The 115,343-nt window shown below is 55.3% G+C and carries 99 protein-coding genes and 3 tRNA genes (1 of these 102 only partly in view); 55 read left to right on the forward strand and 47 right to left on the reverse strand.

Annotated elements, in window-relative coordinates:
- Positions 1–116: 116 nt before the first annotated feature.
- Together ABWV33_RS03130 and ABWV33_RS03135 are read right to left on the reverse strand one after the other, a co-directional pair.
- Positions 117–542 (reverse strand): SRPBCC family protein, encoded by a 426-nt coding sequence (locus ABWV33_RS03130; protein ID WP_113825808.1) that lies wholly within the window; start codon positions 540–542, stop codon positions 117–119.
- Positions 539–871 carry an ArsR/SmtB family transcription factor gene (locus ABWV33_RS03135; protein ID WP_353329080.1) on the reverse strand — a complete coding sequence of 111 codons (333 nt, stop codon included), beginning with the start codon at positions 869–871 and terminating at the stop codon, positions 539–541. Before ABWV33_RS03135 ends, ABWV33_RS03130 begins: the two co-directional genes overlap by 4 nt.
- A 119-nt stretch (positions 872–990) precedes the next feature.
- Between ABWV33_RS03135 and ABWV33_RS03140 the strand changes: the two genes are divergently transcribed.
- Positions 991–1,422 carry an MmcB family DNA repair protein gene (locus tag ABWV33_RS03140; RefSeq protein WP_113825868.1) on the forward strand — a complete coding sequence of 144 codons (432 nt, stop codon included), beginning with the start codon at positions 991–993 and terminating at the stop codon, positions 1,420–1,422.
- Here the strand turns inward: ABWV33_RS03140 and ABWV33_RS03145 are convergent.
- Positions 1,419–1,607, reverse strand: a complete 189-nt coding sequence (locus ABWV33_RS03145) for a DUF6324 family protein (RefSeq protein ID WP_113825810.1) — start codon at positions 1,605–1,607, stop codon at positions 1,419–1,421. The two genes, ABWV33_RS03140 and ABWV33_RS03145, sit on opposite strands and share 4 nt — an antisense overlap.
- Positions 1,608–1,685: 78 nt before the next feature.
- Between ABWV33_RS03145 and ABWV33_RS03150 the strand changes: the two genes are divergently transcribed.
- From ABWV33_RS03150 to ABWV33_RS03165, 4 genes are all read left to right on the forward strand, one after another.
- A complete protein-coding gene (locus ABWV33_RS03150; protein ID WP_353329081.1) occupies positions 1,686–2,168 on the forward strand; it encodes a GNAT family N-acetyltransferase in 483 nt (160 codons plus the stop codon).
- A gap of 44 nt (positions 2,169–2,212) precedes the next feature.
- Positions 2,213–2,289: transfer RNA gene (locus ABWV33_RS03155), tRNA-His, on the forward strand.
- Between the two features lie 219 nt (positions 2,290–2,508).
- A complete protein-coding gene (locus ABWV33_RS03160) occupies positions 2,509–3,750 on the forward strand; it encodes a glycosyltransferase family 4 protein (RefSeq protein ID WP_353329082.1) in 1,242 nt (413 codons plus the stop codon).
- A 77-nt stretch (positions 3,751–3,827) separates the two neighbouring features.
- Positions 3,828–4,415, forward strand: a complete 588-nt coding sequence (locus ABWV33_RS03165) for a TetR/AcrR family transcriptional regulator (protein ID WP_113825813.1) — start codon at positions 3,828–3,830, stop codon at positions 4,413–4,415.
- Positions 4,416–4,419: 4 nt separating this feature from the next.
- On the opposite strand, the gene ABWV33_RS03170 is transcribed toward ABWV33_RS03165, so the two are convergent.
- A complete protein-coding gene (locus tag ABWV33_RS03170) occupies positions 4,420–5,196 on the reverse strand; it encodes a Stf0 family sulfotransferase (protein WP_353329083.1) in 777 nt (258 codons plus the stop codon).
- Positions 5,197–5,308: 112 nt separating this feature from the next.
- Positions 5,309–6,220 (reverse strand): pirin family protein, encoded by a 912-nt coding sequence (locus ABWV33_RS03175; RefSeq protein WP_113825814.1) that lies wholly within the window; start codon positions 6,218–6,220, stop codon positions 5,309–5,311.
- Positions 6,221–6,472: 252 nt separating this feature from the next.
- On the opposite strand from ABWV33_RS03175, the gene ABWV33_RS03180 reads away from it, so the two are divergent.
- Entirely contained in the window at positions 6,473–6,892 is a 420-nt protein-coding gene (locus tag ABWV33_RS03180) for a hypothetical protein (protein WP_353329234.1), read from the forward strand.
- On the opposite strand, the gene ABWV33_RS03185 is transcribed toward ABWV33_RS03180, so the two are convergent.
- From ABWV33_RS03185 to ABWV33_RS03195, 3 genes are read right to left on the reverse strand one after another with little or no spacing between them, the layout of a single operon-like run.
- On the reverse strand, positions 6,889–7,443 hold the full coding sequence (locus tag ABWV33_RS03185; RefSeq protein WP_353329084.1) for a TadE/TadG family type IV pilus assembly protein: 555 nt from the start codon (positions 7,441–7,443) through the stop codon (positions 6,889–6,891). The two genes, ABWV33_RS03180 and ABWV33_RS03185, sit on opposite strands and share 4 nt — an antisense overlap.
- Positions 7,444–7,446: 3 nt before the next feature.
- Positions 7,447–7,983, reverse strand: coding sequence for a TadE/TadG family type IV pilus assembly protein (locus ABWV33_RS03190; protein ID WP_121996789.1), 537 nt, complete (start codon positions 7,981–7,983; stop codon positions 7,447–7,449).
- Positions 7,980–9,695, reverse strand: coding sequence for a pilus assembly protein TadG-related protein (locus tag ABWV33_RS03195; RefSeq protein WP_121996790.1), 1,716 nt, complete (start codon positions 9,693–9,695; stop codon positions 7,980–7,982). Before ABWV33_RS03195 ends, ABWV33_RS03190 begins: the two co-directional genes overlap by 4 nt.
- A gap of 332 nt (positions 9,696–10,027) precedes the next feature.
- On the opposite strand from ABWV33_RS03195, the gene ABWV33_RS03200 reads away from it, so the two are divergent.
- On the forward strand, positions 10,028–11,458 hold the full coding sequence (locus ABWV33_RS03200) for a Glu/Leu/Phe/Val family dehydrogenase (protein ID WP_113825819.1): 1,431 nt from the start codon (positions 10,028–10,030) through the stop codon (positions 11,456–11,458).
- 75 nt (positions 11,459–11,533) lie between these two features.
- Here ABWV33_RS03200 and ABWV33_RS03205 read toward each other — a convergent pair whose 3' ends face one another.
- Positions 11,534–12,475 carry an aminotransferase class IV gene (locus tag ABWV33_RS03205; protein ID WP_353329085.1) on the reverse strand — a complete coding sequence of 314 codons (942 nt, stop codon included), beginning with the start codon at positions 12,473–12,475 and terminating at the stop codon, positions 11,534–11,536.
- Between the two features lie 102 nt (positions 12,476–12,577).
- On the opposite strand from ABWV33_RS03205, the gene ABWV33_RS03210 reads away from it, so the two are divergent.
- The 13 genes from ABWV33_RS03210 (at position 12,578) to ribD (ending at position 26,422) form a co-directional block, all read left to right on the forward strand.
- Positions 12,578–13,477, forward strand: a complete 900-nt coding sequence (locus ABWV33_RS03210; protein WP_353329086.1) for a hypothetical protein — start codon at positions 12,578–12,580, stop codon at positions 13,475–13,477.
- Positions 13,478–13,651: 174 nt separating this feature from the next.
- Entirely contained in the window at positions 13,652–14,905 is a 1,254-nt protein-coding gene (locus ABWV33_RS03215; protein ID WP_121996791.1) for a sarcosine oxidase subunit beta family protein, read from the forward strand.
- Positions 14,906–14,964: 59 nt separating this feature from the next.
- The gene (locus ABWV33_RS03220; protein WP_113825822.1) at positions 14,965–15,240 is read left to right on the forward strand and encodes a sarcosine oxidase subunit delta; all 276 of its coding nucleotides are present in this window, start codon (positions 14,965–14,967) and stop codon (positions 15,238–15,240) included.
- Positions 15,237–18,170, forward strand: a complete 2,934-nt coding sequence (locus tag ABWV33_RS03225) for a sarcosine oxidase subunit alpha family protein (RefSeq protein ID WP_353329087.1) — start codon at positions 15,237–15,239, stop codon at positions 18,168–18,170. Before ABWV33_RS03220 ends, ABWV33_RS03225 begins: the two co-directional genes overlap by 4 nt.
- On the forward strand, positions 18,163–18,708 hold the full coding sequence (locus ABWV33_RS03230) for a sarcosine oxidase subunit gamma (RefSeq protein ID WP_353329088.1): 546 nt from the start codon (positions 18,163–18,165) through the stop codon (positions 18,706–18,708). The genes ABWV33_RS03225 and ABWV33_RS03230 overlap by 8 nt, the downstream gene beginning before the upstream one ends.
- Positions 18,709–18,745: 37 nt before the next feature.
- On the forward strand, positions 18,746–19,051 hold the full coding sequence (locus tag ABWV33_RS03235) for a hypothetical protein (RefSeq protein WP_113825825.1): 306 nt from the start codon (positions 18,746–18,748) through the stop codon (positions 19,049–19,051).
- 84 nt (positions 19,052–19,135) lie between these two features.
- Complete coding sequence (dnaG, locus tag ABWV33_RS03240; protein ID WP_113825826.1) at positions 19,136–21,118, forward strand: DNA primase; 1,983 nt, start codon at positions 19,136–19,138, stop codon at positions 21,116–21,118.
- A gap of 117 nt (positions 21,119–21,235) precedes the next feature.
- Positions 21,236–23,224, forward strand: coding sequence for an RNA polymerase sigma factor RpoD (rpoD, locus tag ABWV33_RS03245; RefSeq protein WP_121996795.1), 1,989 nt, complete (start codon positions 21,236–21,238; stop codon positions 23,222–23,224).
- A 178-nt stretch (positions 23,225–23,402) separates the two neighbouring features.
- On the forward strand, positions 23,403–23,807 hold the full coding sequence (locus ABWV33_RS03250) for a hypothetical protein (protein ID WP_353329089.1): 405 nt from the start codon (positions 23,403–23,405) through the stop codon (positions 23,805–23,807).
- 26 nt (positions 23,808–23,833) lie between these two features.
- Complete coding sequence (locus tag ABWV33_RS03255) at positions 23,834–24,253, forward strand: hypothetical protein (RefSeq protein WP_353329090.1); 420 nt, start codon at positions 23,834–23,836, stop codon at positions 24,251–24,253.
- 61 nt (positions 24,254–24,314) lie between these two features.
- On the forward strand, positions 24,315–24,728 hold the full coding sequence (locus ABWV33_RS03260; RefSeq protein WP_353329091.1) for a secondary thiamine-phosphate synthase enzyme YjbQ: 414 nt from the start codon (positions 24,315–24,317) through the stop codon (positions 24,726–24,728).
- Positions 24,729–24,853: 125 nt separating this feature from the next.
- Complete coding sequence (gene nrdR, locus ABWV33_RS03265; RefSeq protein WP_113825830.1) at positions 24,854–25,324, forward strand: transcriptional regulator NrdR; 471 nt, start codon at positions 24,854–24,856, stop codon at positions 25,322–25,324.
- Positions 25,325–25,330: 6 nt separating this feature from the next.
- Positions 25,331–26,422 (forward strand): bifunctional diaminohydroxyphosphoribosylaminopyrimidine deaminase/5-amino-6-(5-phosphoribosylamino)uracil reductase RibD, encoded by a 1,092-nt coding sequence (gene ribD / locus ABWV33_RS03270; RefSeq protein WP_353329092.1) that lies wholly within the window; start codon positions 25,331–25,333, stop codon positions 26,420–26,422.
- Positions 26,423–26,440: 18 nt separating this feature from the next.
- Here ribD and ABWV33_RS03275 read toward each other — a convergent pair whose 3' ends face one another.
- The 3 genes from ABWV33_RS03275 to ABWV33_RS03285 all read right to left on the reverse strand — a co-directional run bounded on the left by ABWV33_RS03275 (position 26,441) and on the right by ABWV33_RS03285 (position 30,970).
- Complete coding sequence (locus ABWV33_RS03275; protein WP_353329093.1) at positions 26,441–28,438, reverse strand: capsule polysaccharide biogenesis protein; 1,998 nt, start codon at positions 28,436–28,438, stop codon at positions 26,441–26,443.
- A 5-nt stretch (positions 28,439–28,443) separates the two neighbouring features.
- Positions 28,444–29,571, reverse strand: a complete 1,128-nt coding sequence (locus ABWV33_RS03280; RefSeq protein WP_113825833.1) for a polysaccharide biosynthesis/export family protein — start codon at positions 29,569–29,571, stop codon at positions 28,444–28,446.
- Between the two features lie 106 nt (positions 29,572–29,677).
- Positions 29,678–30,970, reverse strand: a complete 1,293-nt coding sequence (locus ABWV33_RS03285; protein WP_353329094.1) for a capsule polysaccharide biogenesis protein — start codon at positions 30,968–30,970, stop codon at positions 29,678–29,680.
- 161 nt (positions 30,971–31,131) lie between these two features.
- Between ABWV33_RS03285 and ABWV33_RS03290 the strand changes: the two genes are divergently transcribed.
- The 6 genes from ABWV33_RS03290 (at position 31,132) to ABWV33_RS03315 (ending at position 36,433) form a co-directional block, all read left to right on the forward strand.
- Positions 31,132–31,719, forward strand: a complete 588-nt coding sequence (locus tag ABWV33_RS03290) for a riboflavin synthase (protein WP_164621415.1) — start codon at positions 31,132–31,134, stop codon at positions 31,717–31,719.
- Positions 31,720–31,887: 168 nt separating this feature from the next.
- Positions 31,888–32,670 (forward strand): 5'/3'-nucleotidase SurE, encoded by a 783-nt coding sequence (surE, locus tag ABWV33_RS03295; RefSeq protein ID WP_353329095.1) that lies wholly within the window; start codon positions 31,888–31,890, stop codon positions 32,668–32,670.
- Positions 32,667–33,314 (forward strand): protein-L-isoaspartate(D-aspartate) O-methyltransferase, encoded by a 648-nt coding sequence (locus ABWV33_RS03300; protein WP_113825837.1) that lies wholly within the window; start codon positions 32,667–32,669, stop codon positions 33,312–33,314. The genes surE and ABWV33_RS03300 overlap by 4 nt, the downstream gene beginning before the upstream one ends.
- Positions 33,315–33,380: 66 nt before the next feature.
- Positions 33,381–34,586 carry a peptidoglycan DD-metalloendopeptidase family protein gene (locus tag ABWV33_RS03305; RefSeq protein WP_353329096.1) on the forward strand — a complete coding sequence of 402 codons (1,206 nt, stop codon included), beginning with the start codon at positions 33,381–33,383 and terminating at the stop codon, positions 34,584–34,586.
- A gap of 591 nt (positions 34,587–35,177) precedes the next feature.
- Positions 35,178–35,375 (forward strand): DUF6494 family protein, encoded by a 198-nt coding sequence (locus ABWV33_RS03310; protein WP_113825872.1) that lies wholly within the window; start codon positions 35,178–35,180, stop codon positions 35,373–35,375.
- Positions 35,372–36,433, forward strand: a complete 1,062-nt coding sequence (locus ABWV33_RS03315; RefSeq protein ID WP_353329097.1) for an Mrp/NBP35 family ATP-binding protein — start codon at positions 35,372–35,374, stop codon at positions 36,431–36,433. Before ABWV33_RS03310 ends, ABWV33_RS03315 begins: the two co-directional genes overlap by 4 nt.
- A 58-nt stretch (positions 36,434–36,491) precedes the next feature.
- Here the strand turns inward: ABWV33_RS03315 and ABWV33_RS03320 are convergent, their stop codons facing one another.
- The 8 genes from ABWV33_RS03320 to acs all read right to left on the reverse strand — a co-directional run bounded on the left by ABWV33_RS03320 (position 36,492) and on the right by acs (position 45,900).
- Positions 36,492–36,992: a flavin reductase family protein gene (locus tag ABWV33_RS03320; RefSeq protein WP_121996805.1), complete on the reverse strand. Its 501-nt coding sequence runs from the start codon at positions 36,990–36,992 to the stop codon at positions 36,492–36,494.
- 54 nt (positions 36,993–37,046) lie between these two features.
- Complete coding sequence (locus tag ABWV33_RS03325; RefSeq protein ID WP_353329098.1) at positions 37,047–38,462, reverse strand: 3'-5' exonuclease; 1,416 nt, start codon at positions 38,460–38,462, stop codon at positions 37,047–37,049.
- Positions 38,462–38,983, reverse strand: coding sequence for a hypothetical protein (locus ABWV33_RS03330; RefSeq protein ID WP_353329099.1), 522 nt, complete (start codon positions 38,981–38,983; stop codon positions 38,462–38,464). Before ABWV33_RS03330 ends, ABWV33_RS03325 begins: the two co-directional genes overlap by 1 nt.
- Positions 38,984–39,044: 61 nt before the next feature.
- Positions 39,045–40,868, reverse strand: a complete 1,824-nt coding sequence (locus ABWV33_RS03335) for a DUF294 nucleotidyltransferase-like domain-containing protein (protein ID WP_353329100.1) — start codon at positions 40,866–40,868, stop codon at positions 39,045–39,047.
- A 114-nt stretch (positions 40,869–40,982) separates the two neighbouring features.
- The gene (locus tag ABWV33_RS03340) at positions 40,983–42,767 is read right to left on the reverse strand and encodes a sodium:solute symporter family protein (RefSeq protein WP_353329101.1); all 1,785 of its coding nucleotides are present in this window, start codon (positions 42,765–42,767) and stop codon (positions 40,983–40,985) included.
- 1 nt (position 42,768) lies between these two features.
- Positions 42,769–43,053: a DUF4212 domain-containing protein gene (locus tag ABWV33_RS03345; protein ID WP_121996810.1), complete on the reverse strand. Its 285-nt coding sequence runs from the start codon at positions 43,051–43,053 to the stop codon at positions 42,769–42,771.
- 190 nt (positions 43,054–43,243) lie between these two features.
- Positions 43,244–43,927 (reverse strand): adenylate kinase, encoded by a 684-nt coding sequence (locus ABWV33_RS03350; protein WP_353329102.1) that lies wholly within the window; start codon positions 43,925–43,927, stop codon positions 43,244–43,246.
- A gap of 5 nt (positions 43,928–43,932) precedes the next feature.
- Positions 43,933–45,900 (reverse strand): acetate--CoA ligase, encoded by a 1,968-nt coding sequence (gene acs / locus ABWV33_RS03355; protein ID WP_353329103.1) that lies wholly within the window; start codon positions 45,898–45,900, stop codon positions 43,933–43,935.
- A 505-nt stretch (positions 45,901–46,405) separates the two neighbouring features.
- Between acs and dctP the strand changes: the two genes are divergently transcribed.
- From dctP to ABWV33_RS03370, 3 genes are all read left to right on the forward strand, one after another.
- The gene (gene dctP, locus ABWV33_RS03360) at positions 46,406–47,419 is read left to right on the forward strand and encodes a TRAP transporter substrate-binding protein DctP (RefSeq protein WP_113825848.1); all 1,014 of its coding nucleotides are present in this window, start codon (positions 46,406–46,408) and stop codon (positions 47,417–47,419) included.
- A 72-nt stretch (positions 47,420–47,491) separates the two neighbouring features.
- Positions 47,492–48,121: a TRAP transporter small permease subunit gene (locus ABWV33_RS03365; RefSeq protein ID WP_113825849.1), complete on the forward strand. Its 630-nt coding sequence runs from the start codon at positions 47,492–47,494 to the stop codon at positions 48,119–48,121.
- Positions 48,122–48,124: 3 nt separating this feature from the next.
- Positions 48,125–49,528, forward strand: coding sequence for a TRAP transporter large permease (locus ABWV33_RS03370; protein WP_113825850.1), 1,404 nt, complete (start codon positions 48,125–48,127; stop codon positions 49,526–49,528).
- A gap of 44 nt (positions 49,529–49,572) precedes the next feature.
- Here ABWV33_RS03370 and ABWV33_RS03375 read toward each other — a convergent pair whose 3' ends face one another.
- The 8 genes from ABWV33_RS03375 to ABWV33_RS03410 form a co-directional block, all read right to left on the reverse strand.
- Positions 49,573–50,283 carry a porin gene (locus ABWV33_RS03375; protein ID WP_113825851.1) on the reverse strand — a complete coding sequence of 237 codons (711 nt, stop codon included), beginning with the start codon at positions 50,281–50,283 and terminating at the stop codon, positions 49,573–49,575.
- A gap of 402 nt (positions 50,284–50,685) precedes the next feature.
- Positions 50,686–51,831: an iron-containing alcohol dehydrogenase gene (locus ABWV33_RS03380; protein WP_353329104.1), complete on the reverse strand. Its 1,146-nt coding sequence runs from the start codon at positions 51,829–51,831 to the stop codon at positions 50,686–50,688.
- Between the two features lie 4 nt (positions 51,832–51,835).
- The gene (locus ABWV33_RS03385) at positions 51,836–53,212 is read right to left on the reverse strand and encodes an aldehyde dehydrogenase family protein (RefSeq protein WP_353329105.1); all 1,377 of its coding nucleotides are present in this window, start codon (positions 53,210–53,212) and stop codon (positions 51,836–51,838) included.
- A gap of 3 nt (positions 53,213–53,215) precedes the next feature.
- Complete coding sequence (locus ABWV33_RS03390) at positions 53,216–54,580, reverse strand: glutamine synthetase family protein (protein ID WP_353329106.1); 1,365 nt, start codon at positions 54,578–54,580, stop codon at positions 53,216–53,218.
- A 74-nt stretch (positions 54,581–54,654) separates the two neighbouring features.
- Entirely contained in the window at positions 54,655–55,689 is a 1,035-nt protein-coding gene (locus ABWV33_RS03395; RefSeq protein ID WP_113825855.1) for a TRAP transporter substrate-binding protein, read from the reverse strand.
- Between the two features lie 52 nt (positions 55,690–55,741).
- Positions 55,742–57,067: a TRAP transporter large permease gene (locus ABWV33_RS03400; protein ID WP_113825856.1), complete on the reverse strand. Its 1,326-nt coding sequence runs from the start codon at positions 57,065–57,067 to the stop codon at positions 55,742–55,744.
- Entirely contained in the window at positions 57,067–57,585 is a 519-nt protein-coding gene (locus ABWV33_RS03405) for a TRAP transporter small permease subunit (RefSeq protein ID WP_353329107.1), read from the reverse strand. Before ABWV33_RS03405 ends, ABWV33_RS03400 begins: the two co-directional genes overlap by 1 nt.
- The gene (locus ABWV33_RS03410) at positions 57,582–58,367 is read right to left on the reverse strand and encodes an N-formylglutamate amidohydrolase (RefSeq protein WP_502930892.1); all 786 of its coding nucleotides are present in this window, start codon (positions 58,365–58,367) and stop codon (positions 57,582–57,584) included. The genes ABWV33_RS03405 and ABWV33_RS03410 overlap by 4 nt, the downstream gene beginning before the upstream one ends.
- 104 nt (positions 58,368–58,471) lie before the next feature.
- Between ABWV33_RS03410 and ABWV33_RS03415 the strand changes: the two genes are divergently transcribed.
- The 4 genes from ABWV33_RS03415 to ABWV33_RS03430 all read left to right on the forward strand — a co-directional run bounded on the left by ABWV33_RS03415 (position 58,472) and on the right by ABWV33_RS03430 (position 64,533).
- Complete coding sequence (locus ABWV33_RS03415) at positions 58,472–59,344, forward strand: MurR/RpiR family transcriptional regulator (protein ID WP_353329109.1); 873 nt, start codon at positions 58,472–58,474, stop codon at positions 59,342–59,344.
- Between the two features lie 232 nt (positions 59,345–59,576).
- Positions 59,577–60,527, forward strand: coding sequence for a GlxA family transcriptional regulator (locus ABWV33_RS03420; protein ID WP_353329110.1), 951 nt, complete (start codon positions 59,577–59,579; stop codon positions 60,525–60,527).
- Between the two features lie 95 nt (positions 60,528–60,622).
- A complete protein-coding gene (locus tag ABWV33_RS03425; protein ID WP_353329111.1) occupies positions 60,623–62,125 on the forward strand; it encodes a trimethylamine methyltransferase family protein in 1,503 nt (500 codons plus the stop codon).
- Positions 62,122–64,533 (forward strand): GcvT family protein, encoded by a 2,412-nt coding sequence (locus tag ABWV33_RS03430; RefSeq protein ID WP_353329112.1) that lies wholly within the window; start codon positions 62,122–62,124, stop codon positions 64,531–64,533. The genes ABWV33_RS03425 and ABWV33_RS03430 overlap by 4 nt, the downstream gene beginning before the upstream one ends.
- A gap of 586 nt (positions 64,534–65,119) precedes the next feature.
- Here ABWV33_RS03430 and ABWV33_RS03435 read toward each other — a convergent pair.
- A complete protein-coding gene (locus tag ABWV33_RS03435; protein WP_353329113.1) occupies positions 65,120–65,494 on the reverse strand; it encodes a hypothetical protein in 375 nt (124 codons plus the stop codon).
- 349 nt (positions 65,495–65,843) lie between these two features.
- Between ABWV33_RS03435 and ABWV33_RS03440 the strand changes: the two genes are divergently transcribed.
- Together ABWV33_RS03440 and ABWV33_RS03445 are read left to right on the forward strand one after the other, a co-directional pair.
- Positions 65,844–66,155 (forward strand): formate/nitrite transporter family protein, encoded by a 312-nt coding sequence (locus ABWV33_RS03440; RefSeq protein ID WP_353329114.1) that lies wholly within the window; start codon positions 65,844–65,846, stop codon positions 66,153–66,155.
- Positions 66,134–66,274, forward strand: a complete 141-nt coding sequence (locus ABWV33_RS03445; protein WP_353329115.1) for a formate/nitrite transporter family protein — start codon at positions 66,134–66,136, stop codon at positions 66,272–66,274. The genes ABWV33_RS03440 and ABWV33_RS03445 overlap by 22 nt, the downstream gene beginning before the upstream one ends.
- Before the next feature lie 312 nt (positions 66,275–66,586).
- Here ABWV33_RS03445 and ABWV33_RS03450 read toward each other — a convergent pair whose 3' ends face one another.
- From ABWV33_RS03450 to ABWV33_RS03470, 5 genes are all read right to left on the reverse strand, one after another.
- Positions 66,587–70,006 carry a PIG-L family deacetylase gene (locus tag ABWV33_RS03450; RefSeq protein ID WP_353329116.1) on the reverse strand — a complete coding sequence of 1,140 codons (3,420 nt, stop codon included), beginning with the start codon at positions 70,004–70,006 and terminating at the stop codon, positions 66,587–66,589.
- 671 nt (positions 70,007–70,677) lie between these two features.
- Complete coding sequence (locus tag ABWV33_RS03455) at positions 70,678–71,991, reverse strand: aspartate aminotransferase family protein (protein WP_353329117.1); 1,314 nt, start codon at positions 71,989–71,991, stop codon at positions 70,678–70,680.
- Between the two features lie 13 nt (positions 71,992–72,004).
- Entirely contained in the window at positions 72,005–74,416 is a 2,412-nt protein-coding gene (locus ABWV33_RS03460) for a GcvT family protein (protein WP_353329118.1), read from the reverse strand.
- Positions 74,413–76,806 carry a GcvT family protein gene (locus ABWV33_RS03465; RefSeq protein ID WP_353329119.1) on the reverse strand — a complete coding sequence of 798 codons (2,394 nt, stop codon included), beginning with the start codon at positions 76,804–76,806 and terminating at the stop codon, positions 74,413–74,415. Before ABWV33_RS03465 ends, ABWV33_RS03460 begins: the two co-directional genes overlap by 4 nt.
- Positions 76,806–78,350 (reverse strand): trimethylamine methyltransferase family protein, encoded by a 1,545-nt coding sequence (locus ABWV33_RS03470; protein ID WP_353329120.1) that lies wholly within the window; start codon positions 78,348–78,350, stop codon positions 76,806–76,808. Before ABWV33_RS03470 ends, ABWV33_RS03465 begins: the two co-directional genes overlap by 1 nt.
- 108 nt (positions 78,351–78,458) lie before the next feature.
- Here ABWV33_RS03470 and ABWV33_RS03475 point away from each other — a divergent pair, with 108 nt between their 5' ends.
- The 5 genes from ABWV33_RS03475 to ABWV33_RS03495 all read left to right on the forward strand — a co-directional run bounded on the left by ABWV33_RS03475 (position 78,459) and on the right by ABWV33_RS03495 (position 81,808).
- On the forward strand, positions 78,459–79,436 hold the full coding sequence (locus ABWV33_RS03475; protein WP_353329121.1) for a LysR family transcriptional regulator: 978 nt from the start codon (positions 78,459–78,461) through the stop codon (positions 79,434–79,436).
- A gap of 158 nt (positions 79,437–79,594) precedes the next feature.
- Entirely contained in the window at positions 79,595–80,122 is a 528-nt protein-coding gene (locus tag ABWV33_RS03480) for a hypothetical protein (protein WP_353329122.1), read from the forward strand.
- A gap of 455 nt (positions 80,123–80,577) precedes the next feature.
- A tRNA-Asp gene (locus tag ABWV33_RS03485) sits at positions 80,578–80,654 on the forward strand.
- A gap of 74 nt (positions 80,655–80,728) precedes the next feature.
- Positions 80,729–80,805, forward strand: a tRNA-Asp gene (locus ABWV33_RS03490).
- Positions 80,806–80,926: 121 nt separating this feature from the next.
- Positions 80,927–81,808 (forward strand): glycosyltransferase family 2 protein, encoded by an 882-nt coding sequence (locus ABWV33_RS03495; protein ID WP_113823156.1) that lies wholly within the window; start codon positions 80,927–80,929, stop codon positions 81,806–81,808.
- 23 nt (positions 81,809–81,831) lie between these two features.
- Here ABWV33_RS03495 and ABWV33_RS03500 read toward each other — a convergent pair whose 3' ends face one another.
- Positions 81,832–83,211 carry a M20/M25/M40 family metallo-hydrolase gene (locus ABWV33_RS03500; protein WP_353329123.1) on the reverse strand — a complete coding sequence of 460 codons (1,380 nt, stop codon included), beginning with the start codon at positions 83,209–83,211 and terminating at the stop codon, positions 81,832–81,834.
- Positions 83,212–83,528: 317 nt separating this feature from the next.
- Here ABWV33_RS03500 and hemA point away from each other — a divergent pair, with 317 nt between their 5' ends.
- The 3 genes from hemA to ispG all read left to right on the forward strand — a co-directional run bounded on the left by hemA (position 83,529) and on the right by ispG (position 87,270).
- Positions 83,529–84,752 carry a 5-aminolevulinate synthase gene (gene hemA / locus ABWV33_RS03505; RefSeq protein WP_113823157.1) on the forward strand — a complete coding sequence of 408 codons (1,224 nt, stop codon included), beginning with the start codon at positions 83,529–83,531 and terminating at the stop codon, positions 84,750–84,752.
- A gap of 134 nt (positions 84,753–84,886) precedes the next feature.
- On the forward strand, positions 84,887–86,080 hold the full coding sequence (locus ABWV33_RS03510) for a helix-turn-helix domain-containing protein (protein WP_353329124.1): 1,194 nt from the start codon (positions 84,887–84,889) through the stop codon (positions 86,078–86,080).
- Between the two features lie 68 nt (positions 86,081–86,148).
- Entirely contained in the window at positions 86,149–87,270 is a 1,122-nt protein-coding gene (gene ispG, locus ABWV33_RS03515) for a flavodoxin-dependent (E)-4-hydroxy-3-methylbut-2-enyl-diphosphate synthase (RefSeq protein ID WP_113823061.1), read from the forward strand.
- 57 nt (positions 87,271–87,327) lie between these two features.
- Here the strand turns inward: ispG and ABWV33_RS03520 are convergent, their stop codons facing one another.
- Both ABWV33_RS03520 and ABWV33_RS03525 read right to left on the reverse strand, forming a co-directional pair.
- The gene (locus ABWV33_RS03520) at positions 87,328–88,083 is read right to left on the reverse strand and encodes a DsbA family protein (RefSeq protein ID WP_353329235.1); all 756 of its coding nucleotides are present in this window, start codon (positions 88,081–88,083) and stop codon (positions 87,328–87,330) included.
- Positions 88,080–89,435, reverse strand: coding sequence for a M48 family metalloprotease (locus ABWV33_RS03525; RefSeq protein ID WP_353329125.1), 1,356 nt, complete (start codon positions 89,433–89,435; stop codon positions 88,080–88,082). The genes ABWV33_RS03520 and ABWV33_RS03525 overlap by 4 nt, the downstream gene beginning before the upstream one ends.
- A 22-nt stretch (positions 89,436–89,457) precedes the next feature.
- Here ABWV33_RS03525 and ABWV33_RS03530 point away from each other — a divergent pair, with 22 nt between their 5' ends.
- From ABWV33_RS03530 to ABWV33_RS03555, 6 genes are all read left to right on the forward strand, one after another.
- Positions 89,458–90,603 (forward strand): pyridoxal phosphate-dependent aminotransferase, encoded by a 1,146-nt coding sequence (locus tag ABWV33_RS03530; protein ID WP_353329126.1) that lies wholly within the window; start codon positions 89,458–89,460, stop codon positions 90,601–90,603.
- A gap of 61 nt (positions 90,604–90,664) precedes the next feature.
- Positions 90,665–91,885 (forward strand): N-acetylmuramoyl-L-alanine amidase, encoded by a 1,221-nt coding sequence (locus ABWV33_RS03535; RefSeq protein ID WP_121999777.1) that lies wholly within the window; start codon positions 90,665–90,667, stop codon positions 91,883–91,885.
- Between the two features lie 166 nt (positions 91,886–92,051).
- A complete protein-coding gene (locus ABWV33_RS03540; protein WP_113823066.1) occupies positions 92,052–94,544 on the forward strand; it encodes a penicillin-binding protein 1A in 2,493 nt (830 codons plus the stop codon).
- Positions 94,545–94,666: 122 nt separating this feature from the next.
- Positions 94,667–95,794 carry a peptide chain release factor 2 gene (gene prfB, locus ABWV33_RS03545; RefSeq protein ID WP_113823067.1) on the forward strand — a complete coding sequence of 376 codons (1,128 nt, stop codon included), beginning with the start codon at positions 94,667–94,669 and terminating at the stop codon, positions 95,792–95,794.
- Positions 95,795–95,935: 141 nt separating this feature from the next.
- Positions 95,936–97,333 (forward strand): amidase, encoded by a 1,398-nt coding sequence (locus ABWV33_RS03550; RefSeq protein WP_353329127.1) that lies wholly within the window; start codon positions 95,936–95,938, stop codon positions 97,331–97,333.
- 30 nt (positions 97,334–97,363) lie between these two features.
- The gene (locus ABWV33_RS03555) at positions 97,364–98,143 is read left to right on the forward strand and encodes a DUF2189 domain-containing protein (RefSeq protein ID WP_113823069.1); all 780 of its coding nucleotides are present in this window, start codon (positions 97,364–97,366) and stop codon (positions 98,141–98,143) included.
- Positions 98,144–98,166: 23 nt separating this feature from the next.
- Here the strand turns inward: ABWV33_RS03555 and ABWV33_RS03560 are convergent, their stop codons facing one another.
- The 5 genes from ABWV33_RS03560 to ABWV33_RS03580 all read right to left on the reverse strand — a co-directional run bounded on the left by ABWV33_RS03560 (position 98,167) and on the right by ABWV33_RS03580 (position 103,113).
- Positions 98,167–98,391: a hypothetical protein gene (locus ABWV33_RS03560; protein ID WP_353329128.1), complete on the reverse strand. Its 225-nt coding sequence runs from the start codon at positions 98,389–98,391 to the stop codon at positions 98,167–98,169.
- Entirely contained in the window at positions 98,388–99,545 is a 1,158-nt protein-coding gene (locus tag ABWV33_RS03565) for an aromatic ring-hydroxylating oxygenase subunit alpha (protein ID WP_353329129.1), read from the reverse strand. Before ABWV33_RS03565 ends, ABWV33_RS03560 begins: the two co-directional genes overlap by 4 nt.
- Before the next feature lie 108 nt (positions 99,546–99,653).
- Positions 99,654–100,451, reverse strand: a complete 798-nt coding sequence (locus ABWV33_RS03570) for a helix-turn-helix domain-containing protein (protein WP_353329130.1) — start codon at positions 100,449–100,451, stop codon at positions 99,654–99,656.
- Between the two features lie 273 nt (positions 100,452–100,724).
- Positions 100,725–101,285: an acetolactate synthase small subunit gene (ilvN, locus tag ABWV33_RS03575; RefSeq protein ID WP_121999769.1), complete on the reverse strand. Its 561-nt coding sequence runs from the start codon at positions 101,283–101,285 to the stop codon at positions 100,725–100,727.
- A 76-nt stretch (positions 101,286–101,361) separates the two neighbouring features.
- Positions 101,362–103,113, reverse strand: coding sequence for an acetolactate synthase 3 large subunit (locus ABWV33_RS03580; RefSeq protein ID WP_353329131.1), 1,752 nt, complete (start codon positions 103,111–103,113; stop codon positions 101,362–101,364).
- Between the two features lie 431 nt (positions 103,114–103,544).
- Between ABWV33_RS03580 and ABWV33_RS03585 the strand changes: the two genes are divergently transcribed.
- Positions 103,545–104,396: a HalD/BesD family halogenase gene (locus ABWV33_RS03585; RefSeq protein WP_502930895.1), complete on the forward strand. Its 852-nt coding sequence runs from the start codon at positions 103,545–103,547 to the stop codon at positions 104,394–104,396.
- A gap of 18 nt (positions 104,397–104,414) precedes the next feature.
- Here the strand turns inward: ABWV33_RS03585 and ABWV33_RS03590 are convergent, their stop codons facing one another.
- Both ABWV33_RS03590 and ABWV33_RS03595 read right to left on the reverse strand, forming a co-directional pair.
- A complete protein-coding gene (locus ABWV33_RS03590; protein WP_113823076.1) occupies positions 104,415–105,062 on the reverse strand; it encodes a response regulator transcription factor in 648 nt (215 codons plus the stop codon).
- A complete protein-coding gene (locus ABWV33_RS03595) occupies positions 105,059–106,492 on the reverse strand; it encodes a cache domain-containing protein (protein ID WP_121999795.1) in 1,434 nt (477 codons plus the stop codon). Before ABWV33_RS03595 ends, ABWV33_RS03590 begins: the two co-directional genes overlap by 4 nt.
- Before the next feature lie 250 nt (positions 106,493–106,742).
- On the opposite strand from ABWV33_RS03595, the gene ABWV33_RS03600 reads away from it, so the two are divergent.
- The 3 genes from ABWV33_RS03600 to ABWV33_RS03610 all read left to right on the forward strand — a co-directional run bounded on the left by ABWV33_RS03600 (position 106,743) and on the right by ABWV33_RS03610 (position 111,236).
- Positions 106,743–107,828 carry a TRAP transporter substrate-binding protein gene (locus tag ABWV33_RS03600; RefSeq protein WP_113823077.1) on the forward strand — a complete coding sequence of 362 codons (1,086 nt, stop codon included), beginning with the start codon at positions 106,743–106,745 and terminating at the stop codon, positions 107,826–107,828.
- Positions 107,829–107,928: 100 nt separating this feature from the next.
- Positions 107,929–108,864, forward strand: a complete 936-nt coding sequence (locus tag ABWV33_RS03605) for a TRAP transporter small permease subunit (protein WP_353329133.1) — start codon at positions 107,929–107,931, stop codon at positions 108,862–108,864.
- A 17-nt stretch (positions 108,865–108,881) separates the two neighbouring features.
- Positions 108,882–111,236 (forward strand): TRAP transporter large permease, encoded by a 2,355-nt coding sequence (locus tag ABWV33_RS03610; protein ID WP_113823079.1) that lies wholly within the window; start codon positions 108,882–108,884, stop codon positions 111,234–111,236.
- A 205-nt stretch (positions 111,237–111,441) separates the two neighbouring features.
- On the opposite strand, the gene ABWV33_RS03615 is transcribed toward ABWV33_RS03610, so the two are convergent.
- The 3 genes from ABWV33_RS03615 to ABWV33_RS03625 form a co-directional block, all read right to left on the reverse strand.
- Positions 111,442–112,263: an arginyltransferase gene (locus ABWV33_RS03615; RefSeq protein ID WP_353329134.1), complete on the reverse strand. Its 822-nt coding sequence runs from the start codon at positions 112,261–112,263 to the stop codon at positions 111,442–111,444.
- 81 nt (positions 112,264–112,344) lie between these two features.
- Positions 112,345–112,782, reverse strand: coding sequence for an RDD family protein (locus tag ABWV33_RS03620; protein ID WP_113823081.1), 438 nt, complete (start codon positions 112,780–112,782; stop codon positions 112,345–112,347).
- A gap of 77 nt (positions 112,783–112,859) precedes the next feature.
- Positions 112,860–113,288: a DUF2852 domain-containing protein gene (locus tag ABWV33_RS03625; RefSeq protein ID WP_113823082.1), complete on the reverse strand. Its 429-nt coding sequence runs from the start codon at positions 113,286–113,288 to the stop codon at positions 112,860–112,862.
- Between the two features lie 852 nt (positions 113,289–114,140).
- On the opposite strand from ABWV33_RS03625, the gene dusA reads away from it, so the two are divergent.
- Together dusA and ABWV33_RS03635 are read left to right on the forward strand one after the other, a co-directional pair.
- A complete protein-coding gene (gene dusA / locus ABWV33_RS03630; RefSeq protein ID WP_502930893.1) occupies positions 114,141–115,160 on the forward strand; it encodes a tRNA dihydrouridine(20/20a) synthase DusA in 1,020 nt (339 codons plus the stop codon).
- Positions 115,161–115,190: 30 nt separating this feature from the next.
- On the forward strand, positions 115,191–115,343 hold the beginning of the coding sequence (locus ABWV33_RS03635) for a sulfite exporter TauE/SafE family protein (protein ID WP_113823100.1). Its footprint extends 672 nt past the window's final position; 153 of the gene's 825 nt are visible here — the first part of the coding sequence; the start codon lies at positions 115,191–115,193; the stop codon falls past the right edge of the window.

Here is a 115,343-nt window from a genome sequence, read left to right on the forward strand (position 1 = left end):
CCAGCTCCCTTGGAAATGCTTAAGGCCACTGGAATGCTACCTGACACAAGAAGGGCAGAACCCGCCACGCCCCTACCTAGGGCGCGCGGCGGGGCGATACAAGGGGCCGCAGGGACTTATGCGGCCACGGTGTCATGCAGCGCTGTGCGCATTTGGTCCATGTGACCTTCCCACCCTTTGTCGAGCGCGAGGATCAGACCGAAAGCTTCGGCGTGTTGGGGCAGACCTTCGTGGGTTAGGGACAGTTGCGTGCCGCCTGTTACCGGGGTCAGGGTCCATTTGACGGTGCTGACCGCATCGCCCATGGGTTTGATCGTAAACGTATATTCCAGAAATTCGGGTTCTCGGGCTGTGCGTACCTCGCCCCAGATCAACAGATCCCCGCTGTCGGCGCCGTGCATCTTGAGTGCTGCGCCTTGGGTTAGGGGGGCGTTGGGTTTGTGAAACCATTGGGCCAGCAGTTCGGGGTCCGTCAGATAGGCCCAGACCTGTGACGGGGTGGCGTTCAGGTAAATGGACTTGTGCAAGATCTTATCAGTCATGAGATGTCCTTTGCTGTTTGGGTTTCGATGGCGGTTTTCAGGCTGGCGAGGCGATCACCCCAGAACCGATCAAAGTATTGGAACCAGTCCAGCACCGGGGCCATGCCTATGGGGTTCAGGCGGTTCACCCGTTCGCGGCCCCGAGGTTCAACGGTGATCAAACCGCCGTCTGACAGGACGGTCAGGTGCTTTTTGACGGCGGCACGGGTCATGTCGAACTGGTTGGTCAACTGCGCAATTGTCATGTCATCGTGGGACAGCAGGCGCACAATATCGCGCCGGGTCGGGTCAGAGAGGGCCCGAAAGGCCTGTTGGGTCATGTCGTTCATTTGGGTCCTCCTGTTTTTGGGATACCATTTGGTATTATTACGATGCGATACTAAATGGTATTACGTCAAGGGTGATTTTCGGACTTGCTTTTTGTTTATGGTTTGTTCACGTTTGGGGGATGATGCCAGATCTTCAGCCCGGACAGAGACTTGCGCGCGGCGTTGCCCGTCATTTGACCAGCCATGGTTTTGTTTCTGTTGAGGAATTCGTGCCAGCACGCGGGTTGCGCGTGGATGTGATCGGGCTGGGCCCCAAGGGCGAAATCTGGGTGATCGAGTGCAAGTCCAGTCGCGCAGATTTTCAATCGGACAGCAAGTGGCAGGGCTATCTGGAGTGGTGCGATCGCTATTTCTGGGCGGTTGATCTGGAGTTTCCAACCGAGCTGCTGCCAGATGAAACCGGGCTGATCATTGCCGATTCCTATGGCGCAGAGATCATTCGCATGGGGCCCGAGGCAAAGCTGGCTCCGGCGCGGCGCAAAAAGATGATCCAGAAATTCGCAACGGATGCCGCGCGGCGCCTGTTGGCGCTGCGCGATCCAAGGATTTAGCCGGTCACGCTGCGCGCGGCCTGTGCAGCGGCGCGGATCTCTTCGGCAATTTCTTCGGCTTCTTCTGGATCGAAATCCATTGGGACCTCGATGCCTTGCGATTCGATAAAGATTCGAACCATGCCTTCGTCGGTTGGACCGATCTGCAGGTTGGCTTCGATTTCGCTTTCGGTGTTGATACCCATGTCTGTCTCCGCTGGATGCGGGTTTCTGCTATCGCCAAGTGGGTTGTAAATCAAGCAGGGTTCGGGGTTTGATAGGGTATGAGTACGGTAAACATACGTAGATTCGAACCATCAGATGCCGCATGGGTGATTGCGCAGCATGGGCAGCATTATGCGCAGGAAGAAGGATTCGACGACAGCTTTGGGGACTTGGTGACGCAAATCCTGAAAGATTTCGTAGATGGCCATAATCCAGCACGGGAACGGGGATGGATCGCAACCGTTGATGGGCAACGGGTCGGGTGCATTTTCTGTGTCAGTATTGGCGCTTATACGGCCAAGTTGCGGCTGTTCTTGCTGACACCACAGGCGCGCGGGCAGGGGCTGGGACATCGGTTGTTGAGCACTTGCATGGATTTTGCGCGTGAGGTCGGATATAGTGAAATGGTACTATGGACGCACGAAAGTCACCGGGCCGCATGTGCCTTATATGCGGCGAATGGGTGGGAGATGGTCGACAGCGCATCGGTTCATTCCTTTGGGGTGGATTTGATTGAACAAACTTGGCGAATTGATCTTTAACCCCCTTGCAAACCCTCGGAGACTTCTCTAAATCGCCCCTCAGTGCCGCCATAGCTCAGTAGGTTAGAGCGCCTGATTGTGGATCAGGAGGTCCCCCGTTCGAGCCGGGGTGGTGGTACCACTTCCTTCCTCTTTTAGCTTTGAAATTTAGACGCGCTCTGGCGTGTGGATGTCTGCGTTGGTGCGTGTGCACCCGGCTTTGCACAAATGGCGTGTCTGACGTGCTATTGTTGATTTGAAATCCCGGATTATTCGAGAACACCCGGTTTTTGTTCGAATTTTTATGCAAGTTGTGCGGAATCGCCTAAACTGGTCTCTGGTGAACGGGGGAGTGTGAGTGATGCAGAACATAGATCGTGTTGAACACTGTGTATCCTTGCCTGATGATGCCCCGGAACAGGTCCGCCGCATGTGTGGGCTAGAGGCCGACAGCGAGCTGCGGATTCTGTTCTTTGGCGGGCCGGGGGATGTGGTTGGAACCTTCAACCGCTGGGCCGAGGGGCATCAGGACCCCAGAACACCCGTAATCGCCTATTCCAGCATGTTCTACACCCTCTCACGCAAGCTACGCGCTAAGGGGCTGATCCTGACCGAAAGTGATATCGGCCCTGACGCCCCAGCAGATGATTTTGAGTTTATCTACACGCCACGCAAACATGGCGGTGGGCGGATTGGGTATCGGATTGATGAATATAACTTTTGCCGGACGGGCAGGGTCCGGGTTAAGCAGCTGAACCCGCATGTGATCATCATCGGAGGTGATGTGCCGAATGCTTTGGTCCGCACTCTCCCGGACAGTGCGCGGGTGATCCTTACGGTTCACAATGCCTTTTGGCCGATGGGGCAGCAGCCAACGGATTTCCGGGGGCAGAGACAGTTGGCGCGCAAACGTCAGGCGTTTCGTCGGGTGGATGCGGCCGTGTGTACCTCTCACGAATGCGCGCAGCAGTTAGAGGTTTTGGGCGTCCGACGAGAGACATGTTTTGTTGAGATGCCACAGATATTGAGCCAGTTTGCACCGGATACGCCCAGAGCACAGGACAGAGAGGCCCGGAGGCTTGTGTTTTTAGGCCGGGTCGAGCCTGAAAAAGGGGTGTTTGATCTTGTCTCAGCTTTTGACAGGCTGGCAGAAGACGCCCCTGATATGACCCTCAGTATTGCGGGTGTTGGGTCAGCTTCGGCTGATCTGGAGCGGATGGTAGCCGCTTCCCCCTTCAAGGACCGTATCACGCTGCATGGATTGTTGGGGGCAGAACAGGTGCATGCGTTGTTGGCGCAATCGGATCTGTTGATTTGCCCAACGCAGGACTTTGAGGGATTGGCGTTGGTGGTGATTGAGGCCGCGATCCATAATGTGCCATCCGTCACGAGTTCTATCGTACCTGCGCGGGATCTGTTCCCGGAGGGCAGCGTTGAATTTCCAGCGCGCGATGTGGAGGCTTTGACCGAATGCTTGCGGTCTTTGGTTTTGGACAGAGACCGGTATCGGGAGATGACGGGTGCATTGCCCGCGTTGACAGAACGGTTTCTTGACAGGTCGCAGTCTTGGGGGTCGATGATGTACAAGGCCCTAACGGTGTAAGTGTCTGTCGAGGGCAGAGTTTGAATTGATCGTTTGGAAGGGTTTTATTTGAACGTATGTTCAGATATCCTGCTTTTATGGCACGTACCCAAGGTTCACATTCCGATATCACAGGCCCGCGTATTCGTGCGGCTGCTTTGCAATTGTTTGCGCGTCATGGCTATGCAGCTGTGTCGATGCGCCAGATTGCCAAAGAGGTGGGCGTGCAGGCGGGTGCGTTGTATAATTATACCCCGGATAAGCAAAGCCTGCTGTTTCGTCTGATGCGGACCCATATGGACGAACTGCTGAGCGCGCGCGCCGCGCGGGGCGATTTTGCGACTGCTGTGGAGGCGTTGGAAGATTTCACGCGGTTTCACATCCGGTTCCACTCGGAACGGCCAGAAGAAGTGTTTATCGCCTATATGGAGTTGCGCAATCTGAGCCCGGACAATTTTGCCACGATCGAGGCGTTGCGCCGTCAATACGAGGATGAGTTGGAAGCGATTGTGCAGCGCGGCATTTCTGAGGGGGCATTTGCGGTGTCTGACACCAAGATCCCGGCGATGGCGGTGATTGCCATGTTGACCGGGGTGAACACCTGGTTCAGCAGCGGTGGGCGTTTGTCTTTGGACGAAGTTGAAACGATCTATTGGAACATGGTGCGCAAGGCCGTGGCAGCCTGACTGGTTAGGGCATTGAAGACTCTGCCTGGTATCGCTGCGCCCAAGCTTGGTTTGTTTGATCAGAGAGTTTAGCGGTTGGGGCAGTGATGTCTGTGGCTAGGGCTGGGTCCAGATCCAGTGCATCCAAAATGCGGGCCAGTTGTTGCGCCGGGGCGTGGGACAGGTCGTCGTAAGAAACGCGCACTGGGGACAGGCGCTGTTGATCAAACCACCTCTGCCATTGGGCGTCATAGGCGGTCAGTGTGGTGATGTGTTCAGAAATGTGCGCGGCGTCGTAAGTCGGGGTTTGCGGGGCGGACAGCCGTTCCAGTTCAGAGCCATCCGCCGCCTTATGCCAGAGGCCAGATTGTTCGGCGATGACACGCGAGATCGCTTGATCCAGTTTATTGTCTCGGGTCAGGTGGATGAAGAGCGTGCGCCCAAAGGCGGTGTGAATGCGGTCTGCGTCGTGTGTTTGGTCCGGGTGCAGAACGGCCAAGTTTTGCATAAAAAAATCAAAGCTGTGGCGTTGCAGGCGTAAGCCGAACATTCCGGTGGTGCCGGTGCCAGTTTGGCGCGCTGCCTCAAATATCGCGGACAGGCGCGAGACTGGATCTGCAAAATGGCGATCTGACAGGCCGTAGTCGTCCAGCCAAGCCGCGATTGAGGGTTGGTGAAAATGAGAGCCCGGGTGACCGGATTGTCCGGTGGCCTCTAGCAGTTTGCACAACAGGGTGCTGCCGCTTCGGGGGCTGGTGCAAATGATATAGGATTGGTAGCGGGGGATGCCGGTGCCTTTCACGAAATCCAGTGGCGCGGCCCGGCATGATCGCCGGACCGCTTGTTCTGTGAGTGTATCTGGATCTTGCGTTGGTTTGGAATGCCTGAACTCAGAAATGGCAGGCGAAAGGCGTTTAGTGCGCGGCCTTGATGAAGGTGTCGTTGCGCAGATCACGCATGGCTTGGCGGATCTCTTCTTTGGTGTTCATCACGATGGGGCCATGCCACGCGACCGGTTCATTGATGGGTGCGCCAGAGATCAGCAAAAACCGGACGCCTTGCGGGCCTGCTTGCACGGTGATTTCATCCCCGGTGCCAAACCGGACCAACGTGCGATCCCCGGACATGTCGCGAATGTTCACATCCTGACCGGCGACCTCTTTTTCGAGCAGCACGCCCGAGGGGGCCGAGGCATCCGCAAAGGCCGCCTGACCTTCAAAGACATAGGCAAAGGCGCGGCGATAGGTATCGACGGGAAAGGTACGTTTCACCCCGGCCGGAATTTGGATGTCCAGATATTGTGGGTCTGCGGCGATGCCACTGATCGGGCCGGTTTTGCCCCAAAAGGACCCGGTGATGACTTTGACACGGGTGCCATCGTCGTCGGTTATGACCGGAATTTCAGTGCTGGGCATATCTTGGTAGTGGGGTGCGGTCATTTTCTGATCAGCCGGCAGGTTACCCCAGAGCTGAAACCCGTGCATTTGCCCGTTTGCGTTTCCCTGTGGCATTTCCTGATGCAGGATGCCGGATCCGGCCGTCATCCATTGAACATCACCCGCGCCCAGTGACCCCTCGTTACCGAGCGAGTCTGTGTGATCGACTGTACCAGACAATACATAGGTGATGGTTTCGATGCCGCGATGGGGATGCCATGGGAATCCTTTGGCAAAATCCGCGGGGTGTTCGTTGCGAAAATCATCGAACAGCAGAAACGGGTCCAGCTCGCTTGGGTCATGAAACCCAAAGGCGCGGTGCAGTTTGACGCCTGCACCTTCGAGGGTTGGTGTGGCCGGGCGAGTTTCAAGAATGGGTCGAAGGGACATGAGGTGTCTCCTGTTGCCTGAAGATCTGACCAAGTTAATCTGTGCGTCTGTATTAACAACTTGCGCAAAGACACGGCTGATGTGCGATTTTGCGTAAGGGCGGGTCGGTTGAACAGAAAAGCGGTGTCCCCTCGGGCGATTTCAGGATAAGCGCAGGCTGCCACAAACCTGGAGAGCACGCCCGTGTCACAAGATAATCGCGCAGAAGAAGAGATTTTGGCCGTGGTCGAGGCCTCACCCACGCGTCGTTGGATGGGGATTGGCGTGTTGGGGATGCTTGGTGCGCTGGTGCTGTATGTGGCCTTTGCCACGCCACCAGAATTGCAGTGGCAGGTGTTTTTGGTGATTATTGGTGTTGCGGCGCTGTGGGCCGCGCATCGCATGCATCAGGCCACAACCCATCGTTTGGAACTGACTATGACTGAGTTGCGCTCAAGCGCAGGCGTACGGTTGGCTTTGGTCGAAGACATCGAGGCGATGGATCGGGGGGTGTTTGCCTTTAAGCCATCCAATGGCTTTTTGTTGCGCACCAAAACAGCGGGTGGCCGGACGTGGCAACCGGGGTTGTGGTGGCGCATGGGACGTCGAATTGGGATTGGTGGTGTCGCGCCGGGGTCTCAGACAAAATTCATGTCCGAGACCCTATCAGCATTGATGGCGCATCGCGATTAACTGGCCCAAGCTACCTGATCGGTAAAGCGGGGACGGGTAAACACGAAGTTGTCGAGAGATTTTGGTGTGATACCGACCTTAAAGGGAGGCACGTAGAAATCTTTCGTTTCAACCAAAATGACGTTGTCCTGGTTTGGCATATTGGGCAGCTTGTCTTTGATGTCTAACACGGTTGTGTTGTTGAGCGGATCGCCGAATTCTCCGCGTACCTTAGACCATTTTACAACATGCTTGTTTTTCCGCCCATTCCATTTGATCACTGAAATGCGCATTGTTGTCCCAGCGGGATTGCGCGTCATCACTGAGAATAGAGTTTGCATCGAGTCGATGTAGGTTTCGTCGATCCCTTGAGTCTCGCGCGAAATTAGGTCGCTGATGGTATAGGCTGCCTTGAGGTTGGCCGCACTTTGACGGTAGCCGTCAAAGAAGGTGTAGCTTGCCATAAGGGCCCAGGCCAACATCGGAAACAGGATCACGAATTCAACAGCGACTGCTCCGTCCGTATCCCGAGCAAAGGATTTGATGTAGCGGGAAAATCTTGACTGTTTCATGAGTTAACGCGGCTCCTGCACGAATGCGCTCATAGCGACGAGGGCGTATTGTTTGTCAGCATTGTCGCTGATCTTGCGACCCAATGTCGACGTTGGAAAGACAGGTGAAATCTTGACGCAAGCACGCAGGATCATCAGATCGTTGCTTTGACCATTTTCGAAACTGCGCACGGGCTTCACTTCTTCGGATTTGTCGGTGCAATCCGCTGTGCTTGGAATAGAGATCCCAACACGCGGGTTCTGCTGGATCATTTCAAGGCGCATGTTTTCATCGCAGTTCTTGATGAATTGGGCGCGTTCACAGATCGTTTGCTTGATGGCGTCATGCTGCAATTGCGCACCGGTTCCAAGCTTGATGTCACGGACAGTGATATCTACCGCGCGCTCTAACATGCCCTGATGAAGGGACACAAAGCCCAATTCAAAACCGGACAAGAGCAGACCGACCATGAGCGGGAACACGATGACGAATTCAATGGTTGCATTGCCCGCTTCCGAGTAGCGCAGCTTTCTTAGGTAATTCTTAAGGTGGCGCTTCATTGGGTCAACCTCAGTTTGCGGATGGAAGAAGCAATCGATGTGAATGCATCTTCGATTTCGAGACCTTCAACGTCATAGAAGTGGCTATCAGAGCTGGCACATTTCTTAAGAATGTTCAGGCCTGCGGTAGGAGCTTCGAAACCGATGGTGTAGACGATGTTGCCGGCATCTTTGGCAGCGCCGCAGATCGCTAGCGAGCGGGTGTCTTTTTCAGTGCCGCCGTAGCCTTTGCCGACTTTATTGAACCACAGGTCCTGTGCATTGTAGGAGCCGATACGTTGGGCTTGCAGGTTTTTGTGCCACTGGACGGTGGTGTAGTCCCACAGCTCAGGGAAGGATAAGTTTACGGCTGTGCCAGGTTCGTCATAGGTATTGGTAGTGGTGGTTTCCACCCAATCCCAGTCATAACAGCCATAGTAGCGTCTATCGCGACAGATCCATTGGCCCGTGGTCTCGGTCACGGTGTATTGCCCATTGCCATAGGGGTGATCGTTCCAGCTTTTGTTGTTGTGCCAGAAATACTCGTCCCGGACTGAGTCATATGTTGAATAGACCTGTGCATTGCTGTTCCACCAAACAGGTGAATTACCCTCACGATAGGGTGGCAAAATTTCACCCTGACTGGTGTTCTGGCCGTCTGTCATCAAAACGATCACCTTGAGCGTTTCGCCTGAATCCCGTGTGTAGGGGCGGTCTTTGAAGGTGTCGGCGACGTTTTCGTCGGTGATCAGACGCTTGATGAGCTTATTGGTTGAATTGTCGACCAATCCAGCACCCCATTTCATACCGATGTCGATAGAAGTGTTGCCGCTGGCTGTCAGGTTGCCGATGTAGGTCTTCATTTTTTCAGTATCGCTTTGCATCACAAGGATGTCGCGTTCTGGGCGATTACGGCAATCAACCCAGCTGGTGATCGGCTGATTTGAAGAGCGATTGTCGTAGTTCTGGTGGCTCCAGATCGAACCGTTCAAAGTGCGAGGACGGCTGACGTCGGGGTCCAGGTTGACGGTGTTGAAATCCGCCTCGCTGAAATTGATGCAGTTCGCGTGACGGTTTTCACCGGTCGTTGTCATGTGCTTCATCAGGTAGTCGGGCACAGAAACTTGTGATGAATACGGTACGATCGAGATCGACAGTTTGCCGTCAACTGTGTTGTCGTCCATTTGCTGTACAAATTCTTTGGCCGCGACCTTGAGCTTGCTCAGGCGTGAGTAAGAATTCATCGAACCAGACACATCAAGGACCAGAGAAATTTCAACTCCGCCCACGCTTTCTTCGGCGCTAGCCGAGGCAGGGGCCGTTAGGGTATCAATGCCCGACATGTGCATGAACTGGGTTGGGAAAGTCGCGTTGGCTTTGGCCGAAACGATCCGATAGCCGATGCCGGGTGTGATCACTGGATCTTCGAGAAAATCAACCAGCTCAGCTTTTTCAAAATAGTCGCGTACCACGGCTTTGGGATCGAGGGTTTGATCAAGGTCAGCCGCAGCAAGAACAGCACGATCCAGCGTATACTGAAGACGCGTGCGATCGCGTTCAAAGCGCATCAGATCAATCCCGATTCCCGCGACCATGAGGATCAGAAGAAACGAAAACAGGGCAAAAATGGTCAAAACACCATCTTCGGTGTCGCGAAAACGCAACAGGCGTGTGGTGGCCCAAGAATGCGGAGACCGGGGGCCTTCGCGGGTGAATTTGGAACATTGGCTCATTTTTTACCTCTTTCCTCGACACTGGAATCCAGTTCGCAGGACACAGTTCTGTTCTGTAAAATTGCATGGGGAAGGTGGCAAGAATGGGGCAGAAACCGCGCCAATTCTAGGAATTTACCTGTAGTTCGTACACATTAGCAGATGTTTCACGACGGCTGTTTCCTGCCCGGGAACAATGGTTGATTTTGTCGTGATTGGTGCGTCGATTCGGATTTGGAAAAATAATAGATTTTTGTAAAGTGCTTAATTTTGTCGCACTTGTTAACGGAAAGGCCATAGTAGGGCTGCGACAAAACGCCATGAGATGAGTCGCAAAGGTCATGGAGGAAATAATGACCCGCAGTAATGAGCCAAGCTTTCGTGAGAGTGTTGATCTGATGTTCAACAGGGCGGTTGCCCTGATGGATTTGCCCCCAGGATTGGAAGAAAAGATCAGAGTTTGTAACGCGACTTATACAGTGCGGTTCGGGGTGCGATTACGTGGCCAGATGCAAACCTTTGTCGGGTATCGTTCGGTGCATTCCGAACATATGGAGCCAGTCAAAGGCGGTATTCGCTTTGCACCGTCCGTCAACCAGGATGAGGTCGAGGCGCTTGCGGCGCTGATGACGTATAAATGTGCGCTGGTTGAGGCGCCGTTTGGCGGCTCCAAGGGCGGCTTGTGCATCGACCCTCGTCAGTATGACGAACACGAGTTGGAACAGATCACCCGGCGATTTGCCTATGAACTGGCCAAACGCGACCTGATCCACCCCAGCCAAAACGTGCCTGCGCCTGACATGGGCACGGGGGAACGGGAAATGGCCTGGATTGCGGACCAATACGCCCGGATGAACACCACGGATATCAACGCGCGGGCCTGTGTGACCGGCAAGCCGTTGAACGCTGGTGGTATCTCGGGCCGGGTCGAGGCAACTGGGCGCGGCGTGCAATATGCGTTGCAGGAATTCTTCCGCGATCCGCGTGACATGGAAAAGGCTGGGATGACCGGCTCGCTTGATGGCAAACGGGTGATCGTGCAGGGGCTGGGCAATGTGGGATATCATGCTGCCAAGTTCCTGAGCGAGGAAGACGGTGCGCGCATCATCGGCATTATTGAACGAGACGGGGCGTTGTTTAACGCGGACGGTCTGGATGTCGAAGGGGTGCACAACTGGATTGTCAAACATGGTGGCGTGACAGGGTTCCCCGATGCGACCCATGTGGCGGATGGTGCTGCGGTGATGGAGGAAGAATGCGACATTCTGATTCCGGCTGCGATGGAGGGGGTGATTAACCTGTCCAACGCTGCGCGCATCAAAGCGCCACTGATCATCGAGGCGGCGAATGGTCCGGTGACGGCCGGTGGCGATGAGATTCTGCGCAAAAAGGGCTGTGTGATCATTCCGGATATGTATGCAAACGCGGGTGGTGTGACGGTGTCCTACTTTGAGTGGGTCAAAAACCTGAGCCACATCCGCTTTGGCCGGATGCAGCGCCGTCAGGAGGAAGCGCGTCACCAGTTGGTGATCGACGAATTGCAACGACTGGATAACTATCTGGGGGATGCATGGTCGATGTCGCCTGACTTCAAGCAGAAGTATCTGCGCGGTGCAGGTGAGCTGGAATTGGTGCGCTCGGGTCTCGATGACACGATGCGGATTGCATATCAGTCCATGCGCGAAGTCTGGCACAACCGGGGCGATGTCGAAGATCTGCGGACAGCCGCATATCTGGTTTCGATCGAAAAGGTTGCTGCAAGCTATCGCGCCAAAGGTCTGTGATCTGAAGTTCGAAAATTTAAACGGCGCGCAGGATTTGCGCGCCGTTTTTTTGACCACTGGGTCTGATTGATCCCATCAGGGATCGGGATAGGAAACGACGGAGCGCAAGGACGCGTCCGCGTGGCTGTTCCAATATGTCTCTGTTAGCAACTGTGTGATGGGTCCGATATTGCCCGTTCCAATGGGGTCTCCATTGATCCGGGTCAGGGGCATCACTCCGCCAGCGGTCGAGGAGATAAATGCCTCGTCAGCGGTGCGCAGGGCCTCTGACGAGACAGCGGCCGCGGTGCAGGGGATTTGATGCAGAGCACAAAGATCAAAGACTGTTTGCCGAGTGATACCTAGCAAAACACCATGCTCTGGTGTCGTGACGCACCCATTCTTGACGGTGAACAGGTTGAATCCGGGACCTTCGGCAAGGGTGCCGTTGGCATCTTTCAGGATCACTGTCTCTGCGCCTTTGTTGTAGGCGTCATAGAGGCCGGTGATGAGATCGAGCCAGTGATAGTTCTTGATCGTTGGATCGACCGAGGGCGGGGGAATACGCACTACGTCAGAAATCGCGGCATGCAGACCGCGCTGCATCTGGTCGCGATTGGCGACAGATCCAAAGGGGATGGCAAAGGCGATAAAGCGATTGACCGCGTCGCGGGGGTCACGGCTGAAGGTGGGTGATGTCCCGCGCGTGCAAATGAACTCTACATAGGCGTTTTGCAATCCCGATAGGGCCACGCAGTTGTGCAAGATCTCTGCAATCTGATCAGTGTCATAGGGGATCGACATGTGCAATTTGTCGAGCCCATTCAGGAACCGGTCGATGTGAGCGTCCAGTCGGAAAAATGCCCCCTTCCAAACGTGGACCACATCATAAGTCGCATCTGAATGCAGAAACCCATAATCCAATACTGAAATCCGGGCTTCGCTCATGGGGAGGTATTGCCCATCCATATACGCAACACCGTGGGGGTAGCAATGCGGGTCCACATAGCGGGAAGAGAGTTCCAAGCGAGAGGGCATGAGTGTTGCTCCTGTGACTGCTTTGCGAGAAAAGTGTTGCGCTATGGCTGGGTGTTTGACCGGAGCGCGCTAAGTTTGAGCGGACCCTAATCGGAGTAAGCCATGTCGCGCTATATCAAATCTGTCACTGCTGCCGTGTTGGCGACGAGTGTCATAGCTGCACCCGGATATGCCCAACAACGCACAGGCTGGTTCACGGTTGTGGACGGTTTGGCCGTCTATCAGGGCAATTCGGATCTGAGTGGTGGTGGCGAATTCAGTGCGAACCGTGCCTTCTTGAGGGCGGGGGGGCTGTACAGGTTCGAGAATGGCACCTCGGCTGGGCTGTTCGTGAGTTATGGGCAGTTTTCATATGACTTTAGTTCAGGTGGCAATCAGCCTTGGAGTGATATTCGTGACATTCGGATATCGGCACCGATGCGATTTCAGTTGGGTGGTAATGCCGATTTGTTTGTGTCTCCGCAGGTCCGGTGGGATTATGAGCAAGGGGTCAGCGCGTCAGATGGGCGTACCTATGGTGTTTTCGCAGGCGTCAGTTGGCAGGTGAACCAATCGCTGCGCATCGGCCCGGCGTTCGGGGCATTTTCTGAATTGGGCAACAGTGAGACCGAAGTGTTCCCTGCGCTGTTGGTGGATTGGGACATCGCCGATCAATGGAACCTGAGCACAGGCACCGGGTTGGGGGCCACTCAGGGCCCGGGGGTGTCGCTGCGATACAAGCACAACGACCAGTTCAGTTTTTCCCTTGCGGCCCGGTCAGAGCGCGTGCGCTTTCGGTTGGATAACGCAGGTCTTGCCCCGGGGGGCGTTGGCGAAGACAGTAGCATCCCCATCGTTTTGTCCGTTGATTATACGCCCAACCCCGGAGTCAGCTTGAATGCGTTTGTAGGTGCGGAGCTGAATGGTCAATTGTCGCTGGAGTCCGCAGCCGGAACCGAAATTAGCAATCAAAGCTACAGCACCGCACCAATTGCGGGGCTTGCGATGCGGGTGCGGTTCTGAGGCTGACCTCTTGAACCTAAGAAATTTGCCCGATTGCAGTGATCACGTCGCGCTTGCATTGCCACTGGTCGCAGATGGGCAGCATTTTGTCGAAAAGGGGGATGGCGTGGTAAGGGGGCGTTGTTACGTTTCTGGCAACGGGTTCACTGTGACCCACGCAAAAGGAAAGACATCATGCGATTTTCAGGCCTTCGTGTTCTGAAGGAAGGGTTGACTGGCAACAAGGGGTGGAAACCTCATTGGCGCGATCCTGAGCCCAAAGCTGAATATGACATTCTGATCATTGGCGGCGGGGGTCACGGGCTGGCCACGGCTTACTATCTGGCCAAAGAGCATGGTTTGACCAATATCGCGGTGTTGGAAAAGGGATACATCGGGGGCGGCAATATTGGCCGGAACACCACGATTGTCCGGGCCAACTATTTCTTGCAGGGGAATTCGGAATTCTATTCCCATTCGCTAAAGCTGTGGGAAGGTCTGGAAGAAGACCTGAACTATAACGTGATGCATTCCCAGCGAGGCATCATCAACTTGTTCCATTCGGATGGTCAGCGCGATGCACGGGCGCGTCAGGGCAATATGATGATCAGCCAAGGCGATGATGCGATCATGCTGGGCCGGGATGAGTTGCGCGGAATGCTCCCTTACTTGGATTTCGACAATGCGCGGTTCCCGATCTATGGCGGGTTGTATCACCCACGTGGCGGCACGGCGCGCCACGATGCGGTGGCGTGGGGGTTTGCCCGCGGGGCGGATCAGCGCGGCGTGGATCTGTTGCAGAACTGCGAAGTGACCGGCATCGATATCGAAGATGGTCAAGTGCGCGGCGTTCAGACCTCGCGCGGGGCGATCAAGGCCAAGAAAGTTGCGATGGTTGTGGCAGGGCGCTCAAGCCAGGTTGCGGCGATGGCAGGGATGCACCTGCCGATTGAAAGCCACGTTTTGCAGGCCTTTGTGACCGAGGGTCTGAAACCTGTGATCGACAATGTCGTGACCTTTGGCATGGGTCACTTTTACATCAGCCAGTCGGACAAGGGCGGGCTCGTCTTTGGTGGCGATCTGGATTTCTATTCTTCTTATGCTGCACGGGGCAACTTGCCAACGGCGGAACATGTGATGGAAGCCGGCATGGCGATGATGCCGATGATTGGTAAGGCCAAGATGCTGCGCAGCTGGGGGGGGATCATGGATATGTCGCCGGATGGGTCGCCGATCATCGACCGGACCCATATTGACGGGCTCTATGTGAACTGTGGCTGGAACTACGGGGGCTTTAAGGCCGTACCGGGGTCGGGCAACGTGTTTGCGCATCTGCTGGCGACGGACCGCTATCACGAGAATGCGACACGGTTCCAATTGGACCGGTTCCGCACCGGGCGTGGCATTATCGATGAAGAGGGCAAAGGCTCTCAGCACAATCTGCATTAGGGAGCGGGACTGATGTTGGATTTGAGAATTGTTGAAAAGATGAAGATGGGAGAGGGATCATGAGGATCATCTGTCCACATTGCGGGGAACGTGATCGCCGCGAGTTCTATTACAAGGGCCATGCGGTGGCTTTGGATCGCCCGGCACCGGATGCCGGGGTCGAGGCCTGGGACAACTATGTCTATCTGCGTGAAAACCCGGCAGGCAATACGCGGGATCTTTGGCAGCACGAAGCGGGCTGTGGCGCGTGGATCGTCGTCGAGCGCAATACCATTACACATGAGATTACGGACACGACCTGGGTCACAGATGCCGTAGCGGGGGACCCGTCATGAGGATCGCAGGAAAAGGTCTGTTAGACCGATCCAAATCGGTGTCGTTCAGTTTTGATGGCACGCGCTATGCTGGGCTTGAGGGCGACACGCTGGCCTCGGCTTTGTTGGCCAATGACGTGCGTCTGATGGCGCGGTCGTTCAAATACCACCGTCCGCGCGGTGTGTTGACGGCTGGCAGCGAAGAGCCAAACGCGTTGATGACCGTTGGTTCGGGGGGCTCGCAAGAGCCAAACGTGCGGGCCACGGTGCAGGAAGTGTTCAACGGCTTGGATGCGCGCAGTCAGAACCGCTGGCCGTCGTTGCAGTTTGATCCGATGGCGATCAACGATCTGGCAGCGCCGTTTCTGGGCGCAGGGTTTTATTATAAGACTTTTATGTGGCCGCGTGCGTTCTGGGAAAAAGTTTACGAGCCGATTATCCGCAAGGCGGCGGGACTGGGTGCGCTGTCTGGCGAACCAAATGCCGATATCTATGACAAGGCTTATGCATTCTGTGATCTGCTGGTGATCGGGGCCGGCCCAACGGGTCTGATGGCGGCGCTGGTTGCGGGTCGTGCTGGGGCGGATGTCATTCTGGCTGACGAAGACAGCCGCATGGGTGGACGTCTGTTGGCGGAAACCTATGAGATCGACGGTAAGCCCGGACATGTTTGGGCGGATGAGGTTCTGAGCGAGTTGAAGTCGATGGACAATGTGCGTCTGATGTCGCGCACCGCGATTGTCGGCGCGTTTGACAACAGCACCTATGGTGCGTTGGAACGGGTGCTGCACCACACGGGCGACCGCCCCAAGGGCGGCGCGTTGGAGACATTCTGGCGGATCGTGGCCAAGCGGTCGGTGCTCGCCACCGGAGCCTTGGAACGTCCGGTTGCATTCCGCAACAATGACCGTCCGGGAATCATGACCGCCGGGGCTGTAAGGGCCTATCTGAATCGCTGGGGCGTGAGCGCTGGGCAGCGTGTTGCGATCTTTGGCAACACCAATGATGTCCACCGCACGGCGCGGGATTTGTTGGCCGCCGGGGTGCATGTGTCGGCGGTTGTCGACAGTCGCCATGATGCACCGATGACGGATGACTATCGCGTCTATCGTGGGGCACAGGTGTGCAATAGCTCTGGTCGCAAAGGCTTGGAAAGCATCACCATCCGCAGCGCCAGTGGCGAAACCAAGGTGCAAGCCGATGTGTTGGCGATGACCGGTGGGTGGAACCCCTCGGTGCATCTGACCTGTCACATGAATGGGCGTCCGACGTGGCAGCGCGATATTGCGGCCTTTGTTCCGACGCCGGGATCGGTGCCGGGCATGCATGTGGCCGGGTCTTGTAACGGGACATTCTCAACAGCGGGCTGTCTGCGCGATGGCGCGGCGGCAGCAACTGCGGCGCTGGGCGAATTGGATCAGAGCGCGCCAGATGTGGCGCAACCGCATGCCGAGGATTTGCCTTATGACATCGCGCCGATATGGGCGGTTCCGGGCAAAGGGCGCGCGTGGCTGGATTTCCAGAACGACGTCACGGTCAAAGATGTGAAGCAGGCGGCGGTCGAAAACTTCCGCTCGGTTGAGCATATGAAGCGCTACACGACCCAAGGCATGGCGACGGATCAGGGCAAGAACTCGAACGTTGCGGCTTTGGCGGTTTTGGCAGATGCGACGGGGCGGGGGATCTCGGAAACCGGGACAACCACCTTCCGTCCGCCGTTCAACCCGGTGGCGATTGCCGCCTTTGGGGCCGGTGGGGCTGGCAAAGGTTTTGCGCCCGAGCGGTTCACCACCTCGCACAAGGCCACAGTCGAGCGCAAAGCGCCGATGATCGAGGCGGGATTGTGGTATCGCCCCAGCTATTTCAGCAAGGCGGGTGAAACCACTTGGCAGGAAAGCTGCAATCGTGAGGTCGGCTATGTGCGCAACGCCGTGGGTGTGGCGGATGTGTCAACGCTGGGCAAGATCGACATTCAGGGGCCAGATGCGGCGGCGTTTCTTGATTTCGTCTATTGCAATATGTTCAGCACGCTCAAAGTGAACCGGGTGCGGTATGGCTTGATGCTGCGCGAAGATGGGTATGTCATGGATGACGGCACAACGGCACGGTTGGGGGAAAATCACTATGTGATGACCACCACGACGGCTGGTGCTGGCGAAGTGATGAAACATCTGGAGTTTGTCGCACAAGCCTTGCGTCCGGATCTGGATGTCACGTTTACTTCGGTGACGGAACAGTGGGCGCAGTTTGCGGTCGCGGGTCCAAAGGCACGCGGATTGTTGAACGAAATCCTGTCCGAGCCGCTGACCGACGAAGACTGGCCGTTCATGGCCTGTGGCGATGTTAAGGTTCTGGGTGTGGATGGGCGATTGTTCCGGATCTCGTTCTCGGGCGAACATGCCTATGAGATTGCTGTTCCGGCCCGCTATGGCGACAGCCTGTTCCGCAAGCTGGTGCAACGCGCAGAAGAGTTGGGCGGCGGTCCTTATGGGATGGAAGCGCTGAACGTGCTGCGGATTGAGAAGGGGTTCATCACCCATTCGGAAATTCATGGACGGATCACGGCCTATGACATTGGCATGGGGCGGATGGTCTCGGCCAAGAAGGACTGTATGGGCAAAACCATGACCCAGCGGCCCGGATTGGAAGAGCCGGGGCGCGAAGTGTTGGTGGGGCTCAAACCTGTTGAGGCTGAGGGGCAGATTCTTGCGGGGGCGCATCTTTACAAGAAGGGTGACGAACCGGTGCGGACCAATGATCAGGGCTATGTCACCTCGGTGTGTCATTCGCCGACGATGGGCCATGCCTTGGGATTGGGGTTCTTGGCCGATGGTCGGGATCGTCACGGCGAAATCGTGAAACTGGTGGATGGGCTGCGCGGGGTGGAAACCTTGTGCGAGGTGGTCGATCCGGTATTCTTTGACCGCGACGGAGGGCGAGTGCGTGGATAATTTGCAAGCCAAGAGCCCCTGTGCGGGCCTGCTGCCCCTGACAATCGGCAAGATGTCGCTGAACGAAGAGGCCCCCGGCGCACTGACGTCACTGGCCCCTTACAAAGGCAAGCAAGGCGCGTTGTCCAAAGCCATGGAAGGTGTGCATGGCGTTGCCTATCCTGATGCCAACGCCACCACGCAAGGGGATGGCGCAAGGGCGGTCTGGTTCGGATATGGTCAGGCCCTGCTGATTGGTCCGGCGGCGGATGTGGAGTTGTCGACCCATGCAGCACTGGTGGATCAATCCGATGCCTGGAGTGTTGTGCGTCTGAACGGGCCTGAGGTTGAGGCGGTGTTGTCCCGGCTTGTGCCTGTGGATGTGCGTCTGTCGGTGTTTCCTGTTGGTCAGACTGCACGCACCCTTGTGATGCATATGTCTGGGTCAATCACTCGGGTGGATTCCGACACCTTTGAGATCCTGGTGTTCCGGTCTATGGCGGATACTCTGGTGCATGACATGAAAACGGCGATGGAAGCCATTGCAGCACGCGGGTAGTCTGTGTGCAACAAAACTGATTCCGGAGCCGATGCCCATGATCCGCCTTACCTGCCTTGCGACTGCTGCTGTTCTGATGGCTGCGCCTACTTTTGCTGCAGAAAGCAAAAAACAAAGCTGTGAATATCAGTCACAGGTGGTGGCCGCGATTCAAAAGGCGCGTATTGATCGGGTAAAAGAACGGGAGGTGCCGGCAGCGATTGCCGCCACCAACCCAAGCTGGCCTGACAATTACAACGCGGCGATCCCATTGATGGCGCCGTGGGTCTATGACCAAAAAATGAAAGTGGTGCGCAACGAGGATATGGCTGCCGCGTGGTTGGAGCTGTGCCTGCAACAGTGAGTGCCGCCATTTTACTGTGGACGACCTGTGGACAACACGCGTGCCTCTCTTGGCGCGCGTCTTTGTTTCTGACAGATTAGCGCCATGTCATTGCCCCCTGGATTTTTGGATGAACTGCGGAGCCGCTCTAGCCTGTCACAGGTTGTAGGGCGCAAAGTCATGTGGGATCCGCGCAAGTCCAATCAGGGTAAGGGCGACATGTGGGCGCCATGCCCGTTTCACCACGAAAAATCAGCCTCGTTCCATGTCGATGATCGCAAAGGGTTCTATTACTGCTTTGGCTGCCATGCCAAAGGCGATGCGATCAAGTTTGTGCAGGAAACCGAGAACGTCGGGTTCATGGAAGCGGTTGAGATTCTGGCGCGTGAGGCCGGGATGCCGATGCCAGCGCGCGATCCCAAAGCGCAGGAAAAGCAGGACCGCCGTACACTGCTGGCCGAAGTCATGGAGCAGGCGGTTCAGTATTTCCGACTGCAGCTGAAAACCGGTGCGGCGGCGGATGCGCGCGCTTATGTGGCCAAGCGGGGTTTGAATGGCCCGGCGTTGGAGCGGTGGGAGATTGGATTTGCGCCCAATGGCTGGCAGAACCTGTGGGACCACTTGCGTGGTAAAGGGGTTGCCGAGGATCTGATTATCGGGGCCGGGTTGGCCAAGCCGTCGACCAAGGGTGGCAAGCCATACGACACGTTCCGCAATCGCATTATGTTCCCAATCCGGGATGCGCGGGGACGCGCCGTTGCCTTTGGCGGTCGCGCGATGGATCCCAATGACAACGCGAAATATCTGAACTCGCCCGAGACCGAATTGTTCGACAAAGGGCGCAGCCTGTACAATCAAGGCCCGGCGCGGACGGCCGCGGGGCAGGGGCAAACCTTGTTGGTGGCCGAAGGGTACATGGATGTGATCGCCCTAGCAGAGGGTGGATTCGGGGCCTCGGTTGCACCTTTGGGCACAGCGATCACCGAAAGCCAGTTGCAGATGCTGTGGCGCATCGCAGATGAGCCGATCATAGCGCTGGATGGGGATACCGCAGGTTTGCGGGCGGCGATGCGGTTGATTGAACTGGCGTTGCCACTGCTTGAGGCTGGGAAATCGCTGCGCTTTGCGCTGATGCCCGAGGGGAAAGACCCTGATGACCTGATCCGGGGCTCAGGACCCGAAGCTGTGCAAAGCGTGCTGGATCAGGCGATGCCGATGGTCAAACTGCTGTGGCAGCGCGAGACCGAAGGCAAAGTATTCGACAGCCCAGAGCGGAAGGCTGGGTTGGACAAGACACTGCGCGAAAAGATCAAGCTGATCCGTGATCCGTCCATTCGTGCGCATTATGGTCAAGAGATCAAAGATCTGCGGTGGGAGCTGTTCCGCCCGCAACGCAAACCGCGTGCGGCGTTTCAGGCTGGGGGTGGTCAATGGCAGGGCGGAGGCGGCAAAGGCAAGGGCCGCTGGAAAGCAGCGCCGGAGCCGGCGATGCCCGGTACTCGTGCCTCTTTATTGGCCTCGGCCACCGAAGAGGCACAGATCCAAATGCGCGAGGCGGTGATCTTGGCGACAACCGTCAAAACGCCGAAGATTGTTGTGCAGTTTGAACAGCAACTTGAAGCGATGGAATGCCGGGATCAGGATCATGCAATGTTACGAGATATGGTTTTGCGCTATGCCATCGATAGCCCCGGCGATCTAAGTGACAGAATTTATGAGGCGTTGGGGCCCGAACCCCTTGAAAACCTGTTTGCCCTTCGCCATGTCGCAATTAGCCCCTGTGTGCGCCGCCCTGGCGATCTAGAACTGGCCGAGATGATATTGGCCGAGGAACTCGCAAAACTCACCGCGCTGCGCGGGCTGACCGCTGAAATTGCCGAGGCCAAAGAAGAGATCGCTGAATTGGATGATGAGGCTGTGACCTGGCGCGTGGCGCAGGCCGCCGAAGAGCGCAATCGCGCCACCCGCAGCGAGAATGAGGACAAAGCGATATTCGATGTGGCTGACAATGGGGCGCGAATCAACCGGGATGAACGCGACTCGTTTGCAGCGATCCTCGACAGCATCAATTTCGAACGAAAGCGCTAATATCGCGTTTTGATAAAGAATAGGCAAAGAAAAACGGGTAAACGGGTGGCCGAATCATTTGAACGCGCTAATGATTCGGATGAAACGAATCGCCCCCAGCCCCTGTAGGAGCACTGAATGGCCGCTAAAGACACGAACGACGACCGCAAGTCTGACGACCAGGAACAGGAAATCTCGCTTGATATGAGCCAAGCCGCCGTCAAAAAGATGATCGGCGAGGCGCGTGAAAAGGGATATATCACCTACGATCAGCTTAATCAGGTTCTGCCGCCTGATCAGGTCAGCTCGGAGCAAATCGAAGACGTGATGTCGATGTTGTCTGAGATGGGCATCAACATCATCGAAGATGAGGAAGCAGAAGAGGAAGAGCAAAAGGGCTCGACCGAGGTTGCGACCACCGAAGGCACCCGTGATGTGACGCTCGCCAGCGCGGCGAGCGAAAAACTGGACCGGACAGACGATCCGGTGCGCATGTACCTGCGCGAGATGGGCAGCGTTGAACTGCTGAGCCGCGAGGGCGAGATTGCCATCGCCAAGCGGATCGAAGCGGGCCGCAATACGATGATTGCCGGGCTGTGCGAAAGCCCTCTGACGTTTCAGGCGATCACCATCTGGCATGACGAACTTTTGTCCGAAGACATTCTGCTGCGCGACGTCATTGATCTGGAAACCACCTTTGGGAACCAGATGGATGAAGAGAGCGAAGAAGAGACCCCTGTCGTAGACGCCTCTGCCGTTGCATCTGCAAAACCTGCCGAAGAGTCCGGGCCCGAGTTGGATGCAGACGGTAACCCGATTGCCAAAGACGACGACGATGATGAAGATGAACAGGCCAACATGTCGCTTGCCGCGATGGAAGCGGCTCTGAAGGATCAGGTTCTGACCACGTTGGAGCGGATCTCGTTGGATTACGCCCAGTTGTCGGAAATGCAGGACAGCCGGATTTCAGCGACGTTGAACGAGGATGGATCATTCTCGGCCTCTGATGAAGCAAAGTATCAGGCGTTGCGTTCGGAAATCGTTTTGCTGGTGAATGAATTGCACCTGCACAACAACCGTATCGAAGCCCTGATTGACCAGCTTTACGGAATTAATCGTCGCGTGATGTCTCTGGACAGCTCAATGGTGAAACTGGCGGACCAAGCGCGGATCAACCGTCGTGAGTTCGTCGAAGCGTACCGCGGTCGTGAGCTGGATCCCAACTGGTTGTCCGAAATGGGCGAAAAACCGGGCCGGGGCTGGCAGATGTTCATCGAGCGTTCGACTGACAAGGTTGAAGAGCTGCGTGCAGACATGGCGCAAGTTGGACAGTACGTTGGTTTGGACATCCCTGAATTCCGCCGCATCGTGCAGCAGGTTCAAAAAGGTGAAAAAGAAGCGCGTCAGGCGAAGAAAGAAATGGTCGAGGCCAACCTGCGCCTCGTGATCTCGATCGCCAAAAAGTACACCAACCGTGGTTTGCAGTTCTTGGATCTGATCCAGGAAGGGAACATTGGTTTGATGAAAGCGGTTGATAAGTTCGAATATCGTCGCGGTTATAAATTCTCGACCTATGCGACGTGGTGGATCCGTCAGGCGATCACCCGTTCGATCGCTGATCAGGCCCGAACCATCCGTATCCCGGTCCATATGATCGAAACCATCAACAAACTGGTCCGTACTGGTCGCCAGATGTTGCATGAAATCGGTCGTGAACCGACGCCGGAAGAATTGGCTGAAAAGCTGCAGATGCCGCTCGAGAAGGTTCGCAAGGTGATGAAAATCGCCAAAGAGCCGATCAGCCTCGAAACGCCGATTGGCGACGAAGAAGACAGCCAGTTGGGCGATTTCATCGAGGACAAGAACGCAGTGCTGCCTTTGGACAGCGCCATTCAGGAAAACCTCAAGGAAACCACGACACGGGTTCTGGCGTCTCTTACACCGCGTGAAGAACGTGTTTTGCGGATGCGGTTTGGTATCGGCATGAATACCGACCACACGCTGGAAGAAGTCGGCCAGCAGTTCAGCGTGACCCGCGAACGTATCCGGCAGATCGAGGCTAAAGCGTTGCGTAAGCTCAAGCATCCAAGCCGGTCGCGTAAGCTGCGGTCCTTCTTGGACCAGTAAGGCGTATTAACAAACAGATTTAGGGGCTCCCGTTTCGGGGGCCCTTTTTTGTGGAGCTTGGTCATTGGCGATCTGTCGCGCAACTGCTCCGCTTGGTTGAATTCCTTGTGAATTCCCCTGTGCGACAAGGGGGCTGCGTACTAAGTTAGACACAGAGAGAAATGAAAGTGACGCCTTTATGAAACAATTTCTGATGTTTGGTGTGCTTGCTGTTGCGGGTTTTGCGACGCAGGCGGATGCCTTTACTGCGCGCAACGGGGCGCGCGTGAACCAAGTGAACAGTGCGCTGTTTGAAGTTATTCCGAGCGGGCGAGTCCGAAATGGGGATTATTGGTGCGCGGCAGGTGAGTTTGCCCGTCGGGCTTTGGGGGCGGGCTGGACGGACCGTGTGTATATTGCCCGGGAACGCGGTCAAAGTGTCACCACCCAGCGCCGGACAGCGTTGCAATTCACTTTGAATCCGGATGCAGCAGGGATAACGCCCTTGCCGACAGGTGGGTTCAAAAGCGGGCTGCCTGTGGGGGACAGCATGAGCATTCAGCAAGCTGAGGGATATTGCGAACCTGTTCCAATTACATTCTGAGGATGCGCTAAAAAAGGAGACCTCCATTGACCTACAAGAGATGTGCCCAAGTTTTGGCGTTGGTCTCTGTGATGCCTACTGCGGCCAGTGCTTGGCGGGCGGTGAATCAGCATGATGTGTATCAGATCGCGCCCGGTGTTTTTGAAGTTGTCAGCGAACCCGGCTCTGGAGCGGTGGATTTCTGGTGCGGTATTGGGGATTTTGGGCGCATGCAGTTAAATTTGGGTGCGACCCAAAAGATCTATATCTGGCGCGGAATTGGCCCCAGTGTGACCCGGCCAGAGCGTGCAGCAGTCCAGTTTTCGCTCAACGAGCCGCCGGGGGAAGCCGCTAAACCAGGTTACACTCTGTCCGTTAAGCAGGCTGGCGATAGTTTGAGTGCGTCCTTTGCCCGTCAGTATTGTGCCGGAAGCCGGTTTGACCCATTTGAACGTTGGATTGATTAATCCCAAGCTTTGAACCAAGCCTCACCTTGCCCCAACGAGCCGAGCAGGGCATCAAGGGCGCATGCAACACCAGTTTCAAATCGCAAGCCAAGGTGCCGGTCTGTATGAGTTCACGCAGGATGTGCGCCAGTGGGTTAATACGGCGGGTGGGGATGGCTTACTGACGCTGTTTGTGCGTCATACTTCGTGTTCGTTGCTGATTCAGGAAAATGCTGACCCAGAAGTACAAACTGATCTCGCGGCGTTCTTTGATCGCTTGGTTCCGCCTTCAAGCCATCCATCGATGTCTTATCTGCGCCATACCTATGAGGGGCCGGATGATATGCCTGCTCATATCAAGGCGGTGCTGATGCCTGTCAGCCTGTCGATCCCCGTGCAAAACGGACGACCTGTGTTGGGAACATGGCAGGGAATTTACTTGTTTGAACATCGCAATGCCCCCCATGTGCGTACAATCGCGGCACATTTCGCTTGAGCATACGCAGGATGTAGGGGTTAAATTTCCCCTCTACCCAAACTCTAGAGGGTGGCCTATAGTTGTGGATAAGTGGGCCGCAGTGTTCACAATTTCAAGGCGGAAATGATTGAGGGGGATTGCGCATGCGCTGCCCGTTTTGCGGAAATATCGATACTCAGGTCAAAGATTCACGTCCAGCCGAGGACCATGTTTCTATTCGGCGGCGGCGGTTTTGCCCGGCCTGTGGCGGACGGTTCACCACCTACGAGCGCGTACAGTTGCGCGATTTGGTCGTGATCAAATCCAACGGCAAGCGCGAAGATTTCGATCGTGACAAGTTGGAACGCTCGATCCGAATTTCCATGCAGAAACGCCCGATTGATCCGGAACGCATTGATCAGATGATTTCAGGCATCGTGCGGCGGCTGGAAAGCATGGGCGAAACCGATATCGATTCAAAGCAGATCGGTGAGATCGTGATGGAGGCTTTGGCCCGGATCGACACGGTTGCCTATGTGCGGTTTGCTAGCGTTTACAAGAACTTTCAGGCAGCAGATGATTTCGAGGATTTTGTCCACGAACTGCGCCCCCCGGTGTCTCCAGGCGAAGAGTAAGCTCAAGTGGATGAACGATTTATGGCGCTTGCCCTGTCTTTAGGGCGGCGCGGTCAGGGATCTTGTTGGCCAAATCCGGCAGTCGGATGCGTTATTGTTCGGGAGGGTCGGATTATTGGGCGGGGCTGGACACAGCCCGGCGGACGTCCGCATGCCGAGCCGGTTGCTTTGGCTCAAGCGGGCGAAGCGGCGCGTGGGGCTACCGCTTATGTGACATTGGAACCCTGTTCCCATCACGGCAAAACGCCGCCTTGTGCGGATGCCTTGGTTGCGGCGGGGATCGCGCGGGTGGTCTGCGCCATCGAAGACAGTGACCCTCGGGTCGCTGGACAGGGTTTTCAAAAGCTAAAAATGCACGGAATTGAGGTCACGACGGGCGTTTTGAGCGGCCAAGCCGCGCGTGATCATGCCGGGTTTTTCTTAAAGACGGAACAGGGGCGCCCTTTGGTGACGCTCAAACTGGCGAACAGTTTTGATGGGCGTATTGCAACCGCGACTGGGGAAAGCCAGTGGATCACTGGCCCAGAAGCCCGGCGCGCAGTGCATGCGATGCGCGCGCGTCACGATGCGGTCATGGTCGGGGCCGGGACTGCCCGATCAGATGACCCATCGTTGACGGTGCGGGATATGGGCGTGTCACAACAGCCCGTGCGTGTGGTCGTGTCGCGCCATCTGGATCTGCCGTTCATGGGACAACTGGCTCGCACCGCTAATGACGTGCCCGTCTGGCTGTGTCACGGATCGGGTGTTGACGCTGAACGTGCGCGCGCATGGGGTGGATTGGGGGCAAAGCTGGTTCCCTGTACGATGCAGGGCATTCAGGTTGATACCGTGGATATGCTGCAGCAGTTGGGAACCGCTGGGTTAACGCGCGTCTTTTGTGAGGGGGGCGGCTCACTTGCGGCATCCCTGTTGGCCAATGATTTGGTGGATGAGCTGATCGGTTTTACCGCTGGTCTGGCAATTGGAGCCGAAGGGCTTGCGGGCATTGGGGCGCTTGGCTTGAACCGGTTAGCCGAGGCACCTCGGTTTGATCTGGTGGAAACCCGTCAGTTGGGCAAGGACGTCATGCATCGCTGGACCCGTGCCCTGCGGTAATGCCGACCTAAGAGACCATCACCGCCACAGGTGGGCGTAGGTGGCAAACAGACCTTGCAGTTTTGACAGCACTCGATTGGCGTATCCCGGATGCGGGATGGCGCCTGTACTCAGGCGTTCAATCGCAACTTCAACAGGGCAGGGTTGGCCGGTGATCGGATCCCAATAGCGTGGGTAATCGATCAGTGTGGCATGCACCAATCCAATCAGATCCGGGCGCGCGCCCCGTCGGGCGGGCACTTTGTCCAAATCGGTGGTCAGGCCCCAGCCGGCGTAAAATGGTGTGCCCAGAGTGGTGACTTTGACGCCGCGCAACAGCGCCTCGAACCCGAGGAGAGAGGTCATGGTCCAGACCTCATCCACCTCGGTCAAAAGGGTGCTGGGGTCACAGTTGGTCAGAACCATATCCGCAATCCCGTCGACCGTGACTGCACCGGTGCGCAATCCGGCTTCAACATCTGGGTGCGGTTTGTAGAGGATAACGGCATTCGGATTGTCCGCGCGCGCGCGTTGCAGCAGTTCAAGATTGGTTTTCACCGCTCCTGCACCGGTTTTGATCGAGGCGTCGTCTTCTACTTGTCCGGGAACAAGAATGCGATGGCCGTCGGGAAGGGTGGGGTGATCCCCGCCAAGGTTATACTTGCTCAATTTGTTCTGGAGCAGCGTGTGCACCAGACGGTCCGCGCGTAAGTGTTGATCTGGTCGCAATTCTTCGCGTTTGGCGATCCATGTCTCAAGCTGACTTGGGCGGGTTGGATCGTAATAAATGCCACGATCATCTGTCACCAAAGACAGCGGTGGCACCAGCTCTGCGCCAAGGCCACGCGAACGCAGGAATCCGTCTTCGAGGCGGTGGGCGGAAGTGGGCGCAGGACGGTTGGCCCAAACCATATGGGGACGTGGATCATTGGCATCGGGGGTATCGGTGAATTGCACGCGTTTATAATGCCCGAACATTTTTTGCAGCGGACGGCGTTTCCACAAACGCATGCCGCCTGCGGTCCACCCATTGCGATCCTGACGCCATGCCCGGGTCTGTGCCTCGAGCGTGTCCAATGTGGTTTCCAACGTGCCGAGTTGATCGCGATAGGGGTCGTACCAGACTGGATAGAGGATCATGGCAGCCGCGAACAGCTGCGCACGGGTCAACCGACGCTCACGTCGGGGAACCGGGTTTTCGTCTGTGGTCAGGCCCCATCCCGCATAAAATGGCTGCCCAAAGACGCGCGGTTTGTGGCCGGCCAGAATGGCCTCAAACCCGAGCTGGGAAGACACCGTATAGACGCCCACTGCCCCCTCAAGGAGAGACCACGGGCTGATCGGAGTGTCGAGCAGAGTGATGCGGTGGTTGGTGTCCTCGGCCGAATAATATCCAGACCGGTAGCCTGCGTTGGTTTCCGGATGGGATTTGATGATGACTTGCGCACCGGGGTGTTCCTCTTGTGCAAAAACCAGCATTTCGCGAAACAGGGCATCGTTGCCTTTGCTTGCCGTGACCGACGCATCCCCGCGCGTCTGATCTATGACCAGGACATAGCCGGGATCTGGTGCTGGAGTATTTGGATCAAAGCCGGAATACTTGCTCAAATGCAGATCCTGAACGCGGGCCATGCCTGCACGGGCGCGGTTCAACAGTGCAGTATCATCCAGCGGATGGGTGGTGAGCAGCTGTTCAAGGTCTGAGACGGTGGAGGGGTCGAAGTGAACCCCAGAGCGATCCAGATGCAGACCCAATGGGGGCTCTCCGGCACGACCGGGGTGGAGGGATCGCAGAAACGCATCCTCGACTCGCAACAGGGGGGTGTCTCGTTTGGTGGCGATGGCTTTGCCCCGATGGGCCGTCGGGCTGTTGCCCCAGATGCCGATCAAGTCCTTTGGCCCCGGAAAACCCAACCTAAGGTCATATCCCGCAAGATGAAGGATGCGACGCAGGCGGGACTGGGTCAAAAACCCCCCGTTATATACAAACAGCCGAGAGCGGGGGCTCTCGGCTGTTTTAGAGTGATCCGTGATCATGTCGATTAGAAGCTGTCAGAAATGGTCGCCACGTTGGCAATGGGTGTCAGGCCACCAGCGACAAGTGAGATTGCCTTGGTCCACTGAGCATAGGGCGCTTCGGTGACATAGATTGTATCTTCGTCGCGAATTACAAAATCACGGGCAACAAACAAGCCATTAGGTTCGGTCAGGTTCAATACATAAACCATCCGCTGTGCCCCTTCGAGATCGGTGCGTCCCAGAACTTGTCCAGCAATTTCAGCTGGCTCATTGCGAAAGATGAACACGCCAGTTGGATCAGAGGAGGTCGAAAGGAGGCCCCCAATCTGAGCGAGTGCTTCGAGAGCGGAGAGATCCTGCGTTTCGAAGGCAACACGTGCTTGCGAGTTTGTTGCGCCGAGGGCGGTGTAGGACCGGGTGTCCTCTTCGACCAGAATGCGATCACCACCGCGCAAAGAGATATCCAGCTTGGGGTTGTCATAAAGATCTTGGAACCAGACCTGTCCCTGTTGGCTGCCACGGATTACGGTGACCTGTGCAATTTCCGGGGTGATGGTGACACCACCGGCTTTGGCCAGCATCGACGACAGGGTGCGGGTTGGGCGTTCAATTGGATACACGCCTTGACCACCAACGGCACCGGTCAAGGACACAGTTGCACCATCGCCTGCGAGGCGACGCACCTGAACCTGTGGATCGGGTGTTTGATCTTCGAGCTTGGTCGTGATGGTTTCACGCAACTGGTTCGGTGTGTTTCCAGAGGCGCGAACACGTCCGGCGTAGGGCACAAAGATGAACCCGGCGCTGTCGACCTGCACTTCTTCCAGAATGGTGGAATTGGTGGCTTCGCCCGCCAGCAGGCCATCATCCACGTTTTCCCAAACGGTCAAACCCAACACATCGCCGGGGCGAATGGTGTCAGATGTCAGCTGGGACGCATTCTTGAAGCTGTCGGAAAAGCCAAGTGCGGGGACAACGGCGGTTGCACGGGTGACGCGGTCATTGACGGCGACGATAAAAGCATCTCCCTCTTTTTGAACGGACCCTGCAAAGATTTCACGTTTATTGGGGCCAGTACGGGGCAACGTACAAGAGGCCACGACTGCGATCGCAGTCAGCACGGCAATGGGCTTAGCCCACCGGACGGACATGGGTTTCACTGCTCGGTCTCCTCGACCTATTATTTTTCTGCCTCGGTATTTTTTTAACAAGCTATCGGAATCAGGAATAAAAATCCAGTCCCAGGTCTTGTGTTGGTCAGTTCACCAGACGCAACTGTTGCCTTGGGGCCGCTGTGCCGGATTTCAGTGCATCATAGGGATCTTCGGGGGATAGCATCATATCAACCACCTGACGCAACAGTTGCCGACGTCCCCGACGGGAATAAAATCCACCCGGAAGTTGGCTAGTTTCAAGCAGATAGCGGCGATACTCTTTGTAGGCGCGGTTGTCAGGACGGGTAGCCCCGGCAAAAAAATCGCGCAGAGATTGATTCGCGACAAACTCCGGTTTGGCATAAACGGCCTTGCCAAACACTTTCAGGGGGATACCGCGCCAGAGCACCTGTTGTCCGGCGGTGGAATTCACAGTGACGGCCGTTCTGGCATCATTCAAAAGCTGCGCTAGCTTACCGCCCCGGACATAATGCACCCGTCCGTGCAAGCCGTGTTGATCCGCAAGGCGTTTGACCTCAGTCCGGATCGGCACTCTGCCATCTTCCAATGGGTGGGCTTTGACTACCAAGTGGTGATGCTGTGGGGCGCCTGTGGCAAAGCCCTCGAATATCTCTGATAGGAACTCTGTCATGGTTGAGAACGGCGAATGCATTTGGAATGAACTGTCATGTTCCAGTTGCAGCAAGGCCAAATGATAGGGAAAACCCCCATTACGAATACGCAGGGTCGACACCCAGCGGTCAAGCGCTTGAGCTGGCATGAGCAAGAGCCGTTGCAGGTACAGCTGGAATTCCTTGGTTACAGGTAGATCCCGATGCGGGCGAAAATTGCGATAGTCGCCATTTCTGAACATGACAAACCAATGATAGAGCGCCCCATAGAAAACGTGCTGGCGCGTGTCCCCCCAATGAGATGGTGGCAGGGGTGTTTCCATAACGGATTGATCCAGCGCCTTTTTCATCTCGGGGATGGTCATATCCATCAGTCGTGAATTGCCATTTGATCCCCCCCGTTCATACGTTACCCAATAGGGGCGCAAATACCCCTCTTCAAAAACATGGATGGTCAGACCACGTCCACGCGCGCTTTCAATGGCTTTGGCATGAACAGGGCGCGTGTCGCCATATAGCACGATATCCGTGATTTGGTGCGTGTCGAGCAATTCAGAAAACGTATCTGGCCAATCTTCCGGCGTACCGCGATAGGGAATATAGCTGGATTGATGGAACCAGAACGCACGGTCACCGGCATTGAAGCCAACGCGCCAAACCTGACCGCCTGCTGCACGCAACATCTTGCCCAAAGCATTAAAAAAGGGCCCATGGGGACCTTGTAAGAACAGGAATTTCCGCTGTTTCTGGGCCGAAATAGGCATATCATTACTCTTTGCGCCGTGGGTCAATACATTAACCTTTAGCCTGTGGATCAGGCGAAACTATGACCGCACCGTGTCAGAAGGGCAAGCAACTGGGGCTTGCCCGTGCGCCCGTCGCCCGCTACGTCAGCCTGTAGGTATAGCTTTCAGAGGCAAATAGAATGTTTACAGGGATCATCACCGACGTTGGCACAATTGCGGAACTGGATCAGCAAGGCGATTTGCGGGCGCGCATTCAGACGGGGTATGACACCGCGTCCATCGACATTGGCGCATCCATTGCAAGTGATGGCGTGTGTCTGACGGTGGTGGCCCTTGGGGCGGATTGGTACGACGTTCAGATTAGCGCGGAAAGTGTTGGAAAAACCAATCTGGGCACATGGGTCGTAGGCAAGCGGGTCAATCTTGAACGCGCGTTGAAGGTTGGGGATGAACTAGGCGGCCATATCGTTTCAGGACATGTGGATGGCGTTGCCGAGATCATCAAGATGGTTGACGAGGGCGACAGTACCCGCGTGACCCTGCGCGCGCCAAAGGCGTTGGCCAAATTCATCGCTCCCAAAGGATCGGTCGCGTTGAACGGGACATCTTTGACCGTGAATGACGTGGATGGGGCAGATTTCGGGATCAATTTCATTCCCCATACCAAAGAGGTGACCACCTGGGGCGATATGGCCGAAGGCGATATGATCAACCTTGAGATCGACACGTTGGCCCGCTACGTCGCGCGGTTGAACGAGGTGGGCTAGATCCACCACGGTGCGGGGCGACACTCGATTGCGCCTCAAACAGATTGGAACAGTCTTGGATTGAGAGAGGGAGCGGCAACGCTCCTTTCTTTTTGTGCCTGTCTGGGCTGTGCTTGCTTGCCGGGGCGCTGGTGCGCAGTTATCAAGAACCAAATGGGGCGGGGTATTATGCGTATTCTTTTGACAAATGACGACGGCATCAACGCGCCGGGACTTGCGACGTTAGAGGCCATTGCTGCCGAGTTGGCCGGGCCTGATGGCGAAGTGTGGGTGGTTGCGCCTGCGTTTGAACAATCTGGTGTGGGCCATTGCATCAGCTATTCCCACCCAACCATGATCGCTAAGTTGAGCGAACGCCGTTATGCCGCCGAAGGGTCGCCGGCGGATTGCGTGTTGGCGGGCTTGCACGATGTGATGAAGGATAATCCGCCAGATCTGGTGTTGTCCGGTGTGAACAAGGGTAACAATTCGGCAGAAAACGCGCTCTACTCCGGCACGCTGGGTGGCGCAATGGAGGCGGCCCTGCAAGGTTTGCCCGCCATTGCTCTGTCGCAGTATTTTGGCCCGCGCAATTTTGAACGGCCTGACCTTTTTGAAGTGGCTTTGGCACATGGGGCCGACGTGATCCGCAAGATCTTGGACCAGGATCCGGGCGTAGGAGCGGATTACCGCCTGTTCTACAATGTCAATTTCCCACCGGTTCCAGTCGATGACGTGCTTGGCATTCGTGCCGTACCACAGGGCTACAGGCGCGAAACCAAGTTTACTGTTGAGCCGCATAAATCCCCCACCGGGCGTCGGTTCTTATGGATCAAAGGCGGCAATCAGCAAGTGATGACCGAACCGGGCAGCGATGCTGCGGTGAACCTTGAGGGCTACATTTCGGTAACGCCCATGCGTGCGGACTTGACCGCCCATGATCACCTAGAGGCACTCAAGACAATCGAATGAGCGGTCCAGATCCTGAAACCAAAATGCAGTTTGTCTTCCATCTGCGCTCCAAGGGGGTGACTGACGCCAAGGTTCTGGCCGCAATGGAAGAAATCGACCGGGGGCCGTTTGTGCGAGGCATCTTTGCCGCGCGCGCTTACGAGGATATGCCGCTACCGATTGCTTGTGGCCAAACAATCAGCCAGCCATCAGTTGTTGGGATCATGACGCAAGCGCTTGAGGTCAATCCGCGCGATAAGGTTTTAGAAGTTGGAACTGGCTCTGGGTATCAAGCCGCGATCTTGAGCAAACTGGCACGCCGGGTTTATACGGTTGAACGCCATGCGCGTTTGGTGCGCGAGGCGCAGATGGTTTTTCAGTCCATGCATCTGGCCAATATCACGGCGATGACGGTGGATGGATCGTTCGGTTTGCCAGAGCAGGCGCCGTTTGATCGTATTATTGTGACCGCCGCCGCCGAAGATCCGCCCGGGCCGCTCTTGGCGCAGCTGAAAATCGGCGGTATCATGGTTGTGCCGGTGGGCCAGTCGGATACGGTGCAGACGTTGATACGGGTGCGCCGACACGAAACTGGTTTTGAATATGACGAAATCCGGCCCGTTCGATTTGTTCCTTTGCTTGAAGGCTTGGGAAAGGACGGATAAAGGCCTATTTGTGCCGCATGAAATGCCAAGCCTCCGGTTAACAGGGGGCGCTTTGAGGATTGTGAGATGAGTGCTTTTTCCTGTGTTGTCCCTGCTCGGGTCTGGGTGGCTGGTGCCGCCTTGGCGCTGACTGCGGCCTGTGACGGTCCCTTGGACTATGATTTGCGCGGCAATGTTGGCGGCTTCAGTACCGCACAGGCAGCACAAAATGTCAGTACCGCGGATCGCCCGAAACCGGATGACCGTGGCGTGATTTCTTATCCCACCTATCAAGTTGCTGTAGCCCGGCGGGGGGACAGTGTTACGGATCTGGCCAATCGCGTTGGTTTACCCGCCGGAGAGGTGGCACGGTTCAATGGCTTGGAGCCCGATGTGAAGATGCGCGAAGGTGAGGTTCTGGCCTTGCCGCGCCGTGTTGCCGAGCCCACCACAAGTGGATCTGCGGTTGATATTGCTGCTTTGGCTGGAACAGCGATTGATGCAGCCCCGGATACGACGCCGATTGAAACAAAGCCACTGGCGCCTGCAACGCCTGCAAAAGCGGCCCCCAAACCGGCAGGACCAGAGCCAATCCGGCACAAGGTTGCGCGTGGGGAAACGGCCTATACTGTCTCGCGACTGTATCAGGTTCCTGTGAAAGCTTTGGCCGAATGGAATGGCTTGGGGTCTGATTTTGCGGTGCGCGAAGGTCAATATTTGCTGATCCCGGTCAAGGATCAATCGGCTCCGAAATCATCCAGTACGACACCAGCGGCTGCGGGTGTCACCGCTGCTGCAGGTGCGGCTGCTGTCACACAGCCGGGGTCAGGGTCACCGACGCCGTTGCCGCCGAGCTCTACTACGCCACTGCCAAAAGAAAAGACCACTGCCAAGCCCCCAGAAGCGCCTGATGTGAAAGTGGCTGAGCCCACCAAAACAAGCAAAGCTGCAATGGGCTTCCCGGTGTCGGGCAAGATTATTCGCCCCTATTCCAAGGGCAAAAACGACGGCATTGATATTGCAGCGGCTGCGGGTTCTCCTGTTGTGGCGGCGGCCTCTGGTACAGTTGCGGCGATCACTGCAGATGCGGATCAGGTGCCGATCATCGTTGTGCGCCACAAGAATAATCTGCTGACGGTCTATGCAAACGTTGACAAGATCGAGGTGAACAAAGGCGACCGCGTCAAGCGCGGGCAAAAGCTGGCGCAGTTGCGCGGTGGCGACAATGCCTACGTGCACTTTGAGGTGCGCAAAGGGTTCGACAGTGTCGACCCCAGTCCTTACCTGCAATAATAGCGACGCGGCCTGCCATCGGGTTGGCCGCTTACCCCGCGATAGGGAGGGGCAAGGTTTTCGTGTGGTTTGAGTTTCAGACGTTTGGAAACCCTTAAAGTGTTGGCGCTCAATTGTCTGTGTTCATCGTACAACCTGCACCGCCAAGGTTCAGGGGGGCGGTGTGGTTGCCCACAGCCGCCCCAGTCATAATGTGCACGGCGCGACCTTAAACCCCTCTTTTCACACTGATCGAAGGGCACTCGCCACAGCGTCAGCAAAGGGTCCTTGGATGTGCGACATCGTGCTCACCATGGTTTCCTGATCGGAAAGCTCTCCCCTTCTTTCCGACGGGCGGACTATGAAACAGAACAAATGGCCTGCCAAGCCCCGTATTTGAAAAGGATTGTTTCGTGTGTTCTGCGGGCAAATGGGACAAAACATTCACGCCAATTCCCCCTTGTTGATCGGTCGGCTGGACCTTTCGCTAAAGTGGGGGCTGGTGATCTGGGCATTGCTCAGGCAGAAACGGGCAAACGCATGGCTCTTGGCCCCGTAAGGGTGCGCAAGCATCAGCGTCAAACGAAGCACGAGAAAACGGAGATACATGCGATGAGTGGTGATTATAACATGTCCATGCGCAAGTTCCTCAAGCAGGTTGGGGTGACCAGCCAGCAGGCCATCGAAGAGGGGCTGCGCAAAGCTGATCTCTCTGAGGGGCAGAGTTTTGAGGCCAAGGTGGTTTTGACGATTGATGGGCTCGAGGTTGAGCATGTGGTGACGGGTCAAATCAAGGACGACAACTCATGAGCATTCGCGAAGCGGTTCTGGCGAACCTGAAAAAGATCGTAGATCCGGGCAGCGGGCAGGACATTGTCAGTTCGGGGCTGGTGCGCGCGCTGAACGTCGAGGGCGATCAGGTGCGGTTCGTGATTGAGATTGACCCGAAAAAGGTCGAACAGATGGAGCCGATCCGAGCTGCCGCTGAACAGGCTGCAAGCATGGTCGAAGGCGTTGAAAAAGTGTCGGCCATGCTGACGGCACATTCTGAAAAAGCTCCTCCGGAATTGAAACCCAAGCCGAAACCATCTGCGACCGCACCGGCGGCCGTTCCGGGTGTCGCGCGAATTATCGCAATCGCCTCGGGCAAGGGGGGCGTCGGTAAATCCACTGTGTCCGCAAACTTGGCGTGTGCTTTGGCGGCTCAAGGCCGCCGCGTTGGATTGTTGGATGCTGATGTCTATGGTCCTTCGCAGCCCCGTATGCTGGGGGTTTCAGGACGTCCCGCCAGCCCAGATGGCAAGATCATTCTTCCGCTGCGCAATCATGGCGTCACAATGATGTCCATGGGTTTGATGACCAACGAAGGACAAGCCGTCGTTTGGCGGGGACCGATGTTGATGGGCGCGTTGCAACAGATGATGAACCAGGTGCAGTGGGGCGAATTGGATGTCCTGATCGTTGACCTACCACCCGGCACAGGTGATGTTCAGCTGACCCTGACACAGAAATTCGCTTTGGATGGCGCCATCGTGGTGTCTACGCCGCAGGATGTTGCCCTGCTGGATGCCCGCAAAGGCATCGATATGTTCCGTCAAACCAAGACGCCGATCCTTGGGATGATTGAAAACATGTCGACACACATCTGTTCCAACTGTGGCCACGAAGAGCATGTGTTCGGGCATGGCGGCGTAGCGTCAGAGGCGGAAAAACTGGGTGTGCCGCTCTTGGGTGAAATTCCACTGCACCTGGATATCCGGGTGGCCGCGGATGAGGGGGCGCCGATTGTGGTGTCCAAACCTGAGAGCGCACAGGCGGAAGCGTTCCGTTCTATCGCCAAAGATTTGATAACTCAGGGCATCGCCTAAGATCCCAAGGATCTAAAGAAATGGAGAGGGCGCGGTTTACGCGCCCTTTTTCTTTTTATCAGGTGCGCGGGGCGAAATCGCCAAATTGGCCCCGTTTGAACATCAAACCCTGACCTTGCCGATGCAGAACGGTTTCAACTTCGCCCAGAATAATCGTGTGATCCCCAGCGTCGTGTTGGGCAATCAACCGGCAATCAAACCGGGCCAGCGATTTGGTCAAAATTGGTATTCCGTTGGCGTCCTCGGTCCACTCCGCATGTGAAAAATCGGCTCCGTCCCGCGCAAAAGCCTGTGCAGTGGCGAGTTGTCCTTCAGCCATGATGTGGATGGCGTAGTGTTGCGCGGCCATAAAGGCATCATAGCGCGTGGATGTTTTGGCCGGGCACCACAGCACCATGGGCGGATCCAGCGACACAGAGGCAAACGAATTGGCCGTGATTGCGACCGGGCCATCAGGCGATGATGCGGTCACAACGGTCACGCCGGTTCCATAACACCCTAACGCATCCCGCAGGGCGCGAGTGGTTTCGGGGCCGGGGGTAAAGATAGTTTCGCTCATGACGTACCTTTGGATCCTGTCCCGAAGTCCCGTGCCACGGCGCGCACCATTTGTCTACTGATTCAAGTCTTGTAACAGGCGACCGTGTTTACGGGTTTCGGCAATCACGTCTCCGAAGGTCTCAAAATTTCGCGCTTTTAGCATGGGCAACATCTTGGTCAGAACCTCAGCCGTGGCTTGCGCGTCGCCAAGGGCGGTGTGGCGTAATGCGGCGGGAATGGTGACATCCAGCCGATCACAAAGCGCGTCGAGCGTGTGCGTTTCACTTGCACCAAACAATACCGCCGAGAGCAAAACAGTATCAAGGATCGGGTGATCCCATGCAACGTCCATGCGTTTGGCGTGTCGACGCAAAAAGGCCATATCAAATGGTGCGTTGTGGGCTACAATCACGGCGTCGCGGGCAAAATGATGGAACGTCCTCCCTGCATCACGAATATCGGGCGCGCCTTGAACCATGGCGTCACTTACACCGTGAACTTTGGTGGACGGAGGCGGAATTGGCATGCCGGGGTCAACGAGCGTGTTGAGCACCTCGCCCTCGATGATACGCCCCCGCAGCATACGTACCGCGCCGATCTGGACGATTTCATCTTTGTGAGGGAGCAAGCCCGTTGTCTCGGTGTCGAACACGACAAAACAAAGATCCTCAATCGGACGGGCATCATACGGTGTTGCAGCGCGCTGCTCTAACAGGTCGAAGTCAAACACCAGCGGACGCTGCGCCTCTGGCGCGACATCGAGCGTGACTGAATCCAAGATCAACATGTAGCCAGACGCGTTTCCGAGTGGCTTCATTCTTGCATCTATGTGTTGGATGCCATCATGACCCAACAAGGGGCAGGTGACCTCCATCCCAGTTTTCACCAACTTGGCATAGGCTGCTTCGACAGTGGCCTTGTCTAGGTAATCAAACAATGAGGCATTCAACCGGGGCGTGGCGATTTGGGCCAGGAACTCGGCTGCTTGTCCGTCATAGAGCACGATTTGGTGCGATGGGCTGACCAAAATCATAGCCAGTGGGATATCGGTGAGTAGAGCGCTCAACCGCTCTTTGTCCGCAGCAAGCCGGGCAGTTTCGTTGGCAACGGTCTGGGCCGTTTCCAGCGTGGTGTCGCTGAGCTGCCCCGCCAATCCCGCCGCCGCCGGGGCCAGATCCCCCAGATATCGTGCGGCTTCAAGATCCATATCGTTTTGAATGCCCGCATGGGCACGGGCACGCATTTCTGCGGCGAGCCGTTCAATGGGTTTTGCCACGTTTTCATCAAACAGAAGCCAAACGCCGACAACCAAAGCCAACAGTCCAAAAATGGTTAACGTGCCGCTAAAGACAAACGCATCCAAAAGTGCGGGCGAGCCCGCGCGCTGATATCCAACATAAAGTGCTAGCCCGGCGACAGCTGTGCCACCAAAAGCCATCAAAACAAAGAACAAAAAGACACGTACACGTAGGCTTAGGTTGGTCAGCATTACACCGTCTCACACAACGCCGTTAGCACAGGATCATCATGCGCAACCTGCACCCAGCTGGCATCAATCACCGCCCCATCCGCATCGAAGTTCGCACCATCAATCAGGTTAGCGCGACGCGCACCGGCGCAATCGGCTAGCACGGGCAGTTTGTTGACAGGCGCCCAACGACCAAAGAGGTAAAGATCCCCCAATCGCTGGTCTGCCAGTTTTGGGTTGCGTTGAATGGATGATGTATCAATCGCCGCAAAGCGATCCACAAAGGGCACGGCATACGTCCAGGGGCGGATCATGCTTTTATTTTCAACTTCCTGCACGACCTTCAGGCCGTCCGGCATGCCATCCAGCGTACGCCCATACCAGCTGTATTCGCTTGAAATGGTCACACCAATCATGGCCGCCCCGGCGGCGACGGGGGCAAACCAGCGCGGCAACCGCCCGCCCGTGGCCCGGTTGATCACCATCACAACGCCAGCCATGGCCATCCCGGCAAATACAGTCGCAATTAATTCCAGAAACATCGCGTTGCTCTCCTGCTTCTGATGTTTTTCGTTTCATTCTTATTCGGCGGGCCTGCTGCTGTTAGCTGAGCATGCCTTTGCCGTGGCCCACGGCCGATTGCATCGTCTTTACCACAACAAAGGCATCTCGCAGATGACTTCGCTCAAAGTCGGACAGATCGGCGGGGGGCAGATAGTTGTCGGGGGCTTTCCCCGCCTTGACCAGCGCAACCTGATGTTCCAACCGGGTTTCCGCGATCAGATCATAGGCATCCAAAAAGTCACGTGCGCCCGATGGGCTGAGTACCCCTGCGGCTTCGGCGGCTTTCAGTCGGGCGCGGGTGTTGGCCTCGGGCAGTTTTCCTTGCAAGGAATAGACCCGGCCCAGATCCACCACGGGTACGACGCCGTTATGTTTCAGATCCAGCTGGTTTTTGTGCTCGCCCGAGCGAATGGTGGCAAACCCGCGCAACAGTCCCAGTGGAGGTGTGTGTTTCAAAGAGTTCGAAATCATATGCGCAACAAAGATCGAGTTCTTTGCAGCAGCCCCGAGCGTGTCGGTTTGCAGATCTTCGAAAAGATCAAAATTGCCCCCGATAGGGCGCAGATCAAACATGACGCTGGCCAGCATTTGCGCCTCGGGGCTGGGCTTGGCGATCCAACCAGCGAAATAGTCACGCCAGACCCGGGCGGGCTGACACCAGCGGGGATTGGTCGCCATCATGTCGCCGGGGCAGTAAAAATAACCACAGACATCGAGGCCGTCGCTGACAAATTTCGCCAACTCGGCGAAATAGGGCATGTCTGCCTCGGTCACCGTATCATCCAGCATCAAACAGTTGTCTTGGTCGCTGACACCGGTCTGTTCTTGGCGTCCTTGCGATCCGCACGCCAACCAGAGATAGGGCACGGGGGCCGCGCCAAGCTTTGCTTCGGCCAAGGTCAGCAACCGGCGGGTCACTGTATCGGCGATGTCGGTGATCAGACGCGTGACCACCTCATGCCGGTTTCCACCAGCGACCAGCTGCACCAGCAGGCGTGGGATTTCGGCGGTGACTTTAGCCATCTCTTCGGCGCTGCCCGCGCGTGCAATTGCGCTGACCAGCTCTGCGGAACTGACGGCTTGAAATCGGGTTAGATCGGTCTGAGTGACGATGCCGACCAGCCGGTTTCCTTCGGTGATCGGGATGTGACCGATGTGGTGTTCCATCATCGCATGCAGCACATCCGAGCCTATTGCGCTTGGGGACAGGGTTAGAGGCGCAGAGGTCATGATCTGTGCCACGGGGGTCGACGGGGGCAGGGCCTCGGCAACCACTTTGCCTGACAGATCACGGGTGGTTAGAATGCCATGCAAAGCGTCGCCTTGCGTGATGCAAAGCGATGAGATCTTGCGCGCGCGCATGAGTATTGCAGCATCTTGGGCTGAGGTTTCGGGCGGGCAGGTCGCCGGATTGCGTGCCATCAGGGTATCGACCGGGCTGGTGGCCAGGGACTCCTGCTGAGGGCGCGGTCCACGGCCACGGTTAAAGAACTTGGCGACAACGTCGTGGGTGTCCAGCAGTTCAGAAAACAGCGCAGAGGGCACAACAAGCAGGATGGAATGCGCATCTGCACGGGCGCTGGTGACGGCTTTGCCATCGCGCAGCAGGCCACGTTCCCCAAAGGAGTTGCGTAAGCCAAGATGGGACACAACGACATCATTTTCGTCGGTGATTTCCACCTGTCCTTCGTAGATCAAAAACAGACCGGGCAGGGCATCGCCCAGATCATAGATCGAGAAGTCCTGTTCCACTTCCCACGCGTCCAATTGGGGCGCGATGGTTTCCAGAACATCCAATGGAAGCGCATCATAAGGGTGCACGGATTTCAGGAAACGGGTGACTTGCGCTGGGGTCAAAGGCATCGGTTGCGACCTTGATAAAAATGAAAAAGGTCCCGCCCGGAACGATACCGGGCGGGACCAAGGGCTCAGGAAGGGCCGGTCTTAGATGGGAGGGAGAAAGACCGACCCTGCACCTCAGTGATCCTGAGCTGCGCCTGCGCCCCGGGGGATACGCACGCTTTCGACCAGGTCTTTGATTTCCTGCGGGGTTTCTTTGGTCATGCCGGCTACGATGTAGGCGACAGCAAAGTTAACCGCAGCACCAATCGCGCCGAACGATGTCGATTTGATGGTCCCCAACAGTGGGTCTGCATCGGTGAACGAGTTGGTACCTGGTACAAAGAACCAGCCTTTGTGCAGGAAGATGTAGAGGAGTGTTACACCCAGACCAGCCAACATACCTGCCACGGCACCGGTGTTGTTAATCTTCTTGGAGAAGATACCCATCATCAGAGCCGGGAAGATCGACGCCGCTGCCAGACCAAACGCAAGTGCCACTGTCTGAGCCGCAAAGCCGGGAGGGTTCAGGCCCAAGTATGTCGCCAGTGCAATCGCCACACCCATGGCAATACGCGCCGACAACAGTTCGCTCTTTTCCGAAATCTGCGGATTGATCGAACCTTTGATCAAGTCATGCGATACCGCAGACGAGATCGCCAGCAACAGACCCGCCGCAGTGGACAGAGCCGCCGCAAGACCACCCGCAGCCACCAGACCAATTACCCAGCTGGGCAGGTTGGCGATTTCAGGGTTGGCCAGAACCAGAATGTCACGGTTGAACTTGGTCAATTCGTTGCCGCTCCAGCCTTTTTCAGCTGCTTTGGCCTGCATGTCCGCGTTCTTGTCGTTGTAGTACTGGATCTTGCCGTCGCCGTTCTTGTCTTCCCAATTCAGCAGACCGGTTTTCTGCCATGTGGCCATCCAGTCATACCGAGGCTCGTTTTCGATCATTTCAACCGAAACCGCGTCGCCATCTGTGCCATTGGGCCACATCATGTCGGTGATGTTCAGACGCGCCATGGCACCAACCGCAGGAGCGGTGAGATACAGCAGAGCGATGAACACCAGTGCCCAACCCGCAGACCAGCGTGCATCAGCAACGCGTGGAACGGTGAAAAAGCGCATGATGACGTGAGGCAGACCAGCAGTACCGATCATCAGAGACAGGGTGAACAGAACCATGTTCAATGTGTCTGCGTGATGGGTCGTGTACTCGTTAAAGCCAAGTTCCGCTACAATGGCGTCCAGTTTCTGCAGCAGTGGCTCACCGGATGCGACGTGATCACCAAACAGACCCAGTGCAGGGATCGGGTTGCCGGTCAGCTGCAGCGAGATAAAGATCGCCGGGATGGTGTAGGCCATGATCAGAACAACGTACTGAGCAACCTGTGTGTATGTTACACCCTTCATGCCGCCAAACACCGCGTAAGCAAAAACAACACAAGCACCGATCAACAGACCGGTTGTGTTGGACACTTCGAGGAAGCGACCAAAGGCAACGCCAACGCCGGTCATCTGACCGATTACGTAGGTGGTCGAGGCAACGATCAGACAGATCACAGCGACGATGCGCGCGGTGGGCGAGTAGAACCGGTCACCGATGAACTCGGATACGGTGAACTTGCCGAATTTACGCAGGTAAGGTGCCAGCAGCAGAGCCAGCAGAACGTAGCCACCGGTCCAGCCCATCAGGAAGGATGAGTTGTCGTACCCGGTAAAGGCAATCAGACCCGCCATCGAGATGAACGAGGCCGCCGACATCCAGTCAGCCGCAGTGGCCATACCGTTGGTAACGGGGTGAACGCCGCGACCCGCAGCGTAGAATTCCGACGTAGAACCCGCGCGGGCCCAGATCGCGATGCCGATGTAGAGCGCGAAAGACGCGCCAACAAACAGCAGGTTGATGGTGAACTGGTCCATCTTATTCCTCCTCAACGCCGAATTCGGCGTCCAGCTTGTTCATGCGCCAAGCGTAGTTAAAGATCAGCGCCAGAAAGACGAGGATCGAACCCTGCTGAGCAAACCAGAAGCCCAGATCGGTACCACCGACGGCAATGCCCGACAGCAGCGGGCGCAGCAAAATGCCGAACCCAAATGACACAACAGCCCAGATCACCAGGCTGATGAGAATAATCCGCACATTTGCCGCCCAATAGGCTTTGTCGGCCTCGGCCACCTGTGCAGGTGTTGTTGTTTGATCCGCCATACTGCGGGCCCTCCTTTGCTTCCTCCTGATTTGGCCGCTTGCGGAGCGGACAAACCTTCTCTGTCTGCCTACGTTCGGTATCGCGAAACGCAGACATAGCTCCTCCGGTCCGCCAAGGCGGTCCTTCGGGTATTGCTGTATTGGAACCGAGGCCCCAAAGCCGGGGGGGCGTTGAGGCCTCGGGCCTTAATTACGCCATTGCTGACGTAACGATGTCGTTCAGACCTTGAGCGATCTCGTCGATCTGACCCATGGCGTTGATGGTGTTAAGGGCACCCTTGCCATCGTAATAGGCGATTAGAGGCGCGGTTTGTGCGTGATACGCCTCGAGCCGGCTGGCAACGGTTTCGGCGTTGTCATCAGCGCGACGCTTCATGTCGGTGCTACCGCATTTGTCACAGGTGCCTGCTGTTGCGGGCTGCTTAAAGCTGTCATGATAGCCTTCGCCACAGCCGCCACAGGTGTAGCGGCCTGAAATACGGGTAACCATTTCGGCGTCCTGCACCTCAAGACTGATGGCGGCGTTGATCTTTTGACCGGTCGAGGTCAGAAGATCGTCCAGCGCCTGCGCCTGTACGGTTGTACGGGGGAAGCCATCAAGAATGACGCCCTTGGCGCAATCAGCTTCGCCCAAACGATCCCGCAGAATGGCGATGACGATCTCATCAGACACAAGATCCCCGGCTTCCATCACCGCCTTGGCAGCTTTGCCTGCATCGGTGCCAGCCGCAACAGCGGCCCGCAGCAAATCACCAGTAGACAGTTGTACAAGGTCAAATTTCTCTTCGAGCATACGGGCTTGCGTGCCCTTCCCGGCGCCCGGAGGGCCGAGAAGGATCAAAACAGCGGGTGTGGTCAATACGGCAGCATCCATCCCAATTACCCCTTGTTCGCGCGGTTTTCGATCAGGTCATCCACGACCGACGGATCGGCAAGTGTCGAGGTGTCGCCTAGCGCGCCAAAATCGTTCTCGGCGATCTTGCGCAGAATACGGCGCATGATCTTACCAGAGCGGGTTTTGGGCAGACCGGGTGACCATTGGATCACATCCGGGCTGGCAATCGGGCCGATTTCCGTCCGCACCCAAGTGCGCAGTTCTTTCAGCAATTCATCGCTTGGTTCGCGGTCGTTCATCAAGGTGACGTAGCAATAGATGCCCTGACCTTTGATTTCGTGCGGGTACCCAACGACTGCGGCTTCGGCCACTGCGGCATGCGCCACCAGCGCGCTTTCGACTTCGGCGGTACCCATACGGTGACCGGAGACGTTGATCACGTCATCAACGCGGCCAGTGATCCAGTAATCGCCATCGGCATCCCGCTTACAGCCGTCACCGGTGAAATAGTAGCCTTTGTAATCCGCGAAATAGGTCTTTTGGAACCGCTCATGATCGCCCCAGACGGTGCGCATCTGACCGGGCCAGCTGTCCTTGATGCACAAAACACCTTCGACATCATTGCCGCTTATTTCTTCGCCGGACTGGGGGTCCAAAACAACAGGGAGAATGCCAAAGAAGGGCTTCATTGCTGAACCGGGCTTCATCGCGTGGGCGCCGGGCAGGGGAGTCATCAAGTGACCACCGGTTTCAGTCTGCCACCACGTGTCTACGATCGGGCAGCGACCGCCGCCGACGACTTCGTTGTACCAGTTCCAGGCTTCGGGGTTGATTGGTTCCCCCACGGTGCCAAGCGTGCGCAGCGAAGACAGGTCACATTTCTCGACCCATTCGTTGCCCTGGCCCATCAGTGCGCGCAAGGCGGTTGGGGCGGTGTAGAACTGGTTGACTTTGTGCTTTTCGCAGACCTGCCAGAACCGGCTGGCATCAGGATAGGTAGGCACACCTTCGAACATCAGAGTGGTCGCGCCATTGGCCAACGGGCCATAGACGATATAGCTGTGGCCTGTGACCCAACCCACATCAGCGGTACACCAGTAGACGTCGCCTTCGTGGTAATCAAAGGTGATCTCCTGTGTCATCGCCGCATAGACAAGGTAACCACCGGTGGTGTGGACAACGCCTTTGGGCTGACCCGTAGAGCCTGAGGTATAGAGAATGAACAGCGGATCTTCGGCGTTCATCTCGGCAGGTTTGCAATAGTCGCTGGCCTCAAGCGCCATCTCGTTATAGTCGAAATCACGACCGTCGATCCATGTGGTCTGACCACCAGTGCGCTTGACCACCAGACATTTCACATCGTCTTTGCAGTGCAGCAGGGCCGCATCGACGTTGGATTTCAAGGGGGTCTTGCGTCCGCCGCGCGGGGCCTCGTCCGCGGTGATCACAACCTTGGCGTCACATCCGTTTACCCGTGCCGCGAGTGCGTCTGAGGAGAAGCCCGCGAAAACGATGGAATGGATCGCGCCGATACGTGCACAGGCCAGCATTGCATAGGCGGCTTCGGGGATCATTGGGAGGTAAATGATTACCCGGTCGCCTTTGCGCACACCCATGGTTTCCAGAATGTTGGCCATCCGGGATACGCTGCCGTGCAACTGTTTGTACGTAATGTGCTGCGCCGCTTCGTTCGGATCATCAGGTTCAAAGATGATCGCGGTCTGGTCGCCACGTGTTTCCAGATGACGGTCGATACAGTTGGCCGCGACGTTCAGGGTGCCGTCCGCATACCAGTTGATCGCTACATCGCCAAAGTTGTAGTTGACGTCTTTGACCTTGGTAAAAGGTTTGATCCAGTCGATGCGCTTGCCGTGCTCTCCCCAGAACGCGTCCGGGTCGCTGATCGACGCGTTATACATCTCTTCGTATTTTGCGGCGTCTACATGGGCGCGGGCAACTGTTTCTGCCGATGGCGGAAAGACCGTGTTTTCGGTCTGAGCAGGCGTTGTCATTTGAGGCTCCTCCCTCTGACTGTTTTTTAGGTGACCCAACTTCCGTTTAAGTGGCGCAAGTTGTGATCGGTTCCATCCCAGCCCAAATAATAGGCGGGTTTGAAAATAAGTGAATAACTTACGGGAATATAACGATTTGCTTGTAAAGTTTTTTCGTTAACTCCGTGGATTTTGTAAATCTTACTTTCTTAACAGGCCTAAGCCCCAATGTGGGCAGGGATTTAGGTGTCAATGATGTCTTACCTCTTGACGAGGGCAATGCAACCCGACCGCCTGCCGCAGGGTCAAATTCAGGATTGTGCAGGTGTGACATATTGTTTCGGAGCGGACATGAAAGCCGCAATTAAGCTGCGCGGTCGCGCCCCATGAGTCGGATTTCAGACGCCAAAACAGGGCTGGAACCTAGCGGAAGAGCAGGGTTCGGGGCTTGGCAGGCTCACACCTTAACGTTAGCCTGCTTTCCAAGCGACCAGCCTTTATCGGTCGCACGAATGGGAGAGACTTAATGAACAAGATTTTGACCGGCGCTGTTGCCGCTGCAGTCAGCTTTGCTTTTGTATCCGAAGCGGCTGCTGTTGAATGGAACGTATCCCTGTGGGGTAAGCGCCGTGCCTTTACCGAGCATGTTGAAAAACTGGCTGAACTGGTCAGCGAAAAGACGGGTGGCGAATTCACCCTCAACATCAGCTATGGTGGCTTGTCCAAGAACAAAGAAAACCTTGATGGGATTTCGATCGGGGCTTTTGAAATGGCGCAGTTCTGTGCCGGCTATCACCGAGACAAGAACCGTGCGATCACTGTACTCGAGCTGCCGTTCTTGGGCGTAAGCAATCTGGATGAAGAAGTCGCGGTAAGCCAAGCGGTTTACAGCCACCCTGCGGTACAAGAGGAAATGGCTCAGTGGAGCGCGCGCCTTTTGATGCCGTCCCCGATGCCGCAGTACAATATCGTTGGCACCGGCGAACCGCGTGACCAGTTGGCTGAATTTGACGGCATGCGCGTACGTGCAACCGGCGGTATTGGTCAGGCATTCTCAGCCGTTGGTGGGGTTCCTACCTCGGTTACAGCGACCGAAGCCTATAATGCGATGGAATCTGGTGTCGTGGACACCGTGGCGTTTGCCCAGCACGCGCACCTTGCTTATGGCACGATCAACCGGGCCGATTGGTGGACCGCAAACCTGAACCCAGGCACCGTGAATTGCCCTGTCGTTGTGAACATCGACGCCTATGAGGCGCTGAGCCCAGAGCACCGCGAGGCGTTGGATAGCTCGGTTGACGGCGCTGTAGGGCACTATCTTGAGAACTACGGTAAGCTCTTGGACAAATGGGACAGCGTTTTGACAGAAAAAAACGTGACCAAGGTTGAGCTGGCCGAAGGTGAGCTGGATGCGTTCCGCAAGGTCGCTGCTGATCCGATCCGCGAAAAGTGGATCGCAGACATGAGCGCACAGGGTCTGCCTGCTCAGGATCTGTATGAGCTGGTAATGGCAACGCTGAAGCAACAGCGCGGCAATTAAGGTTGTTAAGCCGGGCGTGATGAACGCCCGGCTTTTTTTATCCTTCTGACATATCAAAAAAGGAGTTCTGCTATGGCAGGACAAGCCTCGGTGCTGGAGGATCAGAGCTTGCTCAGCCGGTTCGACCGGTGGTTGCTTTCGTTGGAGCAGGCCCTAGCCCTGTTGAGCGGTTTGGCGGTTTTCAGTTTGATGGTTCTGGCCGTGGTCTCGGTCGGTGGACGTAATACGGCGAACATGCCTTTGCCCGGCTACGTCGATTGGATCGAACAGGTCATGCCCTTGGTTGCGTTCATGGGAATTTCCTATGTGCAGCGGGACGGCAGCCACATCCGTATGGACATTGTTGTTGGTCGATTGCACGGGCGTGCGCTTTGGTTCGTGGAAATGCTGACAGTGCTGCTGGTACTGGTGTTGATGGTGGCGTTGGTTTGGGGCAGTTGGGCGCATTTCCAACGTTCGTTTGATTTCAGCGCCCCACTCTGGAGCCGGGACAGTTCGATCGACATTGGCATTCCAATCTGGCCTGCAAAATTGTTGGCACCTGTTGCGTTTTCAGTGCTGTGTGTGCGCTTGGTTTTGCAGGTTTGGGGCTATGGGCGCGCCTTTGTTCTTGGCCTTGCCAACCCAGTTGCAGTGCCGCTGATCCAAGATACGGTGGCCCAAGCCGCCGCAGAAGCTGAACAGCTTGAAGGGCAGGAATAGACCATGGATTCAATTGATATTGGCCTTTGGGTCACGGGTGGTCTGCTGCTGATGGTGGTTCTGGGGATGCGGGTGGCTTTTGCTGCTGGCCTTGCTGGACTTGTAGGATTGGTTTGGATTTTCTGGGCTAAGTTTGGATATGCACCCGACAAGTTGGGAAAGGCTGTAACTGTTTCGGTCAAGATCGCCGGGCAGGTGCCTCATTCCAAAGTGTCGAGTCAGGCGCTCAGCCTGATCCCCACGTTTATCCTGATCGGGTATCTCGCCTATTATGCTGGCCTGACCAAAGCGTTGTTCGAAGCCGCAAAGCGTTGGATTGCTTGGGTTCCCGGTGGGCTGGCGGTTTCAACCGTCTTTGCAACGGCTGGGTTTGCAGCCGTGTCTGGCGCCTCGGTTGCCACGTCTGCTGTATTTGCGCGTATCGCGATTCCTGAAATGCTGGCGATTGGATACAATAAACGGTTCGCAGCTGGGGTGGTCGCGGCGGCTGGTACGCTCGCCTCTCTGATCCCGCCTTCAGCGATCTTGGTGATCTACGCCATCATCGTGGAACAGGACGTTGGTAAGCTGTTGCTAGCCGGTTTCATCCCCGGTGCGTTCAGTGCTGTTGTCTATGTACTGCTGATCGTTGGGATTGCCGTCATTTTTAAGAACGTCGGTCCCCCTGTCACCGGGTTTACATGGCGTCAGCGGTTTGAATCCTTGCCGGGTGCTTTGCCGATTGTCTTTGTGATCGTGATCATCATTTGCTTTGTCTACAATCCGTTTGGTGGCGACGCTTGGGGTACACCTACCGAAGGTGGCGCGCTCGGCGCGTTTGTGGTGTTCCTTATGGCGCTCTATCACGGAATGCGTTGGTCAGAGCTCAAGAACGCATTGTTAGAAACGGCCAAGCTGACGGTGATGATTTTCACCATCATTTGGGGCGTCCTGATTTATGTTCGGTTCCTTGGGTTTGCGGATCTTCCAGGTGCGTTTGCCGATTGGATTACTTCGCTGACTATGTCGCCCATGCTGATCCTTGTGTGCATCCTGTTGGCCTATGCGGTGTTGGGGATGTTCATGGATGCCATTGGGATGCTCTTGCTGACATTGCCTGTGGTGTACCCGGCGGTGATGGCGCTGAATGGGGGAGAGGCGGTCACGGCAGCGGACAGCGCCTTTGGCATGTCAGGTACTATGTGTGCGATCTGGTTTGGGATTTTGGTTGTGAAAATGGCTGAGTTCTGCCTGATCACGCCGCCCATTGGTCTGAACTGTTTTGTGGTTGCGGGCGTGCGCCCGGATCTAAGCGTTCAGGATGTATTCCGGGGGGTCATGCCGTTCTTTATCGCGGATGGTATTACCATCGCCCTGTTGGTGGCATTTCCAAGTATCGTGCTCTATCTGCCCAGATTGGCACAATAAGGCGAAAGGGATGCAGGCCAGCGTATCGGCCTGCATCCAAATTTCTATAGGCCGGGCAACCGGTCGATAATCGCACGACGGTCAAACGTTGTGCCGGGCTTTTCACCCAGGTTGAATTTCAGACCGATGCCGACAAACGCATCGTTTGAGCTGGAATTCGACACACGCGCGTTCCCACCACCGAATTCGCCATACAGGCTTACACCGCTGCCGAAATCATAATCCGCACCAATCGCCAACCGTGTCATGTTCGCACCGTTGTTGTTGTCAAGCCAATCAACCGAGGCACGCAGGTTGATCCGATCGCCAACATCACTGTCGATCACGCCACCCAGCATGGTGGCGTTTTGACCGTTTACCTTGCCCCGTGAGAAATACCCTTCGACACCGACATTCGCGAAATCATAGGTCGCTTCTAACCCATAAAAGTTGCGATCAAGCGAGGGCTCGTTTTCGGTTCCCCAGAACGCGCCAATGGCCCCATCATAGTTAAATTTGTAGATCCCGTGCACAGTCGCTGCATTCGCGCTCGTGTTGCTTTGACCGAATTTATAATATCCCAGATCCACCTGTGTGGCGACCGCGTCACCAAAGCCCACTTCGAACGAACCGCGCAGTGCTTGTCGGGTTCCTTTGGAGTTGTTTGTGAATTGATAATGGGACACATCCACATTGGCCCCGGTGAGTTCCACTGCACCAAGCCCCTGAGGCATGAGTCCCGCGACGAGCATAGCCGCCACTGCCCGCATTTTCATTTGACTGCTCCTTTAGTCGTTGCGCATCTGCGCAGGCGCTTTTCGCGCTCTGTCTCCCTGTCTATGCAAGAAAGCGAATCAGGTAAAGAGTCTTGATTCCAAAGTCGAAACCTCTTGACGGAGTGATCTGATGAGGCAGGTTTGGGAGTTGAACGTAAACTTAAGCGATTTGGAGGTTGTCGAGCAGTCGCTGCAACCTAGATGAGCTGCCTTGATTTACACTGGCTTCTCGCTGGCGAGCCGTGTTGACCAAAGGGGCCGTTCCAGCAGCACGACTGTGCACGGGATCTAGGTGGGAATTGAGTGAAAAGGGCAGGTGTGTGAAAGAGGGGCCAAAGACGTAGCCCTCTTAGCATCTGGCACCCTTCGAAAAAGGTGCCAGATTTTGTGTGAGTCAAAAGATTAGAGACAGGCTTCGAAAAGTGCCCGTGTGTTTTCTTTTGTCATTTCCACAGGGTTGCCACCGGTGGAGGGGTCGTTGAGGGCATCGCGGACAAGAACATCGATGTCGGGGTCTTTGACGCCGAGTTCGGTCAATGTTTTCGGGATGCCAAGGCTATCGTTCAGGGTGTCAACGTAAGCTGCAAAGCCATCAAAGCCACCATCGATCCCCAAATAGGCGGCCGCTTGCGTCAGGACGCCTTCGGCTGCTGGGCGGTTAAATTGCAAGACAGCGGGCATACAAACGGCGTTGGTCGTGCCGTGGTGCGTGTGGTGGTGTGCGCCAATGGGGTGGGACAAAGCGTGGATGGCGCCCAACCCCTTTTGGAACGCAGTCGCACCCATTGCGGCTGCGGACATCATGTGCGCGCGGGCCTCAAGATCGCTGCCATCGGCATACGCGCGGGGCAGGTAGTCTTTGACCAGACGCATGCCTTCGAGTGCCATGCCTTGCGACATGGGGTGGTAATGGGGCGAGCAGAACGCCTCGACACAGTGGGCAAACGCATCAAGACCGGTTCCGGCAGTGATGAACTTGGGCATGCCCATAGTCAGTTCGGGGTCGCAGATCACGACGGCGGGCAGCATTTTGGGGTGGAAGATGATCTTTTTCTCGTGGGTCACCGAATTGGTGATAACACCCGCGCGACCTACTTCGGAGCCGGTGCCAGCAGTTGTTGGCACGGCCACAATGGGGTGAATGCCCGCCGGGTCAGCGCGTGTCCACCAATCCCCAATGTCTTCGAAATCCCATAAAGGGCGGGTTTGACCGGCCATAAAGGCCAGCGTTTTGCCCAGATCCAGACCCGAGCCACCGCCAAACGCGATCACACCGTCAAATCCACCCTCACGGTAGGCAGCCAAGCCCGCTTCGACGTTTTTCTCGTTCGGGTTAGGGTCAACGTCCGAGAACATCGCGCGTCCCAGACCGGCGGCCTCTAACAGGTCGAGCGTGCTCTGCGTGATCGGCAGGTCGGCAAGACCTTTGTCAGTGACCAACAGGGGTTTGGAAATACCTGCAGCAGCGCAGGCATCTGCTATTTCAGAAATGCGACCGGCGCCAAAGCGCATCGCGGTGGGGTAGGACCAGTTGCCAACCAGGTTCATGAGATCAGCCTTTTTTCAGGTGGTAGGATTTGGGACGGGTCAGAGCATGAAAGCCCAGCACGGACAAGCCCGCGCCACGTCCGGTGTCTTTGCAGCCGGTCCAGCACAGGCCGGGATCCAGATAGTCGCAACGGTTCATGAACACGGTGCCGGTTTCAAGTTGCGCGCCAAGTTCGTTAGCCTTGTCGGCATCAGCAGTCCAGATCGAAGCGGTCAGGCCAAACTGACTGTCGTTCATCAAGGCAATAGCTTGTTCGTCGCTTTCGACTTTCATGATGCCAACAACAGGACCAAAGCTTTCGTCCTGCATCACGCGCATGTCGTGGGTGACGTTGGTCAGGATCTGGGGCGTCAGATAGGCACCGCCATCGTCGGCCTCCATCGTGTCGATATGGGCGACGGCACCTGCTTCAATCGCCTCGGCAATTTGAGCGCGGACCTCGGTGGCGAACCGGACATGGGCCATTGGACCCATAGTGGTGTCCGCCTCAAGCGGGTTGCCCAGCTTATAGGTATTCACCAGCGCCACAGCTTTTTCCACAAAGGCGTCATACAGGCTCTCGTGGACATAAATCCGTTCGATCCCACAGCAGCACTGACCGGAGTTGAACATCGCCCCGTCGATCAGGGTGTCCACGGCGGCATCCAAATTGGCATCGGCACGCACATATCCGGGGTCTTTGCCACCCAGTTCGGTGGATACCGGGATAAAGGTCCCCGCCGCAGCGCGTTCCATCGCCTGACCACCACGGACAGAACCCGTGAAGTTAACAAAGTTCACCTTGCGGCGCGCGATCAGCTCGGACGTGGTGTCGTGATTTAAGAATAGGTTCTGGAACACATCGTCGGGAATGCCAGCGGTGTGAAACGCCTCGGCCAGCCGTTCGCCAACTTGCAGCGTTTGCGCCGCGTGCTTCAGCAACACGGTATTGCCCGCGATCAGGGCCGGAGCCACGGTGTTGATCGCGGTCATGTAGGGGTAATTCCATGGCGCTACGACCAAAACCACACCATGGGCCTCGTGTTCGATCTTACGAAGGAACGCATCGCTGTCCTCGACCACAATAGGGGCAAGGGCGGTTTCGGCGATGTCAGCCATATGGGATGCGCGCTCGTTAAATCCACCAAACTCCCCCCCATAGCGAACAGGGCGACCCATCTGATGGGCCAATTCCAACGCCATGCGGTCTTGATCCTTGCCGATTTCGGCAACGGCGGCGCGCACTAAGGCAATACGTTCAGCCAATGGTCGCGCGGCCCAAGCAGGTTGCGCTGTCTTTGCACGGCTTGCCGCTGCCAGGGCTTCATCGCGGGTGGCAAGTGGACGTTCGATATAGACCGATCCATCGATCGGTGAGGTACATTTGACTGTATTCGTCATGTCTTAGGCCTTTTCAAAACCACGGGCGATTTCCCAATCGGTGACCACCCGGTCAAATTCTTCCTGTTCCCATTCGGCGCAGCGTGTGTAGTGATCGACCACCCAGTCGCCCATCGCAGCACGCAGCATGTCAGACCCACGCAGGGTTTCGACAGCATCGCGCAGGGTGCGTGGAATTTCGCGTGCATCGCTGTCCTCATAGAGGTCCCCGGCGGTGGGCGCAGCGAGCTCCAGTTTGTCTTCGATGCCTTTCAGACCTGCCGCCAGCAATGCGGCTTGTGCAAGGTATGGGTTCAGATCAGATCCGCCGATCCGGCACTCCATCCGCACGCCTTTGGTGTTTTCACCACACATACGGAACCCGGCTGTGCGGTTGTCCACTGACCAGACGGTTTTGGTGGGTGCAAATGTGCCCTTCATGAATCGTTTGTAGCTGTTCACGTAGGGCGCCAGAAAGAAGGTGTAGTCAGGTGCGTATTTGATCATGCCCGCGCAGAATTGGCGACCAAGTTCGGACAAGCCATGCGGTGCGTCTTTGTCATAGAATTCCGGGCTGCCATCGCGCCACAGTGACAAGTGCACATGGCTGGCTGATCCGACCCGGTCATGGTGCCATTTGGGTAGGAATGACGCCGCGTGCCCATGCATATGCGCGATTTCTTTGGTCGCATGCTTGGCGATCGTGTGATTGTCAGCACAGGCGAGCGCGTCGGCATAGCGAATGTTCAACTCTTCCTGACCGGCCTCGGCTTCGCCTTTGGTGTTTTCGACCGGGATACCCGCGGCAAAGAGGTGATTGCGGATTGGCCGCATCACGTGTTCTTCTTTGGTGGTTTGCAGGATGTGGTAGTCTTCGTTGTAGCCTGAAATTGGCTGCAGATCGCGAAACCCGGTCTTACGGATTTCATCAAAAGTCTGTTCGAACAGGAAAAACTCCAGTTCTGTCGCCATCATTGGCGTTAGGCCCATCGCCTCGGCCCGGGCAATTTGTGCCTGCAGGATTTGACGGGGGGAATGCAGGACTGGTTCATGTGTGTGGTGATCCAGCATGTCACACAGGACCATAACCGTGCCTTCTAACCATGGCACCGGGCGCAGGGTTTCCAGATCCGGTTTCATCACGTAATCGCCGTACCCGGCCTCCCAACTGGTGGCTTTGTAGCCATCAGGGGTGGCCATTTCCAGATCGGTGGCCAGCAGGTAGTTACAGCAATGGGTTTCTTCCCATGCTGTGTCGATAAAGTTCTGGACGTGGTAGCGTTTGCCCATCAGGCGGCCCTGCATGTCCACAAGGCAAACCAGAACTGTGTCAACGTCGCCGTTGGCTGCTTGCGCCTTGAGCGCCTCAAAAGACAGGGGAGCCGTCATGGTGTCTCTTTCCGTATCATACATAAAAGGAAGGGCAGGGTGCCGACATCCGGCACCCCACGAGTGTGTTGAATTTAGCCGTAACGGTAAGGACGGCCAGCTTTGACCATATCCGCGTTGTACTGCTTGATGATTTTGACGACCTTGGCTTTGGTCTCGGACTCGGCTGCGATCTCATCCCAGAATTTGACAGCCGCGTCTTCGACGGTTGCCCATTCTGCGTCTGGGATCGTTGTCAGTTCCATCTTGGGTCCGTTGACGCGCAGCGATGCTTCGCCGCCCCAGTACCACCACTGACGATAATAATGAGATTGGTCACAGCAGACACGGAACAGCGCCTGCAGGTCTTCGGGCAGTTCATTCCAACGATCTTGGTTGGCAAAGAACGATCCGGCCCATGCGCCCGAGATGTTATTGGTCAGGAAGTAGTTGGTCACGTCAGCCCAACCCACGGTGTAGTCTTCGGTGATGCCGGACCATGCAATGCCGTCCAACTCGCCAGTCTGCATCGCAACTTCGATGTCTTCCCATGGTAGGGAAACTGGTACGACGCCGAATTGGCTGAGGAAGCGGCCCGCAGTTGGGAAGGTAAAGACGCGTTTGCCTTTCAGGTCTTCCAAGGACCGGATTGGGTCTTTGGTTGCGAAATGGCATGGGTCCCAGGATCCGGCGCTGATGTGCTTGACGCCAACCTTGGAATATTCTTCGTCCCAGATTTCGTTCAGGCCATACTGGTTAAACAGGACTGGCACGTCGAGCGAGTAGCGTGACGCGAAGGGGAAGTAGCCCCCAAAAACGGTAACTTCGGTGGGCGAGGCCATCGAGTCATCATCAGACTGTACCGCATCAATCGTGCCACGCTGCATGGCGCGGAACAGCTCACCCGTTGGGACCAGCTGATCGGCGTAGAACAGTTCTATCTGCATCCGGTCGCCGGCGATTTTGTTGAACATGTTGATCGCAGGATCAATCACGTGTTCAGCCAATGCGGCGCCCGCATATGTTTGCATCCGCCACTTGATGGTCGATTGCGCGATGGCCGGAGTGGCCAGCGGTGCGGCCGCTGCGCCAACGGCGGCTGTGGTTAGAAACTTACGTCTTGTCGTCATCTTTCTTCTCCCGTTGAAATTGATTGGATTTGGTGCCCCGGTGGATCCAGGATCATTTGTTGTAAACATACTCCGGCAACCACAGTGCGATCTGCGGGAAGATCATGATGGTGGCCAGCGCCAGCGTCATCACCAGCACAAATGGCAGGATCGAGCCGTAGATATCACGCAGCGTCACCTCGGGCGGGGCCATGGCGCGCATCAGGAACAGGTTATAGCCAAAGGGCGGTGTCATATAGGCAATCTGAGTGGTGATTGTGTAAAGCACCCCGTACCAGATCAGATCGAACCCCAATTCGCCCACCAGCGGCACATAAAGCGGCGCAACGATGACCAGCATGGCGGTGTCATCCAAAAACGTGCCCATCAAGATAAAGCTTAGCTGCATCAGGATCAGGATCATCCATGGGCTGAGGCCCAGCTTTTCGGTAAACACACTTTCGATCGCTTTGACCGCGCCAAGACCGTCAAACACCGCGCCAAACGCAAGGGCGGCCAGAATGATCCACATGAACATGCAGGAAATACCCAATGTGTTGCGGACCGAGTTTTCAAACACTTCGCGCGTCATGCGCCCCTTTAGGATCGCAGCTGCAAACGCGGTCAGCGCCCCAATAGCCGAGCTTTCAACCAGTGAGGTCCAGCCATTCACAAACGGCACCATCATGGCTGCAAAAATGCCCAGAGGCAGCAAACCAGCGCGCAGCAGTCGCATCTTTTCTTCGCGCGGTACATTGCGTTCTTCAGGGCTGAGCGCAGGGCCAAGGGCGGGATTCATTTTGCACCGTACAACGATGTAAAGAATGAACATTCCGGCCATCATCAGACCCGGCACCACGCCAGCCAGCCACAGCTGACCGACAGGTTGGCGCGCGATCATCGCATAAAGCACCAGAACAACCGAGGGCGGCACAAGGATGCCCAGACTGGATCCAGCCTGAATGACCCCGGTCACCATTTTCTTGTCATAGCCACGTTTTAAGAGCTCAGGCAGCGCAATGGTCGACCCAATTGCCATGCCTGCGACTGACAGCCCGTTCATCGCTGAAATCAGCACCATCAGACCAATTGTACCGATGGCCAAGCCACCGTTTAGGCCGCCCATCCAGACGTGGAACATCTTGTACAAATCGTCAGCGATTTTGGACTCTGACAGCACGTAGCCCATGAAGATGAACATCGGCAGTGTCAGCAATGGATACCACTTCATCAGCTTCATGGCGGCGGAAAACCCAAGGTCATAACCGCCCCGGTCACCCCACAACAGCAGGGATGCCATGACGGCGACAAAGCCTATCGCGCCAAACACACGCTGACCGGTCAGCAGCATCAGCATCATGGTTGAAAACATGAGGATGGCGATCAATTCGTAGGACATCAGATGGTCTCCTTCGCGATGTCTTCACCGCGTAGTCGCAGGATGTCTTTGAGGAATTCGGATATCGCCTGTAGCAGCATCAGGAAGATGCCCAGACACATGATAGATTTGATTGGCCACAAGTAGGGACGCCAAGCGGTCGGGCTGCGCTCTCCGTATTGGAGCGAATAGCTGAGACTGTCGTACCCTCCATAGAGCAGCACACAGAGGTAGGTGATCAGGAAAAACACGGTGATCGCATCAGTCCATGCCTGCCGTTTCAGTGACCACTCGCCATAGAGCAGGTCCATCCGGACATTTGATCCCATCTGGATCGAATAAGGTCCGCCCAGAATGTAATAGGCGACCATGGCAAACTGCGCCATTTCCAACGTCCAGAGCGACGGCAGGAAGAACGTTTTTGAGATCGACGACCACAGCAGAATGCCCATCATCACAAAGATGCCGTACATGACAGTGCGCCCGATCACGCGGTTCATCCCATCGATGAAGATGATGTATTTACGCGCAAATATCATGGATGTGCCTCTCTTGGGGCCAGCAGTTCAATCACCTGTGCCAACATTGGGGCCAAAAGCCCGGCCATGCGGTTCACACCGGTGGGGGTGTCGATCAGATCATTGCGGACCTCGATCATGACGTTCGGCAATCCCCGATTGAGACCATGTTCACGTAACGTATGTGTGACACCATCTGTGACGGAATAGGGTTCGTTTAGCGCGGTATTGAGGCCGCTGTCCTGCGCGGCTGCCAACAGGGCCTGCGCGGCGCGATCATCGCTGTCATGCAAAATGCCCAGTTCGACCGCACGGGTTTGACCTTTGTAAACCGGGGTAAAGCTGTGCATCGTGATCAACACCGGGGGCGCTGGACGGGCATCTAGCGTCTGTTTCAGCATGTCGTGGAACGGAAAATATACATCGCTCACCCGTGCGGCGCGCTGATCGTCTGTAAGGTTGGCGTTTCCCGGAATAACAAAGCGTTCGCTTTGCGACGGGATTGCATCAGGGGCTTCTGGCGGGCGATTGCAGTCATAGACCAGTCGGCTGACGCGGGATTGAACCAAAGGTGCATCCAGCGCGCCCATCAGCTCAACCGACAGGTCCAACGCCCCAATATCCCACGCGGCGTGCGAATTGGCTGCCTCAGCCGTTAGGCCAAGCCCGCCCAACGCAGCAGGGATAAATCGACTGGCATGTTCGCACACCAAAAGGGCGGGCGTTTGGCCACGGGTGTTCAGTGCACGCGCTGCGGGCAGTTCTAAAGAATGTAGCAATGGTGACTCGGTAGTAGCAGACATATGTAGCAGTAGTTACAGAATGCTCGGCGCTGTCAAGAAAATTTCTGTAGACATAACTACAAACCTGACTACGCTGTAGCAAATGCTAAAGAAAAGGGCGTGCCGTGACCCCGACAACCAAGCTTGTGAAGCAATTGATACAAGACAACACCGAGGGTCTGACCCCGTCAGAACGCCAGTTGGCCTCGGTTTTGTTGCAGGACTACCCAATGGGCGGCTTGCAATCCATCACCAAGCTGGCCGCGGCCGCGACGGTCTCAACCCCCACTGTGATCCGAATGGCGCGCAAGTTGGGATTTGACGGATTTCCGGATCTACAGGACGCCCTGCGCGAAGAGGTGGCGGCACAAATCAAAAAGCCGATCTCGAAACGCGACGCATGGATGGTGGATGACAGCGCGGAACACCCGCTGATGCGGTTTGCGCAAGTGGTGTGGACAAACATGCGGCACACGCTTGAACGGGTCGATACCGGGATGTTTGATGCCGTGGCACAGTTGTTGGCCGATAAGGCACGGCCTTTGTACGTCGTTGGGGGGCGGATCACCCGGTCAAACGCGGATTACCTGTTCAATCATATGCAGATCATTAGGCCCAACGTGACAATGCTGGGCAATTCCGCAAACGTCTGGCCCCAATATCTGCTGGATATGGATGAGTCCTCGGTTCTGGTGATATTCGACATCCGCCGATACGAGGCGCATCTGGAAAAACTGGCTCAGATCGCCAGCGAACGTGGGGTGACGGTGGTTTTACTGACAGACCAATGGGGATCGCCAATTGCGCGGTGTGCTGACTATACCTTTAACGGACTGGTCGAGGCCCCGTCATCATGGGACAGCACCATGGCATTGCAGTTAATCATCGAAGCCTTGATTGCCGAAGTGCAAGGCGCACGGTGGGAGGAAAGCAAGGAACGGATCGAGGAGTTGGAGGCGATGTTTTCATCCACCCGGCTGTTCCGAAATCAAAGCTAAGGCTGACCTATCGTTCATCAGGGTTGAGCCAATTTCGACCGCTGCGGTGCTTTGCCCTTATGGCTGTAATCTAACTCTTGGCAGCTTTAAAACTGCGTTGTTCGTGCGCGTTCCAATCTGTAATTTCTCCATCTTGGTCGTTGCCATTAAAAAAGACCAATCCTGCCGCAGGCAGAGCTTGCGCGCTCGGCCCCTTTATTCTTGTAGGAACGGTGATTAGGCTGCTGAAATCATGACAGCTCTCCCCACGCACTTTACATTTTTGATCGAACCCGGCTTCACGATGCAGGCGTTTTCCTCTGCGATTGAAGTTTTGCGCGTCGCCCGAAAACTGGGTGCCGGTGACCTGTTTAGCTACTCCGTTCTTTCCTTGGATGGTGCCACCGTAGAAGCCTCCAATGGGTTGTCGATTGTGGCCAATATGGACGTGCAGAATCTGCCAAAGGATAGCATCGTTGTCGTGGTATCAGGGGCCGGTGTAGAGCAGACCCCTAATCCTGCGCTTCTTTCAAAGCTGCGCTTCTGGGCACGACAGAGCCATGAAATTTGGGCGATTTCGTCTGGGGTGGTCAGGCTTGCCCAAGCCGGGTTAGTCGACGATTGCAAGGTTGCGGCCCACTGGGAAGACGTGCCCTTATTGAAAGCACTCTTTCCGCGCGTCATTCTATCATCTGCAATTTTCATCGCCGACGAACCGCATCCGACCTGTGCTGGGGGCGGCGCTGCGGCTGATCTGTTTATGCATTATATCAAATCAAATGGCTCAGAAGGTCTGGTCGAAAACATTGCGTCCCGCCTGTTGATCGACGGTGTTAGGGATGGGCGGGTACGTCAGAATTTTCCATCAGAACTCAAATACAGCAGTACGAACCGAACGGTATTTGCCGCTATTCAGATCATGCTCAAGACGCGCTATGAGGCTGTTAAGCTCAGCACAATCTCTGAACGCCTGGACATCTCGCAACGCCAGTTAGAACGCCTGTTCAAAGAGGAATTTGGGCATACCCCCGGAGCAATATACTTGCGGTTACGGCTAGATGAAGCGCGGCAAGAGGTTTTGATGGGCCATCGTTCAGTGTTCGACATCGCCCTCGACTATGGGTTTCAACCTGGCAATTTCAGCAAGGTGTACAAGCGATTGTTTGACGTAACACCCAGTCAGGATCGCGCCAGCACAAAATAGGCGATCTGTCGATGTAAGGCCCCTTTGGTGTCGCATTCGGCCAAATTCGAAATACGACCTTCTGTGTTTATGGTCCTTGTAAGCTGGAGGATCACATGAAAGGACCAAGAGCGCGGCGCGGCACGCGTCAGCAAAGGACTGCGCCCCAGTCCACTGGGCCAATGCAGTCATTTCTGAAGCCGGTCGAAATCCTGTCAGATGATCAGGTCGAAAGCATTCATAGAGCTTCGCTGCGTGTGCTCAACGAGACGGGCATTGAGATTATGTCCCCGAAAGCCCGCGCATTTTTCAAGGCGGCAGGAGCAGATGTAGATCAGAGCAATGATCGCGTGCGACTCGCGCCAGAGTTGGTCGAAGGCAGCATCGCAACTTGCCCGTCTGAGTGGATTTTCCATGCGCGCAATCCTGCACGGAACGTGCCCATCGGAGGTTCATGGTTGACGTATTGTAATGCAACCACGCCCCCATATGTGAGCGGTCCGAACCTTCCTCGTCAGCCCGGCAGTTTTGAGACTTTCAAGCAATCGGTGCAATTGTGTCAGGCATTGGGGGAGGTACATTTCTTTTACGGATACCCGGTGGAACCTCAGGATCTGCCCGTCAGCTCGCGCCATCTAGATGCCTATCATACACTTGCGACCCAGACCGACAAAGTGTGGCGCGCCTACGCGATGTCGGACATGACTGACGCCTTGGTGATGGCCCAGATCGCACGCGGGGTCGATGCAGAGCAATTTGTACGCGAGCCGAGTCTCATGCTGAACTGCAATACCAATTCTCCGTTGAGAATTGATGAGGCCATGTGTGATGGCCTAATCGCCATGTCCGGCCTCGGGCAACCTGTGGTGATTTCGGCCTTCACGATGGCGGGGGCGATGGCCCCGGTCACAATGGCAGGGGCCTTGGTGGAACAAAACGCCGAATGCCTAGCGGGGATGATGTTGACCCAACTTGTCAAACCCGGCGCGCCTGTCGTCTACGGGGCTTTCACCTCGAACGTACATATGAAATCGGGTGCAGTGGCGCTTGGGACCCCTGAATACGCGCAGGCAGCCATTGCAGGCGGGCAACTCGCGCGGCGCTATGGCGTGCCGTACAAATCCTCGAATGTGAACAGCTCAAACGCACCAGATGCGCAAGGTGCCTATGAAAGCATGAACGCGCTTTGGGCCACGCATATGGGACATTGCAATATCATGGCGCATGGCATCGGTTGGCTGGAAAGCGGGCTGACGTTCAGCTTTGAGAAGGCAGTGATTGATGCGGAAATGCTGCGGATGATGCAGGCGTTTCTGAAGCCGATGGACCTGTCGGACGAGGCTCTTGGCGTTGAAGCGATAGCGCGCGTAGGTCCCGGCGGGCACTTCTTTGGCGATGAACTGACGCTTGATCGTTACGAGACAGCCTTTTGGGAACCCAGGCTGAGTGACTGGAAACCTTATGATGGCTGGGTTGAAGCCGGATCAAAAATCGCAAGCACCCGCGCCGGAGACATTGCCACGCAACTGATTGATGGTTTTGAAGCCCCCCCGATGGAGCCCAGCATACGAGAAGAACTTGACGCCTATGTCGCTAAACGTAAGGAAGAACTGGCATGACCACACAAGCCCGCATCATCATCATCGGCGGCGGGATCGTCGGTGTTTCCACACTTTATCATTTGGCCAAAGCGAGGGAGACAGACGCATTGCTGCTTGAGCGGCGCGAGTTAACGGCTGGTGCCACGTGGCACGCGGCGGGCAATGTTCACACCCAAAGCGCATATGCCAATCTGTCTGCCCTTCAGGCCTATTCACTGCGTCTTTATGACGGCCTGGCCAAAGAAGTGGGTCAAGAGGTTGGCAGCCATATCGTTGGGGGATTCTTTCTTGCGCAGACCAAAGAGCGGATGGAGGAATTCAAACATCTGGCGGGCAAGTTCCGCGGGCTTGGCCTGGAGTACGAATTGGTCACACCGGATGAAATCAAGGCGAAATACCCGCTGATGAATGTCTCTGACCTGATCGGTGGTGCATGGGACCCTGAGGAGGGCTATGTAGACCCTTATTCGGTCACAATGGGACTAGCGGCAGGCGCGCGTAAATATGGAGGCAAGATCAGACGCAACTGCCAAATCGACAGCATCAAACGGCTTCCGTCTGGCCATTGGCGGCTTACAGCGGGCGAAGAAGTGTTCGAGTGTGAGATCATCGTCAACGCTGCTGGGTTTTGGGCGGATGAGATTGCACGCATGGTCGGTACCCGATTGCCCATCACCAACATGGAACATCAGTACTTGGTTACCGAAGCGATGCCCTCGGTTGAGGCATTGGGCTATGAGCTGCCCATGATCCGCGACACCGACAGCCAGTATTATCTGCGTCAAGAGGGGCAAGGGTTGCTGCTGGGCCCGTGGGAGCAGGACGCGCGGCGAGCTTGGAACAAATCAGACGGGCGCGCGCCCTGGACCTTTGGACAAGAACTGTTCGAGGATGACTGGGATCGTCTGGAGGACGGGCTAAGCGCGATCTTCCATCGCATTCCAGAACTTGAGCAGACAGGCATTAAAAGAGGCGTTAACGGCGCAATCAGCTTTGCGCCCGATGGGCGGCCAATGATTGGCCCAATGCCAGGTGTGCCGGGGTTCTTTGTCGCCTGCGGATTTCTTGGCGGGATCGCTCAAGGTGGCGGTATCGGCCTTGCGATGAGCCAATGGATCCTTGAGGGTGAAAGCGAATTGGATTTGCATTTTATTGACGTTGCCCGTTTTGGCGACTGGACGACCCGCGAATTTGCCCGCGAGCGGACTCATGAAATACTGCCGATCCGCTATGAGCTGATCTATCCCGGGATCGAACGGAAATCCGGCCGACCTTTAAAAACCACTCCGATTTACAACGACCTGAAGTCTCATGGCGCTATTATGGGGCAGGCCTATGGGTGGGAACGTCCGCTGTGGTATGCGCCGGGCGGCGAAGTGGACGAACCCAGTTTTGACAGACCCAACTGGTGGGATCACGTCGGACGCGAAGCCAAGGCCATGGCAGAGGCTTGTGGCCTGTCCGAGATGTCGAGCTATGGTAAATTCCGCATTAGTGGCCCCGACGGCATGGCATTTCTCGATTATATCGGCAGCGCCAAAGTCCCTTCCAAATCCGGCAAGGTCGCATTGTCATTGATGCTAAACGACCGTGGTGGAATTGTTGGCGATATCACGATCGAAAATTCCGGAGACGGGACCTTCTATTGCGTGGGTGCAACGTTCGGTGTGGCGCTCTATCAGCGTTGGATGGAGGATCATATTTCTGATTTTGACGTCCGCATCGAAAACATCACCGACCACTACGCAGCAATTGGCATCGCGGGCCCAAAGTCTCGCGCCCTGCTGAATGCCTTGTCCGACGGGGCATTTGATGACTTCCCCTTCATGACTTCCAAGGAGGTCGAGATAGGCCGAGTGCGATGCAAAGCGATCCGTATTTCTTTTTCGGGTGAATTGGGATGGGAATTGCACTGTCCGATGCTGAACCAAAAAGCACTGTTTGATGCTTTGATGACCGAGGGTGAAAAACATGGTCTGATCCTGATGGGCACGCGCGCCATGGGCATGTTGCGGATTGAAAAAGGGTATCGGTCATGGGGGCACGAAATGACAACCGAAGTCACACCCCACGCGGCCTCGCTAGAGCGGTTTTGTTCGACAAAGAAGGATTACATCGGACGCGCTGTCGTGGACCGCGAACGCGAGGTGTCGCCGACAAAACGCTTTGTCACGCTGGAAATAGATGCCAAAGCCCCGCCCTGTTGGGGAACCGAACCGGTGCTGAAAGGGGGGACGCTACTGGGGTATGTCACCTCTGGTGGGATGGGATGGCGCAGCGGCAAGATGCTTGCCGTAGGCTGGATCGACAGCACTGACATCACAGCGGGCGATACGTTGCAAGTGCAGGTTCTGCTGGAAACATATGATGCGCAGATTGTCTCCGATCCGGTGTACGACCCCGACAACAAGCGGTTGCTAGGATAAGGTTGTGGGCCATGCCACGTTGCCCCCGACGTTCATTGTTACGAAATAACAGCTTGCAGGCGGGTTGAGCGGCTTGGAGACGCATTCGGCTCATATTGCGCTCGCAGTTTGTGAAAAATACCGCATTTCCTCAAAGCTCAAGACCTCAATTTTCGATCACTTGCGCAAAACGACACAACCAACTGTTGGCGCCGCCGCATTGAAAGTTCGTTTTGATCCGGTCAGTTGGCCTCAAGCCTTAAATCGTGCGGCAACTCTCTCCATTGACCGGGTCTCACGCGAAACCGCAGCGTCTTCTGGCTGAGATCCGCGGGTGAAAGGTAGACTTTAGAAAGGTCGCGTCTTGCGCAAAGTGGCCTTCGATGCAACGTGTCCGATATTTCATGATCAACACTCTACTTTCTCAATAAGATTAAGGTGTTGCGTCGAACTGTTGTATCCGCCGCACTAAGCGTAATTTACATGAATAGAAACTCCTTCGCGATTACGGCATGAGGCAAACAAACGTCGTGGCCGACAGCGACATCGTCATGCCGGTTGGCCCTAATGTCGCGTAGAGGCCGGACAGCATCTTTGAAATCACGTCTTACGCGGACACCCCACCACATTCCTTTATTTCGTCGATCAAGGGATTGCCAAAGACAAGTGCGGTTGCAAATGCTTCTAGGTTTTCGATGGTCTTGTTCAGTTGGATCGTTTCATGCTCCACATGGCCCGACCCTCCGGCAGCCAACTCGGTCCGAACCAGTTCAGGGTCCCCGAGATGAGCATCGGGAGGCAACGTATCGCGTAATTTTCGGCTTACGATGCCGGTCCCAGCCGCAAGTTCGATTGCGTTCTGAACCGGGCTGCTGCACTGGTTTGCCAGCGGGTTGGCGTAATCCATAAAAATGTTAGGAGCTAGGTCATTGTCATAGTGGCCCGGAATATCACCTACGAAACTGGAAGAGTTAGTCGACATTGGAGACCTCCTGCCTGTTTTGCTATCTGTTGGTGGCCAAGTTGATATCCGAAATTGCCAAATTCGACTGCCTCAAACTGGATCTCACTGAACCACCACGCGCCTGCAGAGCCGACCTTTGGCACGAAAAAATGGCGATTTGATCAACCAATCTGACAGGTGATAGGTCTGTGCCCAATTCTAACCTGTAATTTCCAAACTTACCCGCTATCGTTGGTGAATGAGTGACGACTACAATTTTGATGGATTGCATAGGTGTCGGCAAGCCCGAGCTACCAGTGCGCCAGACGTTTGTTCTCGCGATCCTTGAAGGCATTTTTGGTTTTGGTGCGAGGCTTACACGGCAGTAATGGCGAGAGCAGGTGCTGCTATTGATCCGTCAATACAACTTGGAGGCGCAGAACTGTTCGCAGGAAATGCATTGATGGTAATGGCTGCGATTGATCGAAAAATCACTAGGGCTCAACGTCTTCTAAGTTGGGTGATCGTCTATTTTGGTAACTTAATTGGTGCCGCAGAACTAGCAGTAACTATTGGGTCTTCTGGCTTGTTGAAGGGGCCAATGGCAACGACAGCAGCGGCCATTTCTCAGTCCAAAGCATCTTTGCTGCCTTTTGAGGCTTTCTATGTAATGCATAGGTGTGTCTTGCAATTTGGTTGACCTTTGCAGCCCGGACAGCTGCCGGGAAAATTTTGGCGATCCTATGGCCGATCAGCGCTTTCGTCCTGCTTGGTTTCGAACATTCCGTGGCAAACATGTATTTCTTCGCTCAGGGATAGATAATGGCATCCGATGTGAAGATGAGTGAAGCTTGAGCAATTTGACCCGGGTTACTTTGGGCAACATTGTAGGCGGCGCTGGTGGAGTTGCATTGGCGTATCGTTTTGCCTTTCTAAGCAAGCCCACTCGCTAAAAATGGCAGCTTTGTTCGCTTTGCCCACCTGGGCCATATGAATGCCGTGTGTCGCAATCCGATCAAAGAGCTTCTTTTCAGCTATCGCTTTCGCTGCGACCATTACCTTTTGGCTATGAGTCATGCTTCCACGACCAACAGTGAAATTTACGTTAAGCAAATGTTGCTTTTTTGAATTTCACGACCCCAAGATGTCGGTCTCTTCCAAAGCGTCCTCTTCGATGGGTTCATGTTCATCTTCGAAAGATGAAAACAGCGTAGCCATTAATTTTTCTGCAGAGGACTCAGGTGTCGCAGCGCCATTCTCATCGCCTCCACTGGCCTCGATCAAACTGTCTGTCCCTTCGGTACCGATGATCGCCTCGCCTTGGTGACTGCCTGAACCACCAGGTTCCTCGGATAGATGATTGTAGACCCAAATGTTATCCACGATTGCATCCGAAGCATCCGAATTCTGCGTGGAAATGTTCGTTATTCGAAGTGTTGTAGTATCATCGCTGGCTGTGAACTCGAAGTTTACGTGTTCCGTTGAATTGTCTTCCACTGCGTAGGCGCGGCTTTCGATCGGCTCATCGTCTGCATTCAGAACATCGATACGATATGAATGGCGAGATACGCCTTCTTGGCTTTCTGACAAGTCCATTGACACCGTGTTGATGGACCCGGCTTCGGTTGCGAAACTTTGTTGAATGTAGTCGCCGTAAGTTTCTTCGTTCTGGGTGTTAAAGCTGACATACCCATTTGCGCCGATCGGGCCGCTATGGCCGGATGGGTTTCCGGTTTCCCAACTGCTCAGATCGTCCGTCGCAAAGTCGCCATTGCTGATCAGGTTGACGGCACCTTCAGGGGGAGGTGCCCCATCCCCCTCACCACCATTTAATGTATTAACCAACTCTGTAGAGTATTGGCGGCTGGCCCAAGAAGAGTACGGGTCAATGCCGTCGTATTGAGCGTACACCTCAAGCACATCAATACTTTTCTGGATGGTCTCTTCATCTAGATTTACGGGCATGCTTGCGCTTGCGTATTCAACATATGACCGGACGACATGCGGTGAGTCATAACTTTCCTGCGCTTGCATCGTAAAATGCGCAGTATGGGAATGATCCGAATGATCCGATGCGACGGTGTCGGAGTCATAATCTTGAACCATCAACAGCTCTGGTTGATGAACATTCATTACCTCGGTCATGAGCCAGGTTAATTCTGATGCAGTGTAAGTGTTTTCACCGTCAATTGAATTGATCTCGGAAATTTCGCCTTCCCAAAGCTGCTCAACACTTTCGAATCCCGTTGAACCATGCCCATCCCCCAGGTTGCCATCAGGCAGCCGCAAGAAATAGAGCCGGATATCGGGTTGATCCTCCAAATAGGAAGACTGCACATTGAACGTTTTCTCCCCATCGTTAAAAATGACAGTTTCATCGGCCCACTCAGTGGAACCGGCCATGACAGAATATGCAGCCTTGATCCCTTCTTCCCGCGCCAGCCCATATGATAATCCCCCACCGGCATCACCTGCGGTGGATATCAGCGTCGTGTGGCCAAGGCCGTCTTCGATGCTGGTGCGTACGTCTGGGTTCATGAAATACAAGTCATCATCGGCGTGAGAGATAATTGAAAGCGTATTTGATGTCTCGTCTGTTGGTTCTGATCCCGTGTCGGGATCAGGATCGGGATCGGCGTCCGGTACGCCATCCGCATCAAAGATCGTTGCAGCATCTGGCTGGATATAGGCGTCGCCGTTGGATACGCCCGCAATGGTCACGGAATGCAGGCCATACCCGCCAGCATCTCCATCCGTTGCGATGACTTGCGGGTTACCTTCGTCGTCGAAATGATCTTGAACAGCTTCAAAATCGCCGTTGAGGCTGTCGTATACTTCATAGTCGTCGTATTTTGCGGCTGTGACACGAAGTGAAAAGTCGTCCCCTTCGAGGTCATGGATCTCGACCTGGATCGCTTTGGTAAAGCCGCCGTCCTGCACCATCACCCAGAACTGATCCCCATCCAGCAGATCATCGGGCAGCTCCATGCTCTGCAAGGTGGTGTCACCATCGATATAGGTACCGCCAAACATGAAAGTCATCGTGCCAGCGATATTCATGCCTGTTCCCGGCACGCCCGGATCGGGATCCACATCCGGGTCAGGATCTACGTCGGGATCGGGGTCGGGATCGACGTCCGGTACGCCATCCGCATCAAAGATCGTTGCAGCATCTGGTTGGATATAGGCATCGCCGCTGGATACGCCCGCAATGGTCACGGAATGCAGACCATACCCGCCGGCATCTCCATCCGTTGCGATGAATTGCGGGTTACCTTCGTCGTCGAAATGATCTTGAACAGCTTCAAAATCGCCGTTGAGGCTGTCGTATACTTCATAGTCGTCGTATTTTGCGGCTGTGACACGAAGTGAAAAGTCGTCCCCTTCGAGGTCATGGATCTCGACCTGGATCGCTTTGGTAAAGCCGCCGTCCTGCACCATCACCCAGAACTGATCCCCATCCAGCAGATCATCGGGCAGCTCCATGCTCTGCAAGGTGGTGTCACCATCGATATAGGTACCGCCAAACATGAAAGTCATCGTGCCAGCGATATTCATGCCTGTTCCCGGCACGCCCGGATCGGGATCCACATCCGGGTCAGGATCTACGTCGGGGTCGGGATCGACGTCCAGTACGCCATCCGCATCAAAGATCGTTGCAGCATCTGGTTGGATATAGGCATCGCCGCTGGATACGCCCGCAATGGTCACGGAATGCAGGCCATACCCGCCAGCATCTCCATCTGTTGCGATGACTTGCGGGTTACCTTCGTCGTCGAAATGATCCTGAACAGCTTCAAAATCGCCGTTGAGGCTGTCGTATACTTCATAGTCGTCGTATTTTGCGGCTGTGACACGCAGTGAAAAGTCGTCCCCTTCGAGGTCATGGATCTCGACCTGGATCGCTTTGGTAAAGCCGCCGTCCTGCACCATTACCCAGAACTGATCCCCATCCAGCAAATCATCGGGCAGCTCCATGCTTTGCAAGGTGGTGTCACCATCGATATAGGTGCCGCCAAACATGAAAGTCATCGTGCCAGCGATATTCATGCCTGTTCCCGGCACGCCCGGATCGGGATCCACATCCGGGTCAGGATCTACGTCGGGGTCGGGATCGACGTCCAGTACGCCATCCGCATCAAAGATCGTTGCAGCATCTGGTTGGATATAGGCATCGCCGCTGGATACGCCCGCAATGGTCACGGAATGCAGGCCATACCCGCCAGCATCTCCATCTGTTGCGATGACTTGCGGGTTACCTTCGTCGTCGAAATGATCCTGAACAGCTTCAAAATCGCCGTTGAGGCTGTCGTATACCTCATAGTCGTCGTATTTTGCGGCGGTGACACGCAGTGAAAAGTCATCCCCTTCAAGGTCATGGATCTCAACCTGGATCGCTTTGGTAAAGCCGCCGTCCTGCACCATCACCCAGAACTGATCCCCATCCAGCAAATCATCGGGCAGCTCCCTGCTTTGCAAGGTGGTGTCACCATCGATATAGGTGCCGCCAAACATGAAAGTCATCGTGCCAGCTGTGTTTACCAGGCTCATTTCCAAACCCCTTGTAAGAACAAAATCAAGCGCTCAGCATAAAAATTGTGCCGAACATTTATTTTAAAATACAATTTGCTAGTGTGCCAATAATTGGCTTAGTCGACCACTAATGCTGGTTTATAGCATTATCGCGGCTATCCGCATATAATAATCAGCAATTGGGTGTCCGCTTCAATTTGCCGGAGCACCCATCTGGCGCTCAAAGTCCCGTGCGATCAGACACTGTCCCATTGGTTTGAGGTAATCAATCTTTGTTTTGATGCCACCGCGGCGGTGTTAGAAGCGCAGTCATCGCCTGATTACTCGATCAGGGTATTTCGGGGGGGATTCACAGTTGTGCGAAAATGCGGATGCAGGCACTTGGGGCAGTGCGCTACAAAGCTATACCCATTACCGCGCTGCGAACCTTTCTGAACCATTGGCCTGTCTATTATTAGGCTTCCCGCATGTTTCGAGCTTGCATCAGGGTTTGGCGCATCCACTGAATGTCAGCGAAAGTCACCGAGCCCGCTTTGCGTACGATCATGATGTATTGGGTAACTTGGCCTAAATGACGGCTGCACAAAATGTTTGCGCAGCCGTTGTGCCTTTTAAGGGGATGCCCACCCATTCATGGGTGGGTGCATTGACAAATTTGAGCTCTGTGTTGAGGTCGGCGCCTCTATTGTTCAGAGCGAAGAGAACGCCTGATCCAAACCCTCGGCGACGCGGTCTACATCTTCGAGTGTCAGGCACATGGGGGGCACCATGCGCAGCGAACTTTGAAAGGGGCCAGATTTCGACAGGATCAACCGTTGGGCGCGGCAATGTTCAAACACGGCTGATGTCGTCTCGCGATCGGGTTCCTTGGTTTTGCGATCTTTGACCATCTCAATCGCCAGCATCAATCCGCGCCCGCGTACATCACCGATGGCAGCGTGCCGCGATTGCAGGTCTTTGAGCCGTTCCAGCAGGGCGGCCCCAACCACTTTGGCGGTGTTCTGTACGTTGTCTTCGCGGATAACCTGCAACACGGCGCGCCCCGCCGCACAGGAGGTTGGATTGGCCCCATAGGTGTGGAACATGAACTTTTCCGCCATGGGCGCGGCGATCTCTTTCTTTGCGACGACGGCCCCGATGGGAAACCCATTGCCCAAACCCTTGGCCATGACGATGATGTCGGGCACCACGCCATCGGCTTCAAACCCCCACATGTGATCACCGGTGCGGCCAAAGCCGGATTGCACCTCGTCCGCGATATACAACCCACCTGCTGCGCGCACCCGTTCAGCCGCGCCTGACATGTAGCCAGCAGGCATTTCGATGATCCCGCCATAGCCTTGGACACTTTCCACAAACATCCCGGCCAATTGTCCGTTGGTTGCTGTTGCAATGGTGCGGTCGATCTCATCCAGATAGGGCGCGGCCCCGGCGTTTTCGCCAAAGATACCGCGATACTGGTTGGGCTCGGCGACAAAGGCGACGTTGCCCGGCATACCCGGATGGCGCCACCCGGAAATACCGGTGATCGATTGCGCCGCTGCCGTTGGTCCATGATACGCGGTGCGCAAGGCCAACAGATCAAGGTTGCCGGTATAGGTCCGGGCCATTGTCATCGCCAGATCAACGGCCTCGGACCCTGAGTTGGTGAAATGCACAACCCATTCATGGCCTTTGGGCATGGTGGCCGCCAGATCCTCGGCAAGATGCGCGGGGGTGGGGTGGTAGAACATGGTGGTGCAATGGGTCAGCTCTTGGGCCTGTGCCATGGCTGCGGCAACTACAGTTGGGTGGGAATGACCGACAGAAATGCAGACGTTCATTCCCAACAGATCGGTGTATTTGTTACCTTCTGCGTCCCAGAGGTATTGCATCGATCCCTTTTGAAACACCAAAGGATCTTTGAAAGGTACAAACTTGCGCTGGCTGGCGGCATAAAAATTGTCGCGCCGGGCGGCTGTGGCCTCGGTGGACCAGTCGGTGTGGAGTGGTGCATGGGTCATGGGAGCCTCCTCTTTAGGATTTCAGGCGCGTGTTGTCGGGGTCAAACGGAGCTTTGGGGAGGATCGTGGCGGGGCATTTGCGCCCCAGGATCGAAACAGAAAGCCCCTCGGTGGCGTGGCGATCCCTCAGATAGGCAAGCGCCAGTGTTTTGTCGGTGCGATGTCCATAGGCGCCAGACGTCACAATCCCGACGACTTGATCGTCCTGCAGAACAGAGTGGGCATAGAACGGGTCAAATTCACTGTTGTGGATTTCAAGTAAGACCATATTCCACCGATCGTCCCGGTCCTCACGATCCAACATGGCGTCACGGCCGACAAAGTCACGACCCTTGGCGCGGGCAAACATGCCCAGCCCGGCTTCGTGCAGGCTCCGCTCGGTGGTGAGATCACTGCCCCAACCGTGATAACCCTTTTCCAATCGCATCGCGTTGGCGGCGTAGGCCCCATAGTAGCCCATGCCCTTCGGCTTGCCTGTGGCCTCTAAGGTAAGGAACACATGCTCTGCATGTACGCGATCCATGTGCAGCTCCCAGCCCAATTCGCCAAGATACGAAACGCGCAGTGCCCGGACAGGTCGCCCGGCAACGTCAAGTGTCTGAGCGGTGAGCCAAGGAAATCCGTTGTCCAGGTCCGCATCGGTATGGGCGCGCAGTATATCACGGGATAGGGGGCCCATCAGACCAATGACGGCGAAATCCTCGCATCGGTTGATGACAGAAACGTCCTTACCCTCTGCATGGGAAAGCAATTGATCCAGATCGATCTGTTCCGCAGCGGCTGCGGATGTCAGGTAGGCGTGTGTATCGCTGAGCATGGTTACTGTGAACTCAGACAGAACACCTCCTGCAGGGGTCAACACATGGGTTAATCCGATGCGCCCGTTTGCCGGGGCGCGATTGGCTCCAAGTGTTTCGACAAAGCTCCGCGCGTCTGGACCAATCACGTCAAATTTGGAAAACACCGAAAGATCGGCAATCGCAGCTTTGGTTGTGGCCGTCTCGACCTCTAGAGCGACACGAGGGAACCAGTTCGGGCGGCGAAAGCTTTCGTGGGCGATATCACCGGGCCTGTCTGAGAACCAATTGGGGCGCTCCCACCCATAGGCCGCGCCCATGACGGCCCCGCGATCCAGCATCAGTTGGTGTAGGGGGGACAGGCGCTTGTTACGTCCTGCGGGGCGCTCTTCGCCCGGGTAATGCACTCCGAACTGCAGGCCAAAGCATTCAATCGCCTTGTCTACGCGATAATCCCGATCCGCCCATGTGCCAAACCGTCGGCTATCAACGGCAAGGGCATCCATAGGGGGCGCGCCATGTGTCATCCAATGGGCAAAGAACCAGCCCGAGCCACCGCCCTCCATCACACCCATAGAGGAACCCGTGATAAGCCATGCGTTGTCCAACCCATGTGCAGGACCAATCAGGGGGTTGGCATCAGGGGTAAAGGTGATCGGACCGTTTACCACGGTTTTGACGCCACCATTCATCAGGGCAGGCACCCGATCCATGGCGGCTTCGATAATATGTTCAACCCGATCCAGATCAGGCGGCATCAGATCGGCACCAAATTCAGGAGGGACCCCGTCGATAGACCAAACTTGTGCGTCTTTCTCGTAGGGGCCCAATATTAGACCGTCCCGCTCTTGGCGTACATACCAGCTTTCCTCGGGGTCGCGGATCATGGGCAGTTCAGGTAGGCCCGCATTGATCCGATCAGTGACTTCGGGAATGGTGTCGGTCACCAGATACTGGTGCAACACCGGGACAGAAGGGATATTCAAGCCCATCATGTGCCCAATCTCCCACCCCCATGTGCCAGCGGCGTTGACAATGTGAGTGGCCCGAAAGGTGTCTTTGTCTGTTTCTACGATCCATTTGCCATCTTCGCGGTGAATGGAACGGACTGGATTGTATCGGCTGATCTTTGCCCCATTGCGCGTCGCGACTTGTGCCATTGCATTGGTCGCAAGCGTTGGATCCACATGGCCGTCATCGGGTTCATAAATCCCACCGATCAATCCATCCAATTTGGCAAGAGGGTGCAACTCAGCGATACGCTCGGGGGTCAGCACCTCTAAGGGATAGCCGGTAAAGTCCGATAGCCCGGCAACATGGCGAAACTCATCCATACGATCAGGGTTGGATGTTACACGCATTGCGCCCGAGCGATGAAAGCCACAGCTCTGACCGGTCTCTTCTGGCAGGATATCCCGGTATAGGCGTACAGACCGGGCGCGCAGTTCCTGAATCGTAGGATTATGGGCGAAATGTGTACAAAGTCCGGCAGCATGCCAGGTTGACCCATGAGTCAGGTCGTTCTTTTCGACCAACACCACATCACGCCATCCGGCTTTGGTCAGATGATACATGAGCGATACGCCCATTGCACCGCCACCAATGATTAGAACCTGAGCGTCGGTCATCCGCGCATCCTTTCGCCTTTGGGGTCATACGGGGGACGGGGCAAGACCCGTGCCGGATAGGTCTGTCCCGCAATGTCAAACTCAAACGTTCTGCTGCAGGTGTGTGAGAGCTTTTCACCGCGAGAGATGTTTATCATTCCAAGCGCAAGCGTCAGCCCCGTGCGCGCCCCTTTGGCACCCGAGGTGGTTAGGCCAACGACAGTTCCGTTTTCGAGAATGGGCTCGTCATGCAAGATGAGCGGATCACCCTCTACCTGAAACAGACAAAGACGCCGGGATAAACCAGCGGCGCGCTGGGCTTCTAAAGCGGGTTTTCCGTTGAAGTCCTTGCTCCAGTCGATCGTGAACCCAAGGCCCGCTTCCAAGGGGGTGATTTCTGGCCCCAGGTCATGGCCCCAATGGCGAAACGCCTTTTCGATCCGACATGCTTCTAGCGCGTACATGCCCATTGGCTGTGCACCCTGAAGGGTCAACGCATCAAAAACCGTTCGCGCTTGATCGGCGGGAATGTTCAATTCCCATCCCAATTCGCCGACAAAGCTCATTCGTGTTGCGCGGCAGGGGATACTGGCGACCATCAAGTCTCGTACCGTTGAGAATGGGAAATCGACCCAGTTGTCGTAACTGACTTCGCTCAGGATATTCCGCGCGGCTGCACCCATGACGCCAATAACGCACTCGGTTTCGGTGACATCCTGTAAGTCGACAGACCAGACCGCGCAGCGGCGGCGCAGCAGCGCCAGATCCCGCCAGCGCGTTGCGGCACCAGAGGTGATGCGAAAATGCTGGCTCCCCAATCGGGTCACAGTCAGGTCACCTTCAATGCCGCCTCGTTCATTCAACATCGGGGTATAGACAGCGCGCCCAATGGGGACATCCATCTGGGCGCAGACCAAAGTGTTCATTGCACACAAGGCGTCTGGCCCAGACACGTCAAACTTTCCAAAGGGGGAGAGGTCCAACAGAACCGCACCGTCGTTCATTTGCGCGGCTTCGCGCTGGGCGAGGGGGAACCAACTCTGTTCTCCAACCGAATAAGGCAGATCACGTTCTGTGTCGGACTGCGCATACCACAGCGCGCGTTCCCACCCGGCTGTCAGGCCAAAAACCGCGCCCTTCTGTTCCCAAGAACCATGAAGCGCAGAACATCTTATGCCACGCCCCGCTTTGGGTTGTTTGAAAGGCCAGTGCATCGCCATCAGATCTGCGACGCTTTCTTGCATGCGATCTGCCATATGCGTTGGCGTTGCGGTGCGGGGATCGGCGCGGGCGACATCGACTTCCCATAAATCCATGGGGGCTACGCCATCGACCATCCAATCGGCCAACACGCGCCCTATTCCAGCCGATGACATAATCCCGACCGAATTCATACCTGCCGCCACGTATAGCCCATTCACAAACGGGGCGGCCCCAACCAATGGGCGGGTATCGTTGGTGAAACTCTCTGGCCCGTTCATGAAATGTTGAATGCCAGTTTCTGCTAGTGCTGGGATCAATTCCAGCGCCGCTTCCATGAAGGGCATGAACTGATCCCAATCTTCGGGCATTTCCAGAAACGGACGATCCCCCTCGGGGCCAAACGCATCCCAGATCTTGGCATGTGGCTCGAAGCCCCCAATCACCAGTTTCCCAGCGTCACCTTTGATGTAAATGCCGGTGTCCATATCACGGATCACCGGAAATGGGTTCGGCAGCCCTGGCATGGGTTCTGTCACCACATACATGTGTTCCACAGCCTGTAGCGGGAGATCTAACCCCGCCGCCTGGGCCAAGGGTTTTGACCACGCTCCGGCACAGATTGCGACGCTTTCGGCTTCAAGGATTGTCCCATCGGCCAGCGCGACGCCCCGCGCGGTCCCGCCTTCTGTAACAATACGCTCCACCCGAATGTTTTCGCGGATGTCCACGCCTTTGGAACGGGCCGCGCGGGCATAGGCCATGCACAGATCAACCGGGTTTACGTTGGCGTCTTGTGCAACCCACATGGCACCGGCGTGGTCAGACACATCCAGCCCTGGCACGTTCACGTCGCCAGCGTCAATCACCTGCGCATCAAGCCCAAAATGCCGTCCCAACGCGGAAATCCGATGTAATTCATCCAGACGCTCCGGGCGTCGGGCCAGCCAATAGCCCCCGGTTTGGCGATAGCCGGTGGCCATGCCGGTTTCCGTCTCGAGCTTTGGGAACAACTCGAGGGCATAGCTCGCGAGTTTGGTCATGTTGGGGGTGGCGCGCAGCGGGCCAACTATGCCCGCCGCGTGCCAAGATGTGCCGGATGTCAGCTGGTTTCGCTCCAACACCACCACATCTTCAGCCCCGCGATGGGCCAGGTGATACGCCAGAGACAGACCAATCGCGCCACCACCAATGATAATTGTCCGCCCCATCAGAAGTAATCCATGTCAGGTGTTTCCGCTTTGCGTTTGGCTATATAGGCTTGCAGCTCTTCATCTATGGCCGGGTCCAGTCCGGGGTCCTCGTAGGTATCCAGATGGGACTTCCACAGCGCATTGGCGCGTTGGGCTGTATCCAGTGATCCTGCGGCCTCCCAATGTTCATAGGCGTTGTTGTCCGGCGTTTCTGGGCGGAACAGGGCGGACATGAAATTGGCTTGGGTATGTTCGGACCCTAGGAAATGCGCGCCCGGTCCGGTGGCCGCAATGGCAGACATGGCTTGTGCATTTTCGCTCAGGTCGATGCCGTCAAAGAAACGCGCCATCTTTCCGCATAAATCGGCATCGATCATGGTTTTCTCGTAACTGGTCACCAGTCCCCCTTCTAACCAGCCGGTGGCGTGGTTGATCAGGTTGGCCCCGGCAAACATCGACATCATCAGGCCCCAAGTGGCCTCTTGCTGGCTTTGGGCATCGGGGATTTTCGACGCACTTAAGGTGCCGACTGTGTGCAAGGGCACGCCCAGCCGGCGCGCCAGTTGACCGGCGGCAAGCACCATTTGACCGGCTTCGGGTGTTCCAAACGTCGGCGCGCCCGATTGCATCGACATGGTCGAGGCAAAGCTGCCCATCAGCGCTGGTGCGCCGGGTTTGACCAGCTGCACCAGTGTCAGGCAGGCCAAAGCCTCGGCCAGAACCTGTGCCATGGTGCCTGCTACGGTGCACGGACTCATAGCACCGGCCAGCACCCAGGGGGCGGTGGCCACCGGCTGTCCTGCGCGGGCGTATGTTTTCAAAGCGCCCGACATATGGGAATCCATAACCAACGGCGCATTGGTATTTGACACGCAGTAAAGCACCGGGTTTTCAGCGACATAATCCGAACCAAAGACGATCCTGGCCATGTCCAACGCGTGACCTGCGCGTTCGGCCCCGATAAAGGCGCCCATGAAGGGGCGGTCAGAGTATCGGATGTGGGTGTACAGCATATCCAGGTGGCGCTTGTTTGCTGGCAGGTCCACGGGTTCGCACACCACGCCGCCCGAGTGGTGGAGCCAGGGGATTGTGTGGTGCAGTTTCACCAGTGTTTCAAAGTCCTCAAAGGTGGCATAGCGGCGGCCGCGATCCAGATCGTGCACAAACGGCGGCCCCCATGACGGGCAGAGCACGGTTGCATCACCGCCCAGTTGCACCGAATTGGCGGGGTTTCGGGCATGTTGGATGAACTGCTTGGGGGCGGTTGCCTGAATTGTCTTGCGGCAATATCCGGGGGCAAATCGTACGCGGCTGGCCTGAACATCGCAGCCTGCGTTGGCAAAGATTTCCAGGATTTCAGGATCGTCGACGAAATCCATGCCGGTTTCGGCAAGGATTTTATCGGCGTTTTCCTCGATCAGGCTCAGCCCCTCTTCGCCAAGGATGTTGAAGGTGCCAAGTTTGCGCAGGATGAAGGGCGCGCGAGGCTGATCGCTGCCGGGACGTGGTGCGCCGCGCCCGCCTGATTTTTTGCGCCGCCGTTTGGGTTGGGGTTCGGTCATGGCCAGCCTCCTTGTGTTGGCGGGTACTGTGCAGAGGGGCGGGTGGGCGATCAATTGACAGTTACGAGTATTAGGATTTCTAATGCTAGCAATTCAAATGGGGTGATGATGGAACAGCGCAGCGCGATGAATTCGAACTTGATAAAGGCCATGGAAGTCTTTGTTGCTGTTGTGGAAACCGGTCAAGTGACGGCGGCAGCACGTCTGCTTGGCATGACGCAATCCGCTGCATCGCAGCATATTGCAGGGTTGGAAAAAACCTATGATGTAAAGCTGCTGGATCGGGGTGTGCGCCCTGTGCGCCCAACACAGGCGGGGGTGTTGATGCACCGTCATGCCACCCAAATCCTGACCGCTGTAGGCACGTTGAGCAGCGATATGCGCCACCAAGGACCCCGCCCAATCACGCGTCTGCGCCTTGGGTTGCAAGCGTCGATTGCCACCACGGTTTCACCGGGTTTGGTTCGCTTGGCGAAGGATGATTTTGGGGTGCAGGATATGATTCTGCATGCGGGGCAAAGTGGGGACCACGAGGCGCTTATTCGTACCAAGCAGGCGGACATCGTTGTCACCAGCAATCCGCTTTATGACCTAGACGGGTTAGAGCGGCATCCGGTGTTTACTGAGTCGTTTCTTTTGGTGCTGCCTGCTGGGTTTCAAGGGTCGGTTCGCAGTCTGGAAGAGGTGGTTCAACAACTGCCATTGGTTCGGTTTGGCGATACAACGGATGTGGGGCGTCGGATCTCCCAACATTTGCGGCGTCTGCGGGTACAGCCTCCCCGCGTGATTCAGGCAGATCGAAGTAGCATGGTGACAGCTTGCGTTGCGGAAGGGATGGGATTCACCATTTTGACGCCAACCTTATTGATTGATGGTCTGGTGGAACGAATGCCACTGAATGTACGCCCGTTGCCGGGCGCGGCAATGTCACGAACGATTACAGTTGTCGCGCGAGATCAGGAATTTGCGTCCATGCCAGCGGCTATTGCTAAATACGTCCGGTCTTCCTTGAGAGGGCAAATTGAGGGGCAAATGGGGCAAGTTGGGAAAGAGGTGGTGCACATTTTTGAGGCAATTGATGAGTGATATCGGCTGATTGTCGCTCAATTTATGTGCGGACAATAACTTTAGGCGGAAATCGAGAGAAACGGAAACATATTCAAATGAGTGCGAACTCGACCTCGCATGGAATCAAGTAATAGGATAATGTAGAACTGTTTGTTCTACTTAGAGGGAGTTATCTGATGATTAAATTTAAAACTGCGCTGTCTGTTTCTGCGATTGTTGTTGGTTTGGCAACGGGTGCAATGGCAGAAGGTGTGATTGCCCCTGGAAGCGATGGGTTCACGAAATACGGTGAAGTTGAAGGCTGGAACGTTTATGTCGATATCGAACGTAAATCTTGTTTGATTGAGAACGTGGATGCAGCAGCGAACGTTGTCCAAATGGGTCTGACCGCAGATCATTCGGTTGGATACTTGGGTGTGTTTTCCAAAAACGAAGCTGGCGTTAGAAAAGGCCAGAAGGAAGAAGTTATTATCAGCATTGATGGTAACGTATATTCTTCGAAAGCGACTGGTATGAAAGGCAATATCACTGAAGGGTATTCCGGCGGTTACATCTTAGCGAATAACCCAGCCTTTATTAGTGATCTGGCCAAAAAGTATACTATGACTGTTTTCCCCGAAACCGAGGCTGCTTTTGTTGTAGACTTGACCGGGACCTATAAGGCGATGGAAATGGGTCGGAAGTGCAACGCTGAGCAGATGTAACAGCAAAGGCACTGACTTTTTCAATGAAAGGGCGTGTAAGGGGAACCTTGCGCGCCTTTTTTATTCAAAGGCAGCAGGTGCCGGGCGCGTTCTTATGGATATGAAGGTGCGTGTATCGTCCGAGCGTGTGCAAGGTCTGCCGCGACCCGGCGGGCGCTTGGGGCTGACGGTCCGAAAACAGATGGACCTAGAGGGGGAACTGGAAGTTTGACTTGCCTAAGAAATAAGTTGGATCTGCGGGTTCTGTCTGATTTTGCGGTGCCAATATTCTTGTAAGCTGTTGCTTTTAAGTTAGTTTGTGGTTTTTTTGGGAGTCAGGGACGGGCGGCCTGAGGAAAGCTATCCACAAGTTTTTGCGATTGTTTGGAAAAAAGTGTGAATGGCCGCTTGACGATGCCGCGGAGTGGAAATAGTACACCCCAACGGTCAGCAAGACACGCTGAACGAAACAGCGGGCGGTTGTAGCTCAGATGGTTAGAGTACCGGCCTGTCACGCCGGGGGTCGCGGGTTCGAGCCCCGTCAACCGCGCCACGTTGTTTCCCTGTCCCGGGGTTAGGGATCTGACCCGGATAGGGTGCCGACACTTAGGTGTCACTGGAAAATGCGCGGTTGTAGCTCAGCTGGTTAGAGTGCCGGCCTGTCACGCCGGAGGTCGCGGGTTCGAGCCCCGTCAACCGCGCCATTTTTCTGTTCCCCAAAAAACGCTGAGTGACAAGTTTCGGGCCTAAGGCTCAGGCTTGGTCTTGCTGTTGTCTGTCGAACCCCGCTATCTGAAAGAAAAACGAGAGCAGGAGCATCTGGGCATGGATGAAGCGAATACGGCGATTCTGACGATTGTTCGGGATGACGCATTTCTGTTGCGCCGATTTGTACAGTATTATGGCGGGCTGTTCGGGCGCAAAAATCTGTACATCATCAGTCATGGGGATGAACCGCAGGTGCGCGAAATCGCGGAAGGGTGCAACATTTTCCCAGTTCCGGCGATCGAGACCAGCAAGTTTACGATGCTTCACTGGCGAACCAAGAACCATCTCAAGAACGCCCTGCGACAGTGGTACCGCCATGTTCTGGTTTGTGATGTTGATGAATTTGTCGTAGTGGATCCGGATTCGGGTAAAAATCTGCGAACATGGTTGGACGAGGCACCGGGGCGGACGGTTTACACGGCCATGGGGCTCGAGATTGTCCATTTGCGCGACAAAGAGCCGGACAGCATAGAGGACGGTATTCTGGGGCCGCGCAGGCACGTTCAGGTGGCGCTGCATTATGCGAAGCCTTGTATCGTGTCACGCCCTGCGAAATTGGGCCGGGGCGGGCATTATGCTGAATACGATAAGCTGAACATGCCAGACTTTCTGTATCTCTTTCATATGAAGTACTGCGATTACGATCTGTTTGTAGACACAGCAAACCGGCGCAATGCGTTTGTGGAAGAGCAGAAAAACGTAGGCGACGGGCAGGTTCGCACCAACCCCAAATGGTTTGCCGAAGGGCGCGACGATGACAGTACGTTTGCGGCTTTTGATCAGCGTCCAATTGCACCCAAGTTTGATTTGGCGCATGTCCGCAGGCGCATGCACCAAACTTGGAAACCCCGTAAAGACGGGCTGTGGCATTTCCAGCGTCCGGATTACGAAGAGCTGTATGTGTTGCCTGAACGGTTTGCCGGGGCAGATCGCGCCTAGGCGCGGTTCACCCCAGCACCGTTTTAGGAAGAGGGGCTTAGGGCGTGCAGGATTCGCGCCCACGACCGTGTGCCCTTGTGGAAGCTCTCCAGATCGTATTTTTCGTTAGGAGAGTGGATCTGGTCGTCATCCTTGCCGAAACCAACGAGCATGGCATCGGTGCCGATGATCTCTTTAAAGTAACCAGCGATTGGAATCGATCCACCGCAGCCAACATAAGCGGCTGGGATGCCCCATTCGTCGCTGAGAGCCACGCGGGCCTTTTCAAAGGCGGGGTCTTCCACAGACATTCGGGACGCACCCGAGGCTTTGTCGGTGCGATAATCGACAGTGAACCCTTCGGGCAGATTGGCTTCGAGGTAGGTGCGGAAGTTGGCGCGGATTGCCTCTGGGTCTTGATCCCCGACAAGGCGGAACGAAACCTTGGCGCTGGCTTGACTGGGCAAGACCGTTTTGAAGCCATCGCCAGTGTAGCCGCCCCAAATACCGTTTACATCGCAGGTTGGGCGCGACCAGATTTGTTCCAGGGGCGTGCGGTCCTGCTCTCCGGCAGGGGCCTTTAGGCCGACGTCTTCCAGAAACGCGGAGTGATCAAAGTTCAGCCCCTGCCATTGCGCGCGCATTTCATCGGAGAGCTCTGTCACGCCATCATAAAACCCGGGCAATGTGATGTGGCCTGTTTCGTCATGCAGGCCCGCAAGGATCTTGCTCAGCACCCGGATAGGGTTCATGCCGATGCCGCCGTACATGCCAGAATGAAGGTCGCGCGTGGGGCCAGTGATGGTGAAATCTTCGCCAAGAAGGCCACGCAACATTGTTGTGATTGCGGGAACTTTGCTTTCGAACATGCCGGTGTCGCAGATCAGTGCGATATCGCTTTTTAGCTCGTCCCGGTTTTCTTCCATGAAGGGGACCAAAGAGGGGGAACCTGATTCTTCTTCGCCTTCCAGAAAGAAGGTCAGTTTACAGGGCAGGGCGCCATGAACAGATTTCCATGCCCGGCAAGCCTCGATAAAGGTCATCAACTGGCCTTTGTCATCAGAAGCCCCGCGGCCACGAATGACCCGGCCTTTGGCGGTATCCTCGATTGCGGGATCAAACGGGTCACGGTCCCACAGATCCAGCGGATCAACGGGTTGGACATCGTAGTGTCCATAAAACAACAGATGCGGTCCTGGGCCATCGATGTGGCCGACAACCATTGGGTGGCCCGGTGTCACGCGTTTTTCGGTTTTGATACCAAGGCTTTGCAGGTCTTCGACCAGCCAGTCAGCAGCTTTGTCGCAATCGTCTTTGAACGCCGGGTCTGTCGAAATTGAGCGGATTCGCAACAGGTCGAGTAGCCGATCCGTAGCGGCAGGCATATCCGCATCAATGCGGGCAAGAACGTCATCGAGTGACATGGTTTGATCCTTTGGTCATGGGAACTTTGGGCGACCCTATCAGCGCGCGTGGCACTGTCCAGAGGTGTAGAATGTCTCCGATATGAAACGAATGTGCTTTGTCAGAGTGAAAAACGCCGTTTTCGCCACGTGATATGGCGCGGATTCTCTTGTGAAGGCAGAACTCGGTGTATATTTGATGCAGATCAAAGCTGCGACATCAGGCCCGACTGTAGGCAGTTGATTGAAAGATGCGCGAGATATATTCATTCACAAGTATGAATGTGGCGCGCGCCACGCAAGACCGGCACTGTTCCGGATGATCAATGGAGAGCCCGGTGGATTATACCTCGCAACTCGATGCAGCCATTCAGAAGCTACATGATGAAGGCCGTTACCGGACCTTTATCAACATTGAACGGCACAAGGGACATTTTCCGCACGCTGTCTGGACCAAGCCGGATGGATCCAAGCAGGACATAACCGTTTGGTGTGGCAACGATTATTTGGGCATGGGGCAACACCCTGTTGTCTTGGAGGCCATGCATGAAGCGGTGGATTCTGCCGGTGCCGGGTCGGGTGGGACGCGCAATATTTCGGGTACCACTGTCTATCACAAGCGGCTTGAGGCGGAATTGGCGGACCTGCACGGCAAGGAATCAGCACTGCTGTTTACCTCGGCCTATATTGCGAATGACGCGACTCTGAGCACTTTGCCTAAACTTTTCCCTGGATTGATCATCTACTCTGATGCGCTGAATCACGCTTCGATGATCGAAGGTGTACGCCGCAACGGCGGTCAGAAGCGCGTGTTCCGTCACAATGATGTAGCCCACCTGCGTGAGTTGCTCGAAGCTGACGATCCTGCCGCACCAAAATTGATCGCCTTTGAATCGATCTATTCGATGGATGGTGACTTTGGTCCTATCGAGGCTCTATGCGATCTTGCGGATGAATTCGGTGCACTAACGTACATTGATGAGGTCCACGCCGTCGGCTTGTATGGCCCCCGTGGCGCTGGCGTAGCAGAACGTGATCGTTTGATGCACCGTCTGGACATTATCAACGGAACGTTGGCCAAAGCCTATGGTGTCATGGGCGGGTACATAGCTGCATCTGATAAAATGTGTGATGCTATAAGATCTTACGCGCCGGGCTTCATCTTTACGACATCGCTTCCCCCAGCAGTTGCTGCTGGTGCGGCTGCTTCTGTCGCCTATCTTAAGCGGCACCCTGAATTGCGCGAACAGCATCAGGCACAGGCCAAAGTCTTGAAGATGCGTTTGAAGGGAATGGGCCTGCCATTGATCGACCACGGCAGCCATATCGTGCCGGTAATGGTAGGGAATCCTGTGCATACCAAAAAGTTGAGCGACATGTTGTTGGAGGAATATGGTATCTACGCGCAGCCGATCAATTTCCCAACGGTTCCGCGTGGCACAGAGCGCTTGCGCTTTACCCCGTCGCCCGTTCATGGCCCCGGCGAGATGAACAAGCTGATCAATGCAATGGACGCTTTGTGGTCTCATTGTGCGCTGAATCGCGCCGAACTGGCGGGTTGACCACTAGGGATAGTGTGCAAGGCCCTTGAATCGTGTTACTATCGTTCTAACAAAAAGCGCCGGACGAATCGTGATGGGACTCGATTATGGGGCGTGGCTGAAGGTTTACAGCGGTTAGTAATGAGGCAGCAGGCATGATTGGGCGCAGATTTCAGCGCAAATCAAAGGACGTAGAAGTCGAACAACCCAAGGGGTTTGACGACTTTGAGATGCGTCTCGGCGATATGATGCGCGGCGAGCGGGCGACTTTAGGAAAGTCGCTGCTTGATGTTCAACGAGAGCTTCGCATTAAGGCCAATTACATCGCCGCGATCGAAAATTCAGATCCAACTGCCTTTGACACACCCGGATTCATTGCCGGATACGTACGCTCGTATGCGCGGTATTTGGGTATGGACCCCGACGAAGCTTTTGGAATTTTCTGTCAGGAAAGCGGATTCGAAGTTGCGCACGGTATGTCGGCGCAGGCCTCTGTCGTTAAGAAGTCCGGTGGCGAAGTTGCGGCGAAGGGGCCGATGGGGCGGGATCCGTTCATGTCGCCGAGTACCCCTTTTGTCCCAAGCGGCGAATCTGTTTTTTCTCACATAGAACCACGTGCAATTGGATCCAGCCTGATCTTGGTCGCCTTGATTGGTGGCATTGGGTATGGTGGTTGGACTGTTCTGAAACAGGTTCAGCAGGTCCAGTTTGCTCCGGTTGAGCAAGCTCCTGTTGTTCTTTCGGATCTGGACCCATTGGATGCCGCGACCCGCGGTAAAGTGGCCGATAGCAATGCAGGATTGACCGCACCAACCGCAGAGGCTTTGGACCGGATGTACCGCCCGCAGGCTTTGGATGTGCCGGTGTTGGTTGCGCGTGATGCGCCGATTTCGACCCTTGATCCACGCGCTGGCGGAAGTTTCCGCGCGCCTGATCTGCCTGATGTTCAAATTGCGTCTCATCAACGGGTTGAAGATCCGGTACCGCAGGTTGTTGAAGAGGTTTCCGAAAACCTTGTTATGGTTGCGGTGCGGCCATCTTGGGTAAGGGTCAGTGCGGCAGATGGGTCTGTGATTTTCGAAGGGATCATGGAGCCAGGGCAGAATTACGAAGTGCCCCTCACGGAAGAGCCACCAACTCTGAGAGCCGGGGAATCAGGCGCCATCTATTTTGCCATGAGCGGTGAACATTATGGGCCTGTTGGAAACCGCGGTGTTGTGACCAAGAACTTACCGCTTTCAATAGACGAAGTGGGCGAGCGTTACGAAGTTGCTGATCTGGAACAAGATCGGGATCTGGCGCGTATGGTTGCCGAGGCGCAAGTGACTGTGGACGCCCCGATTGAATAATCGAACCATTGCGGCGCAGGGGTCAGGTGCTTATGTATCCGTAAAACGGATCAGATGCGGATTTAGTCATGTCTCTTAACCACGTGCGCCCTTGGCGGAATATCTACCGTCGCAAATCCCGGCAGATCATGGTGGGGAATGTCCCTGTTGGTGGGGATGCACCGATCTCTGTGCAGACCATGACGAACACACTGACCTCGGACGCTTCTGCGACAATCGCTCAGGTGCAAGCTGCTGCCGAAGCAGGGGCAGACATTGTACGCGTGTCGGTTCCGGATGTTGCGTCCTCTCAAGCGCTGAAAGAAATTGTTGCTGAAAGCCCGGTTCCGATCGTGGCGGATATTCATTTCCATTATAAACGAGGTATCGAAGCAGCTGAGGCTGGCGCTGCCTGTTTGCGGATTAACCCGGGTAATATTGGGGATGAGAAACGGGTCAAGGACGTCATCAAGGCCGCCAAAGATCACAATTGTTCAATCCGTATTGGTGTAAACGCGGGCAGCCTGGAAAAGCACCTGTTGGATAAATACGGCGAGCCTTGTCCTGATGCGATGGTCGAAAGCGGGTTGGAGCATATCCGGATCCTGCAAGATAACGATTTCCACAACTTCAAGATTTCGGTCAAAGCATCCGATGTGTTTATGTCCGCCGCTGCCTATCAGGGGTTGGCCGAAGCGACAGACGCCCCCATTCATTTGGGCATCACCGAGGCAGGTGGATTGGTGAGTGGCACCATCAAATCCGCGATCGGTTTGGGAAATCTGCTGTGGATGGGGATCGGGGATACCATTCGGGTGTCTCTGTCCGCTGACCCGGTTGAAGAAGTCAAAGTCGGCTATGAAATCCTCAAGTCACTAGGGCTGAGGCATCGGGGCGTGAACATCATTTCTTGCCCATCTTGTGCGCGGCAAGGGTTTGATGTGATCAAAACCGTTGAGGCGCTTGAGAAGCGCCTTGAGCATATCAAAACGCCGATGAGCCTGAGTATTATCGGATGCGTGGTGAATGGCCCGGGTGAGGCGCTCATGACGGATGTTGGCTTTACCGGTGGTGGTGCTGGGTCGGGGATGGTTTATTTGGCTGGCGCGCAAAGCCACAAGCTGAACAATGATCAAATGGTGGATCACATCGTCGAACAGGTGGAGCGTAAAGCGGCCGAGTTGGACGCCCTGCAAGACGCGGCAGAATAGTAAAAAGACCGCTATAGCAATTGCTTGGCGGCCTTTTTTCATCTTTTTTGAGCGACTTTAGCTTTGGTCGCGAACCTGTGCCGCAATCTGTTGCATCTGATCTGCAGGCAAGAACCCTCGCAGCAATTCGGTGCCCAACACAAAGGTTGGTGTGCCCGAGATGTTGAGTTTTTGGGCGAGTTCTCTCGTGCGGGCGATTTCTTCGGTGACCGCGTCACTATTCATGGATTCAAAGATCGCATCCGTTTCCAACCCAAGGCCATCTGACAGGCGGCGCAATGTGACTTCGGTCGCGTCGCCGCCAAACTCGAGCAAGGCGTCGTGCACTTGTTTGTAAGCCTCATCGCCACCAACCTGTTTGGCGGCGACCGCAAAGCGGGATGAAATGACGGAAGCTTCGCCCAAGATTGGTAGCTCTTTGATCACCAGACGGATGTTGCCATCCGCTTGAAGCAGTTTAGCGACCTCAGGGACAGCACGGCGGCAGTATCCACAACGGTAGTCCATGAATTCGACCAGTGTGATGTCGCCCTCTGGATTGCCTCCAACCCAACTGTAGCCATCGTTGAACAGCTCATCTGCATTGTTTTGAACCAGTTGCAGATCGGCCTGAGATTCTGCAGCAGCTTGCTGTTGCTCTAGCAAGTTGATTGCTTCGAGGATGACCTGAGGGTTTTCCAGCAAGTATTCGCGGACCTGTACGCCAAAGGCGTCGCGTTCGTCAGCACTCATCGCGCTGAGATCCAACGCCTGAACCGGGCCAGATATGAGGGTCAGGGCCGTAAGGGCCGGGGCGGCAAAACGGAGCATTATCGTTTCCTTCTTTCAGCACGTTCAGAAGCAATGAGCACATCCTGTGCCCGTTGCCAACCGGTTGATCCGGTAGGGAGGGTTCCGATGGCACGTTTGGCGTGAATGCCTGCGTCTGCCATGCGGCCTTGTAAAGCGTAGCGTTCAGCGGTCACCACCGAGGCCATGCCGTTGTTTCCAGTTTTCGAATAAGCCATCGCAAGATCGCGCAGCATGCGAATATCGCGGTAATCTCTTGCGCGTGCTTTTTGCAGTTGTGCCAGGGCTTCTTTTGGCTTGCCGGCGTGAAGCAGGGCGCGTCCGAGCCCCGCAAGAACCAAAGGCTCGCGCGGGGCAAGCTCTACAGCCGTTTCATAAGCGCGAACAGATGCATCCCATTTCCGGTTTTCTACCAGAATTTGTCCTTTGAGTTCGTAGTAATAGGGATCTTCGGGGCGTATCTCCAACGCCGCGTTGACGGAGCTGAGTGCTTGGGAATAATTGTTTAGCCTGTGGTACGCGATGGCTTGGCGCATCAGCGCTACATCTCGACTTTTTTCATGTTTAACAGAGCTTTGTGTCCACTTAGGGGAGCGGGTGAAAGCAGTGATTTTGCCTTTGACCCTGTTAAACCAATATTCCGCATTGGCATTGGCATTGGGTTTGGCTTGGCTCGTATAGGACGCGACATAGTTTTCTGCTGCACGTATCCGATCTCGGGTTAGCGGATGGGATTGCATGTAGGGATCTTGGCGCCCGACGCTCAGCAACTCTTGCCCGGCAAAGGTGCGGTGCAAATCAACCAAGCCCTGTGGCGAAATGTCAGACAGGCGCATATAGCTGGCCGCCGACCGGTCTGCGGCGGCTTCTTCGGCGCGGGTATGACTTAGAAAACCGCGGATTGCCGAACTTTGCGTACCCGCAGCGATTCCTGCAGCTGCGTCGCCGCCGCCAGCGGCTGCGGCCAATAGAGCGAGGGCAATGCCCAAGCTTGACAGGTTCCTGGCATTTTCCAAATTACCGATGCGTCGCGCGAGGTGGCCATTTGCGATATGGGCCGCTTCATGCGCGATCACCGCCTGAATCACATCGGCGCGTTTGACTTTTACGATCAAGCCATAGTTCAGAAAAATCGTATTGTGATCAACGACAAAGGCGTTGAGGCTGCTGTCGTTCACGACCAAAACCTTGACCCGATTGGGGCTGAGGCCGGCGGCGCGCAACACTGGAAAGGCCAGTTCTTTCAGACCATATTCAATATCTGGGTCGCGCAACAATTGGATCGCAACAGAGGGTGTTGCTGAAACAAGAAACAGGACTGCGGCCAAACAAAATGCTGGGATTGACGCCAGTCGGGATACGCGTTCAAAAGTCATGGCCGCAACATGGGAGAAGCACATGCGAAACTCAACCCGCTCAAAAGTTGATCCCTTTATTGTGATGGATGTGATGGAGGCTGCTCGCCGCGCCGAAGAGGGCGGTCGCCGGATTATTCATATGGAGGTTGGGCAACCCGGGACCGGTGCCCCCAAGGGGGCAGTTGATGCTCTGACGCGGTCTTTGCAGCAAGATTCACTCGGCTATACCGTGGCGCTGGGTTTACCAGAATTACGCCAACGGATCGCACGACTGTACGGCGAGTGGTATAACGTTGATCTGAGCCCAGATCGGGTGGTTGTAACGCCCGGATCAAGCGGCGGATTTTTGCTGGCGTTTACCTCTTTGTTCGATACGGGGGATCGTGTGGGCATTGGCGCTCCGGGGTATCCGTCGTATCGCCAGATTCTGAGCGCGCTTGATCTGGTTCCCGTGGACATACAAACAGCGCCCGAGAACCGGTTGCAGCCCGTGCCGGCTGATTTTGCCAATCTAGATTTAGCTGGTTTGATGGTTGCCTCGCCTGCGAACCCGACCGGGACCATGCTGGATCACAAGGCGATGGGTGCGCTGATTGATGCAACACAGGCGCAGAATGCAGCCTTTATCAGTGATGAAATTTATCATGGCATTGAATACGAGGCCAAAGCCGTAACCGCGCTGGAATTGACGGATGAATGTTATGTCATCAACTCGTTTTCCAAATATTTCTCGATGACCGGGTGGCGAGTGGGCTGGATGGTGGTTCCCGAAGACCACGTCCGAGTGATCGAACGCATCGCGCAGAACATGTTCATCTGCGCCCCTCACGCGAGTCAGGTTGCGGCTTTGGCTGCGATGGAGTGTGAAGAGGAGCTGCAGGGCAATCTGGACGTCTATAAAACGAACCGGGCCTTGATGCTTGAAGGGTTGCCAAAAGCAGGGTTCACAAAAATAGCCCCCCCTGATGGCGCGTTTTACATTTATGCAGATGTGACTGACCTGACCAATGACAGCCGGGCGTTTGCTGCTGAGATATTGGAGAAAGCGGGTGTTGCGGTGACACCGGGGTTAGATTTTGACGCCGTGCGCGGGGCAGGGACGTTGCGCTTTTCTTATGCGCGCGCGACCGAAGATATCGAAGAAGGTTTGGTCCGGCTTGCAGCCTTTATGGCGGCGCGCGACTAGGACGTTTCCAAAGGGATACGCAGGCGTTAAAACGTTTGAAAATGACAAGGGCCAAGGGTTCATGAACAGATTTCTTTCGGCATTGTTGGTGGGATGTGTCCTGTCGGTCCCGGCTTGGGCGCAGGAATTCAGCGGATTGGCTCGTATTGATCCGACGCAAAGTCAGATCACCGATGCGCGTGCTGATAAGGTGCAGATTAATCTGTCGCTGAGCCAAGGGGTGCCTTTCAGGTTGTTCACTTTGGCTGGTCCGCCGCGCTTGGTTCTCGACTTTCAAGAGGTTGACTGGACTGGGTTGAAATCCAGTGATTTGGTGCAAACTAAGGCTATTGAGCAGGCGCAATTTGGGACTTATGTGCCGGGATGGTCCCGCTTGGTACTGGATTTGGCTGGACCAATGGCAGTAGAGCAGGCCGAGCTATCGGTTGACGATGTAACTGGCGGCGCACGTCTTTTGGTGCAGCTCAAGCCTGTCAGTCAAAAGGTTTTTGAGTCGCAGGCAGGGCCCCCAAATGATCCGCGTTGGGATTTGCCAGTTCCTGAAGATATCGCGAAGTTAGAACCCAAGAAGCCTGATGCGCCGCTCAGGGTTGTCTTGGACCCGGGCCACGGTGGGATTGACCCCGGTGCCGAAGCAGGGGACATCGATGAAAAGCACCTCATGCTCGCCTTTGCGCGCGAGTTGCGCGAGCTGTTGCTCAGGTCGGAAGGGTTCGAAGTTATTTTGACTCGGGATACCGATTATTTTGTATCGCTTGAACGCCGCATTTCATTGGCACATCAAGCAGGTGCTGATGTCTTTCTCTCTCTTCATGCGGATTCACTGGCCGAAGGATTGGCGCATGGTGCAACGGTTCATGTGTTGTCAGATGAGGCGTCTGATATTGCGAGCGCCAAGTTGGCGGAGCGCCATGACCGTAGTGATTTGTTGTCCGGTGTGGATCTGAGCAAGGCGGATGATCAGGTCACCGATATCTTGTTGGATCTGGCGCGTCAGGAAACGCAGCCACGCACCTATAGCTTGGCACAGGCTTTGGTGGATGGGATGACACAACAAGGAGGGCCGATGAACCGCCGGCCCCTAAGATCTGCTGCGTTTTCAGTGCTGAAAGCCGCAGACATTCCATCGGTGTTGATCGAGATTGGATTTATGTCCAGCCCGCGCGATTTGAAGAACCTTCAAAACCCCAATTGGCGGGCAAGCATGGCGCAGGGCATTCGGAATGGGTTGCAGAACTGGCGTCGAACGGATCTGGAGCAGAAATCTTTGATCCGACAATAGTGCGCGTTCTGTCGAGGGTTAAACCATCCTGAGTAGGCAACAAGCGCAAAAATCACGTCACGTAGTGGAAGAATTGTGCGATTTGAGCGCGCATTCGCCACCTGACATTTTGACCCTTGCGGGTTGGATGCCTATATAGACGGCACCGCGGAAAAAAGGCAGCAACGTGATCCGGTTCATCCTCTCCTTCTTTGGGGCAATTTTCAGCCTCGTGACCTTGGGTATTTTCATGGTCGCGCTGACACTTGGTGGCGTCTTTTGGATGTATGGGCGCGACCTGCCCAGCCACGAATCCTTGGCCCAGTATAAGCCGCCGACGATCAGCCGAATATATTCCGGCGAGGGGAATTTGATTGATGAATTCGCCAAGGAACGCCGGCTCTTTACGCCAGCGGATGAAATTCCGGATTTGGTAAAGCAGGCCTTCATCTCTGCCGAAGACAAGAATTTCTATACGCACAAAGGCTATGATATGCGCGGCATCGCCGCCGCCGGGTTCGAAGCGGTGCGTTCGCGGGGGCAAAACGTGCGCGGGGCTTCGACGATCACGCAGCAGGTGATGAAAAACTTTTTGCTGTCGGGGGATCGCAAGGCCGAACGCAAGATCAAAGAGATCATACTGGCCGCCCGTCTGGAAGAGACGCTAAACAAAGAACAGATCCTTGAACTCTATATGAACGAGATCTTTCTAGGCCAGAACTCGTATGGGGTGACTGCTGCAGCTCAGACGTATTTCAACAAAACATTGAGCGAACTGGAACCACACGAGGCCGCATTCCTCGCGTCGTTGCCCAAGGCGCCTTCAGATTATCACCCTGTCAGACGCAAAGAGCGGCTTTTGTCGCGACGCGATTTCGTGCTGAAGGAGATGATGGAAAACGGCTATATCTCAACGGCTGAGTATGAAGATGAAGTGAGCCAACCGCTACGATCCGTTCAGAATGGCGATTTCCAGAGTTTTCGGACGGCTTTGCCACCGCGTGACTATTTCACTGACGAAATCCGCCGCCAGCTGAGTGAAGATTTTGGTGAAGGTGAGTTTTTCACTGGTGGCTTTACCGTGCGCGCCAGCATCGACGAAGAGATGCAAGTGGAAGCAGCCAAGTCTCTGCGTGTTGCGTTGCAGAAATATGACCGGTCTCGTGGCAAGTGGCGTGGAACGGGTGAAACACTCCCTGCCGAAGTGTTGGGGGACGAGGTCAAATGGCGCGAGGCTCTGCGCAATGCAGATGTATCGCGCGATGTCACGCTTGGTGGAAAGTGGCTGCCAGCGGTTGTTCTGTCCATTGCGGACAAGAGCCTGCGGGTTGGCGTGGAAAATGCCGAAGCAGATGGTGTTGTACCGCGATCTGACATCAAATGGATGAAGGGAAACTTCCAAGAAAACTTCAAGATTGGGGATGTAGTTCTAGTCCGGGCCGTCGAAGATACCGGGCAGTGGTCCTTGCGGCAGGTTCCCGAAGTGCAGGGCGGGTTCATGGCGATGGACGTGAACTCTGGCCGTGTTCTGGCGATGCAGGGTGGGTTTTCTTATCAGGATACGGTTTTCAACCGTGCGACGCAGGCACAACGCCAACCTGGATCATCGTTTAAACCGTTTGTGTATGCTGCGGCTTTGGACAGTGGATACAGCCCGGCAACAATCGTTGTTGATGCGCCGATCGAGGTAAACACACCGCAAGGTTTGTGGCGTCCGAAAAACGCGTCTCGCAAATTCTATGGCCCGACACCTTTGCGGACTGGAATCGAACGGTCCAGAAACCTGATGACCATTCGTTTGGCGCAAGAGGTTTCGATGCCTGTTGTTGCGGGATACGCCGAACGTTTCGGGGTATATGATCACATGGGCCCATATCTGGCCAACGCGCTGGGGTCCGAAGAAACAACATTGTTCAAGATGGTTGCCGCCTATGCGATGTTTGCCAACGGCGGCGAACGTGTCGAACCAACATTGGTTGACCGTATTCAGGATCGGTACGGGAAAACGATCTACCGTCACGACGATCGCGATTGTGTGGATTGTACGTCTTCGGCAATTGCGCCAGATGCTTCCCCACGGATCTTGACCAATCGTGAGCAGGTCATGGATGCGGTGACCGCCTATCAGCTGACTTCGATGATGCGGGGTGTGGTTGAGCGGGGCACCGCGAGCCGAACTGTAAAGCTGCCCGTTCCAACGGCAGGTAAAACAGGAACCACCAACGAAGCCCGCGATGTATGGTTCGTCGGGTTCACTTCGAACATCGTGGCTGGCTGTTATATCGGGTATGATCGCCCGCGTCCTCTTGGACGTGGTGCGTCTGGCGGTGGCATGTGTGGCCCCGTTTTCCAGAGCTTTATGACCAAAGCCACTGAAAAATATGGCGGTGGACCGTTTGATGTTCCCCCTGGTGGGCACTTCATCAAAATTGACCGTTTTACCGGTGGTCGATTGCCTGACAACGCGAGTGGTGCGCATGTGGTCGCTGAGTATTTCCGCGATGGCGAAGAGCCTATTTTCGGTCGTACCTATGATGGTGGCTTTGCCATGGGATCCGATTTGCCTCTGTTCGAAGAAGCACAGCAAGCCGGGCACCAAGTCACAACATCCACAGGTCAGAAGACTACAGTGGGGCCAAAAGCCAACTTTGGTACGGTCAGTTCAGGCGGGCTATACTGATCTATTTTGCTCCAGCGCCCTCTAACTGGTTGTGTTAGGTACGATAAGCACGCCGGTTGCCTTGTAGAGGGCAGCCGGTCTTGGTATCAGGCAAGCCAGATTGAGATAGTTGGGATCGCAGCATGCGCGCCGAGACACAGAACTTTGTGGCCGAGATTGAGAAGTCGTTAGAGCTGTTGGCTCAGCGGATGGACCGGGAAACTGCGCCGCACCGACTGGAAGAATTCAATGCCCGTGTTGAGGATCCCAATTTGTGGGATGACCCAACTGCGGCTCAGAAACTGATGCGTGAACGCCAGATGTTGGTGGACGCAATGGAAACGTACGAGTCGATCAAGACCGATCTCAACGACAATCTTGAACTTATTGAACTTGGCGAGATGGAAGACGACGCCGAAGTTGTCACAGACGCCGAAGAGGCGCTGAAAGCGCTGGGTGAAAAGGCGGCTGAAAAAGAGCTTGAGGCCTTGCTAGACGGCGAAGCCGATAGCAACGACACTTTCCTTGAAATCAACTCGGGCGCGGGAGGCACAGAAAGCTGTGACTGGGCGTCGATGCTGGCGCGTATGTATGTGCGTTGGGCCGAGAAAAAGGGATACAAGGTCGAGCTGCAATCCGAGAGCGCGGGCGAAGAAGCCGGGATCAAATCGGCAGCATACAAGATCACGGGTCACAACGCTTATGGATGGCTTAAATCCGAATCTGGTGTGCACCGTCTTGTGCGGATTTCACCTTTTGATTCAGCGGCCAAGCGGCATACGTCGTTTAGCTCGGTCTGGGTCTATCCCGTTGTGGACGACAATATCGAAATTGACGTGAACCCCGCAGATATTCGCATCGACACCTATCGTTCGTCTGGTGCCGGTGGTCAGCACGTGAACACAACTGACTCAGCGGTGCGGATTACGCACCATCCCACAGGGATTGTGGTAACAAGCTCTGAAAAATCCCAACACCAGAACCGCGACATTGCGATGAAGGCGTTGAAATCGCGCTTGTACCAGATGGAACTTGACCGTCGAAATGCAGCGATCAACGAAGCCCATGAAAGCAAGGGCGACGCTGGATGGGGCAATCAGATCCGGTCGTATGTCTTGCAGCCCTATCAGATGGTGAAGGACCTGCGCACCAGCCACGAGACGTCCGACACCAAGGGTGTACTGGACGGCGATCTGGACGGGTTCATGGCGGCAACGCTGGCGTTGGATGTGGCTGGAAAAAGCCGCGCCGAGGCGCAGGGCGAAGGGTAACCCTACCGCTTTTTTGGTAAGCAGAATTGGGGCCGCGCACAGGAAACTGTGTGCGGCCTAAACATGTATTGAAACAGTGGGTTTAAAACGAACAATGGCCCCGCTAGGCTGAAGAAAACCACCATAGGCGGATCTCTCTTCATGGACCTTACTCAAGCCACTGCCGCGCAAATTCTAGGCGACCTGTCTACCGGGCGGACAAGCGCAGTCGAAGTCATGAGCGCCACGCTAGATCGAATTGCCAAGGTAAACGGCGATGTGAATGCAATCGTCGGGTTGCGGGACAGTGATGATTTGATGGCCGAGGCGCGTGCGGCAGATGCCAATCCGCACCGGGGCCCCCTGCATGGGTTGCCCATTGCTGTAAAAGATCTGGTGAACGTCAAAGGGATCGTATCAACGCAAGGTTCGCCGTTGTACAAAGATTTCGTTCCTGCCCAAGATGATATGATCGCGGCGCGGATGCGCGCGGCTGGGGCGATCTTGATTGGCAAGACAAACACACCTGAATTCGGTCTGGGATCGCACACGTTCAATCCTGTCTATGGGGCGACGCGGAATGCCTATGATGCGCGGTTTAGCTGTGGGGGATCATCGGGCGGGGCGGCGGTTGCTTTGGCTACGGGTATGGTCGCGTTAGCTGACGGGTCTGACATGATGGGATCGCTGCGCAATCCGGCGGCGTGGAACAATGTGTATGGGTTTCGACCAACGTGGGGGCGTGTCCCGTCTGAACCAAATGGCGATACTTTTCTGCATCAACTGTCAACGCTGGGTCCGATGGCGCGCACGCCACAGGACTTGGGGCTGTTGCTTGATGTGATCTCGGCTCAAGATCCGCGCCAGCCTCATTCCGCTGTGTCAGCGCCTGTCTCTCCGGTTACGCCCGGAGCAACAAAGGATCTGAAAATCGGCTGGCTTGGGGATTGGGGCGGAGCGTTCCCAATGGAAGACGGCATTCTAGAGCTGTGTGAGAGCAGTTTGCGGGTGTTTGAAACGCTTGGGTGTCAGGTTGAGGCTGTCGCGCGCCCCTTTGCGGCTGAGCGAATTTGGGACAGTTGGATCACGCTGCGCTCTTGGGCAGTGGCTGCGGGATTGGGGCCGCTCGCTGATCAGCGAGAGCACCTTAAAGACACCGCGATTTGGGAGCTGGACAGAGGGTTGGCGATGTCGGCCATGGATGTCCATCGTGCAAGTGTTGTTCGGTCTGAATGGTACAAAACAGCGTCGATTTTGTACGAAGATTATGATGCGCTGATCTTACCTGCTGCGCAGGTTTGGCCATTTGATGTTAATTTGGCGTATCCAAAATCTATCGCGGGTCAAGAAATGGACACCTATCACCGCTGGATGCAAACCGTTGTGCCTGCTGGGCTGCTTGGGTTGCCATGTTTGGCGGCACCTGCCGGTTTTGGTGCGCAAGGATTGCCAATGGGGATCCAGATTATTGGGCGACGTGGCAGTGATGCCGCCCTGCTGAAACTTGGGGCGGCGTATCATGCCGCGACAGAGTGGCCACAGAAAAGAAGGCCCGCATAACGGGTACAGATTTAGGGAGATAGGAAAAGCATGGAAAAGCCGTTTGGCGTTCCTTCGATGGGGCCGGTCACGTCTGCGATGTTGCGCACAGCGCTGAAAAAAGGATGGAATGATCTAAAACAGGCCCCGTTGATCGGATTTCTGTTTGCCGCGATTTATGTGATTGGCGGCTGGCTAATGGCATGGATCACCTTTGAAACCGGAACCACTTTTTGGTTGGTGCTCGCGGCGATTGGTTTTCCTTTGATCGGTCCCTTTGCGGCGGTTGGTCTTTATGAGACGTCTCATCGACTGGAGCTGGGGGAGCCCTTGGATTTGGCCGCGATTTTTGGTGTTGTGATCCATCAGAGCCGCAGGCAATTGCCCTCGATATGTGCAATTATTGTCGTGGTTTTTTTGTTCTGGTTCTTCCTTGGCCACATGATTTTTGCACTGTTTCTCGGCTTGTCAACGATGACGAATGTCTCGTCCTCGCTTGATGTTTTTTTAACGATGAATGGCATAATGATGCTGGCTGTCGGGACTGTGGTTGGCGCATTTTTTGCGTTCTTGCTGTTTGCCATAACAGTTCTATCCATCCCAATGTTGTTGGACCGGGAGTTGGATTTCGTAACCGCAATGATATCAAGTTACGCTTATGTCACCGTGAATCCGGTGATCATGTTGTTCTGGGCTGGGTGCATTGCTGTGATCACGTTTGTTTCCATGATCCCGATGTTTTTAGGCTTGTTTATTGTCTTACCTTGGTTCGGGCATACAAGCTGGCACCTGTATCGCGAGATTACCAAGGCTGAACCGCAGACTGAATGACCAAGCGCCGGCGTGGCCTTGGGTCATTCGTCTTTCATCTCGTCACAGCCCAATGCGACCAATTGCAGGTGGATATCCTGCGCAGCCGCCAGTCCAGATTCCAAAGCAAAAACGTAGGCATGCGTTAGGAAAAACGCACGTGCAGTTGGATCAGCTGTTTGTTCCGCTGCTTGGCGGTAGAGGGCAACCAGAGAGATCTGGTCGCCCTTTTCATGTGCCTTGAGAAGGTCAGTCTCTAGCGTACTCATTCCGCAGCGAGTTTGGTGCGATGCGTATCTAGGCGACCTGCAACCCAATCATGGAACAAATGGGTGGGGCCATCCATTGCTGGGGAAAAGCGACCGCCATCAAAGCCGGGGGCTGCGCGTCCACTTTGCATACCTTCGACAACGAAAATGTCCTCTTCGAACACACCCTTCCATTGTTCGGTGTTGGCCGCACGCAATGCGCCGTCTGTTTCAGGAGAGGCGTAGAACAAGTGAACTTTTTCCGTTGTGCGATCAACGGCTTCGGGGACAAGGATAATTGCAAACGCGTGATCACGCTGAGCGCCGAGCAACACATTTGGAAAGGCTGCAATGTATTCGGCAGCTGTATCCCATTTCGGATCGAGCCCCTCAAAATCGGAGAATACTGCACCATTTTCGCCGGTCAATTGACGATACACATAGGTGCCCTGACCTGAGTACGCGCTTGGTTCTTCAATATGATAGTGATCTTCTAAGCGCGAATAGCTGTTTAGACCAGGATGAACCCAAGGCAGGTGGTAACTTTCACAGTAGTTTTCGACGGCCAGTTTCCAGTTGCAGTTTACCGTCAGCTCAAATGCGCTGTCTGCGCCGCCATGATACAGCGGCTTTTCGAATTCCGCCCATCTTTCCAACAACGGAGCTTGGGCTTCTTCAAAACTGGGAGCTGTGCCTGAAATATTGATCCACACGACTTCGCGCCAGATATGGCTGCGAACTTCAATCAACCCAAGATCATTTCTTTCAATGCTGTCGTGTTTGTTCTGGCCGGGTCCCCCGACATGGGGCGTGGTGACAAGTCGACCTTCGGTCGAGTAACACCAACTGTGGTAGGGGCAGCGAATGACGCCTTCGATCTTTCGCGGGGCGTCCACTAGGATCATACCTCGGTGGCGACAAATATTCTGATAAACACGAACTTGATCTGATTTGTCCCGGATCAAAAGCAGTGGAATGCCAAGAAATGTCAGCGGGACAGCATCCCCGATTTCGGGGACATCAGCGGTCACAGCCAAACCGGCCCATCCGTCAATCAGCAGGGCCTGATTTTCTTCGGCAAAGGTATTTGGGTCCGTATAGTGCGCATTTGGCAGGCCGTTGGCGCGATCAATTGGTTGGCGAACGTCGTTTAACGTCGTATGGGCTGTGGTCATGGCGTCCTCCTAGAGCTTGGAAAGCGATGCCATGATCCTGATATGATCGCCTCTCTGGGAGCGACCTGCGTGAACGAGTTACGACATGTCGTTGCAGATTTTTCTAGTCTAAACCATAGGGGCTTGAGGGCGGAGCAAAGTCCGGTGAAATGGTGGGAGGTCTGCTTCAGGAAGCAAGCCACAAGCCCGTGCGGCAGGGAACACAAGGGATGGGGTCGCGCCTAGGTGTTCATAAACCAGACGCGCAACCCGTGGCGTAGCGACATTCTCCGAAACGGTTCGTGTCACGTATCCAACCCAAAAGTTGTTTTCAAGTGAGGCCACGCGACTGAGAAAGTTGAAGCTTCCTGTCATTGCGTTTTTACGAGAAATAACAAGTGAAATGCCGGCTTCTTGCCATGTGACATAGCCGCGAAACTCTCGCGAACTGGCGTCGGCGCGTTGACCTTGCGCGCGCATTGCTTCTTTGGCTTCGTACCCGCGCACAAAGGTATATTGCCCCTCGCGGTAAACATAAACCAATCCTACTACAAAGCGGTCTGGATCCACAAAGCTGGCGCGTGAGAACCTGTAGAATCCACTGGGAAAGGCCGTTTCGTCCAGCTCTGACACCCCAGATTGGAAAAAGTCTGTGAGTTCCGGGCCGGTTAACAGATCTTGGGTTGAGCCAATGGTACTAACCTTTTCCAGAAGAATACGCGCATCAACTTCGAAAAAGTTGCATATTCGGTCAAGGACATCCGGTCTGGGAAAACTTTCGCCAGAAAGGTAGCGATTGAATTGGGTGCGGTTGATGCCAAGTTGTCGCGACAACTCAGAGATCGATGCATGAGGTCGAGACAGTATGCGTAGGTTTTCCCCAAACATATTGCGCAACTCCGCAGGGGAGCGTGTTGGTTTCTTCATCGGTGCCCCGGCACTGTGAGATTTGGTAAGGAGAAAACAACATCGTTCAGAGGAGTGAGTGCCCCTCGATGTGACCAAAGACCAAACGCGAGTATCAACCGGTTCCGAAGAGGGTCGATAATACGAAGCGAACCCTAAAGCTCTAAGGCGGTGAGTTCAAGCAAACTGCTGCAGTTCTTTTGTAGAAGTGCCGTGAATTCTTCTTGGGCTACGGCCCAGCTAGGTACAGAGTAGGGGGTGTCAGAGGCGATATTCTGCCTCTGACAGGATCAGTTATTCGCCGCGCAGTAGAGCTGCGACGCCGGTCCGGGCCACTTCGCTCAGACCCAGCGGGCGCATCAGGTCGGCAAATGCGTCGATTTTGTCGGGGGCGCCTGTGATTTCAAACACAAAGGAATGCAATGTGCTGTCTACAACGTTGGCCCGGAAAATGTCAGCCAACCGCAAAGCTTCGACACGCTTGTCGCCCGAGGCAACAACCTTGAGCATGGCGAGTTCGCGTTCGACCGAGGGGCCTTCGACCGTCAGGTCGTGTACCTCGTGAACGGGAACGATCCGGCCAAGTTGAGCTTTGATCTGCTCGATAACTTGCGGTGTTCCTGTTGTGACGATGGTGATGCGGCTTAGGTGGCCAGTGTGATCCACTTCAGCGACGGTCAGGCTTTCGATGTTGTAGCCACGTCCGGAAAACAGGCCAATGACGCGGGCCAGAACACCCGGTTCGTTCTCGACCAGCAACGCGATGGTGTGACGCTCGGATACATCCGAGAACGTCGGCCGTAGGTTGTAGGCAGAGTGGCGGGTGGAGCCTTTTTTGATATGTAGGGCAGACATTTACGTCCCTTTCCTCAAGTCGTTGGTTCGACCGCGCGAGGCCGAACCGAATTCTGTTTGAAACGTCGGAGCTGGATCAGACCAGCACCGAGCCCTTAGCATCGATCACACCTTGCGTGTCGGCTTCGCCGAGCAGCATGTCATTGTGCGCTTTGCCCGATGGGATCATTGGAAAGCAGTTTTCGTGCTTTTCGACCAGACAATCAAAAATCACCGGACCATCGTGGTTGATCATTTCCATGATCGCGTCATCCAGATCAGCAGGATCCGAACAGATAATACCCTTGGCCCCGAAGGCTTCGGCGAGTTTCACGAAATCAGGCAGGGCTTCGGACCAGCTCTGCGAATACCGTTCACCATGCAGCAGTTCCTGCCACTGGCGGACCATGCCGAGGCGTTCGTTATTCAGAATGAACTGTTTTACCGGCAGACGGTACTGAACGGCGGTGCCCATTTCCTGCATGTTCATCAGCCAAGACGCTTCGCCTGCAACGTTGATCACCAAGGCATCGGGGTGCGCCATCTGCGCTCCGATCGACGCTGGGAAGCCATAACCCATCGTTCCCAAACCGCCAGAAGTCATCCACCGATTGGGGTCTTCGAATTTGAGATATTGTGCCGCCCACATTTGGTGCTGGCCGACTTCGGTCGTAATGTAGCGGTCGTGATCTTTGGTCAGTGCCTCGAGCCGCGTAAGCGCGTGCTGAGGTTTGATTGTTTTGCCTTCCTGCGTATAGGCAAGGCAGTTGACCTTGCGCCACTCATTCACCTGACTCTGCCATTCAGCAACTGCAGCGGCATTGGTTTTGCGCCCGCGCGATTTCCAAACTTTCAGGGTGTCTTCGAGCACATGCCCAACATCGCCAACAATCGGGATGTCGACGCGAATGATCTTGTTGATCGAGCTGGGGTCAATGTCGATATGAACCTTGGTCGAGTTGGGGCTGAATTTTTCCAGAACACCGGTGATGCGGTCGTCAAAGCGCGCGCCAACGTTGATCAAAAGATCGCAATCGTGCATCGCCATGTTGGCCTCGTAGAGACCATGCATACCCAGCATCCCCATCCAGTTCTTGCCAGACGCAGGATAAGCGCCCAGGCCCATCAGGGTCGAAGTGATTGGGAACCCGGTGGCATCTACCAATTCACGCAACAACTGGCTCGCGGCCGGACCGGAGTTGATCACACCGCCACCCGTATAAAACACTGGTTTCTTGGCAGTTTCGATGGCTGCTACGAGTTCGGTGATCTCTTCCATGTCACCTTTGAGGTTTGGCTGGTAACGCGAAGTCGACGGTTTCGGTGACGTGTAGGTGCCGCTGGCAAACTGAACATCCTTGGGGATGTCGATCAGTACTGGGCCGGGACGACCGGCAGTGGCCACGTGAAATGCCTCGTGAAGAGTGCCCGACAGGTCATCGGTATCTTTTACAAGCCAATTGTGCTTGGTGCAGGGGCGGGTGATGCCAACGGTATCAGCCTCTTGAAAGGCGTCTGAGCCGATCATAAAGGTCGGAACCTGCCCGGTGAGGACGACAATCGGAATCGAGTCGAGCAGGGCATCGGTCAAACCAGTCACAGCATTGGTCGCGCCCGGTCCCGATGTTACCAAGGCAACACCCGGCTTTCCGGTTGAACGTGCATACGCTTCGGCAGCGTGCACCGCGCCCTGTTCGTGACGGACCAGAATGTGGCGAATGTCGTTCTGCAGGAAAATCTCATCATAAATCGGCAGGACGGCGCCGCCTGGATATCCGAATACTGTGTCCACACCCTGATCTTTGAGGGCCTGAACTACCATCTTTGCGCCGGTCATTTCACGTGTCATCTGATTAGCTCCATACGCGACATCGTCTTTAAGCAAAAAAAAAGCCCCCGATTTTTCGGAGGCGCATGGGTTCGATTGTGGTCTACCGTTACCGGCCCATGCGCTTGGTTCCTACGACTACGACTAGTGCGGTCATTGCTTACCGGCTCCTTTTGCTTGTTGCGGACATTATTGGTGGGGCTACGGGGCGTCAACAGGCAATTGAATGAAAAATGTAACCACAACTGCGAAAAATGCGACATTTTCTTGCGTGGAGGTGGGGTGCGGCGAAATATCCGCGAAATTAAGGCTTGGTTTCATGCTCTGGGGGCGACTGGGGTGTAAGAGTCGCGTTAAAATTTCCTGAATCCGTCATGTGAATGTCTGAAAAAGAGCAGATCGTCCAAATGCGCGCTGCCACGTTTGAGGGAGTTCTGTGTGATCGGAGGTGACTGGTGGAACTGCATGACCTTTTGGATTTAGGGCGGTATCCAATAGATCGCCCGGATGCCCCGCTTTACAAACGTTTGATCCAGGACCTCAGACGCGAGCTCGAGGATGAGGGCTGTGCAATCTTGCGAGGTTTTGCCCATGCTGCAGGCGTTCAGCATTTGGTTGCCGAAGCCGAAGCGACGGCCCCCAATGCGCACCGATCGTTTGGTCGCACGAACGCCTATTTCACCAAAGACGATCCGCGGTTGCCACTGGATCACCCAATCCGGCAATTTTATGATCGGTCCAATGCCTTTGTTCCGGCAGACAATTTCCCCGTTTCAGGGGCGTTGCGCCGGATCTATGCAGATCCTGGGTTTATGCCGTTTGTGCGCGACGCGCTTGATGTCCCCGAGCAAGCCTTTTTCAGATATGATGATCCTTTGGCAGATGTCATCATTAATGTAGTGGAGCAGGGGCAGGGGTTCCCTTGGCATTTTGACACGAACAATTACACGGTGACGCTCGCCATTCAGAACGGCGAGGCGGGCGGGGATTTTGAGTATGTCCCCAATTTGCGAAGTGCGACGCATGAGAATTTCGAAGGGGTTGCCCGTGTTCTCAAAGGCAACCATCCCAGCGTGCGCCGTGTGCCATTACAGCCCGGTGATTTGCAGATTTTCAAAGGGCGTCATGCGTTGCATCGTGTGGCACCGGTCCAAGGTGCGCGACAACGCTATGTTGGAATATTTTCGTTTGTTGAGGTCGAAGGCATGTGTGGGGGGGTGGAACGCACCAAGCAGCTTTATGGGCGGGTTCTGCCGCATCATTACGAACGAGCCGGACTGCGAAATGATCAACTGACGGATTGATGTGCCCGTCCAGCGTTTTCAGAACCCGGCACCGGTCCCCTGCAACATACCATGTTCCATCGCATAGCGTGTCAAACCTGCCGTGGATGAAATGCCGAGCTTGCGCTTGATGTTTTTGCGATGAGTTTCCACAGTCCGCACCGAGATATCCAAAGATTGGGCCACTTCTTTGTTGGATTTTCCTTTGGCCAGTTGCAACAGAATGGTCTGTTCTCGCCCGGTCAGAGATTCGCGCGCATTGTCCCCTTTCGGCTCCAAGGACCCACGTGCGCCTGTGCACAGATACCTTTCGTTGCGCATGACGGAATCGATTGCCAGCTTGATCTCTTCGGTTGGCACATCTTTTAATAGGTAGCCCATGGCACCATGGTTCAATGCCGAGGCGATGTATTCTGGGCTGTCATGCATGGTTAGGATCAGAATGCGTGTGCCGGGCGTTTGTTCCAACAGGATTTCAGTGGCGCTGAGCCCCCCAAGGTTGGGCATGTTCAGGTCCATCAGAATGACATCCGGCTTTAGGTCCGACACTTGATCGACAGCATCTTGCCCATTGTTCAGGGTGCCAACCACGACCACGTCATCGTAGCTTTCTAGGATGGATTGGATGCCTTCGGCAACCATCGGGTGATCGTCCACAATCAGGACCCGGATCAGAGCGTCGCTCATGAATTGACCTTTCGTTTGGTCTGCAATTCTTCCTCGGGCGGCAACAGATGGCTCAGAGGCAGCCGGGCTTCGATTACAGTTCCACTTTGCGGTCCGCGTGATGACAGAATGCGCAGCCCCCCGTCAAGCTGTTCGATGCGTTCTTGCATATTGCGTAGCCCCAACCCCGACCCGGAGTGACCCGAGTCTGTCCGAATGCCACGCCCGTTGTCCTCTATGCGCATGGTGGCGCCATTCTTGTGCCCCCGCAGATCCATGCTGACATGGGTAGCTTCGGCGTGGCGTTCGATATTGGTCAGCGCCTCTTGGGCGATCCGATAGAGGGCGATCTTGCTGTTTTGATCCAATCTATTGCGAAACACCACAGTCGTGAACTCAGTTTCGATCCCGGTGCGTTCGCAGAAATCATCCGTCAACGCCTTGAGCGCGGGACCAAGACCCAGATCATCCAGGACAGCAGGGCGCAGATCCCGGCTGATGCGACGCACCTCGGAGATCGCGGTACCCAAATTGTCGATCCCTTTGTCTAGCGGATCTTGAGCGCCCTTATCATCACCGCGTGCCAGTCTCCTGCGGGCATTGTCCAAAGCATAACGCACGCCGACTAGAATTTGACTGATGCCGTCGTGCAGTTCACGCGCCACGCGGCCACGCTCTTCTTCTTGGGCATCAAAGACCCGCTGGGTCAGCTCTTTGAGTTTTGCGTCTGCAAGGCGACGTTCACGGATGTTCAGCATCATGCCCGACAGGAAAACGACCAAAAGCGCCCCAAGGGCAATCGCGCCGATGTAGATGAATGTGCGCTGAACGCGGGCTTCAACCTCGGCGCGGGCCGCAGCAACAGAGGCCAATACGTCATCGATGAACACGCCTGTTCCAACCGCCCAACGCCAGCTTTGAAACCCAGTGACATAGGCGACCATTTGAGCCTCTTCCCCGGTGGAGGGCTTAGGCCACATGAAGGTATGCCAGCCAGCCCCTTGGCGCGCCAGCCGGATAAACTCGTCGACAACGGGTGTTCCTGCGCTGTCGGAAAGGCCTGCCCAGTTGCGGTTAATCATGTCGGTCTGGCGCGGGCTGACCAAATTGGTGCCGTCATAGTCGTAGACAAAAAAGAAACCATCCGTGCCATAGATCATGGCAGACAGAATTTGCGAGACTTGATCCTTGGCCAGCTGATCATCGGGCTGGGCTGAGCCATAGATGAAATAAAATCCATTCCGGGCTTGGGTCACATAGTTGCGCAGCTCTGCTTTCTTGGCTTCAAGCAGCTGCGTTTCGAGTGCGTCAATTTCGCGTTCAGCCAAAGCGCGGGATTGGTATGCAACAAGCACGGCGATTGCAGTGACTGCCACAACTAGTGGCAGCGTCGCCAGAATGGAAATTTTCTGGGCATAGTTGGGCCGGAAAAGAGAAGTCAGCAAGCGCATGCGCGAATCGATACGCAAGATTGCACCAGAAATCAAAGGCGATGACGGTGATTCGGGTCACATCAGGTGAATGAGATACGTGTTCAATGGGGAAAATGTTCAAAGGAACGCAAGGTCTTGGTGAAAAAAGCAGGGGTTCTACGCAGTACTAGGTATTCACAATCGACTCACCCTCGCTAGGCTGTCGCCACTGCACGTAAACCGTCCATGCACAAAGCATGGGCACAGAAATAATTGGGAGGAGTGACGCATGGATCGTCGTTCATTTTTGAAAACATCGGCACTGGGTGGGAGCGCTGCCGCTGCAACGACATTGGCCGCGCCAGCTTATGCGACGGGTAAAAAGACCCTGACCATGGTGCAGTCTTGGCCACGTGGCTTTGCTGTTCTGGATGATGCATCCAGCTACATGGTTGAAATGGTCGGTGCGATGTCTGACGGTCAGCTGACCATCGACAAGAAAGCACCAGGCGAGCTGGTTGGCGCGCTTGAAGTGTTTGACGCTGTGTCTTCGGGCCAAGCTGATATGTATCACTCGGCTGACTATTACTATATTGGTCAGCATCCGGGTTATGCTTATTTCACCGCTGTACCTTTTGGTGGCACCGCACAGGAACTGACCAACTGGTACTACCACGGTGGCGGCGAAGAGCTGCACGATGAGCTGGGTCAGATTTTCAACCTCAAAGGCCTGCTGGCCGGTAACTCGGGTTCGCAGTCTGGTGGTTGGTTCCGCAAGGAAATCACATCTGCTGCTGACTTCAACGGTCTGAAATTCCGTATGCCCGGTCTGGGCGGCAAAGTTCTGGGTAAACTGGGCGCCTCCGTACAGAACATTCCAGGTGGCGAACTGTATCAGGCGCTGTCTTCGGGTGCTCTGGATGGTCTCGAGTGGGTTGGTCCGTTCGCGGATGAACGCGCCGGCTTCCAAGAAGTTGCTAAAGTTTACTACACAGCTGGTTTCCACGAGCCAGGCTCGGGTCTGTCTTCGTCTGTAAACCTGGACGTTTGGAATGACCTGTCGCCTGCACACCAGGCCATCATGCGCAACGCATCCATGGCTGTGACCCACTATCAGCTGGCCGAAACTCTGGCCAACAACGGTGCGGCACTTGCACGTCTGCAGGCTCAGGGCGTTAAAACTCTGCAGTTTACCGACGACGTATGGGATGCCTTTGGTAAGGCATCTGCCGAAGTCATGGACGAAAACATGGGCGACGAACTGTTTGCGAAAATCCGCGGCAGCTTTGAAGAGAGCCTCAAGACATCGTCCTCATGGATCGAAAAGTCGGACGGTTACTACACGCAGCAGCGTAACCGCGTTCTGGGTAACTAAGCCTGAATTGACTAAGAAAGGGGCCCCCATTGCGGGGCCTCTTTTGCAGTGCCAAGGCACTGTATGAGAACGACCCGGAAACGGGCGATTGGGGGACTTTATGCAGGAAGTGAATTCTGCCAGCCTGGGCTCAGCCTTGAATGCTGTTTGGAGCGGGTTGCTCTGGACACTTCAAAATCTGGCCGAGGCATTCTTGAATATCGGATATGCCGTTGCAAATCCGTCGATGTGGTTGGACTGGTCTGACAAGCAAGCCGTTATGCGGTTTGTTTATTACGGCGGTTCGGTCGAGCTTTTCTTTGCCTTTGCAGCGATCGTTTTGGTGATAACGATCATTGGCTTTATCCACCGTCCCTTTATGTGGGGATGTGTGCGCGGGCTTGAAACATTTGCAAACACGACCGGTCGGTTCTTTGCCTGGGCAGGTTTGCTGATGGTTCTGCAACAGATCATCATTGTCTTTATGCAGCGCATTTTCACCCGTCCCGATATTGTATTCGGTTTTGGTGTTCCGCTGCAGTTTGACATCAGCTGGTATGCTGAAGAATTGAAACTTTACAACGCCTTGGTCGTCGCTCTTTGTGTGACATATACCTTTGTCCAGGGTGGGCATGTACGGGTTGACCTGATCTATTCCGCCGTCAGTTTCCGCACCAAAAAAGTAATCGATATGTGTGGGTCCGTCCTGTTCATGATTCCGGTTGCAACTTTGGTCTGGATGTATGGATGGTACTTTATGTGGCGTCACCTGATCGTACCAAAGCCATCCGCCAGTGACACGCTGGAACGCTTGTTGCTCAAATCGCGCGCCATGCGCTGGAATGTTGAAACCATAGGTTTCTCGCCAAACGGTTTCACCGCTTATTTCCTGTTCAAGATCCTGCTCGTGGCGTTTGCCGGCATGGTGTTCTTGCAGGCGATTGCTTTCTTCTACCGCTCGTACCTCGAGTTTGTCGAAGGCGAAGGCAGTGAAAACAAATACCTCGACAAGGATACCCTTGGTGAGGGCGAAGAAGCCTATGAAGGCGTTCATTAAGTATAGGGACTACGGATATGCTATTCGGTCTTGATGGCGTCGAAATCGGCCTCATTATTGTTTTCTTCTGTCTCTTCGGAGGCATCTTGTCGGGCTTTCCGGTGGCGTTTGCCATCGGTGGCGCAGGCATCATCTCATTCGGTATTATCGCCGCGATGGACAGCGCAGGGCTGTTGATTCATCAGGCGATTGATACCTCATCTCAACTCTATCGCGATTTGGTTCATTCAGGTGTGAATCCTGATACCATTTCGCTGTTTCGATATCCGGATCTTCCGAGTTTAGGGGAACCTGTGTTCCCCAAGGGTTGGGAAGTTGCGATGGATCGCAATCTGTCGTTCATCGTAAATCGTATGAACGAGCGGGTTCTGGCGGGGCAGTCGATTGAAACCCTGTTGGCGGTTTTGATGTTCGTTCTGATGGGCATCACGTTGGAGCGGTCCAAAATTGCAGACGACTTGTTGACCACAATGGCGCGGGTCTTTGGCCCATTGCCCGGTGGTCTGGCCGTTTCGATTGTTGTTGTTGGCGCCTTCCTTGCGGCCTCAACCGGGATCGTTGGGGCGACTGTTGTCACTATGGGTCTGTTGGCGTTGCCAACGATGTTGCGCAATGGGTATTCGCCAGAACTGGCGACGGGTGTCATTGCGGCGTCCGGCACCTTGGGGCAGATCATTCCACCTTCGATCGTTATCGTTTTGCTCGGGACCCTTGCGGGTGACTTGTATTCCGCAGCGCAAGAAAGTCGTGCGGTTGTTGCTGGGTGTACAGATGCGCTAACCTATCTGGGTGAGCCTGCAGTTGTGTCTGTTGGGACATTGTTCCAGGCGGCGCTGTTGCCGGGGATCATGCTGGCCTTGTTGTACGCGCTTTATGCCTTTGGCTATGCGATGCTAAACCCAGACAAAGCGCCTGCTGTTGAAATGGGCTCGTCGAACAATGAACCCATTACCCGCAACGAAGCTTTGTTGTGGTTCCTGGGTGCGCCAATCGGTTTGATTGCCGGTGCATTCCTTCTGGGCAGCGCAGGTTTGATCGGATCGCAGGACACGACGGTTTCATCGTTCTCTGACATTGGCGAGAGCGCAAGCCTGCGTACCAATGTGGGCGAGCAATGCCAAACATCTATGATCGAACTTCATGGTCAAGAAGCTTGGGATACGGCTGTTGCCGAAGAAGAGGCCATTGCAGCCTCTGGCGCTGCGACTGAAAGCACGCGTTTGACAGACGAGGAAATCGCAGCGGCTAAGGCTGCCAAGGTCGCGGCAGCAGCTCCGATCGGGACTGGTTTGTCTGTTCTGATGGTTCTGATGGGGCTGACCCTGATCTTAGGACGGGGTATTTCCCCATCGGGTGATGCGAAGCCGCTGATTGTCGGGGCCGTTGGTCTGCTGTTGATGACTTTGGTTGATATCGTATTCATCATGCCAACTACGTCTTCGGGTGTCGCATTCCTAATGTTGGCCTTGCCTTTGGCATTGACGCTCTACGGCTGCAAAGAGGCCGCGATACGGGCTACCAAAAATGAACTGATCCGCGTGGTTTTCCCTCCGCTGGTTTTGATCATTGCGGTTCTTGGATCGATCTTGGGTGGTATCACCAACCCGACGCCCGCAGCGGCGCTTGGGGCAGGGGGTGCGATCATGCTGGCTGCCTATCGTCGTCTACAGGACGAAGGTCGTTCGGGTCATGTGATCATCTGGTCAACCTTTGCGATCCTGATCTGTATCATCGTTGGCGTGAACTTTGATCTACGGATCAACCAGGGCGACGTGAGTGTCGAAACTTGGTTGGCCTTTATCGTCGCCTATGGTGCCTATCTATACGCTTTGTTTGGTCTGCTGTTCGGCTGCTGGGTGCTGTTCAAGGGCGGGGTGCTAAGCCCCATCGTTCGGGAAACAGCCAAGGTTACTTCGATGGTCTTTACCATCCTGATTGGGTCTCAGTTGCTCAATCTGGTGGTGATTTCCTTTGGCGGAGAGCACTATATCCAACAGTTCCTAAAGAGCTTTGATAACGAACTGACGGTCTTCCTGATCGTAATGCTTGTGCTCTTTGTGTTGGGGTTTGTGCTCGATTTCCTTGAGATCATCTACATCGTGATCCCGATCGTGGGGCCTGTGATTTATGGCGGATCTTTCGATCCTAAATGGGTCACCATCATGGTTGCGGTGAACTTGCAGACGTCGTTCCTGACACCACCTTTTGGCTTTGCACTGTTCTACTTGCGTGGGGTTGCACCAAAAGAGGTCACGACAGGTCACATCTATCGCGGGATCTTGCCGTTTGTTCTGATCCAAGTCGCTGGCCTCGCAATTCTTTGGTCCTTCCCAAGTATTGTGACTATCGTTCCGGATCTAATTCCGAACTGATCGTGGTGAACTGAAGGCCCTTTGAGGCGTCCTTAACGAAACAGAAGAAGCCGCGACCTTTCATAGGTCGCGGCTTTTTCAACTTGAAAAGGCTTGGGCACACATACAGGTGGTGCCTGACACATCGGTTTATTGTGAAACCGGCAAGTAGAGGCACGGAGGATTGTGCACGGAAGTGCTAGTTTTGCTTCGGTCTAAATGTCCGTCAAGGACGCAAGACACGACGATCAGGAAGCTGGATGTTTGCCACTTGCTCTGCGATAGGGTCACTCGACAATGGGTCACTTGAGGCTTCAAACGCGGCGGGGTCTTTCATCGGTTTCCACGCACCGCATTGATAGACTTCCAACCCCGAAAATTTGGCCTTGTACCCCATCTTAGGACTGCCCGGCACCCAATAGCCTAAATAGATATAAGGAAGGCCCGCCTCGCGCGCGATTTCGATATGGTCAGAAATCATATAGGTGCCGAGACTGTTTTTCTGCAGTATTGGATCGTAAAACGAATACACCATGCTGAGCCCATCTTCGAGCACATCCGTCAAACTGACCGCAGCGAGATTTCCGGTATCGCGGTCCGTATATTCTATTACACGGCTGCGAATGGGGGTTTCTTCGATCATGGCTGCGAATTCGAAAATGTCCATATCTGCCATGCCACCGTCTGCGTGACGCGAATCCAGATATGTGCGGAACAATTCGTATTGTTGATCCGTCGCCCAAGGCGAGGTGGCTCGCCGTGTCAAATGTGCATTGCGACGGGTCGTGCGCTTTTGGCTTTTGCTACTGACAAAGTCGGACACATTAATGCGGGCAGACAGGCAAGAGGCGCAATCTGCACAGCTGGGACGGTAGAGAACGTTCTGGGACCTGCGAAACCCCTGCTGTGACAGGGCGTCATTTAATTGCTCGGCCCCATCTCCTTGCAGCGCAGTAAACAGCTTCCGCTCCATCCTGTTTTCAAGATAGGGGCAGGGCTGTGGAGCAGTCACATAAAACTGTGGCGCAATGGGCAGCGTGTGGCGCATCAGGATCTCGTGTAGGAAACGCAAGGTGTTCCCAAGATGATAGCAACGGATCCGTGATGCGCCAAGGGTCGATTGACGCGGTTAAGCAACGGCGCGTTTGTTCAGTGCGACTGTCCCAAGCAGAGCATCTGTCAGGCCCTGAGCACGCGCACTGGTCAGCATCATGATCGCAGAGACAGCTTGGATGACAGGCAAGGCCATTGAGAAGGTGTACCCAGCCGTGTGCGCCAAAGCGAGTCCCGCGTCCAAGCGCGCGCCATAGGCGTCTCGGATCTCGATCCCTACAAAACGCATACCCCAGGTTGCCGATCCGCTTGCAAGAGTGCTGACGCGATAGATAAACCCGATCACGAGGTAGAGCAGGGGCCAGATGAACACGCCAACAAAAGCGGTCAACATCACAATTATCACACTGAGCATTAGAATTACGATCGTATCAAGAACCCAGGCAAATAGCCGTTTCATCGCGACGGAGTCGTAGAACTCTGGCTGATGATCAGGATGAGGAAGGTGGGTCATGTCTAGGTGTCCAGTGCAAAATAAAAGGGATGGCCCCTGAGTTTCAAAAACAGGGGCCAGAGACAGGTGTTTTGAAATTAGGCCGCGTCGTCTTTGGACGGGCGTTGATCGCCGGCCGTTGCACGATCATCCATGAACTGGTCAAACTCGGATTTGTCCTTGGCTTCACGAAGCCGTTCCAAAAACGCTTCAAAGTCGATCTGTTCTTGTTCCAAACGGGCCAATGTGTCCGCTTTATAGGTGTCGAACGCGGAATTCCCGGTTGTAGACATCGCGCGCATGCCGTGACGGCTCCAGGATTTTTGGTGGCTACAGGATTTACTGAACATGCGTTTGCTCCAGATCATATAAAACAGAAGGGCGAGGCCGACGGGCCAGAAGAAAATAAAGCCGAGGACCATGGCGGCGATCCATGCGCCTTTGCCTTTGTCATCTAGCCACCTTTCAGCTCGGGTCAGCCAACCAGGATTGGACGGGGCTGCAATAGGGTCTGACATCATGGTCATTGTCTCTCTCTCCAGGTTTGTGTCTCGATGTGAATGCTTTTCACATTGAATAGGTGGGGACGTTTTTGATGATTGCAAGGCTACAATGTAAAAAAGATTTACATTTGCATGGAAGATGGTGCGACCTCCCAAAAGTAGACCCTCTTTGAAGCGCGACAGGGATTTTTGCACAGGTGAGCAGAGATGTTTGCAGTAAACCGTTTTTAGGCGGTTTCTTTCTGAAAGGTTTAATCGTGAGCATCGCCAAGGACTGGTGTGGCCTTGGATTCACGGGGATGTGGTAAAAGAGTTTTGCTCTGTGACCACCTATTTGAGTTCAACCTTGAGAAATGCCGGTAGAGGAACTCGCAATATTTTTCCCTCATCTGTGTTGAACTCTATCCGCCAAAGCGGCATCCACCGGAGGGTTTTATTCAATTCGCGAATGTCGCTAGCGAGGCAGTCCAAGCAGTCTATTGGTAAGGTAAAGGCTGTACTTTCGCTTCGGATTTATTGTCGAGTTCAGGCAAAACTCTTCGATTACTGCGGTTCTCTGTTCCACAAAACGCAGCTAAGGTCTAATAGTCCCCAACCCGTGGCCATCTAGGTTCTGTTTGCTAGATAGCTTTACGCGGCCATCTTTGGAAGCGATCCATAACCCCGTTTTTGAAGCTAAGAAAAGTGGTGAAGTCAGCAAGTTCAGACACAGAAAACAGCTTAACCAAAATAGAATCTTCCCGCGATTTTCTTGGATGATTGAAGGGCTAGTAACAGAAATGGAGTGTCCATTTTTGCATATCCTTGCCTGTTGTTGTCGGCTCAATTTTGCACTAATTGGGTGAAACGCTGATTTCTTAGCCCAAAGGACTGTAGGTGTCTGAAAGTAAAAGATACAATTTGCATCGCAGTGCACGTTTAAGCGTGGCGCCCATGATGGATTGGACTGATCGGCATTGCAGGGTCTTTCATCGGCTGTTGAGTTCAGAAAGTTTGCTTTACACAGAAATGGTTACAGCGCCCGCACTTGTGCGGGGAGGAGCTGTTCATCTGTTGGAGCACAGCCCTCAGGAACACCCGCTTGCCTTGCAGTTGGGGGGATCTGACCCAGAAGAGTTGGCAAAGGCTGCCTTGATAGGAGCCGACGCGGGCTATGACGAGATTAACCTAAATTGTGGGTGTCCTTCGGATCGTGTGCAATCTGGCACTTTCGGCGCTGTGCTCATGAAACATCCCAGCCGGGTGGCGGATTGCGTGGCTGCCATGCGAGAGGTGGTCGATGTTGAAGTGACGGTTAAGTGTCGGATTGGTGTGGATGATCAAGAGCCGCAAGATGTCTTGCCTGATTTTCTGAACCAAATTGTGAGCGCAGGGTGCCAACGTGTGACCATTCATGCCCGCAAAGCTTGGCTCAAGGGACTTAGCCCAAAGGAAAACAGGGATATACCGCCGCTCGACTATGCGTTGGTTTTGAGGATGAAAGAGCAGTTTCCGCAGCTTCACATTTCGATAAATGGCGGGATTGATAGCTTGGCGCAGGCGCGTGAATTCCTGGATGCCGGGCTGGATGGTGTTATGATCGGCCGTGCCGCCTATCATCAGCCAGCAGACATTCTGAGTACAGCTGATAGCGAGATTTTCGGTGTGGGAGCACCGCGCGATCCTGTTGCAGTCGTTCACGAGATGTTGCCCTACATCGAGGCCCACCTCGTAAACGGGGGGCGCTTACACCAGATCACCCGTCATATGCTGGGCACGTTTGCCGGGCGTCCCGGTGCGCGCGCGTGGCGCAGAATTTTGTCTGAGGGCGCAACAAAGACCGGGGCAGGGACCGAACTGGTCTTGCAGGCCTTGGCGCAGGTAGAGCCTCTGGCGATGGACACTGTTTTGGTATAGCCGAGAGTTCAAACAAAGAGGGATCCGCTTATGCCTGACACGATGTTAGTGCTGCAAATGCTCGCTGTATTGATGGTGCTGGGCGCTTTTGCAGGCGTTCTGGCTGGGCTTTTGGGCGTTGGCGGTGGGATCGTCCTTGTGCCAGCATTCTTTTATACGTTCCAGACTTTAGGGTACGGCGGG

Source organism: Phaeobacter sp. NW0010-22 (assembly GCF_040365955.1).
Lineage (GTDB): Bacteria > Pseudomonadota > Alphaproteobacteria > Rhodobacterales > Rhodobacteraceae > OMPR01.

Bases quoted from the DNA above. Each gene is read 5' to 3' on its own strand.
- ABWV33_RS03130 (WP_113825808.1), bottom strand. From the start codon at position 542: ATGACTGATAAGATCTTGCACAAGTCCATTTACCTGAACGCCACCCCG.
- ABWV33_RS03135 (WP_353329080.1), bottom strand. From the start codon at position 871: ATGAACGACATGACCCAACAGGCCTTTCGGGCCCTCTCTGACCCGACC.
- ABWV33_RS03140 (WP_113825868.1), top strand. From the start codon at position 991: ATGATGCCAGATCTTCAGCCCGGACAGAGACTTGCGCGCGGCGTTGCC.
- ABWV33_RS03145 (WP_113825810.1), bottom strand. From the start codon at position 1,607: ATGGGTATCAACACCGAAAGCGAAATCGAAGCCAACCTGCAGATCGGT.
- ABWV33_RS03150 (WP_353329081.1), top strand. From the start codon at position 1,686: ATGAGTACGGTAAACATACGTAGATTCGAACCATCAGATGCCGCATGG.
- ABWV33_RS03160 (WP_353329082.1), top strand. From the start codon at position 2,509: ATGCAGAACATAGATCGTGTTGAACACTGTGTATCCTTGCCTGATGAT.
- ABWV33_RS03165 (WP_113825813.1), top strand. From the start codon at position 3,828: ATGGCACGTACCCAAGGTTCACATTCCGATATCACAGGCCCGCGTATT.
- ABWV33_RS03175 (WP_113825814.1), bottom strand. From the start codon at position 6,220: ATGTCCCTTCGACCCATTCTTGAAACTCGCCCGGCCACACCAACCCTC.
- ABWV33_RS03180 (WP_353329234.1), top strand. From the start codon at position 6,473: ATGGGGATTGGCGTGTTGGGGATGCTTGGTGCGCTGGTGCTGTATGTG.
- ABWV33_RS03185 (WP_353329084.1), bottom strand. From the start codon at position 7,443: ATGAAACAGTCAAGATTTTCCCGCTACATCAAATCCTTTGCTCGGGAT.
- ABWV33_RS03190 (WP_121996789.1), bottom strand. From the start codon at position 7,983: ATGAAGCGCCACCTTAAGAATTACCTAAGAAAGCTGCGCTACTCGGAA.
- ABWV33_RS03195 (WP_121996790.1), bottom strand. From the start codon at position 9,695: ATGAGCCAATGTTCCAAATTCACCCGCGAAGGCCCCCGGTCTCCGCAT.
- ABWV33_RS03200 (WP_113825819.1), top strand. From the start codon at position 10,028: ATGACCCGCAGTAATGAGCCAAGCTTTCGTGAGAGTGTTGATCTGATG.
- ABWV33_RS03205 (WP_353329085.1), bottom strand. From the start codon at position 12,475: ATGCCCTCTCGCTTGGAACTCTCTTCCCGCTATGTGGACCCGCATTGC.
- ABWV33_RS03210 (WP_353329086.1), top strand. From the start codon at position 12,578: ATGTCGCGCTATATCAAATCTGTCACTGCTGCCGTGTTGGCGACGAGT.
- ABWV33_RS03215 (WP_121996791.1), top strand. From the start codon at position 13,652: ATGCGATTTTCAGGCCTTCGTGTTCTGAAGGAAGGGTTGACTGGCAAC.
- ABWV33_RS03220 (WP_113825822.1), top strand. From the start codon at position 14,965: ATGAGGATCATCTGTCCACATTGCGGGGAACGTGATCGCCGCGAGTTC.
- ABWV33_RS03225 (WP_353329087.1), top strand. From the start codon at position 15,237: ATGAGGATCGCAGGAAAAGGTCTGTTAGACCGATCCAAATCGGTGTCG.
- ABWV33_RS03235 (WP_113825825.1), top strand. From the start codon at position 18,746: ATGATCCGCCTTACCTGCCTTGCGACTGCTGCTGTTCTGATGGCTGCG.
- dnaG (WP_113825826.1), top strand. From the start codon at position 19,136: ATGTCATTGCCCCCTGGATTTTTGGATGAACTGCGGAGCCGCTCTAGC.
- rpoD (WP_121996795.1), top strand. From the start codon at position 21,236: ATGGCCGCTAAAGACACGAACGACGACCGCAAGTCTGACGACCAGGAA.
- ABWV33_RS03250 (WP_353329089.1), top strand. From the start codon at position 23,403: ATGAAACAATTTCTGATGTTTGGTGTGCTTGCTGTTGCGGGTTTTGCG.
- ABWV33_RS03260 (WP_353329091.1), top strand. From the start codon at position 24,315: ATGCAACACCAGTTTCAAATCGCAAGCCAAGGTGCCGGTCTGTATGAG.
- nrdR (WP_113825830.1), top strand. From the start codon at position 24,854: ATGCGCTGCCCGTTTTGCGGAAATATCGATACTCAGGTCAAAGATTCA.
- ABWV33_RS03275 (WP_353329093.1), bottom strand. From the start codon at position 28,438: ATGATCACGGATCACTCTAAAACAGCCGAGAGCCCCCGCTCTCGGCTG.
- ABWV33_RS03280 (WP_113825833.1), bottom strand. From the start codon at position 29,571: ATGTCCGTCCGGTGGGCTAAGCCCATTGCCGTGCTGACTGCGATCGCA.
- ABWV33_RS03285 (WP_353329094.1), bottom strand. From the start codon at position 30,970: ATGCCTATTTCGGCCCAGAAACAGCGGAAATTCCTGTTCTTACAAGGT.
- ABWV33_RS03290 (WP_164621415.1), top strand. From the start codon at position 31,132: ATGTTTACAGGGATCATCACCGACGTTGGCACAATTGCGGAACTGGAT.
- surE (WP_353329095.1), top strand. From the start codon at position 31,888: ATGCGTATTCTTTTGACAAATGACGACGGCATCAACGCGCCGGGACTT.
- ABWV33_RS03300 (WP_113825837.1), top strand. From the start codon at position 32,667: ATGAGCGGTCCAGATCCTGAAACCAAAATGCAGTTTGTCTTCCATCTG.
- ABWV33_RS03305 (WP_353329096.1), top strand. From the start codon at position 33,381: ATGAGTGCTTTTTCCTGTGTTGTCCCTGCTCGGGTCTGGGTGGCTGGT.
- ABWV33_RS03310 (WP_113825872.1), top strand. From the start codon at position 35,178: ATGAGTGGTGATTATAACATGTCCATGCGCAAGTTCCTCAAGCAGGTT.
- ABWV33_RS03315 (WP_353329097.1), top strand. From the start codon at position 35,372: ATGAGCATTCGCGAAGCGGTTCTGGCGAACCTGAAAAAGATCGTAGAT.
- ABWV33_RS03320 (WP_121996805.1), bottom strand. From the start codon at position 36,992: ATGAGCGAAACTATCTTTACCCCCGGCCCCGAAACCACTCGCGCCCTG.
- ABWV33_RS03325 (WP_353329098.1), bottom strand. From the start codon at position 38,462: ATGCTGACCAACCTAAGCCTACGTGTACGTGTCTTTTTGTTCTTTGTT.
- ABWV33_RS03330 (WP_353329099.1), bottom strand. From the start codon at position 38,983: ATGTTTCTGGAATTAATTGCGACTGTATTTGCCGGGATGGCCATGGCT.
- ABWV33_RS03335 (WP_353329100.1), bottom strand. From the start codon at position 40,868: ATGCCTTTGACCCCAGCGCAAGTCACCCGTTTCCTGAAATCCGTGCAC.
- ABWV33_RS03340 (WP_353329101.1), bottom strand. From the start codon at position 42,767: ATGGACCAGTTCACCATCAACCTGCTGTTTGTTGGCGCGTCTTTCGCG.
- ABWV33_RS03345 (WP_121996810.1), bottom strand. From the start codon at position 43,053: ATGGCGGATCAAACAACAACACCTGCACAGGTGGCCGAGGCCGACAAA.
- ABWV33_RS03350 (WP_353329102.1), bottom strand. From the start codon at position 43,927: ATGGATGCTGCCGTATTGACCACACCCGCTGTTTTGATCCTTCTCGGC.
- acs (WP_353329103.1), bottom strand. From the start codon at position 45,900: ATGACAACGCCTGCTCAGACCGAAAACACGGTCTTTCCGCCATCGGCA.
- dctP (WP_113825848.1), top strand. From the start codon at position 46,406: ATGAACAAGATTTTGACCGGCGCTGTTGCCGCTGCAGTCAGCTTTGCT.
- ABWV33_RS03365 (WP_113825849.1), top strand. From the start codon at position 47,492: ATGGCAGGACAAGCCTCGGTGCTGGAGGATCAGAGCTTGCTCAGCCGG.
- ABWV33_RS03370 (WP_113825850.1), top strand. From the start codon at position 48,125: ATGGATTCAATTGATATTGGCCTTTGGGTCACGGGTGGTCTGCTGCTG.
- ABWV33_RS03375 (WP_113825851.1), bottom strand. From the start codon at position 50,283: ATGAAAATGCGGGCAGTGGCGGCTATGCTCGTCGCGGGACTCATGCCT.
- ABWV33_RS03380 (WP_353329104.1), bottom strand. From the start codon at position 51,831: ATGAACCTGGTTGGCAACTGGTCCTACCCCACCGCGATGCGCTTTGGC.
- ABWV33_RS03385 (WP_353329105.1), bottom strand. From the start codon at position 53,212: ATGACGAATACAGTCAAATGTACCTCACCGATCGATGGATCGGTCTAT.
- ABWV33_RS03390 (WP_353329106.1), bottom strand. From the start codon at position 54,580: ATGACGGCTCCCCTGTCTTTTGAGGCGCTCAAGGCGCAAGCAGCCAAC.
- ABWV33_RS03395 (WP_113825855.1), bottom strand. From the start codon at position 55,689: ATGACGACAAGACGTAAGTTTCTAACCACAGCCGCCGTTGGCGCAGCG.
- ABWV33_RS03400 (WP_113825856.1), bottom strand. From the start codon at position 57,067: ATGTCCTACGAATTGATCGCCATCCTCATGTTTTCAACCATGATGCTG.
- ABWV33_RS03405 (WP_353329107.1), bottom strand. From the start codon at position 57,585: ATGATATTTGCGCGTAAATACATCATCTTCATCGATGGGATGAACCGC.
- ABWV33_RS03410 (WP_502930892.1), bottom strand. From the start codon at position 58,367: ATGTCTGCTACTACCGAGTCACCATTGCTACATTCTTTAGAACTGCCC.
- ABWV33_RS03420 (WP_353329110.1), top strand. From the start codon at position 59,577: ATGACAGCTCTCCCCACGCACTTTACATTTTTGATCGAACCCGGCTTC.
- ABWV33_RS03425 (WP_353329111.1), top strand. From the start codon at position 60,623: ATGAAAGGACCAAGAGCGCGGCGCGGCACGCGTCAGCAAAGGACTGCG.
- ABWV33_RS03430 (WP_353329112.1), top strand. From the start codon at position 62,122: ATGACCACACAAGCCCGCATCATCATCATCGGCGGCGGGATCGTCGGT.
- ABWV33_RS03435 (WP_353329113.1), bottom strand. From the start codon at position 65,494: ATGTCGACTAACTCTTCCAGTTTCGTAGGTGATATTCCGGGCCACTAT.
- ABWV33_RS03440 (WP_353329114.1), top strand. From the start codon at position 65,844: ATGGCGAGAGCAGGTGCTGCTATTGATCCGTCAATACAACTTGGAGGC.
- ABWV33_RS03450 (WP_353329116.1), bottom strand. From the start codon at position 70,006: ATGAGCCTGGTAAACACAGCTGGCACGATGACTTTCATGTTTGGCGGC.
- ABWV33_RS03455 (WP_353329117.1), bottom strand. From the start codon at position 71,991: ATGACCCATGCACCACTCCACACCGACTGGTCCACCGAGGCCACAGCC.
- ABWV33_RS03460 (WP_353329118.1), bottom strand. From the start codon at position 74,416: ATGACCGACGCTCAGGTTCTAATCATTGGTGGCGGTGCAATGGGCGTA.
- ABWV33_RS03465 (WP_353329119.1), bottom strand. From the start codon at position 76,806: ATGGGGCGGACAATTATCATTGGTGGTGGCGCGATTGGTCTGTCTCTG.
- ABWV33_RS03470 (WP_353329120.1), bottom strand. From the start codon at position 78,350: ATGACCGAACCCCAACCCAAACGGCGGCGCAAAAAATCAGGCGGGCGC.
- ABWV33_RS03475 (WP_353329121.1), top strand. From the start codon at position 78,459: ATGGAACAGCGCAGCGCGATGAATTCGAACTTGATAAAGGCCATGGAA.
- ABWV33_RS03480 (WP_353329122.1), top strand. From the start codon at position 79,595: ATGATTAAATTTAAAACTGCGCTGTCTGTTTCTGCGATTGTTGTTGGT.
- ABWV33_RS03495 (WP_113823156.1), top strand. From the start codon at position 80,927: ATGGATGAAGCGAATACGGCGATTCTGACGATTGTTCGGGATGACGCA.
- ABWV33_RS03500 (WP_353329123.1), bottom strand. From the start codon at position 83,211: ATGTCACTCGATGACGTTCTTGCCCGCATTGATGCGGATATGCCTGCC.
- ABWV33_RS03510 (WP_353329124.1), top strand. From the start codon at position 84,887: ATGATTGGGCGCAGATTTCAGCGCAAATCAAAGGACGTAGAAGTCGAA.
- ispG (WP_113823061.1), top strand. From the start codon at position 86,149: ATGTCTCTTAACCACGTGCGCCCTTGGCGGAATATCTACCGTCGCAAA.
- ABWV33_RS03525 (WP_353329125.1), bottom strand. From the start codon at position 89,435: ATGACTTTTGAACGCGTATCCCGACTGGCGTCAATCCCAGCATTTTGT.
- ABWV33_RS03530 (WP_353329126.1), top strand. From the start codon at position 89,458: ATGCGAAACTCAACCCGCTCAAAAGTTGATCCCTTTATTGTGATGGAT.
- ABWV33_RS03535 (WP_121999777.1), top strand. From the start codon at position 90,665: ATGAACAGATTTCTTTCGGCATTGTTGGTGGGATGTGTCCTGTCGGTC.
- prfB (WP_113823067.1), top strand. From the start codon at position 94,667: ATGCGCGCCGAGACACAGAACTTTGTGGCCGAGATTGAGAAGTCGTTA.
- ABWV33_RS03550 (WP_353329127.1), top strand. From the start codon at position 95,936: ATGGACCTTACTCAAGCCACTGCCGCGCAAATTCTAGGCGACCTGTCT.
- ABWV33_RS03555 (WP_113823069.1), top strand. From the start codon at position 97,364: ATGGAAAAGCCGTTTGGCGTTCCTTCGATGGGGCCGGTCACGTCTGCG.
- ABWV33_RS03560 (WP_353329128.1), bottom strand. From the start codon at position 98,391: ATGAGTACGCTAGAGACTGACCTTCTCAAGGCACATGAAAAGGGCGAC.
- ABWV33_RS03565 (WP_353329129.1), bottom strand. From the start codon at position 99,545: ATGACCACAGCCCATACGACGTTAAACGACGTTCGCCAACCAATTGAT.
- ABWV33_RS03570 (WP_353329130.1), bottom strand. From the start codon at position 100,451: ATGAAGAAACCAACACGCTCCCCTGCGGAGTTGCGCAATATGTTTGGG.
- ilvN (WP_121999769.1), bottom strand. From the start codon at position 101,285: ATGTCTGCCCTACATATCAAAAAAGGCTCCACCCGCCACTCTGCCTAC.
- ABWV33_RS03580 (WP_353329131.1), bottom strand. From the start codon at position 103,113: ATGACACGTGAAATGACCGGCGCAAAGATGGTAGTTCAGGCCCTCAAA.
- ABWV33_RS03590 (WP_113823076.1), bottom strand. From the start codon at position 105,062: ATGAGCGACGCTCTGATCCGGGTCCTGATTGTGGACGATCACCCGATG.
- ABWV33_RS03595 (WP_121999795.1), bottom strand. From the start codon at position 106,492: ATGCGCTTGCTGACTTCTCTTTTCCGGCCCAACTATGCCCAGAAAATT.
- ABWV33_RS03600 (WP_113823077.1), top strand. From the start codon at position 106,743: ATGGATCGTCGTTCATTTTTGAAAACATCGGCACTGGGTGGGAGCGCT.
- ABWV33_RS03605 (WP_353329133.1), top strand. From the start codon at position 107,929: ATGCAGGAAGTGAATTCTGCCAGCCTGGGCTCAGCCTTGAATGCTGTT.
- ABWV33_RS03610 (WP_113823079.1), top strand. From the start codon at position 108,882: ATGCTATTCGGTCTTGATGGCGTCGAAATCGGCCTCATTATTGTTTTC.
- ABWV33_RS03615 (WP_353329134.1), bottom strand. From the start codon at position 112,263: ATGCGCCACACGCTGCCCATTGCGCCACAGTTTTATGTGACTGCTCCA.
- ABWV33_RS03620 (WP_113823081.1), bottom strand. From the start codon at position 112,782: ATGACCCACCTTCCTCATCCTGATCATCAGCCAGAGTTCTACGACTCC.
- ABWV33_RS03625 (WP_113823082.1), bottom strand. From the start codon at position 113,288: ATGACCATGATGTCAGACCCTATTGCAGCCCCGTCCAATCCTGGTTGG.